The 111,716-nt window shown below is 53.5% G+C and carries 123 protein-coding genes and 1 pseudogene (1 of these 124 running past the window's edge); 90 read left to right on the top strand and 34 right to left on the bottom strand.

Annotated elements, in window-relative coordinates; genetic code table 11:
- The 4 genes from glgX to glgP all read left to right on the top strand — a co-directional run.
- On the top strand, positions 1-223 hold the 3' portion of the coding sequence (glgX, locus tag AAH450_RS15015; RefSeq protein ID WP_342910916.1) for a glycogen debranching protein GlgX. 1,763 nt of this gene lie to the left of the window's left edge; the window shows 223 of its 1,986 coding nt (coding positions 1,764-1,986); the start codon falls outside the window, past its left edge; its stop codon occupies positions 221-223.
- Positions 224-235: 12 nt separating this feature from the next.
- Positions 236-1,522: a glucose-1-phosphate adenylyltransferase gene (gene glgC / locus AAH450_RS15010; RefSeq protein ID WP_342910915.1), complete on the top strand. Its 1,287-nt coding sequence runs from the start codon at positions 236-238 to the stop codon at positions 1,520-1,522.
- An 82-nt stretch (positions 1,523-1,604) separates the two neighbouring features.
- Entirely contained in the window at positions 1,605-3,038 is a 1,434-nt protein-coding gene (glgA, locus tag AAH450_RS15005) for a glycogen synthase GlgA (protein WP_342910914.1), read from the top strand.
- 19 nt (positions 3,039-3,057) lie between these two features.
- Positions 3,058-5,505, top strand: a complete 2,448-nt coding sequence (glgP, locus tag AAH450_RS15000) for a glycogen phosphorylase (RefSeq protein ID WP_342910913.1) — start codon at positions 3,058-3,060, stop codon at positions 5,503-5,505.
- 184 nt (positions 5,506-5,689) lie between these two features.
- Here glgP and glpD read toward each other — a convergent pair whose 3' ends face one another.
- Positions 5,690-7,198, bottom strand: coding sequence for a glycerol-3-phosphate dehydrogenase (glpD, locus tag AAH450_RS14995; protein WP_342910912.1), 1,509 nt, complete (start codon positions 7,196-7,198; stop codon positions 5,690-5,692).
- 227 nt (positions 7,199-7,425) lie between these two features.
- Here glpD and glpE point away from each other — a divergent pair, with 227 nt between their 5' ends.
- From glpE to malQ, 5 genes and pseudogenes are all read left to right on the top strand, one after another.
- The gene (gene glpE / locus AAH450_RS14990; RefSeq protein ID WP_342910911.1) at positions 7,426-7,755 is read left to right on the top strand and encodes a thiosulfate sulfurtransferase GlpE; all 330 of its coding nucleotides are present in this window, start codon (positions 7,426-7,428) and stop codon (positions 7,753-7,755) included.
- A gap of 68 nt (positions 7,756-7,823) precedes the next feature.
- Positions 7,824-8,642, top strand: a complete 819-nt coding sequence (glpG, locus tag AAH450_RS14985; RefSeq protein ID WP_342911249.1) for a rhomboid family intramembrane serine protease GlpG — start codon at positions 7,824-7,826, stop codon at positions 8,640-8,642.
- Between the two features lie 37 nt (positions 8,643-8,679).
- A complete protein-coding gene (locus AAH450_RS14980; protein WP_342910910.1) occupies positions 8,680-9,438 on the top strand; it encodes a DeoR/GlpR family transcriptional regulator in 759 nt (252 codons plus the stop codon).
- 185 nt (positions 9,439-9,623) lie between these two features.
- On the top strand, positions 9,624-12,023 hold the full coding sequence (gene malP / locus AAH450_RS14975; protein ID WP_342910909.1) for a maltodextrin phosphorylase: 2,400 nt from the start codon (positions 9,624-9,626) through the stop codon (positions 12,021-12,023).
- Positions 12,024-12,032: 9 nt separating this feature from the next.
- A pseudogene (gene malQ / locus AAH450_RS14970) lies at positions 12,033-14,120 on the top strand (4-alpha-glucanotransferase); the annotation flags it as partial.
- Between the two features lie 144 nt (positions 14,121-14,264).
- Here the strand turns inward: malQ and nfuA are convergent.
- Both nfuA and gntX read right to left on the bottom strand, forming a co-directional pair.
- Positions 14,265-14,840 carry a Fe-S biogenesis protein NfuA gene (gene nfuA, locus AAH450_RS14965; RefSeq protein WP_342910908.1) on the bottom strand — a complete coding sequence of 192 codons (576 nt, stop codon included), beginning with the start codon at positions 14,838-14,840 and terminating at the stop codon, positions 14,265-14,267.
- 58 nt (positions 14,841-14,898) lie between these two features.
- Complete coding sequence (gene gntX, locus AAH450_RS14960) at positions 14,899-15,582, bottom strand: DNA utilization protein GntX (protein ID WP_342910907.1); 684 nt, start codon at positions 15,580-15,582, stop codon at positions 14,899-14,901.
- A 34-nt stretch (positions 15,583-15,616) separates the two neighbouring features.
- Here gntX and bioH point away from each other — a divergent pair, with 34 nt between their 5' ends.
- Entirely contained in the window at positions 15,617-16,393 is a 777-nt protein-coding gene (bioH, locus tag AAH450_RS14955) for a pimeloyl-ACP methyl ester esterase BioH (RefSeq protein ID WP_342910906.1), read from the top strand.
- 164 nt (positions 16,394-16,557) lie between these two features.
- Positions 16,558-16,827, top strand: coding sequence for a YdgH/BhsA/McbA family protein (locus AAH450_RS14950; RefSeq protein ID WP_342910905.1), 270 nt, complete (start codon positions 16,558-16,560; stop codon positions 16,825-16,827).
- Between the two features lie 43 nt (positions 16,828-16,870).
- Here AAH450_RS14950 and AAH450_RS14945 read toward each other — a convergent pair whose 3' ends face one another.
- From AAH450_RS14945 to greB, 5 genes are all read right to left on the bottom strand, one after another.
- Positions 16,871-18,559: an alpha-amylase family glycosyl hydrolase gene (locus AAH450_RS14945; protein WP_342910904.1), complete on the bottom strand. Its 1,689-nt coding sequence runs from the start codon at positions 18,557-18,559 to the stop codon at positions 16,871-16,873.
- 111 nt (positions 18,560-18,670) lie between these two features.
- The gene (gene feoB / locus AAH450_RS14940; RefSeq protein ID WP_342910903.1) at positions 18,671-20,974 is read right to left on the bottom strand and encodes a Fe(2+) transporter permease subunit FeoB; all 2,304 of its coding nucleotides are present in this window, start codon (positions 20,972-20,974) and stop codon (positions 18,671-18,673) included.
- A gap of 13 nt (positions 20,975-20,987) precedes the next feature.
- Positions 20,988-21,212, bottom strand: a complete 225-nt coding sequence (gene feoA, locus AAH450_RS14935) for a ferrous iron transporter A (RefSeq protein ID WP_342910902.1) — start codon at positions 21,210-21,212, stop codon at positions 20,988-20,990.
- Between the two features lie 165 nt (positions 21,213-21,377).
- Entirely contained in the window at positions 21,378-23,702 is a 2,325-nt protein-coding gene (locus AAH450_RS14930) for a Tex family protein (protein ID WP_342910901.1), read from the bottom strand.
- A 96-nt stretch (positions 23,703-23,798) separates the two neighbouring features.
- On the bottom strand, positions 23,799-24,278 hold the full coding sequence (gene greB, locus AAH450_RS14925) for a transcription elongation factor GreB (RefSeq protein WP_306209877.1): 480 nt from the start codon (positions 24,276-24,278) through the stop codon (positions 23,799-23,801).
- 289 nt (positions 24,279-24,567) lie between these two features.
- Here greB and ompR point away from each other — a divergent pair, with 289 nt between their 5' ends.
- The gene (ompR, locus tag AAH450_RS14920; RefSeq protein WP_001157751.1) at positions 24,568-25,287 is read left to right on the top strand and encodes an osmolarity response regulator transcription factor OmpR; all 720 of its coding nucleotides are present in this window, start codon (positions 24,568-24,570) and stop codon (positions 25,285-25,287) included.
- Complete coding sequence (envZ, locus tag AAH450_RS14915; protein WP_342910900.1) at positions 25,284-26,636, top strand: two-component system sensor histidine kinase EnvZ; 1,353 nt, start codon at positions 25,284-25,286, stop codon at positions 26,634-26,636. Before ompR ends, envZ begins: the two co-directional genes overlap by 4 nt.
- A gap of 46 nt (positions 26,637-26,682) precedes the next feature.
- Here envZ and pckA read toward each other — a convergent pair whose 3' ends face one another.
- The 4 genes from pckA to AAH450_RS14895 all read right to left on the bottom strand — a co-directional run bounded on the left by pckA (position 26,683) and on the right by AAH450_RS14895 (position 32,089).
- On the bottom strand, positions 26,683-28,296 hold the full coding sequence (pckA, locus tag AAH450_RS14910) for a phosphoenolpyruvate carboxykinase (ATP) (RefSeq protein WP_342910899.1): 1,614 nt from the start codon (positions 28,294-28,296) through the stop codon (positions 26,683-26,685).
- A gap of 212 nt (positions 28,297-28,508) precedes the next feature.
- Entirely contained in the window at positions 28,509-29,387 is an 879-nt protein-coding gene (gene hslO / locus AAH450_RS14905; protein WP_342910898.1) for an Hsp33 family molecular chaperone HslO, read from the bottom strand.
- A gap of 21 nt (positions 29,388-29,408) precedes the next feature.
- Positions 29,409-29,810, bottom strand: a complete 402-nt coding sequence (gene hslR, locus AAH450_RS14900; RefSeq protein ID WP_318789326.1) for a ribosome-associated heat shock protein Hsp15 — start codon at positions 29,808-29,810, stop codon at positions 29,409-29,411.
- Between the two features lie 140 nt (positions 29,811-29,950).
- The gene (locus tag AAH450_RS14895; RefSeq protein ID WP_342910897.1) at positions 29,951-32,089 is read right to left on the bottom strand and encodes an intracellular growth attenuator family protein; all 2,139 of its coding nucleotides are present in this window, start codon (positions 32,087-32,089) and stop codon (positions 29,951-29,953) included.
- A gap of 409 nt (positions 32,090-32,498) precedes the next feature.
- Here AAH450_RS14895 and nudE point away from each other — a divergent pair, with 409 nt between their 5' ends.
- Positions 32,499-33,065 carry an ADP compounds hydrolase NudE gene (nudE, locus tag AAH450_RS14890; RefSeq protein ID WP_306209888.1) on the top strand — a complete coding sequence of 189 codons (567 nt, stop codon included), beginning with the start codon at positions 32,499-32,501 and terminating at the stop codon, positions 33,063-33,065.
- A 73-nt stretch (positions 33,066-33,138) separates the two neighbouring features.
- Here nudE and mrcA read toward each other — a convergent pair whose 3' ends face one another.
- Positions 33,139-35,694, bottom strand: coding sequence for a peptidoglycan glycosyltransferase/peptidoglycan DD-transpeptidase MrcA (gene mrcA / locus AAH450_RS14885; RefSeq protein ID WP_342910896.1), 2,556 nt, complete (start codon positions 35,692-35,694; stop codon positions 33,139-33,141).
- A gap of 117 nt (positions 35,695-35,811) precedes the next feature.
- On the opposite strand from mrcA, the gene pilM reads away from it, so the two are divergent.
- The 12 genes from pilM (at position 35,812) to trpS (ending at position 45,737) form a co-directional block, all read left to right on the top strand.
- On the top strand, positions 35,812-36,639 hold the full coding sequence (gene pilM, locus AAH450_RS14880) for a type IV pilus biogenesis protein PilM (protein WP_342910895.1): 828 nt from the start codon (positions 35,812-35,814) through the stop codon (positions 36,637-36,639).
- A complete protein-coding gene (locus AAH450_RS14875) occupies positions 36,639-37,184 on the top strand; it encodes a PilN domain-containing protein (RefSeq protein ID WP_342910894.1) in 546 nt (181 codons plus the stop codon). The genes pilM and AAH450_RS14875 overlap by 1 nt, the downstream gene beginning before the upstream one ends.
- Positions 37,177-37,677: a HofO family protein gene (locus AAH450_RS14870; protein WP_342910893.1), complete on the top strand. Its 501-nt coding sequence runs from the start codon at positions 37,177-37,179 to the stop codon at positions 37,675-37,677. The genes AAH450_RS14875 and AAH450_RS14870 overlap by 8 nt, the downstream gene beginning before the upstream one ends.
- Positions 37,667-38,059 carry a HofP DNA utilization family protein gene (locus tag AAH450_RS14865; protein ID WP_342910892.1) on the top strand — a complete coding sequence of 131 codons (393 nt, stop codon included), beginning with the start codon at positions 37,667-37,669 and terminating at the stop codon, positions 38,057-38,059. The genes AAH450_RS14870 and AAH450_RS14865 overlap by 11 nt, the downstream gene beginning before the upstream one ends.
- Complete coding sequence (gene hofQ / locus AAH450_RS14860) at positions 38,004-39,251, top strand: DNA uptake porin HofQ (RefSeq protein WP_342910891.1); 1,248 nt, start codon at positions 38,004-38,006, stop codon at positions 39,249-39,251. Before AAH450_RS14865 ends, hofQ begins: the two co-directional genes overlap by 56 nt.
- Before the next feature lie 386 nt (positions 39,252-39,637).
- The gene (gene aroK, locus AAH450_RS14855; RefSeq protein WP_318789334.1) at positions 39,638-40,159 is read left to right on the top strand and encodes a shikimate kinase AroK; all 522 of its coding nucleotides are present in this window, start codon (positions 39,638-39,640) and stop codon (positions 40,157-40,159) included.
- Positions 40,160-40,211: 52 nt separating this feature from the next.
- Entirely contained in the window at positions 40,212-41,300 is a 1,089-nt protein-coding gene (aroB, locus tag AAH450_RS14850; RefSeq protein WP_342910890.1) for a 3-dehydroquinate synthase, read from the top strand.
- An 89-nt stretch (positions 41,301-41,389) separates the two neighbouring features.
- Positions 41,390-42,379, top strand: a complete 990-nt coding sequence (locus tag AAH450_RS14845) for an SPOR domain-containing protein (protein WP_342910889.1) — start codon at positions 41,390-41,392, stop codon at positions 42,377-42,379.
- Between the two features lie 124 nt (positions 42,380-42,503).
- Positions 42,504-43,322 carry an adenine-specific DNA-methyltransferase gene (gene dam / locus AAH450_RS14840; RefSeq protein ID WP_342910888.1) on the top strand — a complete coding sequence of 273 codons (819 nt, stop codon included), beginning with the start codon at positions 42,504-42,506 and terminating at the stop codon, positions 43,320-43,322.
- A gap of 48 nt (positions 43,323-43,370) precedes the next feature.
- A complete protein-coding gene (rpe, locus tag AAH450_RS14835; RefSeq protein ID WP_342910887.1) occupies positions 43,371-44,057 on the top strand; it encodes a ribulose-phosphate 3-epimerase in 687 nt (228 codons plus the stop codon).
- A complete protein-coding gene (locus tag AAH450_RS14830) occupies positions 44,041-44,718 on the top strand; it encodes a phosphoglycolate phosphatase (protein WP_342910886.1) in 678 nt (225 codons plus the stop codon). Before rpe ends, AAH450_RS14830 begins: the two co-directional genes overlap by 17 nt.
- Positions 44,719-44,735: 17 nt before the next feature.
- Positions 44,736-45,737 (top strand): tryptophan--tRNA ligase, encoded by a 1,002-nt coding sequence (gene trpS / locus AAH450_RS14825; protein WP_342910885.1) that lies wholly within the window; start codon positions 44,736-44,738, stop codon positions 45,735-45,737.
- 114 nt (positions 45,738-45,851) lie between these two features.
- On the opposite strand, the gene cysG is transcribed toward trpS, so the two are convergent.
- The 3 genes from cysG to nirB are packed head-to-tail and all read right to left on the bottom strand — an operon-like array spanning position 45,852 to position 50,134.
- Positions 45,852-47,216, bottom strand: a complete 1,365-nt coding sequence (gene cysG / locus AAH450_RS14820; protein WP_342910884.1) for a siroheme synthase CysG — start codon at positions 47,214-47,216, stop codon at positions 45,852-45,854.
- Between the two features lie 60 nt (positions 47,217-47,276).
- A complete protein-coding gene (gene nirD, locus AAH450_RS14815; protein ID WP_342910883.1) occupies positions 47,277-47,603 on the bottom strand; it encodes a nitrite reductase small subunit NirD in 327 nt (108 codons plus the stop codon).
- Entirely contained in the window at positions 47,600-50,134 is a 2,535-nt protein-coding gene (nirB, locus tag AAH450_RS14810) for a nitrite reductase large subunit NirB (protein ID WP_342910882.1), read from the bottom strand. Before nirB ends, nirD begins: the two co-directional genes overlap by 4 nt.
- Before the next feature lie 248 nt (positions 50,135-50,382).
- Here nirB and AAH450_RS14805 point away from each other — a divergent pair, with 248 nt between their 5' ends.
- Both AAH450_RS14805 and AAH450_RS14800 read left to right on the top strand, forming a co-directional pair.
- On the top strand, positions 50,383-51,663 hold the full coding sequence (locus AAH450_RS14805; RefSeq protein ID WP_342910881.1) for a cytosine deaminase: 1,281 nt from the start codon (positions 50,383-50,385) through the stop codon (positions 51,661-51,663).
- A gap of 1 nt (position 51,664) precedes the next feature.
- Positions 51,665-51,799 carry a hypothetical protein gene (locus AAH450_RS14800; protein WP_342910880.1) on the top strand — a complete coding sequence of 45 codons (135 nt, stop codon included), beginning with the start codon at positions 51,665-51,667 and terminating at the stop codon, positions 51,797-51,799.
- Between the two features lie 118 nt (positions 51,800-51,917).
- Here the strand turns inward: AAH450_RS14800 and tsgA are convergent, their stop codons facing one another.
- Positions 51,918-53,102: an MFS transporter TsgA gene (tsgA, locus tag AAH450_RS14795; RefSeq protein WP_342910879.1), complete on the bottom strand. Its 1,185-nt coding sequence runs from the start codon at positions 53,100-53,102 to the stop codon at positions 51,918-51,920.
- 270 nt (positions 53,103-53,372) lie between these two features.
- On the opposite strand from tsgA, the gene ppiA reads away from it, so the two are divergent.
- From ppiA to argD, 4 genes are all read left to right on the top strand, one after another.
- Positions 53,373-53,945 (top strand): peptidylprolyl isomerase A, encoded by a 573-nt coding sequence (ppiA, locus tag AAH450_RS14790; protein ID WP_342910878.1) that lies wholly within the window; start codon positions 53,373-53,375, stop codon positions 53,943-53,945.
- A 92-nt stretch (positions 53,946-54,037) separates the two neighbouring features.
- Positions 54,038-54,598: a putative adenosine monophosphate-protein transferase Fic gene (locus AAH450_RS14785; RefSeq protein ID WP_342910877.1), complete on the top strand. Its 561-nt coding sequence runs from the start codon at positions 54,038-54,040 to the stop codon at positions 54,596-54,598.
- A gap of 33 nt (positions 54,599-54,631) precedes the next feature.
- Positions 54,632-55,207, top strand: a complete 576-nt coding sequence (locus AAH450_RS14780) for an aminodeoxychorismate synthase component II (RefSeq protein ID WP_342910876.1) — start codon at positions 54,632-54,634, stop codon at positions 55,205-55,207.
- 84 nt (positions 55,208-55,291) lie between these two features.
- Positions 55,292-56,509, top strand: coding sequence for a bifunctional acetylornithine/succinyldiaminopimelate transaminase (gene argD / locus AAH450_RS14775; protein WP_342910875.1), 1,218 nt, complete (start codon positions 55,292-55,294; stop codon positions 56,507-56,509).
- Between the two features lie 58 nt (positions 56,510-56,567).
- Here the strand turns inward: argD and AAH450_RS14770 are convergent, their stop codons facing one another.
- Together AAH450_RS14770 and crp are read right to left on the bottom strand one after the other, a co-directional pair.
- Complete coding sequence (locus AAH450_RS14770; RefSeq protein WP_342910874.1) at positions 56,568-58,646, bottom strand: YccS/YhfK family putative transporter; 2,079 nt, start codon at positions 58,644-58,646, stop codon at positions 56,568-56,570.
- Positions 58,647-58,704: 58 nt separating this feature from the next.
- Entirely contained in the window at positions 58,705-59,337 is a 633-nt protein-coding gene (gene crp, locus AAH450_RS14765) for a cAMP-activated global transcriptional regulator CRP (RefSeq protein WP_034895576.1), read from the bottom strand.
- A gap of 308 nt (positions 59,338-59,645) precedes the next feature.
- Between crp and AAH450_RS14760 the strand changes: the two genes are divergently transcribed.
- A complete protein-coding gene (locus tag AAH450_RS14760; RefSeq protein WP_342910873.1) occupies positions 59,646-60,059 on the top strand; it encodes an OsmC family protein in 414 nt (137 codons plus the stop codon).
- A 38-nt stretch (positions 60,060-60,097) separates the two neighbouring features.
- Here AAH450_RS14760 and AAH450_RS14755 read toward each other — a convergent pair whose 3' ends face one another.
- The 3 genes from AAH450_RS14755 to AAH450_RS14745 form a co-directional block, all read right to left on the bottom strand.
- Positions 60,098-60,967, bottom strand: coding sequence for a phosphoribulokinase (locus AAH450_RS14755; protein ID WP_318789357.1), 870 nt, complete (start codon positions 60,965-60,967; stop codon positions 60,098-60,100).
- A 71-nt stretch (positions 60,968-61,038) separates the two neighbouring features.
- Complete coding sequence (locus tag AAH450_RS14750; RefSeq protein ID WP_342910872.1) at positions 61,039-61,257, bottom strand: YheU family protein; 219 nt, start codon at positions 61,255-61,257, stop codon at positions 61,039-61,041.
- Between the two features lies 1 nt (position 61,258).
- Positions 61,259-62,251, bottom strand: coding sequence for a hydrolase (locus AAH450_RS14745; protein ID WP_342910871.1), 993 nt, complete (start codon positions 62,249-62,251; stop codon positions 61,259-61,261).
- A gap of 85 nt (positions 62,252-62,336) precedes the next feature.
- Here AAH450_RS14745 and AAH450_RS14740 point away from each other — a divergent pair, with 85 nt between their 5' ends.
- From AAH450_RS14740 to tauD, 5 genes are all read left to right on the top strand, one after another.
- Entirely contained in the window at positions 62,337-62,939 is a 603-nt protein-coding gene (locus AAH450_RS14740) for a LysE family translocator (RefSeq protein ID WP_342910870.1), read from the top strand.
- Positions 62,940-63,131: 192 nt separating this feature from the next.
- Positions 63,132-64,109 carry a taurine ABC transporter substrate-binding protein gene (gene tauA, locus AAH450_RS14735; RefSeq protein ID WP_342910869.1) on the top strand — a complete coding sequence of 326 codons (978 nt, stop codon included), beginning with the start codon at positions 63,132-63,134 and terminating at the stop codon, positions 64,107-64,109.
- A gap of 11 nt (positions 64,110-64,120) precedes the next feature.
- Complete coding sequence (tauB, locus tag AAH450_RS14730) at positions 64,121-64,888, top strand: taurine ABC transporter ATP-binding subunit (protein ID WP_342910868.1); 768 nt, start codon at positions 64,121-64,123, stop codon at positions 64,886-64,888.
- Complete coding sequence (gene tauC / locus AAH450_RS14725) at positions 64,885-65,712, top strand: taurine ABC transporter permease TauC (protein ID WP_342910867.1); 828 nt, start codon at positions 64,885-64,887, stop codon at positions 65,710-65,712. The genes tauB and tauC overlap by 4 nt, the downstream gene beginning before the upstream one ends.
- Positions 65,709-66,557 carry a taurine dioxygenase gene (gene tauD / locus AAH450_RS14720; RefSeq protein ID WP_342910866.1) on the top strand — a complete coding sequence of 283 codons (849 nt, stop codon included), beginning with the start codon at positions 65,709-65,711 and terminating at the stop codon, positions 66,555-66,557. Before tauC ends, tauD begins: the two co-directional genes overlap by 4 nt.
- A gap of 23 nt (positions 66,558-66,580) precedes the next feature.
- On the opposite strand, the gene AAH450_RS14715 is transcribed toward tauD, so the two are convergent.
- A complete protein-coding gene (locus tag AAH450_RS14715) occupies positions 66,581-68,479 on the bottom strand; it encodes an ABC transporter ATP-binding protein (RefSeq protein ID WP_342910865.1) in 1,899 nt (632 codons plus the stop codon).
- A gap of 123 nt (positions 68,480-68,602) precedes the next feature.
- Here AAH450_RS14715 and kefG point away from each other — a divergent pair, with 123 nt between their 5' ends.
- From kefG to slyD, 4 genes are all read left to right on the top strand, one after another.
- Entirely contained in the window at positions 68,603-69,154 is a 552-nt protein-coding gene (kefG, locus tag AAH450_RS14710; RefSeq protein WP_342911248.1) for a glutathione-regulated potassium-efflux system ancillary protein KefG, read from the top strand.
- Positions 69,155-70,960, top strand: coding sequence for a glutathione-regulated potassium-efflux system protein KefB (gene kefB, locus AAH450_RS14705; protein WP_342910864.1), 1,806 nt, complete (start codon positions 69,155-69,157; stop codon positions 70,958-70,960).
- Positions 70,961-70,968: 8 nt separating this feature from the next.
- The gene (locus AAH450_RS14700; protein ID WP_318789376.1) at positions 70,969-71,163 is read left to right on the top strand and encodes a YheV family putative zinc ribbon protein; all 195 of its coding nucleotides are present in this window, start codon (positions 70,969-70,971) and stop codon (positions 71,161-71,163) included.
- 139 nt (positions 71,164-71,302) lie between these two features.
- On the top strand, positions 71,303-71,857 hold the full coding sequence (gene slyD / locus AAH450_RS14695) for a peptidylprolyl isomerase (RefSeq protein WP_342910863.1): 555 nt from the start codon (positions 71,303-71,305) through the stop codon (positions 71,855-71,857).
- 70 nt (positions 71,858-71,927) lie between these two features.
- Here the strand turns inward: slyD and AAH450_RS14690 are convergent, their stop codons facing one another.
- Complete coding sequence (locus AAH450_RS14690) at positions 71,928-72,146, bottom strand: SlyX family protein (RefSeq protein WP_034895544.1); 219 nt, start codon at positions 72,144-72,146, stop codon at positions 71,928-71,930.
- Positions 72,147-72,422: 276 nt separating this feature from the next.
- On the opposite strand from AAH450_RS14690, the gene fkpA reads away from it, so the two are divergent.
- The 42 genes from fkpA (at position 72,423) to AAH450_RS14480 (ending at position 96,092) form a co-directional block, all read left to right on the top strand.
- A complete protein-coding gene (fkpA, locus tag AAH450_RS14685) occupies positions 72,423-73,256 on the top strand; it encodes an FKBP-type peptidyl-prolyl cis-trans isomerase (protein ID WP_342910862.1) in 834 nt (277 codons plus the stop codon).
- Between the two features lie 195 nt (positions 73,257-73,451).
- Positions 73,452-74,174 carry a helix-turn-helix transcriptional regulator gene (locus AAH450_RS14680; RefSeq protein ID WP_318789378.1) on the top strand — a complete coding sequence of 241 codons (723 nt, stop codon included), beginning with the start codon at positions 73,452-73,454 and terminating at the stop codon, positions 74,172-74,174.
- Positions 74,174-74,560 carry a sulfurtransferase complex subunit TusD gene (gene tusD / locus AAH450_RS14675; RefSeq protein WP_342910861.1) on the top strand — a complete coding sequence of 129 codons (387 nt, stop codon included), beginning with the start codon at positions 74,174-74,176 and terminating at the stop codon, positions 74,558-74,560. Before AAH450_RS14680 ends, tusD begins: the two co-directional genes overlap by 1 nt.
- Positions 74,560-74,919, top strand: a complete 360-nt coding sequence (tusC, locus tag AAH450_RS14670) for a sulfurtransferase complex subunit TusC (RefSeq protein WP_342910860.1) — start codon at positions 74,560-74,562, stop codon at positions 74,917-74,919. The genes tusD and tusC overlap by 1 nt, the downstream gene beginning before the upstream one ends.
- A 7-nt stretch (positions 74,920-74,926) precedes the next feature.
- On the top strand, positions 74,927-75,214 hold the full coding sequence (gene tusB / locus AAH450_RS14665) for a sulfurtransferase complex subunit TusB (protein WP_342910859.1): 288 nt from the start codon (positions 74,927-74,929) through the stop codon (positions 75,212-75,214).
- A 125-nt stretch (positions 75,215-75,339) separates the two neighbouring features.
- Positions 75,340-75,714 carry a 30S ribosomal protein S12 gene (gene rpsL, locus AAH450_RS14660; RefSeq protein WP_013204141.1) on the top strand — a complete coding sequence of 125 codons (375 nt, stop codon included), beginning with the start codon at positions 75,340-75,342 and terminating at the stop codon, positions 75,712-75,714.
- Positions 75,715-75,810: 96 nt separating this feature from the next.
- The gene (gene rpsG / locus AAH450_RS14655) at positions 75,811-76,281 is read left to right on the top strand and encodes a 30S ribosomal protein S7 (RefSeq protein WP_008457106.1); all 471 of its coding nucleotides are present in this window, start codon (positions 75,811-75,813) and stop codon (positions 76,279-76,281) included.
- A 93-nt stretch (positions 76,282-76,374) separates the two neighbouring features.
- Entirely contained in the window at positions 76,375-78,489 is a 2,115-nt protein-coding gene (fusA, locus tag AAH450_RS14650) for an elongation factor G (RefSeq protein WP_318789382.1), read from the top strand.
- 70 nt (positions 78,490-78,559) lie between these two features.
- On the top strand, positions 78,560-79,744 hold the full coding sequence (tuf, locus tag AAH450_RS14645; RefSeq protein ID WP_306209981.1) for an elongation factor Tu: 1,185 nt from the start codon (positions 78,560-78,562) through the stop codon (positions 79,742-79,744).
- Between the two features lie 167 nt (positions 79,745-79,911).
- Positions 79,912-80,106, top strand: a complete 195-nt coding sequence (gene bfd / locus AAH450_RS14640; protein ID WP_318792274.1) for a bacterioferritin-associated ferredoxin — start codon at positions 79,912-79,914, stop codon at positions 80,104-80,106.
- A gap of 84 nt (positions 80,107-80,190) precedes the next feature.
- The gene (gene bfr / locus AAH450_RS14635; protein ID WP_342910858.1) at positions 80,191-80,667 is read left to right on the top strand and encodes a bacterioferritin; all 477 of its coding nucleotides are present in this window, start codon (positions 80,191-80,193) and stop codon (positions 80,665-80,667) included.
- A gap of 334 nt (positions 80,668-81,001) precedes the next feature.
- Complete coding sequence (gene rpsJ, locus AAH450_RS14630) at positions 81,002-81,313, top strand: 30S ribosomal protein S10 (protein ID WP_001181005.1); 312 nt, start codon at positions 81,002-81,004, stop codon at positions 81,311-81,313.
- Positions 81,314-81,345: 32 nt separating this feature from the next.
- The gene (rplC, locus tag AAH450_RS14625) at positions 81,346-81,975 is read left to right on the top strand and encodes a 50S ribosomal protein L3 (protein ID WP_318792276.1); all 630 of its coding nucleotides are present in this window, start codon (positions 81,346-81,348) and stop codon (positions 81,973-81,975) included.
- Positions 81,976-81,985: 10 nt separating this feature from the next.
- Entirely contained in the window at positions 81,986-82,591 is a 606-nt protein-coding gene (gene rplD, locus AAH450_RS14620; RefSeq protein WP_306210000.1) for a 50S ribosomal protein L4, read from the top strand.
- Positions 82,588-82,890: a 50S ribosomal protein L23 gene (rplW, locus tag AAH450_RS14615; RefSeq protein ID WP_105595770.1), complete on the top strand. Its 303-nt coding sequence runs from the start codon at positions 82,588-82,590 to the stop codon at positions 82,888-82,890. The genes rplD and rplW overlap by 4 nt, the downstream gene beginning before the upstream one ends.
- Before the next feature lie 17 nt (positions 82,891-82,907).
- Positions 82,908-83,729, top strand: a complete 822-nt coding sequence (rplB, locus tag AAH450_RS14610) for a 50S ribosomal protein L2 (RefSeq protein WP_306210004.1) — start codon at positions 82,908-82,910, stop codon at positions 83,727-83,729.
- Positions 83,730-83,745: 16 nt separating this feature from the next.
- On the top strand, positions 83,746-84,024 hold the full coding sequence (gene rpsS / locus AAH450_RS14605; protein WP_013204132.1) for a 30S ribosomal protein S19: 279 nt from the start codon (positions 83,746-83,748) through the stop codon (positions 84,022-84,024).
- Positions 84,025-84,036: 12 nt separating this feature from the next.
- Complete coding sequence (gene rplV / locus AAH450_RS14600) at positions 84,037-84,369, top strand: 50S ribosomal protein L22 (protein WP_013204131.1); 333 nt, start codon at positions 84,037-84,039, stop codon at positions 84,367-84,369.
- Positions 84,370-84,386: 17 nt separating this feature from the next.
- Positions 84,387-85,085: a 30S ribosomal protein S3 gene (gene rpsC / locus AAH450_RS14595; protein ID WP_306210007.1), complete on the top strand. Its 699-nt coding sequence runs from the start codon at positions 84,387-84,389 to the stop codon at positions 85,083-85,085.
- Between the two features lie 12 nt (positions 85,086-85,097).
- A complete protein-coding gene (gene rplP, locus AAH450_RS14590; RefSeq protein WP_002438716.1) occupies positions 85,098-85,508 on the top strand; it encodes a 50S ribosomal protein L16 in 411 nt (136 codons plus the stop codon).
- Positions 85,508-85,699, top strand: coding sequence for a 50S ribosomal protein L29 (rpmC, locus tag AAH450_RS14585; RefSeq protein WP_013204129.1), 192 nt, complete (start codon positions 85,508-85,510; stop codon positions 85,697-85,699). The genes rplP and rpmC overlap by 1 nt, the downstream gene beginning before the upstream one ends.
- Entirely contained in the window at positions 85,699-85,953 is a 255-nt protein-coding gene (gene rpsQ / locus AAH450_RS14580) for a 30S ribosomal protein S17 (RefSeq protein WP_306210012.1), read from the top strand. The genes rpmC and rpsQ overlap by 1 nt, the downstream gene beginning before the upstream one ends.
- Before the next feature lie 426 nt (positions 85,954-86,379).
- Positions 86,380-86,751, top strand: coding sequence for a 50S ribosomal protein L14 (gene rplN, locus AAH450_RS14575; protein ID WP_015960712.1), 372 nt, complete (start codon positions 86,380-86,382; stop codon positions 86,749-86,751).
- 10 nt (positions 86,752-86,761) lie between these two features.
- On the top strand, positions 86,762-87,076 hold the full coding sequence (rplX, locus tag AAH450_RS14570) for a 50S ribosomal protein L24 (RefSeq protein WP_020322770.1): 315 nt from the start codon (positions 86,762-86,764) through the stop codon (positions 87,074-87,076).
- 14 nt (positions 87,077-87,090) lie between these two features.
- Positions 87,091-87,630, top strand: a complete 540-nt coding sequence (gene rplE, locus AAH450_RS14565; RefSeq protein ID WP_306210017.1) for a 50S ribosomal protein L5 — start codon at positions 87,091-87,093, stop codon at positions 87,628-87,630.
- 13 nt (positions 87,631-87,643) lie between these two features.
- Entirely contained in the window at positions 87,644-87,949 is a 306-nt protein-coding gene (gene rpsN / locus AAH450_RS14560; protein WP_048917631.1) for a 30S ribosomal protein S14, read from the top strand.
- A gap of 30 nt (positions 87,950-87,979) precedes the next feature.
- A complete protein-coding gene (gene rpsH / locus AAH450_RS14555) occupies positions 87,980-88,372 on the top strand; it encodes a 30S ribosomal protein S8 (protein WP_342910857.1) in 393 nt (130 codons plus the stop codon).
- Between the two features lie 10 nt (positions 88,373-88,382).
- Entirely contained in the window at positions 88,383-88,916 is a 534-nt protein-coding gene (rplF, locus tag AAH450_RS14550; protein WP_306210021.1) for a 50S ribosomal protein L6, read from the top strand.
- Between the two features lie 9 nt (positions 88,917-88,925).
- Entirely contained in the window at positions 88,926-89,279 is a 354-nt protein-coding gene (gene rplR, locus AAH450_RS14545) for a 50S ribosomal protein L18 (RefSeq protein WP_306210023.1), read from the top strand.
- Between the two features lie 14 nt (positions 89,280-89,293).
- The gene (gene rpsE / locus AAH450_RS14540) at positions 89,294-89,794 is read left to right on the top strand and encodes a 30S ribosomal protein S5 (RefSeq protein WP_004160571.1); all 501 of its coding nucleotides are present in this window, start codon (positions 89,294-89,296) and stop codon (positions 89,792-89,794) included.
- Between the two features lie 5 nt (positions 89,795-89,799).
- On the top strand, positions 89,800-89,979 hold the full coding sequence (rpmD, locus tag AAH450_RS14535; RefSeq protein WP_004160569.1) for a 50S ribosomal protein L30: 180 nt from the start codon (positions 89,800-89,802) through the stop codon (positions 89,977-89,979).
- A gap of 3 nt (positions 89,980-89,982) precedes the next feature.
- Entirely contained in the window at positions 89,983-90,417 is a 435-nt protein-coding gene (gene rplO, locus AAH450_RS14530; RefSeq protein ID WP_128178044.1) for a 50S ribosomal protein L15, read from the top strand.
- 7 nt (positions 90,418-90,424) lie between these two features.
- Positions 90,425-91,756: a preprotein translocase subunit SecY gene (secY, locus tag AAH450_RS14525; RefSeq protein ID WP_318792277.1), complete on the top strand. Its 1,332-nt coding sequence runs from the start codon at positions 90,425-90,427 to the stop codon at positions 91,754-91,756.
- Positions 91,757-91,787: 31 nt separating this feature from the next.
- Positions 91,788-91,904: a 50S ribosomal protein L36 gene (gene rpmJ / locus AAH450_RS14520; protein WP_020322760.1), complete on the top strand. Its 117-nt coding sequence runs from the start codon at positions 91,788-91,790 to the stop codon at positions 91,902-91,904.
- A gap of 136 nt (positions 91,905-92,040) precedes the next feature.
- Entirely contained in the window at positions 92,041-92,397 is a 357-nt protein-coding gene (rpsM, locus tag AAH450_RS14515; protein ID WP_306210031.1) for a 30S ribosomal protein S13, read from the top strand.
- A gap of 16 nt (positions 92,398-92,413) precedes the next feature.
- Complete coding sequence (rpsK, locus tag AAH450_RS14510) at positions 92,414-92,803, top strand: 30S ribosomal protein S11 (RefSeq protein WP_034899652.1); 390 nt, start codon at positions 92,414-92,416, stop codon at positions 92,801-92,803.
- Between the two features lie 32 nt (positions 92,804-92,835).
- On the top strand, positions 92,836-93,456 hold the full coding sequence (gene rpsD / locus AAH450_RS14505) for a 30S ribosomal protein S4 (RefSeq protein WP_024966594.1): 621 nt from the start codon (positions 92,836-92,838) through the stop codon (positions 93,454-93,456).
- A 25-nt stretch (positions 93,457-93,481) separates the two neighbouring features.
- Positions 93,482-94,471 (top strand): DNA-directed RNA polymerase subunit alpha, encoded by a 990-nt coding sequence (locus AAH450_RS14500; protein WP_342910856.1) that lies wholly within the window; start codon positions 93,482-93,484, stop codon positions 94,469-94,471.
- A gap of 40 nt (positions 94,472-94,511) precedes the next feature.
- Positions 94,512-94,898 (top strand): 50S ribosomal protein L17, encoded by a 387-nt coding sequence (rplQ, locus tag AAH450_RS14495; protein WP_004160560.1) that lies wholly within the window; start codon positions 94,512-94,514, stop codon positions 94,896-94,898.
- A gap of 116 nt (positions 94,899-95,014) precedes the next feature.
- The gene (locus AAH450_RS14490) at positions 95,015-95,386 is read left to right on the top strand and encodes a DnaJ family domain-containing protein (RefSeq protein ID WP_342910855.1); all 372 of its coding nucleotides are present in this window, start codon (positions 95,015-95,017) and stop codon (positions 95,384-95,386) included.
- Entirely contained in the window at positions 95,386-95,805 is a 420-nt protein-coding gene (gene zntR / locus AAH450_RS14485; protein WP_342910854.1) for a Zn(2+)-responsive transcriptional regulator, read from the top strand. The genes AAH450_RS14490 and zntR overlap by 1 nt, the downstream gene beginning before the upstream one ends.
- 53 nt (positions 95,806-95,858) lie before the next feature.
- Positions 95,859-96,092: an alternative ribosome-rescue factor A gene (locus tag AAH450_RS14480; RefSeq protein ID WP_342910853.1), complete on the top strand. Its 234-nt coding sequence runs from the start codon at positions 95,859-95,861 to the stop codon at positions 96,090-96,092.
- Here AAH450_RS14480 and AAH450_RS14475 read toward each other — a convergent pair.
- Genes AAH450_RS14475 through dalD form a run of 4 tightly spaced genes read right to left on the bottom strand, consistent with a single transcriptional unit; the run spans position 96,070 to position 101,013 of the window.
- Positions 96,070-97,050: an ABC transporter permease gene (locus tag AAH450_RS14475; RefSeq protein WP_342911247.1), complete on the bottom strand. Its 981-nt coding sequence runs from the start codon at positions 97,048-97,050 to the stop codon at positions 96,070-96,072. The two genes, AAH450_RS14480 and AAH450_RS14475, sit on opposite strands and share 23 nt — an antisense overlap.
- A gap of 14 nt (positions 97,051-97,064) precedes the next feature.
- Positions 97,065-98,564, bottom strand: coding sequence for a sugar ABC transporter ATP-binding protein (locus AAH450_RS14470; RefSeq protein WP_342910852.1), 1,500 nt, complete (start codon positions 98,562-98,564; stop codon positions 97,065-97,067).
- A 46-nt stretch (positions 98,565-98,610) separates the two neighbouring features.
- Positions 98,611-99,570, bottom strand: a complete 960-nt coding sequence (locus AAH450_RS14465; protein WP_342910851.1) for a substrate-binding domain-containing protein — start codon at positions 99,568-99,570, stop codon at positions 98,611-98,613.
- 45 nt (positions 99,571-99,615) lie between these two features.
- Positions 99,616-101,013, bottom strand: a complete 1,398-nt coding sequence (gene dalD, locus AAH450_RS14460) for a D-arabinitol 4-dehydrogenase (RefSeq protein WP_342910850.1) — start codon at positions 101,011-101,013, stop codon at positions 99,616-99,618.
- Between the two features lie 211 nt (positions 101,014-101,224).
- Here dalD and AAH450_RS14455 point away from each other — a divergent pair, with 211 nt between their 5' ends.
- Entirely contained in the window at positions 101,225-102,193 is a 969-nt protein-coding gene (locus AAH450_RS14455) for a sugar-binding transcriptional regulator (protein WP_342910849.1), read from the top strand.
- A gap of 71 nt (positions 102,194-102,264) precedes the next feature.
- Here AAH450_RS14455 and mscL read toward each other — a convergent pair whose 3' ends face one another.
- From mscL to def, 5 genes are all read right to left on the bottom strand, one after another.
- On the bottom strand, positions 102,265-102,675 hold the full coding sequence (gene mscL, locus AAH450_RS14450; protein ID WP_342910848.1) for a large-conductance mechanosensitive channel protein MscL: 411 nt from the start codon (positions 102,673-102,675) through the stop codon (positions 102,265-102,267).
- 120 nt (positions 102,676-102,795) lie between these two features.
- Entirely contained in the window at positions 102,796-104,172 is a 1,377-nt protein-coding gene (trkA, locus tag AAH450_RS14445; RefSeq protein WP_318792285.1) for a Trk system potassium transporter TrkA, read from the bottom strand.
- Between the two features lie 62 nt (positions 104,173-104,234).
- Positions 104,235-105,524 carry a 16S rRNA (cytosine(967)-C(5))-methyltransferase RsmB gene (rsmB, locus tag AAH450_RS14440; protein ID WP_342910847.1) on the bottom strand — a complete coding sequence of 430 codons (1,290 nt, stop codon included), beginning with the start codon at positions 105,522-105,524 and terminating at the stop codon, positions 104,235-104,237.
- Between the two features lie 46 nt (positions 105,525-105,570).
- Entirely contained in the window at positions 105,571-106,515 is a 945-nt protein-coding gene (fmt, locus tag AAH450_RS14435; RefSeq protein WP_342910846.1) for a methionyl-tRNA formyltransferase, read from the bottom strand.
- Between the two features lie 24 nt (positions 106,516-106,539).
- Positions 106,540-107,049 carry a peptide deformylase gene (gene def / locus AAH450_RS14430; protein ID WP_342910845.1) on the bottom strand — a complete coding sequence of 170 codons (510 nt, stop codon included), beginning with the start codon at positions 107,047-107,049 and terminating at the stop codon, positions 106,540-106,542.
- A gap of 119 nt (positions 107,050-107,168) precedes the next feature.
- Here def and dprA point away from each other — a divergent pair, with 119 nt between their 5' ends.
- The 5 genes from dprA to aroE are packed head-to-tail and all read left to right on the top strand — an operon-like array spanning position 107,169 to position 110,712.
- Positions 107,169-108,293, top strand: a complete 1,125-nt coding sequence (dprA, locus tag AAH450_RS14425; protein WP_342910844.1) for a DNA-protecting protein DprA — start codon at positions 107,169-107,171, stop codon at positions 108,291-108,293.
- The gene (gene smg / locus AAH450_RS14420; protein ID WP_158782194.1) at positions 108,265-108,738 is read left to right on the top strand and encodes a DUF494 family protein Smg; all 474 of its coding nucleotides are present in this window, start codon (positions 108,265-108,267) and stop codon (positions 108,736-108,738) included. The genes dprA and smg overlap by 29 nt, the downstream gene beginning before the upstream one ends.
- A 25-nt stretch (positions 108,739-108,763) precedes the next feature.
- Positions 108,764-109,321 carry a DNA topoisomerase family protein gene (locus AAH450_RS14415; protein WP_342910843.1) on the top strand — a complete coding sequence of 186 codons (558 nt, stop codon included), beginning with the start codon at positions 108,764-108,766 and terminating at the stop codon, positions 109,319-109,321.
- Entirely contained in the window at positions 109,311-109,883 is a 573-nt protein-coding gene (gene tsaC, locus AAH450_RS14410; RefSeq protein WP_342910842.1) for an L-threonylcarbamoyladenylate synthase type 1 TsaC, read from the top strand. The genes AAH450_RS14415 and tsaC overlap by 11 nt, the downstream gene beginning before the upstream one ends.
- Positions 109,884-109,893: 10 nt before the next feature.
- Complete coding sequence (gene aroE, locus AAH450_RS14405) at positions 109,894-110,712, top strand: shikimate dehydrogenase (RefSeq protein WP_342910841.1); 819 nt, start codon at positions 109,894-109,896, stop codon at positions 110,710-110,712.
- 41 nt (positions 110,713-110,753) lie between these two features.
- Here the strand turns inward: aroE and AAH450_RS14400 are convergent, their stop codons facing one another.
- The gene (locus AAH450_RS14400) at positions 110,754-111,308 is read right to left on the bottom strand and encodes a gamma carbonic anhydrase family protein (RefSeq protein WP_342910840.1); all 555 of its coding nucleotides are present in this window, start codon (positions 111,306-111,308) and stop codon (positions 110,754-110,756) included.
- Positions 111,309-111,716: the final 408 nt, after the last annotated feature.

Raw genomic sequence — 111,716 nt, 5'->3', positions numbered from 1 at the left:
GCTTAGCGCGCAGGCGTGGCAGCGGGGCGAGCATCGTCTGCAAATTTTGCTGTCACAAAACTGGTTAATAACCCTGAACGCCACCGAAGAAGTGTGCGACATCAGACTGCCTCAAGGGCGATGGCACGCCATTCCGCCCTTCGCCGGGGATGATAACCCGATCCTTGTAACTGTCTGGCATGGACCAGCCCACGGTGTGTGCGTGTTCCAAAAGCAATCATAACAGGAGTCAGACATGGTCATTGAGAAGAACGATCCCCTGATGCTGGCAAGACAATTGCCGACACAAACTGTAGCCCTGATCCTCGCGGGTGGACGTGGTACCAGGTTAAAAGACCTGACCGCTAAACGCGCAAAACCCGCCGTTCACTTTGGCGGAAAATTTCGCATTATCGATTTTGCGCTGTCGAACTGCCTGAACTCCGGGATCCGTCGGATCGCGGTGATCACGCAGTATCAGTCGCACACGCTGGTGCAGCATATCCAGCGTGGCTGGTCATTTCTGAATGAAGAGATGAATGAGTTTGTTGATTTACTGCCTGCGCAGCAGCGGCTCTCTACCGAGCACTGGTATCGCGGCACGGCGGATGCGGTGACCCAGAATCTGGATATTATTCGCCGCTATCAGGCGAAATATATCGTGATCCTGGCGGGTGACCATATCTATAAAATGGACTATTCCCGGATGCTGCTCGACCACGTTGAAAACGAGGCCAGGTGCACCATCGCCTGCCTGCCAGTGCCTCTCGCTGAGGCGAGTGCGTTTGGCGTAATGGCTGTCAGTGATGAAAACAAAGTGGTGGAATTCCTGGAAAAACCGGCTGAACCGCCGCATATGCCGGGCGACCCTACTCAGGCGCTGGCGAGTATGGGCATTTATGCTTTCACTGCCGACTATCTCTACGAGCTGTTAGAGGAAGATCTTAAAAATCCGGAATCCAATCACGATTTTGGCAAAGATATCCTGCCAAAAGTTGTGGCAACCGGAGAGGCTCTGGCGCACTCCTTCAGTATCTCCTGCGTACAAAACGACGAAACGTCGCCGCCTTACTGGCGCGATGTGGGGACGCTGGAAGCCTACTGGAAAGCCAATCTTGATCTGGCTTCCGTAACGCCAGAGCTGGATATGTATGACCGCGACTGGCCAATCCGCACGCATATGGAGCCGCTACCACCGGCAAAATTTGTCCAGGATCGCTCAGGCAGTCATGGCATGACCATGAATTCACTGGTGTCGGGCGGCTGCATTATTTCCGGCTCGGTGGTGGTGAATTCAGTGCTGTTTTCCCGCGTACGAATTAATTCTTTCTGCAATATCGAGTCTTCTGTTCTCTCGCCGGATGTTGTCGTGGGGCGATCCTGTCGCCTGCGCCGCTGCGTAATCGACCGCGCCTGCGAACTGCCTGAAGGAACGGTAATCGGGGAGAACCCGGATGACGACGCGCGACGCTTTTACCGTTCAGAAGAGGGGATTGTGTTGGTAACACGATCCATGCTGGCCAAATTAGGCTGGCGAAATTAACAAACTATCACCTTATTTGGTTAGTTCAGGCACAGGTATTTGATGCGGAGGACCGCGTCAGCACAAGGTAAAGGAGCCGATAATGCAGGTTTTACATGTCTGTTCAGAAATTTTCCCGCTATTAAAAACTGGCGGGCTTGCTGATGTTGTTGGGGCATTACCGGCGGCGCAAATTGCAGAAGGCATTGATACCAGAGTCCTGCTGCCGGCGTTTCCTGATTTGAAAAAAGGGATCCCCGATACGCAGATCGTGGCAACGCTGCAAACGTTCGCTGGCCCGGTAGATTTGCTCTTTGGACACTACGATGGCGTGGGGATCTATCTGATAGACGCCCCGGAACTCTATGACAGACCAGGCAGCCCCTATCACGATGAGTCGCAGTTCGCTTATACGGATAACTATCTCCGTTTTGCTTTACTGGGCTGGATGGGGTGTGAGCTTGCCTGTGGGGCAGATCCACACTGGCGGCCGGAAGTGGTGCATGCGCATGACTGGCATGCCGGTCTTGCTTGCGCCTATCTGGCGGCAAGAGGAAGGCCAGCAAAATCGGTCTTCACCGTGCATAACCTGGCCTACCAGGGATTGTTCGCTGCGAAACATCTGGAAGAGATTCAGCTTCCGCAGTCGTTTTTCAGCATGTACGGGTTGGAGTTCTTTAACCAGATTTCCTACCTGAAGGCGGGCTTGTTCTATGCCGACCATGTCACGGCAGTAAGCCCAACCTACGCCCGTGAAATCACCCTGCCGGAGTTTGGTTACGGCATGGAAGATTTGCTGCGTCAGCGGCAGCTTGAAGGGTCGCTGACCGGCATACTTAACGGTGTGGATCCCGCTATCTGGGACCCGGAGCACGATCTCCTGCTGAACGCGCGTTACAACCGTGACGTGCTGGATGCCAAAATAGAGAACAAGCGTCAGCTGCAAATTACCATGGGCCTGAAGATTGATGACAAGGTTCCGGTCTTTGCGGTGGTCAGCCGCCTCACCAAGCAGAAAGGCTTGGATCTGGTGCTGGAAGCGCTGCCTGGCCTGCTGGAGCAGGGCGGACAGCTGGTCCTGCTGGGTGCCGGAGATGCGGTACTTCAGCAAGGATTTCTGGCGGCGGCGGCGGAATATCCCGGACAGGTGGGTGTACAGATCGGCTATCACGAGGCCTTCTCACACCGCATTATGGGAGGGGCAGATGTGATTATGGTGCCAAGCCGCTTTGAACCTTGCGGGCTGACGCAGCTGTACGGCCTGAAATATGGCACGCTGCCGCTGGTCAGACGCACCGGTGGTCTGGCAGATACGGTGAACGACAGCTCGCTGGAAAACCTGGCTGACGGCATCGCAAGCGGATTTGTTTTTGAGGACAGCAACGCCTGGTCACTGCTAAGAGCGATCCGGCGTACCTTTGTTCTCTGGTCCCGTCCTTCACTCTGGCGCTATGTTCAGCGTCAGGCGATGGGGATGGATTTTAGCTGGCAGGTGGCGGCCGTGGCCTACCGCGATCTCTATCAACGACTGCTGTAATGGATATGGGACAAATGATATGAAAGCACCTTTCACCTATACCGCACCTACACTCAGTGTTGAGGCGTTGAAACACTCTATCGCCTATAAACTGATGTTTACTATAGGAAAAGACCCTTCCATTGCCAACAAGCATGAGTGGCTTAACGCCACGCTGCTGGCCGTCCGTGACAGGATGGTGGAGCGCTGGCTGCGATCGAACAGGGCGCAGCTTTCTCAGGATGTCCGCCAGGTTTATTATCTGTCGATGGAGTTTCTGGTCGGCAGGACGCTCTCTAACGCGCTGCTGGCGATGGGCATTTATGAAGATGCTCAGGCTGCGCTGGATGAGATGGGCTTTAATCTTGAAGAGCTGATTGAAGAAGAGAGCGATCCGGGATTAGGCAATGGCGGATTAGGGCGACTGGCTGCCTGTTTCCTTGACTCCCTGGCGACTTTAGGTTTGCCGGGACGCGGCTACGGTATTCGCTACGAGTACGGCATGTTCAAGCAGAACATTGTTGACGGCCGCCAGGCGGAGTCGCCGGACTACTGGCTGGAGTATGGTAACCCGTGGGAGTTCCAGCGTTTCAATACCCGCTACAAGGTGCGTTTTGGCGGAAGAATTCAGGTGGAAGGCAGCCGTTCCCGCTGGCTGGAAACGGAAGAAGTGCAGGCGATGGCCTACGACCAGATTATCCCCGGTTTTGATACTGATGCCACCAACACCTTACGGTTGTGGTCGGCGCAGGCCAGTAATGAAATCAATCTGGGTAAATTCAATCAGGGCGACTACTTTGCGGCCGTGGAAGACAAAAACCACTCTGAAAACGTTTCCCGCGTTCTCTATCCGGATGATTCCACCTATTCCGGACGGGAGCTGCGGCTGCGTCAGGAGTATTTCCTGGTCTCCGCCACGGTGCAGGACATTCTGAAGCGTCACTGGATGATGCACCAGACCTACGACAATCTGGGCGACAAAATCGCCATTCACCTCAACGATACCCATCCGGTGCTGGCGATCCCGGAACTGATGCGGCTGCTGATAGACGAGCACAAATTCAGCTGGGACGATGCGTTTGAAGTGACCTGTCAGGTCTTCTCCTACACCAACCATACGCTGATGCAGGAGGCGCTTGAAACCTGGCCGGTGGATATGATTGGCAAAATTTTGCCACGTCATTTGCAGATTATCTTTGATATCAACGACTACTTCCTGAAAACCATCCAGGACTACTATCCGGACGACTGGGATTTACAGTCGCGTATTTCCATCATTGATGAAAATAATGGCCGGAAAATCCGTATGGCCTGGCTGGCGGTCATTGTCAGTCATAAAGTGAATGGCGTCTCTGAACTGCACTCCAATCTGATGGTGCAGTCGCTGTTTGCGGACTTCGCCGCGCTCTTCCCTGGCCGCTTCTGCAACAAGACCAACGGCGTTACCCCTCGCCGCTGGCTGGCGCTGGCTAACCCCTCCTTATCTGGCGTACTGGATGAGGCGATAGGGCGTAACTGGCGTACCGAGTTAGGGCAGCTTGATGAGCTTAAACAGCACATCGATTACCCCAGCTTCCTTGCCCGGATCAGTGAGTCCAAGCTGCACAACAAAAAGCGGCTGGCCGAGTATATCGCGCAGAAAATGGATGTGGTTATCGATCCTAATGCGCTGTTCGATGTCCAGATCAAACGTATTCATGAGTACAAACGTCAGCTGCTCAATGTGCTGCATGTCATCACGCGCTATAACCGCATCAAGGCCGATCCGGAAGCGGACTGGGTGCCGCGCGTCAACATCTTCGCCGGTAAGGCAGCTTCGGCTTACTATATGGCGAAGCACATCATTCAGTTGATCAATGATGTGGCGAATGTGATCAACAACGATCCGCAGGTGAAAAATAAGCTGAAGGTGGTCTTTATCCCCAACTACAGCGTCAGCCTGGCGCAGATCATTATCCCGGCGGCCGATCTCTCTGAACAGATCTCGCTGGCCGGTACTGAAGCTTCCGGCACCAGTAACATGAAGTTTGCCCTGAACGGCGCGCTGACTATCGGCACGCTGGATGGTGCAAATGTCGAGATGCTGGAGCATGTGGGCAAGGAAAATATCTTTATCTTCGGCAATACCACGCCACAGGTAGAGGAGCTGCGCAAGACCGGTTACAGCGCCCATAAATTTTATGAGCAGGACGCCGAGCTGCATCAGGCCCTGACGCAGATTGGCACCGGTGCCTTCAGCCCGCAGGAGCCTGGCCGCTACCGTAATATCTTTGATTCGCTGGTGAATCTGGGTGACCACTATCAGCTGCTGGCAGATTATCGCAGCTATGTGGATACGCAGGACAAGGTAGATGCGCTCTATCGCCATCCGGATGAATGGACGCGCAAAGCGCTGCTGAATATTGCCAATATGGGCTACTTCTCTTCCGACCGAACGATTAAGGAATATGCGGACGAGATTTGGAACATTAAACCGATTCGCCTGTAGCAGGCGGAAAGGAAAAAGGGGGGCGGAAATAAATTCCGCCCCCCTTTTTTACAGCTATTTCAATCTGATAACAGGCTCTCTCCCTGTAGGGGAGCAAGCCCTGGCTGCCGAAGCTTACTGGTTACACCCTGAAGGGAGCATGCTGGCCTGCCAGCATTCACCGGCTTACGGCAGACTCAGACTTTCAGGAAGCCAGCGACAGCGCCGGTTTTTTGCCGTGCTGTGCCAGCCATTCGCCGACGCGGGTGCGCTGCTCATCACTCAGGAAAATACCGTTTTTGGTACGACGCCACAGTGCATCATCCTGCTCGCGTACCCATTCGTTCTCTACCAGGTAACGCAGCTCGGCTTCATAGAAGTGATGGCCGAACAGCTCGCCTAAATCTTCCAGGCTTTTCGCTTCGCTCAGCAGCTTCTCGGTATTGCTGCCGTAGGTGCGGGCGTAATGGCGCGCCATTGACTCAGTAATGAAAGGATAGCGGCGGCGCAGGCTTGCAGCATAATCCTCACGCGTACCGGCAATATCCCCGCCTGGCAGAACGCAGGTTTTGGTCCATGCCGGGCCAGCGTTTGGATAATACTTCGACAGTTTCTCCATCGCGTGTTCCGCCAGCTTACGATAAGTGGTGAGCTTGCCACCAAATACAGAGAGCAGGGGAGCCTGACCATTATCGTCACGCACGTCGAGCGTATAGTCACGGGTGATAGCCTGCGGTGAGTCGGACTCATCATCACACAGCGGACGCACACCAGAGTAGGACCAGACGATATCCTCTTTGCTCAGCGTCTTTTTAAAGTGACCATTGAACACTTTTAACAGGTATTCGGTCTCGTTATCGTCAATATGAACGTTTTTCGGATCGCCTTTATACTCTACGTCGGTGGTGCCGATGATAGAGAACTCATCCATCCACGGGATCACAAAGACAATACGGTTATCTTCGTTCTGTAGAATATAGGCCTGCTTCTCCGTATGTACACGGGGAACCACAATATGGCTGCCTTTGATCAGACGGATACCGTAAGGCGATTTCAGCTTCAGGCCGTCATCAAACAGCTGCTTAACCCACGGGCCGGCGGCGTTCACCAGCCCTTTGGCCTGCCAGGTGAACGTTTTACCGGTATCGATATCTTCCGCTTCCACCGTCCACAGACCATTTTCACGCCAGGCGCGGGTTACTTTAGTGCGGGTACGCACTTCACCGCCGCGCTTTTCAACTTCCTGAGCATTAAGCACAACCAGGCGGGCATCGTCGACCCAGCAGTCAGAATATTCGAAACCGCGCACAATTTCTGGCTTAAGGGCCGAATCTGCGCCAAAACGCAAGCTTTTGCTGCCGGGCAGGCTGGTACGCTTGCCCAGGTGGTCATACATAAACAGACCCACGCGGATCATCCACGCCGGACGCAGATGCGGACGGTGCGGCAGACGGAAGCGCATAGGAAAAGCGATATGAGGCGCCATCTTCAGCAGCACCTCACGCTCGGCCAGCGCTTCGCTGACCAGGCGGAATTCATAATGTTCCAGGTAGCGCAGGCCACCGTGGATCAGCTTTGAGCTGGCAGAAGAGGTAGCGCAGGCCAAATCCTTCGCTTCCAGCATCAGCACAGACAGGCCGCGTCCTGCAGCGTCAGCCGCAATGCCAGCGCCGTTGATACCGCCGCCGATTACGATCAAGTCTTTGGTTTCCACGTCATCTCCTCCGATGTTCGGAATAGTTCTTTAATGTTCGTTTTCGAGCATAATAATAATCGTAAACGCACATTGATGCCAGCGTTAACCGAATAAAAACATTTATGCGTGATGCAGGTAACATAATTAGCCTGAGAAAAGCACATTAGCCTTACAGATTTCTGGGTTATTCCCGGCTTTCTTCGCGTTACAATGGCGAGATACAGCCTGACAATAACGAGGACCCCATGGAACAATTTGAGTGCATTAACGTGCAGCAGGCGCAGGCGCAGTTGAGCGAAAATAATGCGTTGCTGGTGGATATTCGCGACCCGCAAAGTTATGCCGCGGGTCATGCCAGCGGAGCCTTTCATCTCACTAACACCTCCCTGCACAGCTTTATCGAACAGGCTGATCTGACCCGCCCGGTGCTGGTGATGTGTTACCACGGCAACAGCAGTAAAGGCGCGGCGCAGTATTTGCTGACTCAGGGTTTTGACCAGGCTTACAGCATTGATGGCGGCTACGATGCCTGGCGACTGGCGTTCCCGCAGCAGGTTGATGCCGCTTCGCTTTAACTGTACCCGTTGAAGCAGTGCGGTATACTGTTCTTTCGTTTTGATAACAGAGACTTTCGACGGCGATGATGCGCATCACTGAATTCTCCAACCCCCGCATGGCGCAAGCCTTTGTGGACTATATGGCTACCCGCGGCATCCGGCTTCGCGTGGAGCATGACAACCACTATACGGTTTGGCTGGATGATGATTCGAAAGTCAATCTGGTCGAAAACGAACTTAACCAGTTTATCCGTGAACCTAACCACCCACGCTATCAGGCGGCCAGCTGGCACTCCGGCACTACCAACTCCGGTATCCATTATCAAGGCTCCTCACTGCTGGCGAATATTCGGCAGCGGGCCGGGCCGCTGACGCTCTCGGTGATGGTAGTGTGCATCGCAATTTTTATCCTGATGCAGCTGCTGGGCGACGGCACGGTAATGAGCTGGCTGGCGTGGCCGGAACAGGATCAGCATTTCCAGCTCTGGCGTTGGTTTACCCATGCGTTTCTGCACTTCTCTCTTTTGCATATCACCTTTAACCTGCTCTGGTGGTGGTATCTCGGCGGGGTAATCGAGAAACGACTTGGCAGCGGCAAGCTGTTTGTGATCCTGCTGATCTCTGCGCTGCTCAGCGGCTGGATGCAGGCTAAGTTCAGCGGCGTGCTGTTTGGCGGCTTATCCGGCGCGGTCTATGCGCTGATGGGATACGCCTGGCTGAGAGGGGAAAGAGACCCCGAGAGCGGCATATTCCTTGAACGTGGGCTGATGGCCTTTGCGGTAGTCTGGCTCATCGTGGGCTATATGGGCTGGTTTGGCCTCTCTATCGCCAATGCGGCGCACGTTACCGGTCTGCTGGTTGGGCTGGCTATGGCCTTTGTCGATACCCGGCACATCAGATCCTAGCGCAACAATTTGCAGGGATACCGTACAGGAGAGTTATGTGAAGCAAACGCAACGTCATGACGCCATTATCGAACTGGTGCGTCGTCAGGGATATGTCAGCACGGAAGAGCTGGTGGATCATTTTACCGTCAGTCCACAGACTATTCGTCGGGATCTGAATGACCTGGCAGAACAGAATAAAATACAGCGTCATCACGGCGGTGCGGCTCTGCCATCCAGCTCTGAAAATACCGCATGGCAGGATCGTAAAATGATGTGGTCGGCGGAAAAGGCGCGTATTGCCCAGCGTGTTGCCAGCCAGATCCCGGACGGGGCTTCGCTGTTTATTGATATCGGCACCACGCCTGAAGCGGTAGCCCATGCTCTGTTAAACCACAGTAATCTGCGGGTGGTGACTAACAACCTCAACGTTGCCATGCTGCTGATGGCAAAGCCTGACTTCAGCCTGATTGTGGCGGGTGGCGAGGTCAGAACCCGCGACGGCGGCATTATGGGGGAAGCAACGCTGGACTATATCTCCCAGTTCCGCCTGGACTTTGGCATCCTGGGTATCAGCGGTATCGATATGGATGGCTCGCTGCTGGACTTTGACTATCACGAAGTCAGAACCAAGCGCGCCATTATCGAAAACTCACGCTGCGTGATGCTGGTGGCGGACCATTCAAAATTTGGCCGTAATGCGATGGTGAATCTGGGCAATATGAGCCTGATCGATTATCTCTTTACCGATGAGACGCCGCCCCCTGGCGTCATGAAAACCATCGAAGAGCATGAAGTTCATCTGGAGCTGTGCTGACCACATTCTGAGGCAGGCGGCAAGGATGCCGCGCGCGTTTCCGCTTAATCATTTCCTCACATTCTCTTTATTATCATCCTCATCTTCGCTTTATCTTCATCTGCGGTGAGCATTTTTTTCTGTTCCGGTCTTAACTGTAAGAGTCACCGTCATTTACACGTTGTCTCTGCCAGAAAGGAAGTGGTATGCCCCAACAGAAATTCAGTCAGGCACGTTTTGACGCGGCACTGACGCGTCAGTGGCAGCATCTTGGTCTCTCTTCAGCCAGTGAAATGACACAGCAACAATGGTGGCAGGCGCTCAGCGGAGCGTTAGCCGAAATGATGGCAGCACTGCCAGAGGTAAAGCCTGCAAAGAAGCAGCGCCACGTGAATTACATCTCAATGGAGTTCTTAATCGGCAGGCTGACCGGCAATAATCTGCTGAACCTGGGCTGGTATGACGAGGTGAAGGCGAGCCTTGCTCAACACCAGTGCGATCTGAGTGAACTGCTTGAGGAAGAGGTGGACCCTGCTCTCGGCAACGGGGGATTAGGACGCCTTGCAGCCTGCTATCTCGATTCAATGGCCACCGTCGGACAGTCTGCAACCGGCTATGGCCTGAATTATCAGTACGGCTTATTTCGCCAGTCTTTTGAAGAGGGCCAGCAGCATGAAGCGCCCGACGAGTGGCACCGCGACCGCTATCCCTGGTTCCGGCACAATGCTGCGCTGGATGTGAACGTCAGCTTCGGAGGGAAAATGGTGAAAAACGGGGGTGGCTCCCGCTGGGAACCCGCGTTTACCCTGCGTGGTGAAGCCTGGGATTTACCCGTTACGGGCTACCGTAATGGCGTCATCCAGCCGCTGCGCCTCTGGCAGGCCAGGCACGCCCATCCCTTCGATTTGACTAAATTCAACAACGGCAAATTCCTGAAAGCGGAACAGCAGGGCATTGAGGCGGAAAAGCTCACCAAAGTGCTTTACCCCAACGATAATCATCAGGCGGGGAAACAGCTGCGCCTGATGCAGCAATATTTCCAGTGCGCCTGCTCGGTGGCCGATATTCTGCGAAGACACCATCTTGCCGGACGCTCTGTCAGCGAACTGCCAGAGTATGAGGTCATCCAGCTGAACGATACGCATCCTACGCTCGCCATCCCGGAGATGCTGCGTATTCTGCTGGATGAGCACCAGCTGAGCTGGGAGGAAGCCTGGGCAATCACCAGCAAAACCTTTGCTTATACCAACCATACCTTGATGCCGGAAGCGCTTGAGTGCTGGGACCAGCGGCTTTTCCGCAAGCTGTTGCCCCGTCATTTTATGATTGTGAATGAGATCAATCAGCGCTTTAAAAAGCTGGTCGATCGGCACTGGCCGGGCGAAGAGGCGAAATGGGAAAAGCTGGCCGTGCTCTACAACCATCAGGTGCGCATGGCGAACCTCTGTGTGGTCAGCGGCTTTGCGGTCAACGGCGTGGCGGCGCTTCATTCCGATCTGGTAGTAAAGGATCTGTTTCCGGAATATCACCAGCTCTGGCCCGCGAAGTTCCACAATGTTACCAACGGCATCACGCCACGCCGCTGGCTGAAACAGTGTAATCCTGCCCTCTCCGCGCTGATTGACAACACGTTAAAGGTGGAGTGGGTAAACAATCTGGAGGCGCTGAAAGGGCTTGAGCCATTTGCGGATAATGAAGCCTTTCGCCAGCAATACCGGCAAATAAAGCAGGATAACAAGCTGCGTCTCGCCAGCTACATCAGGCATCTCACCGGCATTGTGGTTAACCCGGATGCGTTGTTTGATGTGCAGATCAAACGGCTGCATGAATACAAACGCCAGCATCTGGGGCTGTTGCATATCCTGCACTGTTATAAAGAGCTTCGCGAAAATCCGGAAAAAGAGCGGGTGCCGCGCGTGTTCTTGTTTGGCGCAAAAGCCGCACCCGGCTACTACCTGGCGAAAAACATCATCTATGCCATCAATAAAGTGGCTGAAAAGATCAACAACGATCCGCTGGTGGGCGACAGGCTGAAAGTGGTGTTCATTCCTGATTACCGCATTACGGCGGCGGAGCTGATGATCCCTGCTGCGGATCTCTCTGAACAGATTTCCACGGCAGGCTATGAGGCTTCCGGCACGGGCAACATGAAACTGGCTCTGAACGGGGCGTTAACCATCGGCACGATGGATGGCGCGAATGTTGAAATTGCCGAACAGGTAGGTGAAGAGAACATTTTTATTTTTGGTCACTCGGTTTACGACGTGAAAGCGCTAAAGGCTGGCGATTATTCGCCGCAGAAGGTGCGTAAAAAGGATAAACACCTTAACGGCCTGCTGAAAGAGCTGGAAAAAGGGTTCTTCAGCGGCGGGGATAAGCATGCGTTCGATCTGATGCTTACCAGCCTGGGCAAAGGTGGCGATCCCTGGCTGGTGCTGGCGGATTTTGCCAGCTATATCGAGGCGCAGCAGAGGGTTGAAGCCCTGTGGCGTGACCAGCAAGCCTGGACGCGCGCCGCTATCCTCAATACGGCGCGCACCGGCGTTTTCAGTTCCGATCGTTCAGTTCGGGATTACCAGCAGCGTATCTGGCAGGCAAAACGATAAGGAGAGCCGATGGAGAGCAAAAAATTTGAGCAGGCGGCAGCGGCAGCGGGCATCGCCACTAAGTACATTAATGCCAGGGGTGAACCGGAAGAGATTGCGGCTGAAATCCGGCAGCGGCTGCTGGCGGCCATGTCAGATCAGCGTAGTGCAAAGCCCGGTCCGGTTCCTTTATGCAAAGTGTTCGTCCGCAAACGTTCCTTACAGCTTGATGTGGCAGGAAAGGGGGAATTTCAGTGGCTGCTGAGGCTGGAAAAGGGTCAGGAGTACAGGGGAACAGTCAGCGGAGGCGATGCGATAAAGCTGCCGGCAAATCTGGCCTTTGGTTATCACCAGCTGGAGCTTGAGCAGGGCAAAAAACAGTGGCAATGCAGGGTTATCGTGGCGCCTGCACGGTGTTACGAGCCTGAAGCGCTGCTGGAAGGAAAAAAGCTGTGGGGAGCCTGTGTGCAGCTTTATACCGTGCGCTCGGAGCAGAACTGGGGCATGGGCGATTTTGGCGACCTGAAACGGATGCTGACCGAAGTCGCGAGCCGCGGCGGGGCGTTTATCGGGCTGAACCCCATCCATTCGCTCTATCCAGCCAGTCCGGAAAATGCCAGCCCTTACAGCCCCTCCTCCCGACGCTGGCTTAACGTGCTCTATATTGATGTGGCTGGCGTCCCCGATTTTCAGCAGGGAAAGGCGGCACAACGCTGGTGGCAGCAGAAAAACACGCAAAAATCACTGTCCAGGGCCAGGGAAGCGGAGTGGGTCGATTATAGCCGGGTGGCGGAGCTGAAAATCAACGGGCTGCGCCACGCCTGGCAGCACTTTTCTCAGCGTAAGAGTGACGATCCTGACCGCATCCACTTTGAAGATTTTATCACCGAGGGCGGCAGCAGCCTTTACTGGCAGGCGGCTTATGATGCGCTGCATGGCACTATGGTGGCCGATAACCCGGAGCGCTGGGGCTGGCCGGTCTGGCCGAAATCCTTGCAGGATGCGCATTCAGAACAGGTGAAGCAGTTTTGCCAGCAGGAAGAGCAGGAAGTGCGCTTCTGGCTCTGGCTACAATGGCTGGCAAACCGGCAGTTTGATGAGTGCTGGCAGGTAAGCCAGCAGCAGGGTATGCCGATAGGTCTCTATCGCGACCTGGCGGTTGGCGTGGCGGAAGGAGGAGCGGAAACCTGGTGCGACCGGGAGCTTTATTGCCTGAAGGCTTCAGTGGGTGCCCCCCCGGATATTCTCGGCCCGCTGGGGCAAAACTGGGGGCTTCCGCCAATGGATCCTCACGTTATGACCGCCAGGGGCTACCAGCCCTTTATCGATCTTGTCCGCGCAAACATGGCCAGCTGTGGGGCACTGCGCATCGATCACGTTATGTCGATGCTGCGGCTATGGTGGATCCCTTACGGGGAGACCGCCAACTTTGGCGCTTATGTCTATTATCCGGTTGAAGATCTGCTGGCCATTCTGGCGCTGGAGAGCCAGCGTAACCAGTGCATGGTGATAGGTGAGGATCTGGGCACTGTGCCAAAAGAGATCGTTGCGCTGTTGCGTAACAGCGGCATCTACTCGTGGAAAGTGCTCTATTTCGAGCAGGAGGGAATGGACAGCTACCGCGCTCCTGCGAAGTGGCCGCGGCAGTCAATGGCCAGCGCCACCACGCACGATCTGCCAACATTGCGGGGATTCTGGAACGCCGGAGATTTACAGCTGGGCGAGCGGTTAGGCTTATACCCGGATAAAACCGTGTTACACAGCCTTTATCAGGATCGCGCCAGGCAGAAACAGGCTCTGCTGAAAGCACTGCATCAGTATGGTTGCCTGTCAGCGAGCAGCGGTAAAAAGGCCAGCGTAATGAAAATGACGCCGGAGCTGAACCGCGGTATGCAGCGGTTTATTGCTGACAGCAGCAGTGCCCTGCTGGGCTTGCAGCCGGAGGACTGGCTGGATATGGAGAAGCCGGTTAACGTGCCGGGTACCACAGATGAGTATCCCAACTGGCGCAGAAAACTGAGTATGACGCTGGAAGCGATGTTTGCCGAGCCGCGTATCAACCGGTTGCTTAAGGATCTCAACCGCCGAAGGAAAGCGGGTAAGAAATCAGGCACGGCAAATCAGCAACTGGCGCAGACGAGTGAGCCGGTTAAGAAAACCGTAAAGGCAGGGCAGTCAAGGGTGAAACAGGAAGATAAAGCAGGGAAGTCGCGGAGCCGGTAACGCAAACAACGGGCAGAGGGATCTGCCCGTTGAACCAGCTTAGTAGAAGGAGTGTTCACCGCGCTGATGCTCAGTCAGGTCGCGCACGCCTTTCAGCTCCGGAAACGCTGCCAGCAGCTCTTTCTCAATGCCTTCTTTCAGCGTCACGTCGACCATAGAACAGCCGTTACAGCCGCCGCCAAATTGCAGAATGGCATAGCCTTCGTCAGTGATCTCCATCAGCGACACTTTACCGCCGTGGCTGGCCAGCTGTGGGTTAATGGTGGCCTGAAGCTGATACTCCACGCGCTCAACCAGCGGGGCGTCGTCATTTACCTTACGCATTTTGGCGTTCGGTGCCTTCAGCGTCAGCTGCGAACCCAGGTTATCGGTAACGAAATCAATTTCCGCATCTTCCAGATAGGGGGCGCTCAGCTCATCCACATAGGCAGAGAGTTTTTCAAACTTCAGTTCAGTATCTGTGGCTTCAACCGCATCAGGCGGGCAGTAAGAGACGCCACATTCAGCCGTAGGCGTACCCGGATTGATAACGAATACGCGAATTTGTGTGCCATCTTCCTGTTTCGACAGCAGTTTTGCGAAATGCTCTTGCGCAGAATCAGTAATTAGGATCATGGCGATTGCTCAATAGTTAAGACAATTAATCGAATATATTACGCCCATCACCGACGCTCTACAAGGTTCGGCACAGGCTCCATATCTCTACGCTGGCGGCACCTGCATCCAGCAAAATGCGGCTGATTTCTTCCACGGTGCTGCCGGTGGTGACCACATCATCCAGTAAAGCGATATGCAGCCCTTTTACGGCAATTTCAACCCTGAACGCTCCACGCAGATTCTTTCTTCTGGCGGTAGCCAGCAGCAGATGCTGAATCCGGGTCTTTCTCCGCCGGGAAACGCCAGCCGGAGAGTAGCGGCACTGCAACCAGTGTGCGAGCTGTCGGGCTACCTCATCCATCTGATTATAGCCCCGTTGCCACGCACGCGTTTTATGCAAGGGTACACAGAGCAACAGGTCTGGTCTGCGCAGGTTGTGCTCCCTGCGGGCTGCTAACCAGCTTAGCAAGAGCAGCCTGGCCAGCATGGCTGAAAGTGCGGTGGCCCGAAAAAACTTCAGGCGCTTTACCCAACTGCTGACGGGAGGCCGCCAGTCGCTGACAAAAATCATCTGCTGCCAGCGGGGCGGTTTTTTCAGGCAGGCACCGCATGCCTTATCGGCACTGGCCGAGGCTAAACCGCAGCGTGGGCAGCAAACAGGTAACCCAGGAAGATGGCGCAGGCAGAAGCAACAAAGGCCGTGACTGGCCAGCGCCAGCGGCATCTGACATAGCCAACAGGTAGCGGGCATTGGTAGCATAGCGTCCTCCATGACAAAAACAGGAAAATAACGCATGACACAGCTCTACTGGCAGACAATCGGCACCGGCGATCGCCATCTTGTGATGCTGCACGGCTGGGGTTTGAATGCCGGTGTCTGGCACAGCGTGGTGGAGCGACTCAGCCCGCATTTTTGTCTGCATCTGGTGGATCTGCCTGGCTACGGTCGCAGCCAGGGATTTGCCCCGATGAGCGTTGAACAGATGGTGGCAACCCTGCTGCCGCAGGCACCTGAAAAAGCTATCTGGCTGGGCTGGTCACTGGGCGGGCTGGTGGCAAGCCAGCTGGCGCTCACCTCGCCACAGCGCGTTGAGGGGCTGATTACCGTGGCTTCCTCCCCCTGTTTTGCCGCCGCGGAAGGCTGGCCAGGCATCAGGCCGGAGACGCTTGGCAACTTCCAGCAGCAGCTGAGCGAAGAGTTTCAGCGAACCGTTGAGCGTTTTCTGGCGCTGCAAACCCTGGGCACGGAGAGCGCCAGACAGGATGCCCGCTTGCTGAAAAGCGTGGTTCTGGCCCTGCCTCCGCCTCAGATTGCGGTACTGCACGCGGGGCTGGAAATATTACGCACTCTGGATCTGCGTGAAGCGATGCAGCACCTCCAGGTTCCGCTGCTGCGTTTATACGGCGCGCTGGACGGTCTGGTGCCGCGTAAGGTGGCACCGCTGCTGGACACCGTCTGGCCCGCAAGCGAATCCGTGGTTATTGAGAAAGCGGCTCATGCGCCTTTTATCTCTCATCCAGCAATCTTCTGTCAGCAACTGATTGATTTCGGCTTAAAAATTGGACGTTAATTTTGTTCAAAACTGGCGAATTATCACTTCCAGGTAATAATTATTGAGGTGAGCAGGATCGCTTACTTTGGTACCTCTGAGCTGTCCAGGGAGTTGGCTGTGTTCCTCCCTGTCTTCTCATCAAGCGATTGCTTATTTCTAACAACAATACGGGAGTGTCTTTGATGAAAATTTTGAAAACTGTTGCGATTAGCCTGCTGGCAGGCTCGGTCTCTTTTGCAGCCATAGCGGCTAAAGAAGTGACTAAAGAAGAAGTGAAAACGATGAATCTGGAAAAAATCGGCACGGTAACCACCACGGCGGAAACCACCTCGCCAATGGATGCGAAAGCGGCATTGTCAAAACTGGCGGATGAAAAGGGCGGAAAATACTATCTGGTAATTGCCGGTCGTGAACATGGCAAATTTAGTGCAGTAGCAGACGTCTATAAGTAACCGATCTTCCGCAGGCGGGGATTAGCCTGCCTGCGGTACTTTCTCAGCTTTTCAGCCAGCGGAAAGACCAGGGCGCCAGCTTCAGCGGCGTCTCCCCTTCAAAATTCATCTCACTGGCAATATCGCGATAGCGTCGCGCATCCGGCAGCGTATAGGAAATCTCTCTGCTGCTCAGATTGTAGAGGCACAACAGCGTCTGATGTCCTTTCTCCGACCAACGATAAAAGGCAAATATGGCATTATCGCTTTCCAGCACCTGCATAGGATTATCGGGATGAAAGGCTGGCTGGCGGGTTCTCAGCTGGATCAACCGTGACAGCGAATGGTAAACCTGATGCCGTAACGCATGGCTGTCGCTCAGCGCCGCCTCAATCTCATTGATGGCATATTTCTCCCGATTGATAGCCCGGTTGTAGCCTGCGCTTTTTACACCTTCCATATCATTACGTGAGCCAAGGATGCTCTGAACGTAGATAGCCGGTACGCCAGGGAAAGCGAGCAGCAGCGCATGTGCCAGCATAAAACGTTGCAGCCGCGTAGTGTCGTCGTCATCCTGTTTATTCAGCGCATCCATATAGGTGACGTTGATTTCGTAAGGGCTGGTGCTCCCGTCCGGGTTATTTTTATAGGAGACCAGCGCCCCCTCTAACGCCAAATCCCTGACCAGCGAGACGATTTCAGTTTCCGGCAGAATGCCGCGCAGCGGATTAAGCCCAATGCCGTCATGGGAAGCCAGAAAATTAAACCAGGTGGTTGTCCCGCCTGAAGTATCCAGCGTGGAAGCCCACTGTTTAAGCGCACGTGCGGAGCCGTAGTGAATGGCATGCAGAACCAGCGGCGGCAGGGAGAACTGATACACCATCTGCGCTTCATCCTGACCGTTGCCCAGATAGCTGATGTTATCTTTATGCGGCACGTTGGTTTCGGTAATGATCACCGTGCCGGGTGCCACCTCATTGGCAATAGCACGAAACAATTTCACCAGCAGATGCGTTTTTTCCAGGTGAATGCATGATGTACCCGGCGTTTTCCACATATAGCCGACGGCATCCAGCCGGACATAATCCGCGCCCTTCGCCAGATAATCCAGCAGCACATTCACCATGCTTAACAGCACGTTGGGATTGGCAAAGTTAAGGTCAATCTGATCGGCGCTGAAGGTTGTCCAGATAAAACGGGTATCGCCATTTGCCATCTTAAACGGCGTCAGCAAAGGAGAAGTGCGCGGGCGCGTTACCGCGCTGAGATCGGTGGCAGGCGGCAGGCTGATAAAGAAATCATCCCAGCCGGGATCGCCCGCCAGGTAGTGTTTAAACCAGGCGCTGTGGGCGGACATATGATTGCAGACAAAATCAAACATCAGTCGGGTTTGCTGGTGCAGTTCCGCCACATCTGACCATTCACCACAAATTCCGTTGACCCGGTGATAATCAATCACCGAAAAGCCGTCGTCAGAGGAGTAGGGAAAAAAAGGCAGTAGATGGACAATATTGAAGCTGGATTGCAGATGCTGCTGATAGAAACGGGAAAGGGTGCGCAGCGTGGGCGCCTCACTTTCGCGGAACTGATCGGCATAGGTGATCAGCACCACATCTTTTTCGTCCCAGTGCGCTTTTCGCTGATGATCCAGCGTGTTACGCGCGTGACGAATAGCTTCTTCCAGCTTTTCCATGCAGTGGCGAGGAAAAGTCCCGTCATAAATTTTGTCGAGAAGGGGAGTGATAATATCCATCGTGACGCAGTGAGCCGCCGCATTTATTCAAAGCACGATAGTTTTCACTGTAGACCGTTGAGGCAGGATCGCAACTTCAACGGCCTTAATCGCAGCGATTTTGCCGGAGTATCAGTGACAGCTCTCGCTTTTAGTGCAGCCAGTGCAGGTTTTTCCGGTTATTACCCTGACTTCCAGACGCTCCGGGGGTAACGTGGTTCGCTTCAACTTCCACCATAACAGCAGATTAAACCCAATCACGGCCAGCACAATCATGCTGCTGGATTGCGGATGGTCGGTGAAAGTGGCCAGCTGATAAAAGAGCGTTGCCAGCGAATAAGCCAGGTTCAGTCCCCAACCGACAGAGAAGAGCATCCAGCCGCGGCTGCTTTCGCGCGCGATAGCGCCCATGACGGAGACGCAGGGTACGTACAGCAGCACAAAGATCAGATAGCTGTAGGCGGCAGCATCATTGGCGAATTTGCTGTGCATAACGCTCATCGAGCCGGAAGCCATTTCACCATCTCCTTTACTGGCTTCAAGAGGATTGAGCAGAACGCTGAGGCTGAGCGTGGATTTAATGCCGTCCCAGGTTTCCGTTACCGCCTCTTTTAGCTCGCCCGTCAGAGTGAAGGTGTCGGCATCAAAAGGCTGCTCGTGCAGCGCTTCAGCGGTATAGAGCGTGTTCAGCGTACCAACAACCACCTCTTTCGCCATCGCTCCGGTCACCAGCCCCACGGTAGCCTGCCAGTTATCGTTATGGACACCCATTGGCGACAGCAAGGGTGTTAACGCCCGGCTGACGCTGGCCAGTGCCGAGTCGTTAATGCTGTCTACCGGTCTGCCGCTGAAAGAGAAGCTGTTAAGCGCCCCAATAAACACGCTGACCAGCACAATAACCTTGCCTGCCCGCAGCACAAAGCTGCTCAGCCGCTGCCAGGCCTGTAAAAGCAGGCTTTTAAGATGGGGGATGTGCCAGGTTGGCAACTCCATAATAAACGGCGAAGCTTCGCCTTTCAGCAGCGTATGCCTGAGGATCAGCCCGGTGAAAATAGCGGCCGCAATGCCCAGCAAATAGAGGCTGAAGACCACCAGCGAGCCGCGCTGGCCGAAAAAGGCTGCGGCGAAGACGGCAAATATCGCCAGTCTGGCGCCACAAGACATAAACGGCGCCATCAGTACCGTCATCAGCCTCTCGCGCGGCGCATCCAGCGTACGCGCGCCCATCACCGCCGGCACGTTACAGCCAAACCCCACGATTAGCGGCACGAAGGATTTCCCCGGCAGCCCCAGCGCCTGCATCAGCCTGTCGACGACAAACGCGGCGCGCGCCATATAGCCAGAGTCTTCCATCAGCGAGAGGAACAGATACATCAGGCCAATTTGCGGCACCAGCGGCATCACGGTGTTAATGCCGCCGCCCAGCCCCTGGGCCAGGAACAGCGTGAGCGGCAGAGGGAAATGCAGCACAGCACCCAACCACTGCATGCCATGAATAAATAACGCTGCCGATCCCAGGTCAAACAAAGGCTGCAAAGCGCCACCCAGGTTGATCGCCAGGAAAAACATCAGATACATCACCAGCAGGAAAACGGGCAGGCCCAGCCAGCGGTTCAGGACAACCCGGTCGAGAAGTGCGGAAAGCCGGTGAGGTGTCGCCTCACCGGCGTTGGTGACGGCGTGGCAAATTGCATCAATCCTTTGATGTCTTGCTGCGGCAATTTGCATGGGGGCTGCCTGTAGATTGGTTAAGCCAGCCAGTTTTGCCGTCGCTTCAGGTTCCTGAGCCTGACTGAAAATATCCCCTTCCAGCATCTGGACTGCCAGCCATTCGCGCTGGCGCTGCGGCCGACTGCCAGGCATCAAATCGCAGAGCGAGGCAATATGCTGGGCTATCTCTGCGGGCCAGGTGACCTGACAGCGGCCAGGCACTCTGGCAGCGTCGTCAATCGCCTGCCTGAGGCGTTCTATGCCCTTGCCGCGGGTAGAAACCAGCGGGATCACCGGACAGCAAAGCTGGCGTTCCAGCTCCGCTATATTGATATCAATCTGCTGGCTGGCGGCAATATCCAGCATATTCAGCGCGATGATGCAGGGAATGCCCAACGCCTGAAGCTGAAGCGTCAGCCAGAGGTTGCGCGCCAGATTGCTGGCATCCACCACGTTGATAACCAGATCGGCTTCGCCACTCAGCATGAAATGGCAGGCAATCTGCTCATCCAGCGAGTTGTCGGCAGAGAGGGTGGAAAGAGAATAGGTACCGGGCAGATCCACCAGCCGTACGGTGTGGCTGGCGGTGGTAAAGCGGCCCTCTTTACGCTCTACGGTAACGCCTGCCCAGTTGCCAACCCGCTGGCGTGCGCCGGTAAGCTGGTTAAACAGCGTGGTTTTTCCAGAGTTAGGATTGCCAATCAGTCCAATGGTACAGGTTTTCATCACGCGCACCTCTTCAACCCAAGGGGGCCAGTTGCAGAAAGGCCAGGTCTTTTTTTCTCAGCATCAGGCTGACGCAGCGGGTTTCAATCTGTACCGGGTCGCCAAGCGGTGCAACACGTCTGACTAAAAAGCGGGCGCCGGGTAACAGCCCCAACGCGAGCAGTTTTTGTCGGAAAGCCGCGCTGACATCGGGAGAAAAACTGATGATTTCATATTGCTGAAGAGGAGTGATTTGCATAGTTCCACCTGGGCGGTTAAACAACGCGCCGTGATAATTAACGGTGGCAAGTATAATGAGAACGATTATCGCTATTATTGATGCAGAACAACTCGCGGCATAAGAGAGGCAGAATGGCGTGAGATAATCTCAGGGGACGGAATTGCGCTTCCGCCCCCTGAAGCCTTATCGTTTTTTACCGAACGCAGCGGCCAGCGCATCGCCCATCGCGCTGTTGTTACTGCCCGCAGGCTGCGCGGCAGGGCGCGGGCGCGCTTTGCCGGAAGGCTTGCCTGCTTCGCGGTTTCCGCCGCCACGGCGGGCGTTGGTTTCGCCTGGCTGCTCATCAAGACGCATCGTCAGCGCAATACGCTTCCGTTGCAGATCGACTTCCATCACCTTCACTTTGACGATATCGCCCGCCTTGACCACTTTATGCGGGTCATCAACAAACTTATCAGCCAGCGAGGAGATGTGCACCAGACCATCCTGATGCACTCCGATATCCACGAAGGCGCCAAAGTTGGTCACGTTAGTGACCGCGCCTTCCAGTACCATGCCCGGCAGCAGATCGTTCATGGTTTCAATACCTTCAGCGAACTGGGCGGTTTTGAATTCAGGGCGCGGATCGCGGCCTGGTTTCTCCAGCTCTTTGATGATATCGGTGACGGTGGGCACGCCGAACTTCTCGTCGGTGAAATCGACGGCGCGCAAATTGCGCAGTTCAGCGGGATTGCCCATCACTTCATTTAGCGCCTGCTGCGTGGCAGCCAGAATGCGCTGCACTACCGGATAGGCTTCCGGGTGAACGGTAGAGGCATCCAGCGGGTTGTCGCCCTGGTTGATACGCAGGAAGCCTGCGCACTGTTCAAAGGCTTTCGGGCCGAGGCGGCTCACTTTCAGCAGCTGTTGACGATTCTGGAAGCGGCCGTTCTCGTCACGCCAGCTGACGATATTCTGCGCCATCATTTTGCTCAGCCCCGCCACGCGGCTCAGCAGCGGCACCGAGGCCGTGTTCAGATCCACGCCGACACCGTTTACGCAGTCTTCCACTACCGCATCGAGCTTTTTCGCCAGCTGGCTCTGGCTGACATCGTGCTGATACTGGCCGACCCCGATCGATTTCGGGTCAATTTTCACCAGTTCAGAGAGCGGATCCTGCAAACGGCGGGCGATGGAAACGGCACCACGGATCGAGACATCCAGGTCCGGGAACTCCAGCGCGGCCAGCTCGGAAGCGGAGTAAACCGATGCGCCCGCTTCACTGACAATCACTTTCTCTGCCTGCACCTGCGGGAACTGCTTTTGTACGTCCAGATAGAAGCGTTCGGTCTCGCGTGAGGCGGTACCGTTACCAATAGCTACCAGCTCAACCTTGTGCTTGATACAGAGTGCAGCCACGGCTGCGGCGGCTTTCGCGGCCTGGCCGGTGTGCGGGTAGATGGTGTCGGTGGCAACCAGCTTGCCGGTGGCATCCACAACGGCAACCTTCACGCCGGTGCGCAGACCGGGGTCCAGCCCCATTGTGGCGCGCATACCTGCCGGTGCGGCCATTAACAGGTCGTGCAGGTTACGGGCAAAGACGTTGATGGCTTCATCCTCTGCGCGTTCGCGCACGGTGCCCATCAGTTCCGTTTCCAGATGCAGCAGCACCTTGATACGCCAGGTCCAGCTCACCACCGCTTTACGCCAGCCATCGGCTGGTGCGTTATTCAGGCGCAGCGCCAGGTGGTCCATGATGATCTGCTCACCGTAGCTCTCCTTCGGCGGCTCATCAAACTGCGGATCGGCATTCAGTGAGAGTTGCAGGATACCTTCGTTACGGCCACGGAACATGGCCAGCGCACGGTGCGAAGGCACGGTAGCCAGCGGTTCGTGGTGATCGAAATAGTCGCGGAATTTCGCGCCTTCCTCCTCTTTCCCGGCCATCACGCGGGAAACAAGATGGGCATTTTTCCACAGATAGGCGCGGACTTTAGCCAGTAAAGCGGCATCTTCAGCGAAACGCTCCATCAGAATGTAGCGCGCGCCGTCCAGCGCCGCTTTGGTATCGGCAACGCCTTTGTCCGCATCGACAAAACCCGCTGCCAGCTGCTCAGGCTGCTGGGAAGGATCTTGCCATAAAGTATCAGCTAGCGGTTCCAGGCCCGCTTCAATGGCAATCATCCCGCGTGTGCGGCGCTTCTGTTTGTAAGGCAGGTAAAGATCTTCGAGTTCGGTTTTGCTCAGCGTAGCGGTGATGGCAGCAGCCAGCTCATCGGTCAGCTTGCCCTGATCGCCGATAGATTTCAGAATCGACTGGCGCCGTTCCTCAAGCTCTCTGAGGTAACCCAGGCGGGTTTCCAGCTGGCGGAGCTGGGTATCATCCAGGCCTCCCGTCACTTCCTTACGATAACGTGCGATAAACGGCACGGTATTCCCTTCATCCAGCAGACGAACAGCGGCATCAACCTGTTCTGCTCGCGCCTGGAGCTCACTTGCAATTATGCGGCTCAGCGAATCTTTCATCATCGGTTACTTTATGGCTTAAAGACAGCGGACAGTTATACGGATTGCGGGCGAAAAATGCCAGTTAACGGGCTATCCCTGTTACCCGCAGCGGCATGATTAGGATTGTTTAACGTAATCGATAGCGACCACATACCAGTTGGCTTCACCTGCCGGTGTCTGCACAGTGGCCAGGTCCCCCACCTCTTTTTTCAACAGCGCGCGGGCCATTGGTGAATCGATGGAGATATAGTCATTGCGGCCAAAAATCTCGTCATAGCCAGCAATGCGAAAGCGTTTCAGTTCGCCCTCGTCATTCTCAATCTCTACCCAGGCACCAAAAAATACTTTGCCCTCCTGCTGCGGGGAGTAATCCACAATCCGCAGCTGCTCAAGGCATTTGGTGAGATAGCGGACGCGGCGATCGATTTCGCGCAGGCGCTTCTTGTTGTACTGGTAGTCGGCATTTTCACTGCGGTCGCCCAGGCTGGCGGCCCAGGTGACTTTTTTGGTCACTTCAGGCCGTTCTTCCCGCCAGAGAAAGTCCAGTTCCTGCTTCAGCTTGTCGTAACCTTCGCGGGTAATCAGTTGGGTTTTCATCGTAATCCATTTCTTTCTCAGAAGTGCTGTAGTTATTTTGTTTCGCGTTGGACACCGATGCAAATCTCTTCGCCATTTTTTTGCTGACGCTTACTGTTTGTTTGTGCTGAGTATTCGCAGATAAAAGGTGTGCGCCAGCGCTGATTTTTCTCTCAAAATTAAAGATAAGCTGCTGTTTAATATGCTTTGTAACAATTTCGGCTAGAATATAAACCAATATTGACTGTTACATTCAGGCATCTTTTTTAAGAATAACGGCTCGGGCAATAGCGCCTTTGGGAGTATCGATATGCAAGAAAATTACAAAATTCTGGTCGTGGATGACGACATGCGTTTACGCGCGCTGTTGGAGCGTTATCTGACCGAGCAGGGCTTCCAGGTGCGTAGCGTAGCCAACGCTGAGCAGATGGACCGCCTGCTGACTCGTGAATCCTTCCATCTGATGGTGCTGGATCTGATGCTGCCTGGCGAAGATGGCCTCTCTATCTGTCGCCGCCTGCGTAGCCAGAGCAACCCTATGCCGATCATTATGGTGACGGCCAAGGGCGAAGAGGTTGATCGCATTGTGGGGCTGGAAATCGGCGCGGATGACTACATTCCCAAACCCTTTAACCCCCGTGAGCTGCTGGCCCGTATCCGTGCCGTATTGCGCCGTCAGGCCAATGAGCTGCCGGGCGCGCCTTCCCAGGAAGAGGCGGTTATCGCCTTCGGCAAGTTCAAGCTGAACCTCGGTACGAGGGAAATGTTCCGGGAAGATGAGCCTATGCCGCTGACCAGCGGTGAATTTGCCGTGCTGAAAGCGCTGGTAAGCCACCCGCGTGAGCCGCTCTCCCGCGACAAGCTGATGAACCTGGCCCGTGGCCGCGAATACAGTGCGATGGAGCGCTCTATCGATGTGCAGATCTCTCGCCTGCGCCGCATGGTGGAAGAAGATCCGGCCCATCCACGCTATATCCAGACCGTTTGGGGCCTGGGCTACGTTTTTGTGCCGGACGGCAGTAAGGCATGAGGCGGCTCCGCTTCTCTCCCCGTAGTTCCTTTGCCCGCACTCTGCTGCTGATTGTGACCCTGCTGTTTGTCAGTCTGGTCACAACCTACCTGGTGGTGTTGAACTTTGCCATCCTGCCCAGTCTGCAACAGTTCAACAAAGTGCTGGCTTATGAAGTGCGCATGCTGATGACCGACCGGTTACAGCTTGAGGATGGCACCCAGCTTGAGGTGCCTCCTGCTTTCCGCCGTGAGATTTATCGCGAGTTAGGCATCTCGCTGTATACCAACGCGGCGGCGGAAGAGAGCGGATTACGCTGGGCGCAACATTACGAATTCCTCAGCCAGCAGATGGCGCAGCAGCTTGGTGGCCCCACCGATGTGCGTGTTGAGGTGAATAAAAATTCCCCGGTGGTCTGGTTGAAAACCTGGCTGTCGCCGGATATCTGGGTCAGGGTGCCGCTGACAGAGATCCATCAGGGCGACTTCTCACCGCTTTTCCGCTATACGCTGGCGATTATGCTGCTGGCGATAGGCGGCGCCTGGCTGTTTATCCGCATCCAGAACCGGCCTCTTGTGGAGCTTGAGCATGCGGCTTTGCAGGTCGGAAAGGGGATAATTCCTCCTCCGCTGCGGGAATATGGCGCTTCTGAAGTTCGCTCTGTAACCAGGGCATTTAATCAGATGGCGGCGGGCGTGAAGCTGCTAGCCGATGACCGGACCCTGTTAATGGCTGGCGTCAGCCACGATTTACGCACCCCGCTGACGCGCATCCGTCTGGCGACGGAAATGATGTCGCAGGAAGATGGCTATCTGGCGGAGTCGATCAATAAAGACATCGAAGAGTGCAACGCCATCATCGAGCAGTTTATTGATTATCTGCGCACGGGCCAGGAGATGCAGTTTGAGCTGGCCGATCTCAATGGTGTGCTGGGTGAAGTGGTGGCGGCTGAAAGCGGCTATGAACGCGAGATAGAGAACGCGGTAATGCCTGCCGAACTGCTGGTGGAGATCAATCCGCTCTCCATTAAACGAGCTGCGGCCAATATGGTGGTTAATGCGGCACGGTATGGCAACGGCTGGATCAAAGTCAGCAGCGGCAGCGAATTGCAGCGCGCCTGGTTCCAGGTGGAAGATGATGGGCCGGGAATCAAACCCGATCAGTTAAAGCACCTTTTCCAGCCCTTCGTTCGTGGCGACAGCGCCCGCAGCACCAGCGGGACGGGCCTGGGGCTGGCGATTGTACAGCGTATTATTGATGCACATCAGGGGACGCTGGAGATTGGCGACAGCGAGCGGGGCGGCCTGCGTATTCGGGCCTGGTTACCTTTGCCTGCCGCCAGCAGCCTGCCTTCTCCGCCCGTAGTCTGAGCGGAACCTGAAAGGGCGCAGTCGCAAAGAGTGCGCCCTTTATTTTTTACAACTGCGGCCCCGCTTTAATCAGGGCTTTTCCTGCCGGCGTATCGCTGTATTTATCGAAGTTAGCGATAAACCGCGCCGCCAGGTCGCGCGCTCTGTGTTCCCACTCTGCTTCGTCTGCATAGGTACGACGGGGATCGAGGATATGACTCTCCACGCCCGGCAGGGCTACAGGCATCTCCAGGTTGAAGAGAGGCAGCGTCACCATTTCTGCACCCGACAACTCGTCGTTGAGGATAGCATTGATAATCGCGCGGGTATCCTTGAGGGAGATCCGCTTGCCGCTGCCGTTCCAGCCCGTATTAACCAGGTACGCCTCCGCGCCTGCCGCTTCCATCCTTTTAACCAGCACTTCTGCATACTGCGTAGGGTGTAATGTCAGGAAGGCGGCACCAAAGCAGGCGGAAAACGTTGGTGTAGGTTCCGTCACGCCACGTTCCGTACCCGCCAGCTTGGCGGTAAACCCCGACAGGAAGTGATACTTCGTCTGATCCGGCGTGAGGCGTGAAACCGGCGGCAATACGCCAAAAGCGTCCGCCGTCAGGAAGATCACCTTGCGGGCATGGCCTGCTCTGGAAACAGGTTTAACAATATTGTCGATATGCTCAATGGGGTAGGCGACGCGGGTGTTTTCGGTCTTGCTGCCATCATCAAAGTCGACGGAGCCATCGGCGCGCACCACCACGTTTTCCAGCAGCGCGTTACGGCGAATCGCATGATAAATTTCCGGCTCTGCCTGCTCAGAAAGGTTGATGGTTTTTGCGTAGCAACCGCCTTCAAAATTAAAGACGCCATCATCATCCCAGCCATGTTCATCATCACCAATCAGCTGACGTCGCGGGTCGGTGGAGAGCGTGGTTTTTCCGGTGCCGGAAAGGCCGAAGAAGACAGCCACATCCCCTTTTTCACCCACGTTGGCAGAACAGTGCATAGAGGCAATGCCCTGTAATGGCAGCAGATAGTTCATGACGGCAAACAGGCCTTTTTTCATTTCGCCGCCGTACCAGGTGCCGCCAATCAGCTGCATGCGCTCCGTAAGGTTAAAGGCGACAAAATTTTCGGAGTTCAGCCCCTGAGCCTGCCAGTCCGGGTTGGTGCATTTAGATCCGTTCATCACCACAAAGTCAGGTTTAAAGCTTGCCAGTGCCTGTTCATCGGGCCGGATAAACATGTTTTTGACAAAGTGTGCCTGCCACGCCACTTCGGTAATAAAGCGAACGCTGAGTCTGGTCTCCGGGTTGGCGCCACACCAGGCATCCACCACAAACAGGCGTTTGCCAGAGAGTTGCCTGGTGACCAGCCTCTTCAGGGCCTGCCAGGTTTCAGCAGAGAGCGGCTGATTATCATTCTTGCCTTTGCCCTGATCGTTCCACCAGAGCGTGTCGCGGGTGGTTTCATCACGAACAATATATTTGTCTTTAGGGGAGCGGCCGGTAAAAATGCCGGTATCCACAGCGATAGCACCCGATTGGGTGACAATTCCACGCTCATAGCCGGTCAGCTCCGGGCGTGTTTCTTGCTGATAAAGGGTGTCGAAATCGGGATTATAGAGAATTTCTACCGTCTCAGTGATGCCATATGCGACCAGGTCCTGCGGGGTCAGATCACGCATGTTACTGCTCCTTTTCGGCTCTTTGCTGCAACGTAGTTTAGAGGAATGGATAACCATTAACCGTGATGTTCCGCATGTTCAACTGCCAGCGGAAAACAGGATCGCGCGCAGTGTACACGGGTGAGATCGCAGTAAAAGGGAAAAGCAGCAGAAATGAGAGACAGCGCGTATTGAGAAGGCCAGACCGGTTAAGGTCTGACCTGAAGCAGCGATCAGTGCAGGTTTTCGTCGCTGGAGAGAGAGCCGTTACGAATGGCAGCGATATCTACCGCATCATAGGTATAGTGGCTGCCGCAATAGTCACAATGCATATCGATTTTGCCATCTTCCGCCAGGATCTGGTCCACTTCCTCTTCTGGCAGCGTGGCCAGAACTTCGCCGCAGCGTTCGTGGGAACAGGTACAGCGGAAGCACACGGTTTGCGGATCGTAAACCGTCACTTCTTCCTGGTGGTAGAGACGCCACAACACATCATTGGCAGGCAGGCCCAGCAGCTCTTCCGTTTTAATGGTTTCGGTCAGCGTCGCCAGATGGGTGAAATCATCAGGGTTCGCATCCTGTGCGGGCAGAACCTGTAGCAGAATGCCACCGGCGCCTGGTTTGCCTTCGTGTTCGCCCGTGCGGATAAACAGACGGGTAGGAAGCTGCTCAGAACGCATAAAGTAATCTTCCAGGCACTCGGCCAGCGTCTCGCCTTCCAGCCCGACCACGCCCTGATAACGCTCGCCTTGCGTTGGTGAGATGGTGATCACCAGATAGCCATTACCTACCATCTCTTTCAGGCTGCTCTCAGGAGCAATCTCACCCTGCGTACGCGCAACGCCGCGCATTTCCTGGCGGTTGTTACCGTTAATCACCGCCATAGTGAGGGGGCCGTCACCCTGAAGCTGAACGGTAATATCCCCGTCAAACTTCAGCGTCGCGGTCAGCAGGCTGGTGGCCACCAGCAGTTCGCCCAGAATGTTTTGCACCGGCAGCGGATAATCGTGTCCGCTGATGATTTCACGCCAGGTCTCGGAAACGGTCACCAGCTCGCCACGCACAGCGTAGTTTTCGAACAGATAACGGTGCATTTGGTCTTGATGAGCCATAATTCTCTCTCGTTTGGGCGGCTACTCGTCGCCTGAATTTTTAAATTTCATTAAGTCCCGTCGCTCTTTTTTGTCAGGGCGACGATCGGGGTGCGGCATAGTCAGCGCGTTCATTTTTCGCGCCTGCGCAATCTTTTCCCGTTTCTCAATACTTTCTGCCGTCTCTTCATACATCAGCTGAGCTTCTACAGCGGGACGACGCTGTTCGCTAATGGCCTGAACCACCACGGTACGTTCATCGTTACCCTGACGGAGCGTTAACCGGGCGTGAAGCTCCACGATTTTACTCGGCTTGCTACGCTGACCGTTGTAATGAACCTTGCCGCCTTCAATCATCTCACGTGCGGCAGAGCGGGTTTTATAGAAGCGAGCGGCCCACAGCCATTTATCGAGCCGAACCGCCTCTGCGGATTTCTCTTTCATCGCTGCTCCTTGGTGGGAATACCCCTATGTATGGGTGAAACACCGGAATTCAAGGCGCTCTGTTGCAGGTTAATCCAGGGAGAACATCAGGGGAGGGGATTCACCCTGTCAGCCTTAAAAATAGCATAAAACTGACCGGCTCAGAACAGCGGGCGAATACTCTGGGTGGTGCTCAGCGCGGGGCTGAAACACTTATCATAGTAGGTTTGAATAGCGATAATCCGCTGGCGGTTGCGGTGTATCCGCCGGAGCGCCAGCAAGCTATTGATGACGAAACAGAGTGCCACCACCAGCAGCAGCAGGCTGGTACCGAGATAGCGCCATAATGTCAGCGTATCTGGCGCGTTGTGCAGCGCGATATGACGCGTGCCGTTCGCATCAGTACTGATATTCGTTATGATGCCGTTAGCAGAGAAGGGCGTATGCAGCAGCATGCCGGCAAGCCTTTGCAGCTCTGGCCACTGGTCGGGGGCATTGTAATCAAACAGCGAGACGCCAGGCGCCTGCTGATTCACTAACTGCTTTCCTTCATCACTGAGGATCAGGAAACCGCCTGGTGGCGGGCTGTTCAGGGCTTCAGCAGCACGTCGTGTTTCCCGGTAAAAGAAGGAGGATGTCGCGGTGTTTACCAGGTTCTCCAGCGCTTCTGCACTCACCGGACGCAGCAGAACGTTCATGCCGTTTAATGCGCCAGAATCTGCACGGTGCACCAGCGTTTCCCAATCTTTAGCGTTCCCCAGATTAACCAGCGCATTTTTCAGCCTGACGCAATCCTGCTCCTGGCTGCACAATTCCTGCGTTCTCAGCACGATATCGGAGAAGTCATCCAGCAGGATCATGCCCGATTTTTGAATAGCGGTGGCCAGCTGCGGGTTGAGCTTGGGATCGGTGCTGGTCTGAGGGTGAAGCTGCTGGCTGGTGGTGCTTAACAGCGCGGTGGCTTTATCAATGATATCGGACTGAGGCTGGGGCAGGGGAGCGGCGTTATTCCAGTAGACGGCGGAACAGTCGAAAGGCATAAACGCATAGGTGCGGTTGCCTTGATAAGTCGCCGGGATAGAACACATGCCTTCACCGTTGACCTTCAGGCTGTCACCAATGTGCAGCGACATTTTCTCCAGATCGTTTACCGAATGCACCTGCACGCTCTCGGTGCCTTTCAGCCAGGCGATGCTCAGCTTCAGCGGCATACTCAGCGGGATCCACGCCACCAGCAGCACCAGCACCAGCAGAGAACCCGCCGCCAGCACCAGATTCTTTTTCCAGCGCTGAATGGGAAAGTTACGCACCTCATCCTGTAGGGAAAGGAAGCGACCCTGGCGGACAACGTGGCGGCTAAGGTAAATATCCACTTCGGTGGGTTGCCCCAAATCGTTGGAAACATAGGGCTGCCAGTGAGGCGGATAGATCAGATCAATGATCCCGAGTGAAATGTTGCTGACCTGGCCCTGATTAGACTCACCGAACAGCCCCCAGCGCTTGGGCGCACCTCTGAGGCAGTGGATTTCCCGCAGATCTTTTTCTGTCGGACGGCGGAGCAGGAACCAACAGCTCACTACAAGCAGCGCCAATCCGGCCAGTACCAGCCAGGGCATCAGCAGTTCAGGGCCGACCAGGCTGATAAAAAACAGCAGGAAGGCGACGCAGATAGCCCCCGCTTCCCGCGTGCCGTCCGGGCGGTTGAGCGCATATTCTTCGACGCTCTCTTTACGCACGCTAATCAGCTCAACGTTTTCGCTCTCTTCTTTCCTGATCGAGGCGTTTTGCGATACGGGCCGCACAACGGGGGCCAGCGAAGGTTGCTCATAGACATAATTGACCAGCGAATGGCCATTAAGCGAAATCACCAGCGGAATAGAATGCGTTTTGATCAGCTCGACATAATTCTCTTCCGCAATGTACTGCTCCCATAACGGTGGCAGGTGCACCTCTACCGCATCAAGGTAATAGCGCCATCTGTTGGGTTCATCAGTAGAGAGGCCATAGCGGGTGATGGAGCGGGTAACCGGGTAGACGTTGCTGCTTTGTGAGGTGAGGGTTAACGGCTCTGCCGTCCTGCTCACGCCGCCGGGCAGCGTATTGTCGCGCTGTTTTCCAAGCAGGGAAATATAGCGCTCGACGGCTTTACGCTCGTCCTCGCTTAATTTGCGAAAGGGGGGACTAATGAATGGCAGTGGTTTCGCCAACGGCGGACGATGCCGCATAGCGTACCAAAAGAAACAACCCGCCCCAATCGAGCAAGACAGCATTACAGCCAATATAATGACTATCGTGCTCATGCTTCCCTCATTCCTGCCACGATGCTCCCGTCATTATTATGATGATACCCGGTCATGATCATATCGTTACCGACATTGTGGCGGGTTTAGACGGCTCTGGCAATCCGCTGTGTATACACAAATAGCGCGCAAAATCATAAAATTAGAATAATAGTATAAGATTCTCTGCGCAAATGTTATCAACCATCAAGAGAAATCAGTATCGGCATATTCCTATTTTTTATGGCCCTGATTGACATTAGCGAAAACCTTTTCATCTGCTGTGCCGGAATTGTTATAACGGCATAAAAATAATCCGTGCGATGATTGGCATCCCCGTTCTGGTACAGCACAATGGGGAAATGACGGTCAGCGCACCGCAACTTACGGGCTGTAAGGCTCTTTTACCGGCTTGACTCCTGGGGCGATGATGACCAGACAATTGCAAAAACCCAAAATCCTTAACGTTGAAGCCGTGGCGCGTTCCCGCCTGTTCACCGTTGAAGCCGTCGATCTGGCATTCAGTAATGGCGCCCGGCGTGTTTATGAGCGCATGAAACCATCCGATCGTGAAGCGGTGATGATTGTGCCCATTATTGACGATCATCTTATTCTGATTCAGGAATATGCGGTGGGGCTGGAATGCTATGAGCTTGGCTTCCCGAAAGGGCTAATCGATCCGGGCGAAACGCCGTTTGAGGCCGCTAACCGCGAGCTGAAAGAGGAGGCGGGGTACGGTGCGGAAATGCTGGAAACCCTGGGTAAGCTGACGATGGCTCCCTCCTATTTTTCCAGCAAGATGAATATCGTAGTGGCCGAGAATCTTTACGAGGAAAAGCTGGAAGGGGATGAACCTGAGCCGCTTCCGCAGCTGCGCTGGCCGCTCGACAACCTGCTTGGGCTACTACAGGAACCCGATTTCCGTGAAGCGCGCAACGTCAGCGCACTGTTTCTGGTAAGGGAGTGGTTGGTGAAGCAGGGACGGTTGAGCTATTAAAAAAGCGAACCGGAGTTCGCTTTAGCTGTAAGGGATGCGACCTAAGCCGACGCATCCCTTTTTTGTGGCAGGATCAGAACAGCTCGTGGCTCTGACCATTATCCATCAGGGTGGTGCCAACATCGTGTACCGAGTACTCGGTTGGCTGTGTGCCCTCGATAAAGTACTCCTGACGCGTGTTGCCACCGCCGTTTGCCAGCTTGCCAGTGCTGCGGTCAATCGTCACCGTTACTACCCCTTCTGGCGGCGTTAGCGGCTGGACCGGTACGCCATCCAGCGCGGCTTTCATATACTCGTCCCAGGCTGGTTGCGCACTCTTCGCGCCCCCTTCGTAGCCAGAAATTTGATCCTTAATGACACCGGCAGCCGTGGTGCGCCCCAGATCGCGGCGATGATCGTCAAAGCCAATCCAGACTGATGTCACCACGCCCGGACCGTAGCCAGAGAACCACGCATCTTTCGAGCTGTTAGTGGTACCTGTTTTACCGCCGATATCATTGCGTCCCAAATCGCGGCCCGCACGCCAGCCGGTTCCCATCCAACCCGGTTCCCCGAAAATATTGGAATTCATGGCGCTTTTAATCAGGAACGACAGCGGCGTATTAATCACGTGTGGAGCGTACTGCTGTTCGCCATCCTGCTGAACCTGCTGCCGGGAAACCTGCTCAAGCTGAGGCTGTGGAACGGCTGGTTTTTCCCCTTCTTTAGAGATGGCTACGTTTTCCACGCTCTCTTCACTCAGGGCAACCGCCTTTTTCGTATCGCCGTAGATCACCGGCAAATTACATTCCGGACAGGCGATTTTCGGTTTTTCTTCAAAGAGTATGTTGCCCTGCTCATCTTCAATCTTGCTGATGAAGTAGGGATCAACCAGGAAGCCGCCGTTCGCCATAACCGAATAGCCGCGCACCATTTGCAGCGGAGTGAAGGAAGCGGAACCCAGCGCCAGCGATTCGGTATGCACGATATTTTGCGCCGGGAAGCCGAAGCGTTGCAGATACTCAGCCGCGTAATCCACGCCCATGGCGCGCATGGCACGTACCATCACCACGTTCTTCGACTCACCCAACCCCTGACGCAGACGGATAGGGCCATCATAGGTCGCAGGGGAGTTTTTTGGCCGCCAGTCAGAACCAGCGCCTGCATCCCACCGTGAAATTGGCACGTCGTTAAGGATAGAAGCCAGGGTCAGGCCACGGTCCATCGCTGCGGTGTAGAGGAAAGGTTTAATATTCGACCCCACCTGACGCAGCGCCTGGGTGGCACGGTTAAATTTGCTCAGATTGAAATCAAACCCGCCTACCAGCGCAAGGACCGCGCCGTTGTGTGGATCGAGTGAGACCAGAGAGGAGTTCACGTCCGGCACCTGTCCAAGCCACCACTCTGAACCCACCTGGCGAACCCACACCTGCTGGCCAGCTTGCACCACTTCGGTAACAGATTTTGGCGTACGGCCCTGAACGGTATCGGACTTGTAGGGACGTGCCCAGCGCATGCCCGCCAGGTTCAGCGTAACGCTGCTGCCATCGCGCAGGGTTGCTGTCGCGGCGTCGCTGTTGGCTTCGGTAATGACCGCCGGGATCAGCGGGCCATAGACAGGCAGCGCCTTAAGCGTTTTCACTATTTCAGCGTGGTCCCACGGATTCTGACCCACTTTCCACAGCACGTTAGCCGGGCCGCGGTAGCCATGACGCATGTCATAGTTCATCACGTTATTCTGCACCGACTTCTGAGCAGCCAGTTGCAGTTTGCGCGTGATGGTAGTGGTGACTTTAAACCCGTCGTTATAAGCATTATCGCCATAACGTTTGACCATCTCCTGGCGAACCATCTCTGTCAGGTAGGGGGCTGAAAAAGCAATTTCAGGCGCATGGTAATTGGCAACCAGCGGCTCGTTGCGGGCATCCTGGTACTGAGCCTGCGTAATATATTGCTGATCGAGCATGCGGCTTAACACCACATTGCGGCGCTGAACGGCGCGCTCATGGGAGTAAAGCGGGTTAAAAGTTGACGGCGCTTTTGGCAGACCGGCGATCATCGCCATCTCGCTAAGAGAGAGCTGATCGATAGTTTTGCCGAAATAGACCTGTGCAGCGGCCCCCACGCCATAAGCACGGTAACCCAGATAGATCTTATTCAGATAAAGCTCAAGGATTTCGTCCTTGCTCATCATCTGCTCAATGCGGATGGCAAGAAACGCCTCTTTGATTTTACGCATCAGCGTGCGCTCAGGGCTGAGGAAGAAATTACGCGCCAGCTGCTGAGTGATGGTACTCGCCCCTTGCGATGCATGGCCGGAAACCAGAGCAATACTCGCTGCACGGAAGATCCCGATAGGATCAACCCCGTGGTGCTCGTAGAAACGGCTGTCCTCGGTAGCAATAAACGCCTTCACCATCTCAGGGGGGATCTGCGGCAGTTTCAGAGGAATACGGCGCTTCTCACCATACTGAGCAATCAGCTCATTATCGGCGCTGTACACCTGCATAGGCGTCTGGAGACGCACATCTTTCAGCGTGGCGACGTCGGGTAGCTGCGGCTCTATGTATTTGTACAAACCATAGATCGAGCCTGCTCCCAGCAAAATGCAACACACTGCAAGGATCAAAAAATACTTTACGAACTTCACCTGATATTTTCCATTCTGAGTCGATTGGACAGTTTATCAACAATCGCGCGGTAGTATAAAGGCAAGCCTGAAGCTTGGATACGTTATTAGTTACTGACGATATGGAGATCGCGCTTAATGGCATTTCAGACATGGCAAGTCGGCCTGGATATTCAAAACGGGCAGCTTTGCGCCCTCGGCATCCAGCGTTGTCGGAACGGCTGGCAACTTCGCCACTGGTGGCAACATGCGTTGCCGCAAGATACGTTAGTTAACGGGCTGCTGCAACGTCCTGAACCGCTCATTCCCCTCCTGCAACGCTGGCGCAAGCTGCTGCCTTATCGCCTCTCACTTCGGGTGGGATTCCCACCGCAGCTGGTTCTGCAACGGCAGGTTGATCTGCCGGGCACCCAGTTACGAGAGCCAGAGCGTAGCAGGTACATCACCGCAGCGGCGAGGCGATTTTTCCCAATTGAACCAGAGACGCTGGCGCTCGACTATCGGGCAGATGCGGAGCAGGAGCAGACCCTCTACATCACTGCGGCACGTCGTGACGCGCTACAGGCCTGGCTGCGCTGCCTTGAACAGGCCAACCTGAAGGCGGACGTGCTGGAGCTGACGCCAGCAGCGCTCCGGGCTTTGTCCTGCTCGCTTTCGCTTGCGCCTTCCGCAGCGTTAGTGCACCGGCTTCACGATCACTGGTTGTGGTACTCGGCGCTGCCAGGCCATCCACGCTGGGGATGGTGCTCCCTGCTGGAGGCTCCCGATTTTGCTGCCCTGCAACAAAAGCAGCTGGCGACGATTAACGCCTTTTACTACAGCTCTGTGCTGGAAGAGCCGCTTCCCGCCTCTGCGCAATGGCTGGATCCGTTAGCAGCATTCTCCCTGAAACATCCCCCTTTACCTCAGCTTGCCGGCGCTTTTTCACTGGCGGCAGGGCTGGCGCTACGACCGGGGGATGCCTGATGGTCTGGGTTAATCTTCTGCCGTGGCGAGCAGAACGGCTTAAAAGTCAGGGGCAGCGCTGGCTGCTGGCGATTGTGGGGCTGATGCTGATGCTGCTGACAGCGAGCGTGCCGCTGCGGGGACAACAGATGGTGAATCAGCAGAGCGTTAAGCTGATTGAGCAGCTTAAACAGGCTCAGCAGAGCGCAAAGCAACGACTGAAGCAGTTAACGTCACTGGAAACGGAAAGAGAGGCATTGCGTCATTCAGCAGCAAACCAGCTCAGGCGGAGAGAAACGCTTAAGCGGTGGTCACTTTTTCTCCACAACCTGACGGAAGCGATGCCCGATACGCTGTGGTTAACTGGCCTGACAAAAAGTCAGCAGAGTCTGACAGTTTCAGGAATTTGCCAGTGTATCAGCGATCTTGACGCTTTCCGCCAGCGTTTGCAGGAGATGGCGCTGATTGGGCAGGTAAAGATTGGCCCTTTAAGCCGGAGCAAAGAAGGCCAGATGCTTTTTCATCTCCTTGCCTCACTCACTCTGGAGAACAGCGCTGATGAGTAAACTTTTCCATCGCTGGTTAAATTGTTCCCTCTGGCTACAGGGTATTTCAGTGAGCCTCATTTTCTCCCTGCTGGCGGTGCCATGGTGGGGGTTTTGGGGCGCGCCTGTACAGCAAAACGGCCTCAGGTTGATCCAGCTGCACCGGCAGCAGACGGCGGACTATCAGCGTCTTATACGGACTCTGGCAGCAAAGGAAACGCTGGTGAATATTGAAGCAGAGATCGCTCAGCTCAGAGAGGCAGCAGAACCGGCCAGGCGCGAGATTTTTTCACTGCGGAGGCTGACAGAAGTTTCAGCGAGTTCACTGGCAGAGTGGCAACCAGCCAGCCAGGGAGGCAGCCTGGCGCTGCTGCTCAACTGGCCGCAGGTTGAGAGCGTATTCGGCTATCTCAGCTCACTCCCGGCAGGCATGGCGCTACCGAACTTCACCCTGAAACCACAGAAACAGCAGTTACGTCTGCAATTATCGCTGGCCGTAAAAGATGAGGGCTGACTTCAGGATAAGCTGGCTGCTGGCAGCAAGCCTGCTGCTGTTGACGGCAGAGAGCCTGGCCAACAGGGATCCCTTCAGGCCTGTCGAGGCCGCCTGCCCGCCGGAACAGGTTTTTCCTGACCGCTGGCGATTAAAAGGGGTTGTCGGGCAAAAACAGAATTACCAGGTTTTGTTGTTAACGGGAAAAGGAAAATGGGCACAGCGACGCCAGGGGGAACCCGTGGATGAACGCTGGTATCTGCTTAACATTGGGCCGCTCAGCATTACGCTTGGCGATCAAAAAGGGTGCCAGCCGCCAGTAGAAAAACGCTTAAAAGGAAGCCTCTATGAAAAGGATGATTTGTCTGCTGTTACTCCTCTGCTTACCCCCTTCACGGGCTGAAAAAAGCCCCCTCTCTCTCGCCTTCGACGAAGCTCCGGTAGGGCAGGTACTTCAGGCGCTTGCCACCTGGCAGCAGCTTAATCTGGTGGTGGCGCCGGAAGTCGAAGGCACGCTGTCGTTGAGACTGGAAAACGTTTCGTGGGAGCGGGCTATAGCGCTGGTTGCCCGAATGGCTAAGGTCAGGATTGAGCAGCAGGAGAATGTCCTGCTGGTCTGGCCGGAAAGCAGCGTACTGGAGCAGCAGCGACAGCTGGAAAAAGCGCGGGAAAAGGCTGAGGGCGAGCGGCCATTGATCACGGAGGTGCTGACCCTGGCCCATGCCGATGCCAGCACGGTTAACAGCAGTTTGCTGGCCGAACGGGCGAAATTAATGAGCGAGCGCGGTAGCGTAACCGTAGATGCAAGAACCAACAGCCTGCTGTTACGGGAAACTCAACCCGCTCTGGCAGCTATCCGTCGTTGGGTGCAGGCACTTGACGTCCCGCTTGAGCAGATTGAGCTGGCGGCACATATCGTAACCATCAACGAAGAGAGTCTGCGGGAGCTGGGCGTGCGTTGGGGGCTTTCAGGCGAGGAGCAGATTACTCGTGCCTTACGCGCCAGCCAGTTCAGCGTTAATTTACCGGTGACGGAAGCCGCGCTGACGGCGGGCTTTACACTTGCCAGGCTCGATGGCCGGTTGCTTGATCTGGAGCTGAACGCGCTGGAGCAGGAAAATAAGCTGGAGATTATCGCCAGTCCGCGTTTGTTTACCTCCCATCAGCAAACTGCCAGCATTAAGCAGGGCACCGAAATCCCTTATGAGGTTTCCAATGGCAGCAATGGCAATACCCGCGTGGAGTTTAAAGAGGCGGTACTGGGGATGGAGGTTACGCCGGTTGTTCAGCATGACGGGCGGATTTTACTCAAGCTGCATCTTTCGCAAAATGTGCCTGGTCGCACGATGCGCAGCGGTGAGGGGGAGTATCTGGCCATAGATAAACAGGAAATTCAGACGCAGGTCACGCTGAAAGATGGGCAAACGCTGGCGTTAGGGGGGATTTTCCAGCGCGAAAATGCAGACGGGCAAAGAAAAGTACCGCTGATTGGCGATATTCCGATAGTGGGATCGCTTTTTCGTTATGATATCCATCAGCAAAAACGGCGGGAATTGGTGATCTTCATCACGCCACGACTGATTCGTGACGAGTAATGCGTTTTTTAGTGCAAACTAAGAAACCAGATGCTTTTTTCTGGCAATGAAGGCATATGCGTTTGACGCAAGAGCCGAATTAGCTTACAAGGTTTAGCGATTTTGATTTATGGGCCTCGGTTTGGCTTCAGAGAATGCATAGAACCCGTTTTTTATCGTGCGCAACCGGCGTAGCCGATGCAGTGACATCGGGCTGATAAATGAAGCGGACTGAAACGCGCCCTGAGTGCGCAATGGGCAAGGTCAATTTAATCGGTTGCCAAAACACCTTCAGTGTTGAGATAATTTTCATCTGACTCTCGCACTATCGCTCATGAGGTTTCAGTTCATGTCCTGTCCGGTTGGACGGGGTATCATTAACGAATTGTCTTAGTAATACCGAAAAAATGGCAGAGAAACGCAATATCTTTCTGGTTGGGCCTATGGGTGCCGGCAAAAGCACTATTGGGCGTCAGTTAGCTCAGCAACTCAATATGGAATTTTTCGATTCCGATCAAGAAATTGAGCGACGTACCGGAGCGGATGTGGGTTGGGTGTTCGACGTCGAAGGCGAAGAAGGCTTCCGCGATCGCGAAGAAAAAATCATCAATGAACTCACCGAGAAGCAGGGCATTGTGCTGGCTACCGGTGGTGGTTCTGTGAAATCACGCGAAACCCGCAACCGTCTTTCGGCTCGTGGCGTAGTGGTGTATCTGGAAACCACCATCGAGAAGCAGTTAGCCCGTACTCAGCGCGACAAAAAACGCCCTTTGTTGCAGGTGGAATCTCCCCCGCGCGAGGTGCTGGAAGCGCTGGCCGGTGAACGTAATCCGCTTTATGAAGAGATTGCCGACGTGACGATTCGTACCGATGACCAGAGCGCTAAAGTGGTCGCGAATCAGATTATCAACATGTTGGAAAAGAGCTAAGTTTCGCTCTGACCGCCTGCGGGCCAAAGTAATAAAAAGGTGATAACGCTTCATGGAGAAGATTACCGTCACTTTGGGGGAGAGAAGTTACCCCATTACCATAGCTGCCGGATTGTTTAACGATCCGGCTTCGTTTTGGCCGCTTAAGGCGGGCGATCGGGCCATGCTGGTAACTAATCAGACGCTGGCCCCTCTCTATCTCACACCCCTTCGTCAGCGGCTGGAAAGCGCTGGCGTAGAGGTAGACCAGACGATCCTTCCTGACGGCGAGCAGTACAAGACGCTGGAGGTGATGGATCGGGTCTTTACTGCCCTTCTGGAAAAACCTCACGGTCGTGATACAACCCTGATCGCTTTGGGCGGTGGGGTTATTGGCGATCTCACCGGGTTTGCGGCGGCGAGCTATCAGCGCGGCGTGCGCTTTATTCAGGTCCCGACCTCGCTGCTCTCCCAGGTTGACTCCTCTGTGGGCGGGAAAACCGCCGTCAATCACCCGTTGGGTAAAAACATGATTGGCGCGTTTTATCAGCCCGCTTCCGTGGTGATTGATATCGACTGCCTGAGCACGCTGCCACCGCGTGAGCTGGCATCTGGCCTGGCGGAAGTGATCAAATACGGCATCATTCTGGATGGCGAATTCTTTACCTGGCTGGAGAACAACCTCGATGCTTTGCTGGCTCTTGATGCCAAAGCGATGACCTGGTGCATTCGCCGCTGCTGCGAGCTGAAAGCAGAGGTGGTGGCGGCAGACGAGCATGAGCATGGCCAGCGGGCGTTGTTAAACCTGGGGCATACTTACGGTCACGCCATTGAAGCGCATATGGGTTACGGTAACTGGCTGCACGGTGAAGCTGTGGCGGCCGGTATGGTCATGGCGGCAAGAACAGCCGAGCGGCTGGGATCCTTCTCAGCGCAGGAGACCAGCCGGATTATCGCCTTATTGCAGCGGGCAGGCTTGCCTGTTACCGGGCCAGAGAGTATGCCTGCTGAAGCTTATTTGCCGCATATGCTGCGCGACAAAAAAGTGCTGGCAGGTGAGCTGCGTCTGGTGCTGCCTCTGACTATCGGTAAAGCGGAAGTGCGCAGCGGCGTTGCACATGATACGGTGCTGGCTGCTATTAACGACTGTCAGCCAGGCTGACAGCGTTAGAACGGGTTTCGGCCCAGGAACAAGTAATCCGCCAATCAGAGGGTATTGAGAGGCGTCGCTGCTCTACAGTAGGAGGTTGAATGGACGAATTTAAACCGGAAGACGAGTTAAAACCTGACACCAGCGATCGCCGTCCGCAGCGGTCCCGCAAAACGTCTTCTGCCCCTAAAGTCCCGGTTTCCCGTCAGCATATGATGATGGGCATTGGTATTCTGGTGCTGCTGCTATTGGTGATTGGCATCGGATCTGCGCTGAATTCCCCTGATGATAGCGCAAACAAGGGCGCCCAGCAGCCCGCAACCACTTCGGGTACCTCTGGCACTGGCAGCGATAAAAACATCGATCTTTCTGGCTCCTCCTCGATGAGTGGGCAGAGCGGCACGCCGGCTGCGCCAACCTCAGAGACGCCAGCGAACCAGCCGCCAGCCAGCAACGGCCCGCAGGAGATCAGCGTACCGCCTATCTCTTCCACGCCAACTCAGGCTGAGCCGGTGCAGACTCCGGCAAATCAACAGCGTGTTGAACTGCCGGGCGATCTGAACAACGCCTTGTCTAATCAGCAGGGGCAGGTGGATGTGGCGGCGCAGGGCGCACAGCAGAGTGGCTCACTGCCAACGGCACCCGCTACGGTTACGCCAGGCGGCAACGTTTCTGCACCCAAAGCAGTCACCGGGCAGACTCATCAGAATCAACCCGCTGCTGCACATAAACCAGCGGCAAAGCCTGTTGTTAAAGAGAGCAAGCCGAAAAGTAGCGCTTCTGCCAGCCATACCACCGCTTCCGCACCTGCCAAAGCGGCTTCTTCGGCACTGGGTGGAAGCTATACGCTCCAGCTGAGCAGCGCTTCAAGATCGGATACGCTTAACGCCTGGGCGAAAAAGCAAAACCTGAGCAGTTACCACGTCTATAAAACGACCCGTAACGGACAACCCTGGTATGTGCTGGTCAGCGGCTCTTACGCTACCCCAGCTGAAGCGAAGCGCGCCGTAGCTTCGCTTCCGGCCGAAGTCCGGGCAAAAAGTCCGTGGGTCAAGCCGGTAAGCCAGGTGAAAAAAGAAGCGGCTAACTAACCGCTTTCTCCAGGTATGATTTAAGCAGGAACCGTTAGCCCTCTTCGGAGGGCTAACTATTCAAAGCGCAGATATGCTGTCGGTGTAACCGCAGCCACAAGAGTAAGTGTAATAAAACGACGGCATGAAAAAAAATCGCGCTTTTTTGAAATGGGCGGGTGGCAAGTACCCGTTGCTTGATGATATCCAGCGCCATCTGCCAGATGGGGACTGCCTGATCGAACCTTTTGTCGGGGCTGGCTCGGTGTTTCTTAACACGCATTTTCCAAGCTACCTGCTGGCGGATATCAACAGCGATCTGATTAACCTCTATAACATCGTCAAAACCCGCGTCAGCGAGTTTGTCACCGATGCCCGCGAGCTTTTTACCAGCGAAACCAACGACTCAGAGTTCTATTACGCCCGTCGGGCAGAATTCAATCGCTGCGCCGATCCCTATCGCCGTGGCCTGCTGTTTTTGTATCTGAACCGCCATTGCTACAATGGCCTGTGTCGTTACAACCTTCGTGGTGAGTTCAACGTGCCGTTTGGCCGCTATCGCAAACCTTATTTCCCTGAAGATGAGCTTTACTGGTTCTCTGAGCGCTCGCAGAATGCGACCTTTGTCTGTGAATCGTACGATGTTACCCTTAACCGGGCGCCACAAGGGGCGGTTGTCTATTGCGATCCGCCCTATGCGCCGCTGTCGGCCACGGCGAACTTCACCGCCTACCACACCAACAGCTTCAGCCTGCTGCAACAGCAGCATCTGGCGGAGCTGGCAGAGAAGCTGGCCGCTGAAAGTCGTATACCGGTGCTGATTTCTAATCATGATACCCCGCTCACCAGGGTCTGGTACCAGGCAGCCGAGCTGCATCAAATCAAGGCGCGGCGTTCAATCAGCCGCAACAGTAACGGACGTAATCAGGTGGATGAACTGCTGGCGCTGTTTGCCAGTAAATAACCCTCAACTGCGGTACGTGCCATAAGGCGCGCTAATTGGGAGAAATGGATGAAACAGTTTTTAATTGCCCCATCAATTCTGTCTGCTGATTTTGCCCGTCTGGGTGAAGATACGGCAAAAGCGCTGGCCGCCGGTGGCGATGTTGTGCATTTTGACGTGATGGATAACCATTATGTTCCCAACCTGACAATGGGTCCGATGGTGCTGAAAGCGCTGCGCGACTACGGCATCACTGCCCCCATTGACGTGCATATGATGGTGAAACCGGTGGACAGACTGATCCCCGACTTCGCCAAAGCGGGTGCCAGCTATATCACCTTCCATCCGGAAGCTTCTGACCACGTTGACCGCTCGTTGCAGCTGATCAAAGAGCATGGCTGCAAAGCTGGCTTAGTGTTTAATCCGGCAACCCCGCTCAGTTACCTGGATTTTGTGATGGATAAGCTGGATGTCATTTTGCTGATGTCGGTTAATCCTGGCTTTGGTGGACAATCCTTTATTCCCGGCACGCTGGATAAGCTGCGCCAGGTTCGTAAGCTGATTGATCAAAGCGGCTATGACATTCGTCTGGAAGTGGACGGCGGCGTGAAAGCTGAAAATATTGGCGAAATTGCCGCAGCGGGCGCAGATATGTTTGTTGCCGGTTCAGCCATCTTTGGCAAACCCGATTATAAAAAAGTGATCGAAGATATGCGTAACGAACTGGAGAAATCACGTCATGGCTCATTTCACTAAAGTTCGCGCGCTGGCATTTGATCTCGACGGAACGCTTATCGACAGCGCGCCGGGTTTAACCAGCGCGGTAGATGCTGCATTAACGTCGCTCAGCCTTCCTGCGGCAGGCATTGAACGGGTTTCCACCTGGATTGGTAATGGTGCAGATATTCTGATTGAGCGGGCGCTGACCTGGGCGCTGGGCCATGCGCCGGAAGATGGGCTGATTCGCGATGCACGCGTACTGCTTGATAAGCACTATGCCACTACCATCGAAAGCGGCAGCAAGCTCTTCCCTGGCGTAAAGGAAGGTCTGGCGGCGCTGGCGGAGAAAGGCCTGCCGATGGCCATTGTCACTAACAAGCCAACGCCTTTTGTCGCGCCGCTGCTCGCCTCGTTAGGGATTGCAGAGTACTTCTCGCTGATCGTCGGCGGAGATGATGTGGTCGCGAAAAAGCCGCATCCCGCGCCGCTGTTTCTGGTGCTGGGCAAATTTGGCCTGTTGCAGGAGGAGCTGGTGTTTGTTGGCGACTCGCGAAATGATATTCTTGCCGCTCAGGCCGCAGGATGCCCCTGCGTAGGCATGACCTTTGGCTATAACTACGGTGAGTCCATTGCCACCAGCCAGCCAACCGTTGTACTGGATCACTTTACCGATTTGTTGCCCGCTTTAGGGCTGTAATTATCAGGACGAAAAACATGAAACCCATCGTATTTAGCGGCGCACAGCCATCCGGCGAACTGACCATCGGGAATTATATGGGTGCGCTGCGTCAGTGGGTCAGCATGCAGGATACCCATGACTGCATTTACTGCATCGTTGATTTGCATGCCATCACCGTCCGTCAGGATCCTCAGGCGCTGCGTAAAGCCACGCTCGATACGCTGGCACTCTATCTTGCCTGCGGTATCGACCCGGAAAAGAGCACTATTTTTGTGCAGTCGCACGTGCCTGAACATACTCAGCTGAGCTGGATCCTGAACTGTTACACCTATTTCGGCGAACTGAGCCGCATGACGCAGTTCAAAGACAAATCTGCCCGTTACGAAGAGAACATCAACGCCGGTCTGTTTGACTATCCGGTGCTGATGGCGGCCGATATCCTGCTGTATCAAACCACCCAGGTACCGGTGGGCGAAGACCAGAAGCAGCATCTGGAGCTGAGCCGCGACGTTGCCGCCCGCTTTAATGCGCTGTATGGCGATGTGTTTAAAGTGCCGGAGCCGTTTATCCCGAAATCTGGCGCGCGCGTGATGTCACTGCTTGAACCGACCAGGAAGATGTCCAAGTCAGACGATAACCGTAATAACGTCATCGGCCTGTTGGAAGATCCGAAATCGGTAGTGAAAAAGATCAAGCGGGCGATGACCGACGGCGACGAGCCGCCAGTGGTGCGTTATGACGTCAAAAACAAGGCTGGCGTCTCTAACCTGCTGGATATTCTGTCGGGCGTGACGGGTAAAAGCATTCCTGAACTGGAACAGCAGTTTGAGGGGCAGATGTATGGTCATCTGAAAGGGGCCGTGGCTGACGCGGTATCCGGAATGCTGACCGATTTACAGGCGCGTTATAACCGCTACCGTAACGATGAAGCCCTCCTGGAGCAGATCATGCGTGATGGCGCAACCAAAGCGCGTGCGCAGGCTCAGGAAACGCTGAAGAAAGTCTACGAAGCAGTGGGCTTTGTCGCCCAGCCTTAATCAGCCAGCTGAGGAACCAGAAGCGGCGTTACGCGGTTTCTGGTTCACCCCTCTTTCACATCGCAGCGTCCTGCTGCTGAGCCAGCAATAAGCTCTTTATTTAAAGCCCCTTATCTAAAACCAGCGAAGCTTATCCCTGAGCGCCACAACACGCCCGACGATAATCAGCGAGGGGCTACTGGCTTCCGCAGCCAGTGCTGCCAGCCCCTGAAGTTCTCCAGTGACAACCTGCTGCTGTGTTGAGGTTCCCCGTTCCACAATGGCGACCGGCATATCGGCTGACATACCGTGTTCAAGCAGCTGATGCTGGATCTCTCCCGCCTGCGCCAGACCCATATAAAACACCAGCGTCTGCTTTTCCGCCGCCAGGTTTTGCCAGTCCAGCCCGCCATCGGCCTGAACATGCCCCGTGACCAGACGTACGCTTTGCGCATAATCGCGATGGGTGAGCGGGATGCCGCTATAGGCCGAGCAGCCGGAAGCGGCGGTAATACCGGGTACCACGGAAAAGGGGATCTTAGCCGCCAGCAGCGCTTCGAGTTCTTCAGCGCCACGGCCAAAGATAAAGGGATCGCCGCCTTTCAGGCGCACCACCCGTTTGCCCCGCTGCGCCTGCTCCAGCAGCAGCTGATTGATCGACTCCTGAGGTACGCAGTGATAGCCAGCCTGTTTACCCACAAAGATGCGCTCTGCATCGCGTCTGACCAGCTCCAGAATCTCATCCGATACCAGCCGGTCATAGACCACCACATCCGCCTGCTGGATCTGTTGCAGGCCTTTCAGCGTCAGCAAACTGGCATCGCCAGGTCCGGCGCCGACCAGCACCACTTCACCTTTGTCTTCCAGCGGCGTGGCAAACAGCGCTTCGGTCAGTTCTTCAACCCGAGCAGTCTGCCCGTTAGCCAGAGCCTGGGCCAGACGATCGTGGCTGAAGAGCTTCTCCCAAAACCGGCGCCGCTGCCCCATTTCTGAGAACTTATTTTTAACGCGCTGACGGAGTGAACCCGCACAGGCCGCTACTTTCCCCAGATGCTGAGGCAGCAAGGCTTCAATCTTCTCCCGCAGCAGTCTTGCCATCACCGGCGCTTTCCCCCCGCTGGAAACGGCCACTATCAGCGGCGAGCGGTCAACGATGGAGGGCATAATCGCGCTGGCCTGCTCTGGTGCATCCACCACGTTGCAAAAAATTTGCCTGGCGTCCGCGCAGGCGCTGACGTGTTGATTCACAGCCGCATCGTCAGTAGCAGCAATCACCAGCCAGCAGCCCTCAAGCATGGCGGAATGGAAGTTTTCGCTCAGAAGAGTCAGCTTTCCCTCCTGCTGCCAGAGAGTGAAGGGGGTGGAAAAATGGGTTGAGCAGACCCGCAGGTCTGCACCCGCTTTCAGTAACAGACGGGCTTTACGTTCTGCCACCTCGCCACCACCAACCAGCAGGCAGGCTCTGTTACGCAGCTGACAAAAGAGAGGAAGATAATCCACAGGTAGGCTCACTTAAGTAAGGGCCGCCAGAAGGCGGCCAGAGCGCCGGTCAGCGCGGCTTCAGACAGAAATCTCCACCAGCCCCTCCCGCACGCGGGCGGGATAGCTGGCTACGGAGTGGCTTTCATCCTCCAGGCAGAGACCATCATGCAGGCGAAAACGCTGTTTTTTCAGCGGGCTGGCTACCCACAGCGTCTGCTGATGCTCCGCGATAATGCCGCGTGACAGCACGCTTGCCTGCGCGAAGGGATCGATATTACTCAGCGCATAGACCTCGTCATCCGCCCGCGGGCGAAACAGGGCTATCTGCAAATCGTTCACTTTAGCGCAGACGCCGGTGGCGGGCAGAATGCTCTCCAGCGGACAGATGGGATACCAGCGACTCATGATTGTTCCTCCAGGAGTACCACAGGAATGCGTTCTGCAGGACGGGCAGGGCGATGCTGTTCCCGTTCAGGCACATGCTGAACCAGCGGATCGCGCTGTGGACTGTTGATGAAGTGAGCGAAACGCGCTAGCTGGCGCGGGTCCTCAATGGTTTCCTTCCATTCACAGATTACCTGTGCGCGGAGGCGGGCAACTTCCGCTTCCAGCTGACTGTTCAGCCCAAGCTTGTCATGGATAATGACCTGTTTGAGATAATCGATGCCCCCTTCCAGACTTTCCAGCCACAGCGAGGTGCGCTGTAGCTTGTCGGCAGTGCGGATATAAAACATCATAAACCGGTCGAGATAAGCGATCAGCGTCTGTTCATCCAGATCCGCAGCCAGCAGATCCGCATGGCGTGGCTTCATGCCGCCGTTACCGGCCACATAGAGATTCCAGCCTTTTTCGGTGGCGATAATCCCCACATCTTTACCCTGTGCTTCGGCACATTCACGGGTACAGCCAGAGACGCCAAATTTCATTTTGTGCGGCGTGCGGATGCCCTTGTAGCGGTTTTCCAGCATAACGCCCAGGCTGACGCTGTCGCCAACGCCAAAACGGCACCAGCTGCTGCCCACGCAGGTTTTTGCCATCCGCAGCGCTTTAGCGTAGGCATGGCCAGTCTCAAAACCAGCGGCGATAAGTTCAGACCAGATGGCAGGCAAATCGTCCTTCTGCGCACCAAACAGCCCGATACGCTGCGAGCCGGTAATCTTGGTATAGAGATTGTAACGACGGCCAACTTCACCGATGGCAACCAGGCCTTCCGGCGTGATCTCTCCTCCGGCGGAGCGGGGGATGACGGAGTAGGTTCCATCTTTTTGAATATTGCCAAGGAAGAGGTCGTTACTGTCCTGCAACGGGGTGTGTTCCGCTTTCAGCACATAATCGTTCCAGCAGGAGGCGAGCAGCGAACCTACGGTGGGTTTGCACACTTCACAGCCGTAGCCCTGGCCATATTTTTCCAGCAGCCGATCGAAGGTTTTGATCTCTTCCACCCGGATCAGATGGTAAAGCTCCTGACGGGAGTAGCTGAAGTGTTCACACAGGTGGTGGTTAACCTCGATACCCTGACGGCTAAGTTCCGCATTCAGCACCTGAGTCATTAACGGCACGCAACCGCCACAGCCTGTCCCCGCTTTGGTTTCTGCTTTTAGCGCGGCCACGGTATGGCAACCGCCCTGAACAGCGGCGATCAGGTCGCCCTTAGTCACGTCAAAGCAGGAGCAGATCTGCGCCGTATCGGGCAGAGACTCCACGCCGATAGCGGGCTTGCTCCCTGCATGGGCGGGCAGGATCAACGCGTCGGGATTTTCCGGCAGTTCAATGGCATTAAGCATCAGTTGTAACAGGTTGCCATAGTCGCTGGTATCACCCACCAGCACTGCGCCCAGCAGCGTTTTGTTATCTTTGCTTACCACCAGACGTTTATAAACTTCTTTGCTTTCATCAAGATAAACGTAACTTCTGGCGCCCGGCGTCCGGCCATGCGCATCGCCAATCCCGCCAACGTCCACGCCCAGCAGTTTGAGTTTGGCGCTCATATCGGCGCCCGTGAACGCATTGTCCTTGCCCAGCAGATGATCGCAGGCGACCTGCGCCATTTTGTAACCGGGCGCCACCAGCCCGTAAATGCGGTTTTGCCAGGCAGCACATTCACCGATAGCGTAGATATCGGCGTCTGCTGTCAGGCAGCGATCGTCAATCAGCACGCCACCACGCTGACCAAGCGGCAGATTGCTCTGTTTTGCCAGCTTGTCCTGCGGACGAATACCTGTTGAGAAGACGATAAAATCAATCTCCAGCTCGCTGCCATCGGCAAACTGCATGGTTTTACCGCCAGCGGGACGGTCGATAATGCGTTGCGTATTTTTACTGGTATGGACTTTCACGCCCATGCGCTCAATTTTTTTCCTGAGCTGATCGCCGCCCAGCGGATCGAGCTGTTCGGCCATCAGCCCGGAGGCGAATTCGACAACGTGGGTCTCAATACCGAGATTTTTTAAGGCGCCGGCCGCTTCCAGCCCCAGCAGACCACCGCCGACTACGGCGCCGCGCTTGCTCCGCCGGGCGCAGGCTTCAATGGCATTGAGGTCTTCAATGGTACGATAAACAAAACAGTCCTGCCCCTCTGCTCCGGCAATGGGCGGCACCCACGGATAGGAGCCGGTGGCGATAACCAGCTTGTCATACTGCACCGCGCGGCCGGTACTGGAGTGGATCACCTTTTCCTGACGGTTCAGCGTGATTGCCCGCTCACCGACCAGCACTTCAATCTGGTTTTTCTGATAGAAATCATCGCGTACCAGCGAAAGTTCTTCAGCTGTATGGTGTGAGAAGTAGGCGGAAAGATGTACGCGGTCATAGGCCACGCGGGGTTCTTCGCAGAAGACGGTAATGGCAAACTGGCCGGGCGCAGCTTTTTCAACCAGTTCTTCGATTAACCGGTGGCCCACCATGCCGTTGCCAATAATAACGAGTCGGGTGCTCATATTGCCTCACAATGCTATGTATTATGGCTACAATAGCGCGCCAAAACCCCCACTTATTGATATCGATCAATCCCCTTCCCGAATACTCCTTTATGAGTATATTGCTGATTTGGCAATACTTTTTGTAAGTCGCGGAAAAGCAAGCACTTCAACTGAATCGAGTCACCTGATACCAGGGCAGACGATCGTGCGGCGGGCAGAACAGTGCTATGGTGATAAATAACCCCATCACCTTGAGGAGCGTTGGCATGCAGAGTGTTAATTTGAGATGGATTAATCACGTTCGTTTGCCCTGGCGTGAGGGTCTGTGGCAAATCGGGATCCGCGAGGGCAAAATCGCCTCTCTTTCTCCCCAGCCGCAAAGCACACCCGCCGGCGATTCACTGGATGCAGAAGGCGGACTGGCTTTTCCGCCTTTTATCGAGCCGCATATTCATCTTGATACCACGCAAACCGCCGGAGAACCTGCCTGGAATGAATCAGGTACGCTGTTCGAAGGGATTGAGCGCTGGGCTGAGCGCAAGGCGCTGTTGAGCCATGAGGATGTTAAGCAGCGCGCCACCCAGACGTTGAAATGGCAGATTGCGAATGGCATTCAGCACGTTCGTACCCACGTTGATGTTTCCGATCCCACGCTCACGGCGCTGAAGGCGATGCTGGAAGTAAAGGCCGAAATGGCGCCCTGGGTGGATATTCAGCTGGTGGCCTTTCCTCAGGAGGGCATTCTCTCCTACCCGGATGGCGAAGCGCTGTTAGAAGAGGCGCTGAAGCTGGGGGCAGATGTGGCAGGCGCTATTCCACATTTTGAATTCACCCGCGAGTACGGCGTGGAATCGCTGCATAAGACCTTTGCGCTGGCGCAGAAATACCAGCGCATGATCGATGTGCACTGCGATGAGATTGATGATGAGCAGTCCCGCTTTGTGGAGACGGTAGCGGCGCTGGCGCTGCGGGAAAAGATGGGAGAGCGCGTAACCGCCAGCCACACTACCGCAATGCACTCCTACAACGGCGCCTACACGTCGCGCCTGTTTCGGCTACTCAAGCTTTCAGGCATCAATTTTGTGGCAAACCCGCTGGTGAATATTCATCTTCAGGGGCGTTTCGACACTTATCCCAAGCGCCGCGGCATCACGCGGGTGAAAGAGATGCTGGAAGCAGAGATCAACGTCTGTTTCGGCCATGATGACGTATTCGATCCCTGGTATCCTCTGGGCACGGCCAATATGTTGCAGGTATTGCATATGGGGCTGCATGTCTGCCAGCTGATGGGCTACGGCCAGATTGATGCGGGCATCAATCTCATCACCCATAACAGCGCGCGCACGCTACAGCTGAAGGATTACGGCATCCAGACCGGCAACAGCGCCAATCTGATTATTCTCCCTGCCGATAATGGTTTTGATGCGCTTCGCCGTCAGGTGCCGGTGCGCTATTCCATCCGTCAGGGCAGGGTGATTGCCGAGACAAAGCCAGCCAGTACCACCATCCATTTAGCGGAGAGCGAGAAAGTGGATTTCCGGCGCTGAGTTGAATTTTGTCCGGATTATCGCCGGAACCTGTTTACCGCAGGCAGACGAACCGCCGGCCTGGGTTAATGCGATTGGGCAGCTGCGCAATCTCTCCACCACGCTGAAAACCCTGAGCGGCATGGAAACAGAGTAGAGGCCAACGGCACTTATTACGGGGGTGAGATACGCATCGAAAGCGAACTGGTGGGGCCTGTAGACAGGCGTAAAAAAGGCCGGATAAATCCGGCCTTTCTCTTTTTGTCTGCGGATGATTAATGCGCCGACATATGGCCCGGCAGCTTATGCCTGCTGACAAAGCCCAGCAGCAGGCACATCACGAAGACCACGGCATACAGGCCGTTTGCGGTAAGCAGGGCGGCGTGCGCGCCACCTTTCTCCACAATCGGGCCGGTGACCACAAACGTCAGCATAGTGCCTACGGTGCCGCAGGTAAGGATAAAGTTCACCAGCTTCGGTGAGGAAACTTTCGTCTGCAATGAACCAAGCGTGATGATAGTGGTGTAGATGGCGCTGGAGAAGAAGCCCAGGGCGATCATGATCCATTTCAGCAGGGAAGCGTCGGTTGCGCTGACAAACCAGAACATCAGCGCCGTAGCCATCAACGCCAGCACGGTCAGAATACGCTGCGGATCGAAGAAACGCAGAATGGCGCTGAAGGCCCACATACCAATCATGTAGGAGGTCCAGAAGTTGCCCACCAGCCCACCGGCCTGGCTGATATCCATGCCCATTGTTTTCGTGGCGTAGAGCGGAACCCAGCCAATAAAGCCCAGCTGACCCAGGATATAGCAGAGAGCAGCAATGGCCAGCAACAGCACGCCCAGACCCCACTTTTCCTTCTCGCCCTGGGGCTGATTAAGGGCTTTTTTACCGAGTACCGGGAATTCAAAGCAGAGCGCGAGCACAAAAATAGCCAGATAGATCACGCCAATGCAGGCATACACCCAGTACCACGGCAGCGAACGTGCAAGGATAGCAGCAGCAATGATGGGGAATATCGTGCCGGCCATGCTGAAGAAGGAGTCGGTAAACAGCAGACGTGAACCGCGCTGACGCCCTTCATACAGGTGAGTGATCAGGAAGGTACCAATCGACATGGTAATGCCGCTTACCACGCCCAGCACAAACATGCACAGCGAGAAAACGCTCAGATTGTGGCTGGTCATCAGCCCCAGTACCGCCAGCACCATCAGCACAAAGCCGAAGATCAGCTGACGCTTCAGCGGAATAATTTCCATCAGCCAGGCGTTCAGGAAGACCGCAACAAGAATACCGGCGTTCAGGAAGGTAAAGGTGTTACTCATCTGGGCGACGGGTAACTGAAAATAATCAGCAATATTTTCCAGCACCATCCCGGTCACAATAACCACTGCGCCCGTAAGTGCGTAAGAGAAGAAACTGATCCAGGTAAGCCCGATGCGATCGCGATTAGTCATAATTTGGAAACCTGTGGGTCAAAGGGAGCGTGGCGCGGGTCGTCCACGGTATGCAGCGGAAGTGTAGCGAGAATCGTGATCGGCTTAAATAAATAATGAAACATTTGTTTTCAAATACATGAGTTTCGTGACTGGAGTCACTGTTTCAACTGCCTGGCAAGTGTTTGCCTGCCAACCTTTGCAAGTAAATAAAAGTAAAACACTGGCGCCTTAATAAGCGCCTCTTTACAATCAGTTTTTTGGCTTGTAGCCCTTCGTAAGGAATCTTTCATGTTAAAACGTACTTTGACTGCGGTAGCCACCGTGCTTGCGCTGTCCACCCTCTCTGTTTCCGCTTCTGCCGCTAAGGGAGATACGCATGTGCTGCTGACTACTTCTGCCGGCAATATTGAGCTGGAGCTTAATAACCAGAAAGCCCCCATCTCTACAAAAAACTTTGTCGACTATGTGAACAGCGGTTTTTATAACAACACCACCTTCCATCGCGTTATCCCAGGCTTTATGGTCCAGGGCGGCGGTTTCACGGCGGATATGCAGCAGAAGCCGACCAATGCGCCTATCAAAAATGAAGCTGACAACGGGCTGCTGAACAAGCGCGGCACCATTTCAATGGCGCGTACTTCCGACAAAGACAGCGCTACCAGCCAGTTCTTTATCAACGTGGCAGACAATGCCTTCCTGGATCACGGGCAGCGTGATTTTGGCTACGCCGTTTTTGGCAAAGTGGTGAAAGGTCAGGACGTGGCCGATAAAATTTCTCAGGTTCAGGCGCAGAATGTTGGCCCTTACCAGAATGTTCCGGTTAAACCGGTAGTGATCCTTTCCGCAAAAGTGCTTCCTTAATCTCCCGTTGGGTGATTGCTGCTTATAATTAGTGCGAGTAATGCGGTCATCAGGCCGCACCGCGCAGCAATCACCTGGTTTTGGGAGACCGCATGACAAAAAAAATCACAGAAAAACAGAAGCTCACCCTGTGGCAACAACGGCAGGAAGCCAACTTTTACGCCAGCTTTCTGCTTGGCGGCACTCCGCTTCAGCCCGGCCCTGAACATCCGGGGCTGCCTCATTTGCAGGCGCTTCATCATGCGCTTTTTCAGGACGTTTTAGCAGACGCTGGCGAGCTGCGTCAGGTTGATATTCAGCTTGGGGATACGCCCTGCTGCCATTTTGAATATATCGAAAAAGAGGGGAACGCGCTGATGCAGGCGCTGGAGGATGAAAACGGCCTGGCCGATCTGCCTCTTGCGGCGCTGACAGAGCGTCTGGCCTGGTACTACTGCGAACTGACGGTTCTGCATCCTTTCCTGAAAGGCAACGGACGCGCTCAGCGCATGCTGTTTGAACAGATAATCATCCACGCCGGTTTTGATATTCAGTGGGCGAAAATTGATGCGGAAAGCTGGCGGGCCGCTAACCAGGCGAGCCTGGCGGGCGATCTCAGCTTACTGACGGCGGCTTTTGGCAAAGTGGTAAGCGAGCGGCCGGAAAGTGCGTAGAATAGCGCCGTCCTGAACCTGCCCGGAGCTACCATGCTACTGCTGATTGATAACTACGACTCTTTTACCTGGAACCTCTACCAATATTTTTGCGAGTTGGGTGCCGAGGTTCAGGTTCACCGAAATGATGAGATCTCGTTAGAGCAGATAGCCTCCCTGCGCCCTGAGCGGCTGGTAATTTCACCCGGCCCCTGCACGCCCGACGATGCAGGGATTTCACTGGCGGCAATCCGCGAATTTGCCGGCAAACTGCCCATATTGGGCGTTTGTCTTGGACATCAGGCCATCGCTCAGGCTTTTGGCGGCCGTGTCATCCGGGCGCGGCAGGTGATGCATGGCAAAGTCTCGGCTATTGAACATAATGAAGGCGGCGTCTTTGCCGGCCTGCACCACCCGCTGAAGGTGACGCGCTATCACTCGTTAATTGTTGAAACCCACTCGCTGCCGGAAGCGTTTGAGATAACAGCCTGGACCCTCTGCGAGGGTAAGCCTGATGAAATCATGGGATTCCGTCACCGTTCTTTGCCGCTGGAAGGGGTACAGTTCCATCCTGAAAGCATCCTCAGTGAGCAGGGGCATCAGTTGCTGAGCAATTTCCTGAAAACGTGAAACAATTGCTTTTGAGTGATTTTTTATGCATATTTTATGATTATAATTTCACTCTCCTGTAACAGAATAACGATGAGGTAGTTAATGGCGGCGGATAAATTAGCGGTAACGCGGGCGACGTTCGATGAGGTGATTTTGCCTGTTTATGCACCAGCAGCCTTTGTGCCTGTTAAGGGCAAAGGCAGCCGCGTCTGGGATCAGCAGGGAAAAGAGTATATCGATTTCTCCGGCGGCATTGCGGTGACGGCGTTAGGGCATTGTCATCCTGCGCTGGTTGAAGCGTTAAAGACCCAGGGAGAAACGCTGTGGCACACCAGCAACGTGTTCACCAATGAACCCGCGCTGCGTCTCGCCAGCAAACTGATTGCTGCCACCTTTGCTGAGCGGGTATTTTTTGCTAACTCGGGTGCCGAAGCCAACGAAGCTGCCTTCAAGCTGGCCCGCTATTACGCCGGCAAGCGCCATTCTCCCTATAAAAGTAAAATTATCGCTTTCCACAATGCGTTTCATGGACGCACGTTCTTTACCGTCTCCGTTGGCGGGCAGCCAAAATATTCTGACGGGTTTGGCCCTAAACCTGCCGACATCGTGCACGTGCCGTTTAACGATCTGGAGGCAGTGAAAGCGGTAATTGATGACCATACCTGCGCCATCGTTGTGGAGCCGATTCAGGGCGAGGGCGGGGTGATGCCTGCCACCGCGGAATTTATGCAGGGCCTGCGTAAACTCTGCGATGAACATCAGGCGCTGCTGGTGCTGGATGAAGTACAGAGCGGCATGGGCCGCAGCGGCAAGCTGTTTGCGTATGAGCATTATGGCGTGCAGCCGGATATTCTGACTACCGCCAAAGCGCTGGGCGGTGGCTTCCCGATCAGCGCGATGCTGACGACTAACGAGATTGCTGCCACCATGTCGCCCGGCGTGCACGGCACCACCTACGGCGGTAATCCGCTGGCCTGCGCAATTGCGGAGACGGCGCTGGATATCATTAACACCGATGAAGTGCTGAGCGGCGTGGAAGCGCGGCGTGAACTCTTCGTGGCAGCATTGAAAACGCTTGATGCGCAGCTGGATCTGTTCAGCGATATTCGGGGTAAAGGGCTGCTGATTGGTGCGGCGCTGAAGCCGCAACATGCCGGTAAAGCGCGCGATATCCTGAATGCTGCGGCTGAAGAAGGCGTAATGATCCTGAATGCCGGAACGGAGGTGATCCGTTTTGCCCCTTCGCTGGTGATTGAACAAACGGATATCCAGGAAGGTATGGTTCGCTTTGCCCGCGCTGTGGAAAAAGTACTCGCTTAACAGGCCGGTGGGAGCTGTCCCGTGCAGCTCCCCGGCACTTTCCTTTCAACACACGTTATCAGGATAATCTTTTCAGCTTGCGTGTCAGCCAGCGTCCATGATGGGGTCGTGCGCTCCATGCCAGCGAGGAGATGGTGTGCATCACGCTCAGGTGCCCCAGAATACGCTTTACGTGTCTTTCCAGAATAGTGGTCGGCCCCTGACTTACCCCGGTCTGCGAATCCATCACATTGGTTTCCGAGCCTGGCCCGTCATATTCCAGGCGCTGCTGGCAGCGCTGCAACGCCACTTCACAATCCTGTAAATAGCGTTCTGCCAGCGAAGCGGTCAGCATCGTATGCTCACGCGCCAGAATGGTCATGGCGTTGATATGCTCCACGATAAACTGGCTGTGTGTTACCCAAAGCTTCATATCTGAAAGATAGCGAGAATCGAACCCTGGCTCCTGCATCGCCTGATTCAGCGAGTTAAACAGGGCGTTATGCGCCTGATTCACCCGCATACGTTGCCAGGCAAGCTTCTCAGGTGACTGCTCGTTGCCCAGCAGCAACTGTAATGCATCCTGATAGGTACCAAGCGCATCGTGCGCATTCTGCCGCAGCAGGCCGCTTTGCCACTGCGGCCAGAGCCAGATCATGCCGCCGAAAGCGATCAGGCAGCCCATCAGCGTATCAAGCAGGCGGGGCAGCAGGAAGTCCGCGCCGTTAAGTGACAGCAGCTGAAGGGACCAGACCGCGGTCACCGTGAAGCCAATCATTGCGAAGCCGTAGAATTTACGGATAAACAGATAGCTGATAAGCGTAATCGCCAGCATCACCAGCAGCACCACCGATTCTGGCGCATGAAGGCGCAGCGTGATGGCGGCGATAATCAGTCCCGCCAGGGTGCCCAGCGCACGGTGCTGGATCCGCACGCGGGTTGCGCTGTAGCCGTTCTGGCTGACAAACATCACCGTCATCAGGATCCAGTAAGGCTTCGGCAAATTAAAGAACAGCGCCAGCGAGCTGGCAAAAGTCAGCATCACGGCAAAGCGGGAGGCAGTGCGCAGCGCGGCTGATTTCAGCGACAGATAGCTTCTGATAGCGGGTAACAAGGGCAGACGACGCTGGCGGTCAGCCATCAAATCCCGCTGATACAGAGGCCGCTGGGTACGTAAAACCCTGGCGATACGGCTGAAATGATAATAACAAAAGGTGCCCACCGGATTGTCCGGGTGCTGGCGGGAGATCTTCTCCAGCGCCTGTAGCTGCTTATCCATCGTGAAGCGTTCAGGCAGCTTGTGATAAAGAATATCGTCAGCCAGTACGCGAAGCCGGGCGGCGATGGTTTGCGCATTCCAGCGGATCACCGCTTCAGCATGGCTCTGCTCTACCAGCTTCTGAACCTCTTCGGGCTGATGCAGGCTGACCGAAATATGTTCCTGCAAATCCAGCGCCACCTGGAACGCTCTGGTCAGGCGTTTGTGATGGTTATAGCGGGTGGCAGAGAGCATATGCATCTGCTGGTAGCAGGTAGTGATCAGATCGACAGCTTTCTGCTGCCGGGCCAGCAGTGGTGGCAGCGCCTTTTCAGGATCTGTCAGCTGGGTCAGCAGGGAATATTTGGCTTCGCAGTAGCCCGCCAGCTCGCGGTAGAGCAGGCTGAGCGTCTCCCGCATCGGCTGCTCTTTCCACAGCCAGAACCAGAACCAGTTAAAAAGGCCATACCAGATGGTGCCCAGCACGTAGAGCATTGGCGGTTCCCATATTGGCATCCGGCCAGCCAGGCTGAGGGTGAAAATAGCGGCAATCAGCGAGCCGGGCAGCAGTCGGCCATGCAGCGGGCTGATCTCACCGGTTATGCCCAGCAGCATCGTCATGGTGAAGAGAATAGCGGGTAAAGGCACCGCATGTCCGCCCAGATACTGGATCAGGAAGCTGCTGAAGGCGAACAGGCTTCCGCCGATGATCAGGCGTTTGAAGAAGCGTTTGTGAGGAGTATCAAGACCAGCGATGTTGCAACAGGCAGGCACTAAAGAGAAAAGCAGGCCCCGTTGCAGGTCACCCAGCAGCCAGCCGACAGCCACCGGTAAGCAGAGCACCAGCGTCTGGCGCAGCGCGTAGTTCACTTCAGGGTGATAGATCAGTCGACGCCACATCACTCCGTACCAAATAAAAAGGCGCAACAAGAGCTGTTGCGCCGTGGATCAGAGCCGATCAGCGTGTGCCGTAGACAACGATGGTTTTACCATGTGCTGAGATCAGGTTCTGATCTTCCAGCATTTTCAGAATACGGCCTACGGTTTCGCGTGAGCAGCCAACAATCTGCCCAATCTCCTGACGGGTGATTTTGATCTGCATCCCGTCCGGGTGGGTCATGGCGTCGGGTTGCTTCGCCAGGTTGAGCAGGGTCTGCGCAATGCGACCTGTGACATCAAGGAAAGCTAAATTGCCCACTTTCTCTGAGGTAACCTGAAGTCGACTCGCCATCTGTGCCGAGAGGCGCATCAGAATGTCAGGGTTGACCTGAATAAGCTGACGGAATTTTTTATAAGAGATTTCAGCCACTTCACAGGCTGTTTTCGCACGTACCCACGCGCTACGCTCCTGACCTTCTTCAAACAGGCCAAGTTCGCCAATGAAGTCACCCTGGTTGAGGTAAGAGAGGATCATCTCTTTGCCTTCTTCATCCTTGATAAGCACCGCTACTGCGCCTTTGACGATGTAGTAGAGGGTTTCTGCCTTTTCACCCTGATGAATCAGCGTGCTCTTGGATGGATACTTATGAATATGGCAATGTGACAGGAACCATTCAAGTGTCGGGTCTGTTTGCGGTTTGCCGAGAACCATTCGCTGTTATCCTCTGTTGTCATCGTGCCTAAATACAGGGGCAGAGTTCCCTGTCAGGCGTTGAAATAATCAAGCGTTTCCCATCAGGAAATGTATTCGGGCCTCTGTGAAAAGCCTGGCTCGTTATGTTGTCTTGTTTCGTCGTGCCTGTAGAGTACTGACGAAAATATTACAGCTTTGTTTGTAGCACAGCTTTCAGTGAGTGTCTTCTGTTGTCTCGCTTCAGCATAGTGTGAAAACTGCCACATTGCCGTTTTTCAGGCTAAAGCGTAATCTGATGTTAACTAAATGAATTAGAGGAACTTGTTATGCAGGCTCGGGTCAAGTGGGTTGAAGGGTTAACGTTTTTGGGAGAATCCTCATCGGGACACCAGGTATTGATGGATGGAAACGCCGGGGATAAAGCGCCAAGTCCTATGGAAATGGTGCTGATGGCTGCGGGTGGATGCAGCGCCATCGACGTGGTCTCTATTCTGCAAAAGGGCCGTCATAACGTAAAGGATTGCGAGGTGAAGCTCACCTCAGAGCGGCGCGAAGAGGCTCCCCGCCTCTTCACCCATATTAATCTGCACTTTATTATCAGCGGCGTCGGGCTGAGTGACAAAGCCGTCTCGCGCGCTGTCGATCTTTCGGCAGAGAAGTATTGCTCTGTGGCGCTGATGCTGGGTAAAGGGGTTAATATGACCCACAGCTATGAAGTGATCGAATTACAGGAAAAGTAGATCGCTGAGCAGGGGAGTAACGTCTGTTTACCGGGGCGTTACTCAATTTTCTTGCCCTGAATCAGACGTTTAACCAACGGCCCCATAATCAGCTCCATTGCCAGCCCCATTTTCCCGCCCGGCACCACCAGCGTATTGATATGCGAGATAAAGGATCCCTGTAGCATCGACAACAGGTAGGGGAAGTCAATATCTTCCAGCGCCTGGAAGTGGATCACCACAAAGCTTTCATCCAGCGAAGGGATAGCCCTGGCTGCAAAGGGATTGGAGGTATCCACCGTCGGCACACGCTGGAAGTTAATGTGTGTGCGCGAAAACTGCGGCGTAATGAAGTTAATGTAATCCTCCATTGAGCGCACCACTGAATCCATTACCGCTTCACGCGAATGGCCGCGTTCGCTGGTGTCACGCACCAGCTTCTGGATCCACTCCAGGTTAACGATAGGCACCACGCCTACCAGCAGATCGACATGGGCAGCCACGTTATTCTGTGGGGTCACCACGCCACCGTGCAACCCTTCATAAAACAGCACGTCGGTAGGTTCGGGCAGCGGCTGCCAGGGTGTAAAGGTGCCCGGCACCTGATTCCACGGCACCGCTTCATCATAGGTATGCAGATACTTGCGGGATTTACCGCTGCCGGTGCGGCCATACTCGGTAAAAGTTTGTTCCAGCAGCGCAAAGTCGTTGGCTTCCGGGCCAAAATAGCTGATATGGCGGCCCATATCGCGCGCCTTGCGGATCGCCATATCCATTTCAGGGCGGGTATAGCGGTGAAAGCTGTCCCCTTCCACTTCGGCGGCATGCAGGCCAAGCTGCTGAAAAATCTTTCTGAAGGCCAGGCTGGTGGTGGTGGTTCCCGCCCCGCTGGATCCCGTTACGGCAATCACCGGATGTTTGGCTGACATGCATATACCTCCCTGAGAAAAGTCGCTTCGCATTGGTACCATGTTTCAGGCATGGGTGTCATCTCTGCCTGTTAACCTGTCACCTGACCGCGCGGCATAATATTGACGGTCTCGTGCAGCTCAGACCAGACCAGCACCGCTTCGCCGCTGGTTAACTGGCGGCGAACATCCTCAACCTTCTGTTCCAGCGAGCGTTCCTGTTCGCCGTAGTCGGTACCTTCTCGCAGGACAAAAGATTCAATCAGGTTGTCCAGGGTCTCACTGTCTAAGTCCTTCCAGGGAATTATCACGTTAATTGTCCAGCCAGGTTGAAAGCCATTGCGGAATGCGTTGTTCAAGCCACATCTGGGGCTTGCGCAGGGTGCCACCGACAAACCCCACGTGCCCGCCATAGTCTGTCAGCTGGTAGGTGACAGCGGAAGGCAGCAAATGGGCGGCGGGGATCACCTCATGGGTCATAAAGGGATCGTCTTTAGCATGGATGATCAGTAACGGTTTCTCCACTCTGGGCAGTAAAGGCATTGCGCTACAGCGGCGATAATAGTCGGTGGCGTCCAGAAAACCGTGGGCACGAGCGGTGATCGCATCATCAAAATCGCGCAACTTTTTCAGCGCCCTGAGTCCCTTCAGCTCAAGGGGCAATGTGCCCGGCCAGGCGAGCAGCTTGCGCTCTGCATTCTGCTTAAGAAGAGAGAGCAGATAGCGCTGATAGAAGCGGGAAACTCCCTGCTCCAGCTTCAGGCTGCAAGGTTCCAGCATTAACGGGGCAGAGACCACCACGCCCGCGTCCAGCGCGCAGGCTGCTCCCTGTTCGCCCATCAGGCAGGCCAGCATGTTGCCGCCGAGCGAGAAGCCGACGGCGGCAGTGGGGACTTGCCCCCACTCCTCACGCAGCCAGGTGAGAAAATAGCTGGCATCGCCGGTTTCTCCGGAGTGATAGATGCGCCGCAGGCGGTTGGGTACGCCGCTACAACCGCGAAAATGCATCACGACGCCCAGCCAGCCTCGTTCTTTGCAGACCTGAAGCAGCCCGTGCGCATAGGGACTGTGAACGCTGCCTTCCAGACCATGAAACAGTACCACTCGCGGTTTATGCCGGGCGCGGGCCGGATCTTCGCTCCAGGCGAGATCGACAAAATCCGTGTCCGGCAAAGTCAGTCTCTGCCAGTGAGGCGTAAGCAACATGCGGCGGCGAACCAGCCGTGGCAGAATGGTTTGCAGATGGGCATTACTCATGCCGGCAAGCGGCTCAAACGGCATGGATGCAGGGTGATTAAAATTCATGTTCAAAATGCTTGTACGATCTCCGTCACATTGCTAGCTTCGTGAGGTTCGTTTCTGGTCAGGGGGTGAGGAGCACCCGTTTCATATGGAACTGAGTCTGTTTTTATCAATGTTGGGCTTTTTATGGGTGGCGGCTATCACGCCGGGACCTAATAATATGTTACTCACCGCCTCCGGCGCCAATTTTGGTTTTCTTCGCTCGTTATGGCTGCTGATCGGCATCATGATTGGCATGCAGGTAATGCTGCTGATGGTCGCGTTTGGTATCGGTGGGCTGATTCTGCTTTATCCCTCTCTGCACCTTGTGCTGAAAATTGGCGGAAGCCTCTATCTTCTCTGGCTGGCATGGAAAATCGGCACGGCTGAGTATGAGAAGCTGGAAACGGATAATGCACCCAACACGCCAATGCCGTTCTGGCAGGGTGGCCTGCTACAGCTGATTAACCCTAAAGCCTGGTTGATGGCACTGGGGGCCGTGGCCAGCTTCAGCCTGGCCGGGGAAGCCTACCAGAGTTCGGTGGTGGCCATCAGCATTGGCATGGCGCTGGTCAATCTGGTGTCAGGCATTATCTGGCTGGGCTTTGGCGCGGTGATTGGCCGTGTCCTGCGCAGCCGACGTGCCTGGACTATTTTTAACGTTGCGATGGGTCTGCTGACCGCCGCCTGCGTACTGCTTATCTGGCATTAACAGCCTCTGTCTCTGAGAAGCCACCGCACTGCGGTGGTTTTTTTATGGCGCTTACCCACTCTTTCACTTAATTATCCACTATTTGATCTAAGGACAAATAGTTATAAAAGATAATTTCTAATTACTTTATCGCGATGGTTGCTCTCGGTTACAAAGGCGTTATTCAAACGATAACGAACACCGGAGCAGGGCATGGCGGGAAAATTCACTCTTACACTTATTGCAGCAGCACTTTCGCTTTCCACGCTTAGCGCACAGGCCGTGGATGTCACTGTTGCTTACCAGACCTCAGCAGAACCGGCCAAAATAGCGCAAGCCGATAATACCTTCGCCAGCGAGAGCGGGGCGAAAGTGGAGTGGCGCAAATTCGACAGCGGCTCAAGCGTGGTCAGAGCCATGGCCTCCGGTGACGTGCAGATAGGTAATATCGGCTCCAGCCCGCTGGCGGTGGCTGCCAGCCAGCAGGTGCCCATTGAAGTCTTCCTGCTTGCCTCCCAACTGGGTAACTCTGAAGCGCTGGTGGTGAAAAAAAGCATCCGCAGCCCGAAAGATCTGATTGGTAAGCGCATCGCCGTGCCTTTCATCTCCACAACCCACTACAGCCTTCTTTCCGCACTGAAGCACTGGGGTATCCGTCCCGATCAGCTGCAAATCATTAACCTGCAACCGCCTGCCATTATTGCTGCCTGGCAACGGGGCGATATTGACGGCGCCTACGTCTGGGCGCCAGCAGTGAATGAGCTGGAGAAAGAGGGCACTGTGCTGACCGACTCGGCGCAGGTAGGTAAATGGGGTTCTCCAACGCTGGACGTCTGGGTGGTACGAAAAGATTTTGCCGAAAAACATCCTGAGGTGGTGACTGCCTTCGCCCGCAGTGCGCTGAGCGCGCAGAAAGGTTATCTCGATAATCCTGAACAGTGGCTGAAAGAGAGCGGCAATCTCAGCAAGCTCTCGCGTTTAAGCGGCGTGCCTGAACAGCAGATCCCTGGTCTGGTGAAGGGGAATACCTACCTTACCGCGCGGCAGCAGGTTGAACAGCTTGGCAAGCCGGTGGATCGGGCCATTATCGATACCGCAAAATTCCTTAAAGAGCAGGGCAAGGTACCGCAGGCCGCCAGTGATTACAGCGACTATGTCACCGACCGCTACGTCAAACCTCTTGCCGAGTAAAGGGAGTCTCTATGCTGACGGTATCCAACCTTACGGCTCGCTACGGCGGTCAACTCGCCTTACAGGAGATCAACCTGACCATTGAGCCAGGCGAGCTGGTGGTGGTGCTGGGACCGTCAGGCTGCGGCAAAACCACCCTGTTAAATCTTATTGCCGGGTTTTTGCCCGCCGAGTCGGGCCGCATCACTTTGGATGGCAAAGTGGTGACGGGGCCTGGTGCAGAACGCGGGGTGGTGTTCCAGCATGAAGGGCTGCTGCCGTGGCGCAACGTGCTGGATAACGTGGCGCTGGGCTTACAGCTTGGCGGGATGGCGAAGCCGCAGCGCCGTGATATTGCCCGCCAGATGTTGAAGAAAGTTGGCCTGGAAGGCGCGGAAAAACGCTTTATCTGGCAGCTTTCTGGCGGTATGCGTCAGCGTGTGGGTATCGCCAGAGCGCTGGCAGCCAACCCTCAACTGCTGCTGTTGGATGAACCCTTTGGCGCACTGGATGCATTTACCCGTGAGCAAATGCAGGAACTGTTGCTGAATCTGTGGCGTGAAAGCGGCAAGCAGGTGTTGCTGATTACGCACGATATTGAAGAAGCGGTGTTCCTCGCCAGCGAGCTAATCTTGCTTTCACCAGGGCCGGGCCGGGTGACTGAACGCCTGGCGCTGGATTTTGGCCGTCGCTACGCTGCGGGTGAATCCTGCCGCAGCATCAAGTCCGACCCCGCTTTTATCGAAAAACGTGAATATGTTCTGAGCCAGGTCTTCCAGCAGCGCGAGGTCTTCTCATGAGTTTATTATCCACCGAAAAATCACTCACTCGCCGCGTGCGGTTGAGCTGGCCCTTCAGTCGCCAGATCACGCTTAGCGCAGCGACACTGCTGGTGCTGCTGGCGATATGGTGGGCGGTGACCGCGCTGAAGCTGATTGCGCCGCTGTTTTTACCTGCGCCTTATCAGGTGTTCCATCAGCTGCTGACCATCGCCAGCGCACAAGGGTTTATGGACGCAACGCTTTGGCAGCATCTGGCAGCCAGCCTGACCCGTATAGTGATCGCCCTGCTGGCAGCGGTGATCATCGGCGTGCCGGTTGGCATTCTGATGGGGCTGAATGAGACAGCGCGCGGCATTCTCGACCCGCTTATTGAGCTTTATCGCCCGGTGCCGCCGCTGGCCTATCTGCCGCTGATGGTTATCTGGTTCGGCATTGGCGAAACTTCCAAGATCCTGCTGATTTATCTGGCTATCTTTGCGCCCGTTGCGCTCTCTGCGCTGGCTGGCGTTAAAAGCGCCCAGCAGGTTCGCATCCGGGCGGCTCAGGCGCTGGGCGGCAACCGCTGGCAGGTGCTCTGGTATGTGATTTTACCCGGTGCACTGCCGGAGATTTTAACCGGAGTGCGCATCGGGTTAGGCGTCGGCTGGTCCACGCTGGTGGCCGCAGAGCTGATTGCCGCCACGCGCGGGCTGGGCTTTATGGTGCAGTCCGCCGGAGAGTTTCTCGCCACCGACGTGGTGCTTGCAGGCATCGCCGTCATCGCCCTGATCGCTTTCACTCTTGAGGTGGGGCTGCGCGCCCTGCAACGCCGTTTAACCCCCTGGCATGGAGAACATGTATGAACGAACGTCTGACTATTAAAGCGCTGGGGCCATATATCGGTGCCGAGGTTTCTGACCTTACCCTGAGCCGCCCGCTGAGCGATGCGCAGTTTGAGCAGCTCTATCACGCGCTGATCCGCCATCAGGTGTTATTTTTCCGCAATCAGCCGGTCACCCCGCAGCAGCAGCGGGCGCTGGCTGCGCAGTTTGGCGACCTGCATATCCATCCTGTTTATCCTCACGCACCAGGAGTGGAAGAGATTATTGTGCTGGACACCCACGATAACAATCCGCCGGACAATGATAACTGGCACACCGACGTGACATTCATTGCCACGCCGCCAGCAGGGGCTATTCTGGCGGCTAAAAGTCTGCCGGAGACGGGTGGCGATACACTTTGGGCCAGCGGGATCGCCGCTTATGACGCCTTGTCCGACTCGTTCAAAACGTTGCTGAGCGGCCTACAGGCGGAACATGATTTCACTAAATCATTTCAGGAGTTCAAACACCGCGGCAGTGAGGAAGAGCATGCGCGCTGGAAGCTGGCGGTAGAGAAAAACCCGCCGCTGCTGCACCCGGTTATTCGTACCCATCCGGTGAGCGGCAAACAGGCGCTGTTTGTAAACGAAGGGTTCACCACGCGCATTGTGGATATTCCACAAAAAGAGAGCGAAGCGTTGCTGGGCTTCCTGTTTGCCCATATCACCAAGCCGGAGTTTCAGGTGCGCTGGCGCTGGCAGGAGAACGATATTGCGATCTGGGATAACCGGGTGACGCAGCATTATGCCAATGCAGACTACATGCCGCAGCGGCGGATCATGCACCGGGCCACCATTCTGGGGGATAAGCCTTTCTGGCGCGGCTGAGCGGGTGCTCAGCCGCTTACTGGTCAGGAGGCCAGCATCGTCTCAAGCTGTTCCTGTGCATCCAGCCAGGCCATCTCGCACTCTTCAAGCGCCGATTTTGCCGTCGCCTGCTGTTGCAGCGCCAGCGTGAGGTCGGCTTTGCGGCTCTGATCGTAGAGTGCCGAGTCAGCCAGCTTTGACTCCGCCTCTGCCAGCTGCGCATTCAGCTTTTCCATCTGCTTTTCCAGCTTCTCAATCTGCTTACGCAACGGCTGCGTTTGCGTTCGCAGCTCCGCTTCGCGGCGTTTTTGATCCTTGCGGGCCTGCGCACTGTTAGCGGTATCCTGCCTGGGTTCGCTCACGCTGCTCTGCTTTTGCAGATCGCTCAGCCACTGCTGATAATCTTCCAGGTCGCCATCAAAAGGTTCAACCTGACCATCATGCACCAGATAGAGGTCATCGGTGGTAGAGCGCAGCAGGTGGCGGTCGTGCGATACCACCACCAGCGCGCCCTCAAAATCAATCAGCGCCTCGGTCAGCGCCTGGCGCATATCCAGATCCAGGTGGTTGGTTGGTTCATCCAGCAGCAGCAGGTTAGGGCGTTGCCAGACAATCAGCGCCAGCACCAGACGTGCCTTTTCGCCGCCGGAAAAACGCTGGGTGATTTCCGTCACCTTATCGCCCTGGAAGCCAAAGCCGCCCAGATAGTCACGCAGCTGCTGTTCCAGCACCTTTGGCGCCAGACGAACCATGTGTTGCAGAGGGGATTCATCAGCCTGTAAGAATTCCAGCTGATGCTGGGCGAAGTAGCCAAGCTTGATGCCTTTCGCCAGGCCGATATCCCCTTTCAGCGGCGCGAGATCGCCCGCCAGCATCTTTATCAGCGTGGATTTGCCCGCGCCGTTACGGCCCAGTAAACCAATGCGCGAACCCGGAACCAGGTTCAGCTTGATGGAGTTAAGGATAATTTTATCGCCATATCCCGCGCTGACTTTTTCCATCTTCAGCAGAGGATTTGGCAAGCTTTCCGGCTCGCGGAAGCTGAAGGTGAAGGGGTTATCCACGTGCGCAGGGGCAATCAGCTCCATACGCTCCAGCATTTTGATCCGGCTTTGCGCCTGCTTGGCCTTGCTGGCTTTTGCCTTGAAGCGGTCAATAAAGCTTTGCAGGTGCGCCACTTTTTGCTGCTGGTTCTCAAACATCGACTGCTGCTGAGCCAGCTTGGTGGCGCGCTGGATCTCGAACGAGCTGTAGTTGCCGGTGTACTCAAACATCGACTGTTGTTCAATGTGCAGAATTTTATCCACCACCGGATCGAGGAAATCCCGGTCGTGAGAGATCAGGATCAGCGTGCCCTGATAGCTGTTAAGCCAGCGTTCAAGCCAGATGACGGCATCAAGGTCCAGGTGGTTAGTGGGCTCATCCAGCAGCAGAAGATCGGAACGGCAGATAAGCGCCTGCGCCAGGTTAAGGCGCATCCGCCAGCCACCGGAAAAGTCGCTGACCGGATATTGCAACTGCTCCTGAGAAAACCCCAGGCCGTTAAGCAGGCTGGCGGCGCGGGGCTGTATGGTCCAGGCCTGAATAGCATCCAGCTTGCCGTGCAGCGTGGCGATGGCGTGACCGTCGTTAATCTCATTAGCATGGGCCAGTTCGGCTTCCAGCTGGCGGAACTCGCGGTCGCCATCGATCACATACTCAATAGCGGGTTTGGCAAGCGCTGGCGTTTCCTGGTTAACCCATGCCAGCGACCAGTTGCCGGGATAGCTGAAGCTGCCTGCATCGGCGCTTATCTCGTTCTTAAGCAGCGACAGCAGCGTGGATTTACCGCAGCCATTTTTCCCTACCAGGCCGACTTTCTGGCCTGGGTTGATGGTGGCTGTGGCATTGTCCAGCAGTACGCGGACACCGCGTCGAATTTGTAACGAAGAGAAGACAATCATAAGCGCCGTAATAGTGAGAATATGTTAAATTAAACCATCAATTTGATTTCGGAATCGCAAATTCCGTTGCGTCGAGCATGGTAGCGGAATTTCCCCGCCGTGACGATGATTTGGAGGGGAATGATGTCGCAGCTGCCTAAAGTTTTGCTGCTTTACGCACACCCGGAATCACAGGACTCGATAGCTAATCGGATTCTGCTCAAGGCCGCCGGGGATTTACCACATGTGAAGGTGCACGATCTTTACGCGCACTATCCTGATTTCTTTATCGATATCCATTACGAACAGCAGCTGCTGCGCGAGCACGACGTCATTGTTTTCCAACATCCCCTCTATACCTACAGCTGCCCGGCGCTGCTGAAAGAGTGGCTGGACCGGGTGCTTTCCCGCGGCTTTGCCAGCGGACCTGGCGGTAATATGCTCGAAGGAAAATACTGGCGCAGCGTGATCACCACCGGTGAACCTGAAGCGGCTTACCATCAGGAAGGCCTTAATCGTTATCCCATGTCCGATATCATGCGTCCGTTCGAGCTGACGGCGCAGATGTGCCGTATGCACTGGCTGACGCCGATGATTGTTTACTGGGCCAGACGTCAGACCCCTGAGGTGATGAAGAACTATTCGCGTGCCTACGGTGACTGGCTCGCTTCCCCTTTGCCCTATGGAGGTATTTGAATGGAAGGACAATCTCTCCTGACGGCGGGCGTGGTCTATTTATTTGCGGCGGTGATCGCCGTGCCGATTGCTGCGCGTCTGGGGATCGGTGCTGTACTGGGCTATCTGCTGGCCGGTATTGCCATCGGCCCCTGGGGGCTGGGCTTTATCAGCGATGTTGAAGAGATCCTGCACTTCTCCGAGCTGGGCGTCGTATTCCTGATGTTTATCATCGGCCTGGAACTCAAGCCCTCAAAGCTTTGGGAACTGCGGCGCTCGATTTTTGGCGTGGGTGCCGCTCAGGTGATCTTCAGCGCGGCCATTTTGGGCGGGTTACTGTGGCTCACTGATTTTTCCTGGCAGGCGGCAATTATCGGCGGCATCGGGCTGGCGATGTCCTCTACCGCGATGGCGTTGCAGTTAATGCGCGACAAGGGCATGAACCGTAACGAGTCCGGACAGCTTGGCTTCTCTGTGCTGCTGTTCCAGGATCTCGCCGTGATCCCTGCGCTGGCGCTGGTACCTCTGCTTGCCGGTGGCGACAGCGGCCACACCGACTGGATAAAAGTGGGCATGAAGGTGCTGGCGTTTGCTGGCATGTTAGTGGGCGGCCGTTATCTGCTGCGGCCTATCTTCCGCTTTATTGCCGCTTCGGGCGTGCGGGAAGTCTTTACTGCGGCGGCGCTGTTACTGGTGCTCGGCTCTGCGCTGTTTATGGATGCGCTGGGTCTCTCTATGGCGCTGGGCACCTTTATCGCCGGTATTCTGCTGGCAGAAAGTGAATACCGCCATGAACTGGAAATCGCTATCGATCCCTTTAAAGGGTTGCTGCTGGGACTGTTCTTTATCTCGGTAGGCATGGCGTTGAATCTGGGCGTGCTTTACACCCACATTGTCGAAATTCTGGTGGGTGTGGTGGCGCTGGTGTCGATCAAAGCTGGCGTGCTTTATCTGCTGTCACGCATTTTTGGTCTGCGCAGCTCCGAACGGCTACAGTTCTCTGGCGTACTGAGTCAGGGTGGGGAGTTCGCCTTTGTTCTCTTCTCTGCGGCCTCTTCCGCTAAACTCTTCAGTGGTGACCAGATGCCGCTGCTGCTGGTCACCGTGACGCTGTCGATGATGACCACGCCGTTGCTGATGCAGGGGGTCGATAAAATCCTTGAGCGGCGCTTTAACGAGGTGGATGAAAACGAAGAGAAGCCCTTTGTTGAAGATGATAAGCCACAGGTTATCGTGGTTGGGTTTGGCCGCTTCGGTCAGGTGGTTGCCCGTTTGCTGATGGCCAATGAAAAGCGCATTACGGTTTTGGAACGCGATATCAGCGCCGTAAGCCTGATGCGAAAATATGGTTACAAAGTATACTATGGTGATGCGAAAGAGCTGGAGCTGCTGCGAGCAGCAGGTGCGGAGACAGCACAATCCATTGTCATCACCTGTAACGGCCCGGAAGACTCCATGGAAATTGTGCATCTCTGTCAGCACCATTTCCCACACCTCCAGATCCTTGCGCGGGCAAGAGGTCGTGTAGAGGCTCACGAGCTGTTGCAGGCGGGCGTTAATCAGTTCTCACGTGAAACCTTCTCCAGTGCGCTTGAGCTGGGGCGTAAAGCGCTGATGACACTGGGCATGCATCCGCATCAGGCGTTCCGCGCCCAGCAGCATTTCCGCCGTCTGGATATGCGTATGCTGCGTGAACTGATGCCAAATCATACCGACAGTCAGCAAATCTCCCGCGTGAAAGAGGCAAGACGCGAGCTGGAAGATATTTTTCAGGCGGAGATGCAGCACGAAAAACGTCAGTTCGACGGCTGGGACGAATATGAATAGGAGGCTTTATGCGTAAAAGATTTATTGCCGGTGCCACCTGCCCGAGCTGTAAAGCTCAGGATACGCTGGCGCTGTGGCAGGAAAATAATATCGATGTGGTTGAATGCGTCAAATGTGGTCATCAGATGCGCGAGGCCGATAAACAGGCGCGCGAGCAGGTCAGAACCAATGAGCAGGTGATCGGTATTTTTCATCCTGAGTAGCGTTATCGCTCAGCTTTTTTTAAGCTGTACCACACAGCGGCGTTGAAATTCGTTACAATCGGCGCAATCAAGAGTTTTATGCGTTGGCAAACAGGTCAACAAACTCAGGACTCAACGTTCTCAACGGTTAGGAGTAATCATGAAAGTAGCTAAAGACCTGGTGGTCAGCCTGGCATACCAGGTACGTACAGAAGACGGCGTGTTGGTCGATGAGTCTCCGGTGAGCGCACCGCTGGACTACCTGCACGGTCATGGTTCCCTGATCACAGGCCTGGAAAAAGCCCTGGAAGACCATGAAGCGGGTGACAAGTTTGAAGTTCACATCGCTGCCAATGACGCATACGGTCAGTATGACGACAATCTGGTACAGCGCGTTCCGAAAGATGTTTTCATGGGTGTTGATGAGTTGCAGGTTGGCATGCGCTTCCTGGCAGAAACCGATCAAGGCCCGGTGCCGGTCGAAATCACCGAAGTGGAAGATGAGCACGTTGTGGTTGATGGTAACCACATGCTGGCGGGACAGGATCTGAACTTCAACGTTGAAGTGGTTGCTGTACGTGAAGCGACGGCGGAAGAACTGGCCCATGGCCATGTTCACGGTGAAGACGGTCATCATCACGACCATGACCACGATCACGACCATGATCATGGTAAAGGCGGTTGCGGTACTGGCGGCTGCGGTTGCAGTCACTAAGCGTCTGCCCTGACGTAAAAGGCCACCTTCGGGTGGCCTTTTTGCTTTTTGCCGCCAGCCCGCTCAGGCTTTAGTAATGAGGCGGGGGCGTCTCTTCAGATTGCGAGGCGATCATCGACGGGGCCGCAGATTTAAGCTTATCGGTCAGCAGGCGCATCTGCTCGCGCAGACGGGCCATCTCCAGCTCATGATGAATCACAGTTTGGTTAAGCTCCTCAAGGGTATGTTCCTGAAAAGCCAGCCGGCTTTCCAGCATCTCCATTCGCTCTTCAAACAATGACTGTTGCATACGCTTTCCTCTTGTTACTGCGCTGGCCGTTATGCTGGCCGGATGCGCTGATTCTAACGGGAAAGCGCAGGCTGAAATAGAGAATTCAGGTAAATTTTGGCCTGGCAGTTGAAAAAGCGCTTCGGTGCCTGCATCTCTGTGTTGAAACTTTCGCGAAGGAACGAGGTCGGAAGTTAACTTAGTTTTCATTGCGGGAATTTTCTCGCGCACAGTTATAGTACAGGCTCTGCCTGTAAACGATTTCCGAGGTGTGAGGCTTCGGTTTTGGAGAAATGGATGAAATCACTGTTTAAAGTCACACTGTTAGCCACCACCATGGCCGTTGCGCTGAATGCGCCACTGGCAATGTCCGCCGAAACCACGCCGGCCGCTGCGGCTCAGCAGGCACCACAGCAAGCTCCGAAGAACGCAGCCTTCAAAAATGATGACCAGCAGTCCGCCTATGCGCTGGGTGCCTCACTGGGCCGTTACATGGAAAACTCGTTGAAAGAGCAAGAGAAGCTGGGCATCAAGCTGGATAAAGATCAGCTGATCTCCGGTGTTCAGGACGCTTTTGCTGGCAAGAGCAAACTCTCTGATCAGGAAATCGAACAGACTCTGCAATCCTTTGAAGCCCGTGTGAAAGGCGCTGCGCAGGCGAAGATGGAAAAAGACGCGAAAGAGAACACCGAAAAGGGTGAAGCCTTTACCGCTAAATTCGCTAAAGAAAAAGGCGTGAAGAAAACCGAGTCTGGCCTGCTTTATCAGGTTGAGAAAGAAGGAACTGGTGATGCGCCAAAAGACAGCGATACCGTTGTAGTGAACTACAAAGGCACGCTGATTGACGGCACCGAGTTCGATAATTCCTACACGCGCGGTGAACCGCTCTCTTTCCGTCTGGACGGTGTGATCCCAGGCTGGACCGAGGGTCTCAAGCATGTGAAGAAAGGCGGTAAGATCAAACTGGTTATTCCACCACAGTTGGCTTACGGTAAAAACGGCGTTCCGGGTATTCCGGCTAACTCCACCCTGGTCTTTGATGTTGAGCTGCTCGACATTAAGCCAGCTGCTAAAGCCGACGCGAATGCGCCAGCACCGGCAGAAGCCCCAGCGGCAACGCAGGCTAAATAATCTCTTAACCGCCACATCCCGTGTGGCGGTTTGCTTTTCTGCTGCTGCTTTTCCAGTTTATGCGCTCTCCTGCATTTCATGACAAAGGTCAGGACAGGCGTTTCTGATATTTGATAGACTGTCCCTCATGCATTTTCATCAGAACGAGTCTGCCCTTGTGCCGTGCGACAGGCTCTTTAAAAGGGTGGTGTCTTAATGTCTGGTTCAATTTTTACCGGTGATGTGGCCGATCTGGAATTACTGGAACAGCATCCCTTCGCGCAAACTGACTTTGATATCCTTAAATCCTACGAAGCCGTGGTCGACGGGCTGGCGATGCTGATCGGTTCACACTGTGAAATCGTGCTGCACTCGCTGGAAGATTTAAAGTGCTCGGCGGTCAGAATTGCCAATGGTGAGCACACGGGTCGAAAAATTGGCTCCCCCATTACCGATCTGGCATTGCGGATGCTGCATGATATGACCGATGCAGACAGCAACGTCTCCAAAGCCTATTTTACCCGTGCGAAAAGTGGCGTGCTGATGAAGTCGGTAACGATTGCCATCCGTAACGGTGAGCAGCGCGTGATTGGTCTGCTCTGCATCAACATGAATCTGGATGTGCCTTTCTCGCAGATTATGGCCACGTTTATGCCGCCGGAAACGCAGGATGCGGCCTCCTCGGTAAACTTCGCCAGCTCGGTTGACGACCTGGTGATGCAAACGCTGGAGTTCACCATTGAAGAGGTGAGCGGCGATCGCAATGTCTCTAACAATGCTAAAAACCGGCAGATTGTGCTTAACCTGTATGAAAAGGGGATCTTTGATATCAAAGATGCCATTAACCAGGTAGCTGAACGGCTTAATATCTCTAAGCACACCGTTTATCTCTATATCCGTCAGTTCAAAAGTGGTGATTTCCAGGGGCAGGAGCGCTGATGCGTTACGCTTTGCTGGTCACCGGGCCGGCCTATGGTACGCAGCATGCCAGCAGCGCTTACCTTTTTGCTCAGGCACTGCTGGCGGCAGGGCATGAGCTGGAAAGCGTATTTTTCTATCGGGAAGGGGTGCTGAATGCCAGCGAGCTGATCTCCCCTGCCAGCGATGAGTTTGATTTAAGCCAGGCGTGGCAACAGTTACATCGGGAGCAGGGCATCAAACTCAATATCTGTGTCGCGGCGGCATTGCGCAGAGGGATTACCGACAGGCAGGAAACCGATAATCTGAATCTGCCGGGAGCCAATCTGGCAGAAGGATTTCAGCTGGCCGGGTTAGGCGCTCTGGCTGAAGCCGCATTAACCTGTGAACGTCTGGTGCAGTTCTGATGAACCGCGTCGCCTTTATATTTACCCAGCCGCCGCACGGGAGCAGTGCCGGAAGGGAAGGGCTGGATGCGGTAATGGCTATGTCGGCATTAAGCGAAGAGGTGGCGCTGTTTTTCGTGAGCGACGGTGTCTTCCAGCTGCTGAAGGGGCAGGAGCCTGAACAGATTCTGGCGAGAAATTACATCGCTACCTTTGGCGTGCTGCCTCTGTATGACCTTGAACATTTTTACGTCTGTTCAGCTTCGCTTGCCGAAAGGGGAATAAGCGCCGATCGGGTAGCCGTGCTGCCCGCTGAAGTTTTAGCCCCTGAAGCACTTCGCGCAGCGCTGGAAAAGTACGATCGGATCATTACGTTTTGAGGACGCTATGCTGCATACCCTGGTAAATTCCCCTTATCGCTGTGATTTTAACGCGATGGTGAGATTTTTTTCTGCCGGTGACGATCTGCTGCTTTTACAGGATGGCGTTATTGCGGCCCTTACAGGCAGCCGCCCCCTTGAAATCCTGTTATCTGCCCCTATATCACTGTATGTGTTACAGGAAGATATTGTCGCGCGCGGGCTTTCTGCTCAAATTTCAACCAGCGCGACCACAGTAAGCTATACTGATTTCGTCGCGCTGACGGTAAAAAATCCGCAACAAATGACCTGGTGATGCACGATATCCTGGTTATTTCTTGACACCTTTTCTGCTCAGCCCTAAAATTCCGCGTCCTCGTTATACCACGAGGCGATTTATCACGTGTTTACGAAGCAAAAGCAAATCCCAGGAGCTATTTAATGGCAACAGTTAACCAGCTGGTTCGCAAACCACGCGCACGCAAAGTTGCAAAGAGCAACGTGCCTGCGCTGGAAGCCTGCCCGCAGAAACGTGGTGTATGTACTCGCGTATATACTACTACTCCTAAAAAACCGAACTCCGCACTGCGTAAAGTATGTCGTGTTCGTTTAACCAACGGTTTTGAAGTTACCTCCTATATCGGCGGTGAAGGTCATAACCTACAGGAACACTCCGTGATCCTGATCCGTGGCGGTCGTGTTAAAGACTTGCCAGGTGTGCGTTACCACACCGTTCGTGGCGCGCTGGACTGCTCAGGTGTTAAAGACCGTAAGCAGTCACGCTCCAAGTACGGCGTGAAGAAGCCAAAGGCTTAATGGTTCTCCGTTAAGTAAGGCCAAACGTTTTATCTTAAATGTCATAATAAACTCCTAGAGTTTTGGACAATCCTGAATTAACAACGGAGTATTTCCATGCCACGTCGTCGCGTAATTGGCCAGCGTAAAATTCTGCCGGATCCTAAGTTCGGATCAGAGCTGCTGGCTAAATTTGTAAATATCCTGATGGTAGATGGTAAAAAATCTACTGCTGAATCAATCGTCTATACCGCGCTTGAGACCCTGGCTCAGCGTTCAGGTAAAAACGAACTGGAAGCATTCGAAGTAGCCCTGGACAACGTCCGCCCAACCGTGGAAGTTAAATCCCGTCGCGTTGGTGGCTCTACTTATCAGGTACCAGTTGAAGTCCGTCCGGTTCGTCGTAATGCTCTGGCAATGCGTTGGATCGTTGAAGCTGCTCGTAAACGCGGTGATAAATCTATGGCTCTGCGCCTGGCGAACGAACTTTCTGATGCTGCAGAGAACAAAGGTACTGCAGTTAAGAAACGTGAAGACGTTCACCGTATGGCCGAAGCCAACAAGGCGTTCGCTCACTACCGCTGGTAACAGCTCTGTAGTTGTTATAAACCCAGCGGGCGTCCCAGTGACTCACCTGCTGGGCTTTTTTAACTTAGAACGTCTAAGAATCAGAGGAATCAAATGGCTCGTAAAACACCCATTGAGCGCTACCGTAACATTGGTATCAGCGCACACATCGACGCCGGTAAGACCACTACTACCGAGCGCGTTCTGTTTTACACCGGTGTAAACCACAAAATCGGTGAAGTTCATGATGGCGCGGCCACCATGGACTGGATGGAGCAGGAACAGGAACGTGGTATCACCATCACTTCCGCTGCGACCACTTGTTACTGGTCTGGTATGGCTAAGCAGTTTGAGCCACACCACGTAAATATCATCGACACCCCAGGACACGTTGACTTCACCATTGAAGTTGAGCGTTCTATGCGTGTGCTTGATGGCGCAGTAATGGTTTACTGTGCAGTTGGCGGTGTTCAGCCACAGTCTGAGACCGTATGGCGTCAGGCTAACAAATATAAAGTTCCACGCATCGCGTTCGTTAACAAAATGGACCGCATGGGTGCTAACTTCCTGAAAGTTGTTGACCAGATGGAAAAGCGCCTGGGTGCAAACCCGGTGCCATTGCAGCTGGCTATCGGCGCAGAAGAGAAATTCACCGGTGTTGTTGACCTGGTGAAAATGAAAGCTATCAACTGGAACGATGCCGATCAGGGCGTGACCTTCGTTTACGAAGAGATCCCAGCTGATATGCAGGAACTGGCCGAAGAATGGCGCGGCAAGCTGGTTGAAGCCGCAGCTGAAGGTTCTGACGAGCTGATGGAGAAATTCTTTGGTGGCGAAGAGCTGACTGAAGAAGAGATCAAAACGTCACTGCGTAAGCGCGTTCTGAACAGCGAAATCATCCTGGTTACCTGTGGTTCTGCATTCAAGAACAAAGGTGTTCAGGCGATGCTGGATGCGGTTGTTGAGTATCTTCCAGCTCCGACTGACGTTACCGCGATCAACGGTATGTTAGACGACGGTAAAGACACTCCGGCTGTTCGTCACTCAGACGACAAAGAGCCGTTTGCTGCGCTGGCGTTCAAAATCGCTACCGACCCGTTTGTAGGTAACCTGACCTTCTTCCGCGTTTACTCTGGCGTCGTGAACTCAGGTGATACCGTGTACAACCCGGTTAAGTCTGCACGTGAGCGTCTGGGCCGTATCGTTCAGATGCACGCCAACAAACGTGAAGAGATTAAAGAAGTTCGCGCAGGCGACATCGCTGCGGCTATCGGTCTGAAAGACGTGACTACTGGTGACACCCTGTGTGACCCAGAAAACGTTATCATTCTGGAGCGCATGGAGTTCCCTGAGCCGGTAATCTCGATCGCTGTTGAACCAAAAACCAAAGCTGACCAGGAAAAAATGGGTCTGGCTCTGGGTCGTCTGGCGAAAGAAGATCCATCATTCCGCGTATGGACTGATGAAGAAACTAACCAGACCATTATCGCCGGTATGGGTGAGCTGCACCTCGATATCATCGTTGACCGCATGAAGCGTGAATTCAACGTTGAAGCGAACGTCGGTAAACCTCAGGTTGCTTACCGTGAAGCGATTCGCGCGAAAGTTACCGATATCGAAGGTAAACACGCCAAGCAGTCTGGTGGTCGTGGTCAGTACGGTCATGTTGTTATCGACATGTACCCACTGGAGCCGGGCGTTAACCCTAAAGGTTACGAGTTTGTCAACGACATCAAAGGTGGTGTGATTCCTGGTGAATACATCCCTGCGGTGGACAAAGGTATCCAGGAGCAGCTGAAATCAGGTCCTCTGGCTGGTTATCCAGTGGTTGATCTGGGCGTTCGTCTGCACTTCGGTTCATACCATGACGTTGACTCCTCTGAGCTGGCGTTTAAACTGGCGGCTTCTATCGCGTTCAAAGACGGCTTTAAGAAAGCGAGCCCGGTTCTGCTTGAGCCAATCATGAAGGTTGAAGTAGAGACTCCTGAAGAGAATACCGGTGACGTTATCGGTGACCTTAGCCGTCGTCGTGGTATGCTCAAAGGACAGGAATCTAACGCTACTGGCGTTCAGATTCACGCTGAAGTTCCGCTGTCTGAAATGTTCGGATACGCGACTCAGTTGCGTTCTCTGACTAAAGGCCGTGCTTCATACTCCATGGAGTTCCTGAAGTATGATGATGCGCCGAATAACGTCGCTCAGGCCGTTATTGAAGCTCGTAGCAAATAAGCTACAGTTTTAAAATATTGATCCTATGCTCTCACCAAAGGGTGAGAGCATTAAAGTAAGGAATATCGTCGTGGCTAAAGAGAAATTTGAACGTAACAAACCGCACGTCAACGTTGGTACCATCGGACACGTTGACCACGGTAAAACTACCCTGACTGCTGCTATCACCACCGTTCTGGCTAAAACCTACGGCGGTTCTGCTCGTGCATTCGACCAGATCGATAACGCACCAGAAGAAAAAGCACGTGGTATCACCATCAACACTTCACACGTTGAATATGACACCCCGTCTCGCCACTATGCGCACGTTGACTGCCCAGGCCACGCCGACTATGTGAAAAACATGATCACCGGTGCTGCGCAGATGGACGGTGCAATTCTGGTTGTTGCTGCAACTGACGGCCCAATGCCTCAGACCCGTGAACACATCCTGCTGGGTCGCCAGGTTGGCGTTCCTTACATCATCGTGTTCCTGAACAAGTGCGACATGGTTGATGATGAAGAGCTGCTGGAACTGGTAGAAATGGAAGTACGTGACCTGCTGTCACAGTACGACTTCCCAGGCGACGACACGCCAATCGTTCACGGTTCTGCTCTGAAAGCGCTGGAAGGCGACGCTGAGTGGGAAGCTAAAATCATTGAGCTGGCTGGCCACCTGGATAACTACATCCCGGAACCAGAGCGCGCAATCGACAAGCCATTCCTGCTGCCTATCGAAGACGTCTTCTCTATCTCCGGCCGTGGTACAGTTGTTACCGGTCGTGTAGAGCGCGGTATCGTTAAAGTTGGTGAAGAAGTTGAGATCGTTGGTATCAAAGATACCGTGAAATCAACCTGTACCGGCGTTGAAATGTTCCGTAAGCTGCTGGACGAAGGTCGTGCAGGCGAGAACTGTGGTGTTCTGCTGCGTGGTATCAAGCGCGAAGACATCCAGCGTGGCCAGGTTCTGGCTAAGCCAGGCACCATCAAGCCACACACCAAGTTCGAGTCAGAAGTTTATATTCTGTCTAAAGACGAAGGCGGCCGTCATACTCCGTTCTTCAAAGGCTACCGTCCTCAGTTCTACTTCCGTACAACTGACGTGACCGGTACCATCGAACTGCCAGAAGGCGTTGAAATGGTCATGCCTGGTGACAACATCAAAATGGTTGTTACCCTGATCCACCCAATCGCGATGGATGACGGTCTGCGTTTCGCAATCCGTGAAGGCGGCCGTACTGTTGGTGCGGGCGTTGTTGCTAAAGTTATCGCTTAATCGCTGATAATTTGAAATGGCGGGGCGCGCCTCCGCCATAGCAAATAAAAAGAGCACTTCGGTGCTCTTTTTTTATGCCTGCAATTTAGCCGACAGGCAGCAGTCAGCATTGTAATAAAAACTATTCGCATTTACACTAAGGAGAGAAAATAGACTGGAGTAGCGAAATGTACGTCTGTTTGTGTAATGCCGTCAGTGATAAAACTATCCGTGCAGTGGTTCGCCGTTACCAGCCCAAATCGATACAGCAACTTCGTCAACTGGTTCCGGTTGGCAAGCAGTGTGGCAAATGCATCCGTGCCGCGCGTGAAATTATGGACCAGGAGCTACAGCACGTTCCGCAATACAAAGAGATTGCCTGATAATCTCCCTGCAATTTGTCATGCTTTTTTGACTTCCTTCAATCCGCATCTACGATCTAATGAACTGGAAGCGGAGGAAACAACATGAAGGGCGATATAAAAATCATAAGTCATCTCAACAAATTGCTTGGAAATGAGTTAGTTGCTGTTAATCAGTATTTCCTGCACGCGCGGATGTTCAAAAACTGGGGACTGATGCGCTTAAACGATATCGAATACCATGAGTCTATCGATGAGATGAAGCATGCGGACAAGTACATAGAACGCATACTTTTTCTGGAAGGCATTCCCAATCTACAGGATCTTGGCAGATTGCGTATCGGGGAAGATGTGGAAGAGATGCTGAAGTCAGATTTGCAGCTTGAACTGGAAGGAGCAAGAGATCTTCGGGAAGCGATTGCCTACGCAGACAAGGTTCATGACTATGTCAGCCGGGATATGATGATTACCATTCTGGAAGATGAAGAGCATCATATCGATTTTCTGGAAACAGAACTCGACCTGATAAGCAAAATTGGCATCCAGAATTATCTTCAGTCACAAATTCAGGTAGAACAGTAGTCCGGGACAGAAAGATGGTATTGCATAAATTTACGCCGCTGAAGCAGAGCTTTCAGCGGCGTTACTGTTTCTGAACCCGACTGATACTTTCTCATCCTCGCCCGCCTTATTCACTCATCCCAATAAACAGGTTGCTTTATGTGCTCAGGCACGTATAATTCGCGGGCTTGTCAGAAATGACGGCCCGGTTCAATCTGAACCGCAGGCGAGCAATCCGCTCACCTGACAATACTCCCAATAGGGGAGTTATGTGCAGACGATTACACTCTCCCATCAATCGTAATGGGTATGAGTAGTAATCTTTTCGTTTATAAATAATTGGAGCTCTGGTCTCATGCAGAACCAAAGAATCCGTATCCGTCTTAAAGCGTTTGATCATCGTCTGATTGATCAATCAACTGCGGAAATCGTTGAGACTGCCAAGCGCACTGGTGCGCAGGTACGTGGTCCCATCCCGCTGCCGACCCGCAAAGAGCGTTTTACCGTTCTGATCTCTCCGCACGTCAATAAAGATGCGCGCGATCAGTACGAAATTCGTACTCACAAGCGTCTGGTTGACATCGTTGAGCCAACTGAAAAAACGGTTGATGCTCTGATGCGTCTGGATCTGGCTGCAGGTGTAGACGTGCAGATCAGCCTGGGTTAATCAGGTCATTGAGCGATTGAGAGGTTGAAACAATGATTGGTTTAGTCGGTAAAAAAGTGGGCATGACTCGTATCTTCACAGAAGATGGCGTTTCTATCCCAGTAACCGTGATTGAAATTGAAGCAAACCGCGTAACTCAGGTTAAGAGCCTGGAAAACGACGGCTACACTGCTATCCAGGTAACTGCCGGTGCTAAAAAAGCTAACCGTGTAACTAAGCCTGAAGCAGGCCATTTTGCTAAAGCTGGCGTTGAAGCTGGCCGTGGTCTGTGGGAATTCCGTACCGCTGAAGGCGCAGAGTTCACTGTAGGTCAGAGCATTAACGTTGATATTTTCGCTGACGTGAAAAAAGTTGACGTGACTGGTACATCTAAAGGTAAAGGTTTTGCCGGTACTGTTAAGCGCTGGAACTTCCGTACTCAGGATGCTACTCACGGTAACTCCTTGTCTCACCGCGTTCCGGGTTCTATCGGTCAGAACCAGACTCCGGGCAAAGTGTTCAAAGGCAAGAAAATGGCAGGCCAGCTGGGTAATGAGCGCGTAACCGTTCAGAGCCTGGACGTAGTACGCGTTGACGCTGAGCGCAACCTGCTGCTGGTTAAAGGTGCAGTTCCCGGTGCTACCGGTAGCGACCTGATCGTTAAACCAGCTGTGAAGGCGTAAGGGGATAGCAATGGAATTAGTATTGAAAGACGCGCAAAGCGCGCTGACTGTTTCCGAAACTACCTTCGGTCGTGATTTCAACGAAGCGCTGGTACATCAGGTTGTTGTTGCTTATGCAGCAGGTGCCCGTCAAGGTACCCGTGCTCAGAAGACCCGTGCTGAAGTTACTGGTTCCGGCAAAAAGCCGTGGCGCCAGAAAGGTACCGGCCGTGCGCGTGCAGGTTCTGTAAAGAGCCCAATCTGGCGTTCCGGTGGTGTATCCTTCGCTGCAAAGCCGCAGGACCACAGTCAAAAAGTTAACAAAAAGATGTACCGCGGCGCGCTGAAAAGCATCCTGTCCGAACTGGTACGTCAAGATCGTCTGATCGTTGTCGAGCAGTTCTCTATTGAAGCGCCTAAAACTAAGCTGCTGGTAGAGAAACTGAAAGACATGGCTCTGGAAGACGTGCTGATCATCACTGGCGAACTGGAAGAGAACCTGTTCCTGGCCGCTCGCAACCTGTACAAGGTTGACGTACGTGATGCAGCGGGTATCGACCCAGTTAGCCTGATCGCCTTCGACAAAGTCGTTATGACTGCTGACGCAGTTAAGCAAGTTGAGGAGATGCTGGCATGATCCGTGAAGAACGTCTGCTGAAAGTACTGCGCGCGCCGCACGTATCTGAAAAAGCGTCTGCTGCGATGGAAAAAACCAACACCATCGTTCTCAAAGTTGCTAAAGACGCGACCAAAGCAGAAATCAAAGCCGCTGTACAGAAGCTTTTCGAAGTGGAAGTAGAGGTCGTTAACACCCTGGTAGTTAAAGGGAAAGTTAAACGTTCCGGACAGCGTATTGGTCGTCGTAACGACTGGAAAAAAGCTTACGTCACCCTGAAAGAAGGCCAGAATCTGGACTTCGTCGGCGGCGCTGAGTAAGTCGGAGGAGAAGAACAATGGCAGTTGTTAAGTGTAAACCGACATCTCCGGGTCGTCGCCATGTAGTTAAAGTGGTGAATGCGGAGCTGCACAAGGGCAAACCATTCGCCCCGCTGGTAGAAAAAAACAGCAAATCCGGTGGCCGTAATAACAATGGTCGCATCACTACCCGTCATATCGGTGGTGGTCACAAGCAGGCTTACCGTATTATTGACTTCAAACGCAATAAAGATGGTATCCCGGCAACCGTTGAACGTCTTGAGTACGATCCGAACCGCTCTGCGAACATCGCACTGGTTCTGTACAAAGATGGCGAGCGCCGTTACATCCTGGCCCCTAAAGGCCTGAAAGCTGGCGACCAGATTCAGTCTGGCGTTGATGCTGCGATCAAAGCAGGTAACACCCTGCCTATGCGTAACATCCCAGTGGGTTCTACCGTGCATAACGTAGAAATGAAACCAGGCAAAGGCGGACAGATTGCTCGCTCAGCTGGTGCTTACGTGCAGATCGTTGCGCGTGAAGGTTCCTACGTCACCCTGCGTCTGCGTTCAGGTGAAATGCGTAAAGTCGAAATCGACTGCCGCGCAACCCTGGGCGAAGTCGGTAACGCTGAGCATATGCTTCGCGTTCTGGGTAAAGCCGGTGCTGCTCGTTGGCGTGGTGTTCGTCCTACCGTTCGCGGTACTGCGATGAACCCAGTCGACCACCCACACGGTGGTGGTGAAGGTCGTAACTTTGGTAAGCACCCGGTAACCCCGTGGGGCGTTCAGACCAAAGGTAAGAAGACCCGCAGCAACAAGCGTACTGATAAATTTATCGTACGTCGCCGTAGCAAATAATTTTAGAGGATAAGCCATGCCACGTTCTCTCAAGAAAGGTCCTTTTATTGACCTGCACTTGCTGAAGAAGGTAGAGAAAGCGGTGGAAAGCGGAGACAAGAAGCCTTTGCGCACCTGGTCCCGTCGTTCAACGATCTTCCCTAACATGATCGGTTTGACCATCGCTGTCCATAATGGTCGTCAGCACGTTCCTGTCTTTGTTTCCGACGAAATGGTCGGCCACAAACTGGGTGAATTTGCACCGACTCGTACTTATCGCGGCCACACGGCTGATAAGAAAGCCAAGAAACGCTAACAGGAGGAAGAGATGGAAACTATCGCTAAACATCGCCACGCTCGTTCTTCTGCTCAGAAGGTTCGCCTGGTAGCAGATCTTGTACGCGGTAAGAACGTGTCGCAGGCTCTGGACATTTTGACCTACACCAATAAGAAAGCGGCTGTACTGGTCAAGAAGGTTCTGGAATCTGCCATTGCTAACGCCGAGCACAACGATGGCGCTGACATTGATGATCTGAAAGTTACGAAGATCTTCGTAGACGAAGGCCCAAGCATGAAGCGCATTATGCCTCGTGCAAAAGGTCGTGCAGATCGCATCCTGAAGCGCACCAGCCACATTACTGTGGTTGTGTCCGATCGCTGAGACTCTGGAGACTAGCAATGGGTCAGAAAGTACATCCTAATGGTATTCGCCTGGGTATTGTTAAACCCTGGAACTCTACCTGGTTCGCCAATACCAAAGAATTCGCTGACAACCTGGACAGCGACTTTAAAGTACGTCAGTTCCTGACTAAAGAACTGGCTAAAGCGTCTGTATCTCGTATCGTTATCGAGCGTCCAGCTAAGAGCATCCGTGTGACTATTCACACTGCTCGCCCTGGTATCGTTATCGGTAAGAAAGGCGAAGACGTAGAAAAACTGCGCAAGGTCGTAGCGGATATCGCTGGCGTTCCTGCACAGATCAATATCGCTGAAGTCCGTAAGCCGGAACTGGACGCTAAATTGGTTGCTGACAGCATCACTTCACAGCTGGAGCGTCGTGTGATGTTCCGTCGTGCTATGAAGCGTGCTGTACAGAACGCAATGCGTCTGGGCGCTAAAGGGATCAAAGTTGAAGTTAGTGGCCGTCTGGGCGGTGCTGAAATCGCGCGTACCGAATGGTACCGTGAAGGCCGCGTGCCGTTGCACACCCTGCGTGCTGACATTGACTACAACACCTCTGAAGCGCACACCACTTATGGTGTAATCGGCGTTAAGGTATGGATCTTCAAAGGTGAGATCCTGGGTGGTATGGCTGCTGTTGAACAACCGGAACCGGCTGCTCAACCTAAAAAGCAGCAGCGTAAAAGCCGTAAGTAAGGAGAGTCGCTGATGTTACAACCAAAGCGTACAAAATTCCGTAAAGTGCATAAAGGCCGCAACCGTGGTCTGGCGCAGGGCACGGATGTTAGCTTCGGTACTTTCGGTTTGAAAGCTGTTGGCCGTGGTCGTCTGACCGCTCGTCAGATCGAAGCAGCACGTCGTGCTATGACCCGTGCAGTTAAGCGTCAAGGTAAAATTTGGATCCGTGTATTCCCGGACAAACCAATTACCGAGAAGCCGCTGGAAGTGCGTATGGGTAAAGGTAAAGGTAACGTGGAGTATTGGGTTGCCTTGATCCAGCCGGGTAAAGTCCTGTATGAAATGGACGGCGTTCCGGAAGAGCTTGCCCGTGAAGCATTCAAGCTGGCAGCAGCAAAACTGCCTATCAAAACCACCTTTGTAACTAAGACGGTGATGTAATGAAAGCAACTGAGCTGCGTGAAAAAAGCGTTGAAGAGCTGAACACTGAGCTGCTAAACCTGCTGCGTGAGCAGTTTAACCTGCGCATGCAGGCGGCATCCGGCCAGCTGCAACAGTCTCATCTGTTGAAGCAAGTGCGTCGTGATGTTGCACGCGTTAAGACTTTACTGACTGAGAAGGCGGGTGCGTAATGACCGATAAAATCCGTACTCTGCAAGGTCGTGTGACTAGTGACAAAATGGAGAAATCCATGACCGTTGCTATCGAACGTTTTGTGAAACACCCTATCTACGGTAAATTCATCAAGCGTACGACTAAACTGCACGTACATGACGAGAACAACGAATGCGGTATCGGCGACGTGGTTGAAATCCGCGAATGCCGTCCGCTGTCCAAGACTAAGTCCTGGACTCTGGTTCGCGTTATCGAGAAAGCTATCATGTAATCGGGCCTCAAGCCCGCTACAGGTTAGCGAAATTGCCATCGGCAGGTTTCCTGCCGGTTGCATCTCTGAAGGAATATCCGGTGTCTTCCGACCCCGGATATTTTTTTTGCTTTTTTTTCTGGCCTGCTTACCCAGCGATTTTGAGTGAGAAGAGTGATGAACAGCCTTTGTCTGGCGCACTTTTACCGCCGCAGGGAGCTTTGACAGCATTATCCTCAGGGCAGAAGGGTATATAAGGTTGAATCAGGCTGCGGGGATGTGTAGAATGCTGCGCTCGCCTGATTTATCAAGTATCCCCATTAGTGTGTTTTTTTCTCTATCCATAATTTGGAAGCGGTGTTATAATGCTGCGCCCTCATTTGTGGGGTTTTATATACGACCTGATCAAGGTCCCGAAGTAGTAGTTGACATAAGCGGAGCACTGAAATGATCCAAGAACAGACTATGCTGACCGTCGCCGACAACTCCGGTGCACGTCGCGTAATGTGTATCAAGGTTCTGGGTGGCTCGCACCGTCGCTATGCAGGCGTAGGCGATATCATCAAAATTACCATCAAGGAAGCAATTCCTCGCGGTAAGGTTAAGAAAGGTGATGTGCTGAAAGCGGTAGTGGTGCGCACCAGGAAGGGTGTTCGTCGCCCGGACGGTTCTGTCATTCGCTTCGATGGCAATGCATGCGTTATTTTAAATAATAACAGTGAGCAGCCAATCGGTACGCGTATTTTTGGGCCGGTAACTCGTGAACTTCGTACTGAAAAGTTCATGAAAATTATCTCTCTGGCACCAGAAGTACTCTAAGGAGCGAAAAATGGCAGCTAAAATCCGTCGCGATGACGAAGTTATCGTGCTGACCGGCAAAGATAAAGGTAAGCGCGGTAAAGTTAAAAATGTCCTGTCTTCTGGCAAGGTCATTGTTGAAGGTATCAACCTGGTTAAGAAACATCAGAAGCCGGTTCCGGCCCTGAACCAACCAGGTGGCATCGTTGAAAAAGAAGCTGCTATTCAGGTTTCTAACGTTGCGCTTTACAACACTGCCACCGGTAAGGCTGACCGTGTAGGCTTTAGATTCGAAGACGGCAAAAAAGTCCGTTTCTTCAAGTCTAACAGCGAAACTATCAAGTAATTTGGAGTAGTACGATGGCGAAACTGCATGATTACTACAAAGACGAAGTAGTTAAACAACTCATGACTGAGTTTAACTACATTTCTGTCATGCAAGTCCCTCGGGTCGAGAAGATCACCCTGAACATGGGTGTTGGTGAAGCGATCGCTGATAAGAAACTGCTGGATAACGCAGCAGCTGACTTAGCAGCAATCTCCGGTCAAAAGCCGTTTATCACCAAAGCACGCAAATCAGTTGCAGGCTTCAAAATCCGTCAGGGCTATCCGATCGGCTGTAAAGTGACTCTGCGTGGTGAACGCATGTGGGAGTTCTTTGAGCGTCTGATTTCTATTGCTGTTCCACGTATTCGTGACTTCCGTGGCTTGTCCGCTAAGTCTTTCGATGGTCGTGGTAACTACAGCATGGGCGTTCGTGAGCAGATCATCTTCCCAGAGATCGACTATGACAAAGTCGACCGCGTTCGTGGTTTGGATATCACCATTACCACTACTGCGAAATCTGATGATGAAGGCCGCGCACTGTTGGCTGCTTTTAACTTCCCGTTCCGCAAGTAAGGCAGGGTTACTGATGGCTAAGCAATCGATGAAAGCACGCGAAGTCGTTCGCGTGAAACTGGCTGACAAGTACCGCGCTAAACGCGAGGAACTGAAAGCTATCATTTCTAGTGTGAACTCATCCGACGAAGAACGTTGGAATGCTGTTCTCAAGCTGCAAACTCTGCCGCGTGATTCCAGCCCGTCTCGTCAGCGTAAGCGCTGCCGCCAAACTGGCCGTCCACATGGTTATGTGGGCAAATTCGGGTTGAGCCGCATCAAGTTACGTGAAGCCGCCATGCGCGGTGAAGTACCAGGCTTGAAAAAGGCTAGCTGGTAATTACCAATTGAATCACGGGAGTAAATACAGATGAGCATGCAAGATCCGATCGCGGATATGCTGACCCGTATCCGTAACGGTCAAGCCGCGAACAAAGTTGCGGTGACCATGCCTTCCTCCAAGCTGAAATTGGCTATTGCCAAGCTGCTGAAGGAAGAAGGATATATCGAAGAATTTAAAGTCGAAGGCGACACCAAGCCAGAACTGGAACTGACTCTTAAGTATTTCCAGGGCAAGGCTGTGGTAGAAAGCATTCAGCGTGTTAGTCGTCCAGGTCTGCGCATCTACAAACGCAAAGACGAACTGCCAAAAGTTATGGCAGGACTGGGTATCGCTGTTGTTTCTACCTCTAAAGGTGTTATGACCGATCGTGCAGCGCGCCAGGCTGGTCTTGGTGGCGAAATTATCTGCTACGTAGCTTAAGGAGGAATTTATGTCTCGTGTTGCTAAAGCACCTGTCGTGATTCCTGCCGGCGTAGAGGTAAAACTCGACGGTCAGGTTATTTCGATTAAAGGTAAAAACGGCGAGCTGACTCGTACTCTTAACGCTGCTGTAGAAGTGAAGCATGCTGACAACACCCTGACTTTCGCCCCGCGCGAAGGCTTCACGGATGGTTGGGCGCAGGCTGGTACTTCTCGTGCATTGTTGAACAGTATGGTTATCGGTGTTACCGAAGGCTTCTCTAAGAAGTTGCAGCTGGTTGGTGTAGGTTATCGTGCAGCCATTAAAGGCAACGCTGTGAGTCTGGCCCTGGGCTTTTCTCACCCTGTTGAACATGCGCTGCCTGCCGGAATCACTGCTGAATGTCCAACTCAGACTGAAATCGTGCTGAAAGGCGCTGATAAACAGCTGATTGGTCAGGTAGCAGCAGATCTGCGCGCCTACCGTCGTCCTGAGCCTTATAAAGGCAAGGGTGTTCGTTACGCCGACGAAGTCGTGCGTACCAAAGAGGCTAAGAAGAAGTAAGGTAACACTATGGATAAGAAATCTGCTCGTATCCGTCGTGCGACCCGCGCACGCCGCAAGCTCAAAGAGCTGGGTGCAACTCGCCTGGTGGTACATCGTACCCCGCGTCATATTTACGCACAGGTAATTGCTCCAAACGGTTCTGAAATCCTGGTTGCTGCTTCTACAGTAGAAAAAGCAATCGGTGAGCAACTGAAGTACACAGGAAACAAAGACGCCGCCGCAGCTGTTGGTAAAGCAGTCGCTGAGCGCGCAATCGAAAAAGGCATTACAAATGTTTCTTTCGACCGCTCTGGTTTCCAATATCATGGTCGTGTCCAGGCACTGGCAGATGCTGCCCGTGAAGCTGGCCTACAGTTCTAAGGTAGAGGTGTAAGATGGCACACATCGAAAAACAAGCTGGCGAACTGCAGGAAAAGCTGATCGCGGTAAATCGCGTATCTAAAACCGTTAAAGGCGGTCGTATCTTCTCCTTCACTGCTTTGACAGTGGTTGGCGACGGTAACGGTCGTATCGGTTTTGGTTACGGAAAAGCGCGTGAAGTTCCAGCAGCGATCCAGAAAGCGATGGAAAAAGCTCGTCGCAATATGATTAACGTCGCGCTGAACAACGGCACCCTGCAGCACCCTGTTAAAGGCGTGCACACTGGGTCTCGCGTGTTCATGCAGCCGGCTTCTGAAGGTACCGGTATCATCGCCGGCGGTGCAATGCGCGCCGTACTGGAAGTCGCTGGGGTTCATAACGTTCTGGCTAAAGCCTACGGTTCCACTAACCCGATTAACGTGGTTCGTGCAACGCTGGATGGCCTGGCCAACATGAATTCCCCAGAAATGGTCGCTGCCAAGCGTGGCAAATCCGTTGAAGACATTCTGGGGTAATGACCATGGCGAAGACTATTAAGATTACTCAAACCCGCAGTTCGATCGGCCGTTTGCCAAAACACAAGGCAACGCTGCTTGGCCTGGGTCTGCGTCGTATTAACCACACCGTAGAGCGTGAAGACACGCCAGCTGTACGCGGTATGGTTAACGCGATTTCCTACATGGTTAAAGTGGAGGAGTAACAGATGCGTTTAAATACTCTGTCTCCGGCCGAAGGGTCTAAGCACGCTCCTAAACGTTTAGGTCGTGGTATTGGTTCTGGCCTCGGTAAGACCGGTGGTCGTGGTCACAAAGGTCAGAACTCTCGTTCTGGCGGTGGCGTACGTCGCGGGTTCGAAGGTGGTCAGATGCCTCTGTACCGTCGTCTGCCGAAATTCGGTTTCACCTCTCGCAAAGCAGCAGTAACCGCAGAAGTGCGTCTGTCTGACCTGGCGAAAGTTGAAGGCGGTATCGTCGACCTGAACACGCTGAAAGCAGCTAACATTATCGGTATTCAGATTGAATTCGCTAAAGTTATCCTGTCTGGCGAAGTCTCTGCACCGGTAACGGTTCGCGGTCTGCGTGTCACTAAAGGCGCTCGTGCTGCAATCGAAGCTGCTGGCGGTAAAATTGAGGAATAAGTAGCAGATGGCTAAGCAACCAGGATTAGATTTTCAAAGTGCCAAAGGCGGTTTTGGCGAACTAAAACGCAGACTTCTGTTTGTGATTGGTGCGCTAATTGTTTTCCGTATTGGTTCTTTTATTCCGATCCCTGGTATTGATGCCACTGTACTTGCCAAACTGCTTGAGCAACAGCGTGGCACCATCATTGAAATGTTTAACATGTTCTCTGGTGGTGCTCTCAGCCGTGCTTCTATTTTTGCTCTGGGTATTATGCCGTATATTTCGGCCTCTATTATTATCCAGCTGTTAACGGTGGTTCATCCGGCGTTGGCAGAGATCAAGAAAGAAGGGGAGGCTGGCCGTCGTAAGATTAGCCAGTACACCCGTTACGGTACGTTAGTATTGGGTATATTTCAGTCTATCGGTATTGCTACCGGTCTGCCGAATATGCCTGGAATGCAGGGCCTGGTGTTAAACCCAGGCTTTGCTTTCTACTTTACTGCTGTTGTCAGCCTGGTCACAGGAACAATGTTCCTGATGTGGCTGGGTGAACAGATTACTGAACGAGGTATCGGTAACGGCATCTCAATCATTATCTTCGCTGGTATTGTTGCGGGTTTGCCGCCGGCCGTTGGCCATACTATCGAGCAAGCAAGGCAAGGCGACCTGCACTTCCTCCTGTTGCTGTTGGTTGCAGTTCTCGTATTTGCAGTGACCTTCTTCGTTGTTTACGTTGAGCGTGGTCAACGCCGCATTGTGGTGAACTATGCGAAACGTCAGCAAGGCCGTCGTGTCTATGCTGCACAGAGCACACATTTACCGTTGAAAGTGAACATGGCTGGCGTTATACCAGCAATCTTTGCTTCCAGCATTATTCTGTTCCCGGCAACCATTGCTTCCTGGTTCGGGGGCGGTACCGGTTGGAACTGGCTGACGACTATTTCGATGTATTTGCAGCCCGGACAACCGCTTTATGTGTTACTCTATGCGACTGCAATCATCTTCTTCTGTTTCTTCTACACTGCGCTGGTATTTAACCCGCGTGAAACAGCAGATAACCTGAAGAAGTCCGGTGCATTTGTACCAGGAATTCGTCCGGGAGAACAGACGGCTAGATACATCGATAAAGTAATGACTCGCCTGACTCTGGTTGGTGCGCTCTACATTACTTTCATCTGCCTGATCCCGGAGTTCATGCGTGATGCGATGAAAGTCCCATTCTATTTCGGTGGTACATCACTGCTGATTGTGGTGGTTGTCATCATGGACTTTATGGCTCAAGTGCAAACTCTGATGATGTCCAGTCAGTACGAGTCTGCATTGAAGAAAGCAAACCTGAAAGGCTACGGCCGATAATCAGGCGCTTAAGAAGTTACGGAGAGTAAAAATGAAAGTTCGTGCTTCCGTCAAGAAATTATGTCGTAACTGCAAAATCGTCCGTCGTGATGGTGTCGTACGTGTGATTTGCAGCGCCGAGCCTAAGCATAAACAGCGTCAGGGCTAATATTTTTCTTGCAAAGTCGGGTTGAGCTGGCTAGATTAGCCAGCCAATCTTTTGTATGTCTGTGCGTTTCCATTTGAGTATCCTGAAAACGGGCTTTTCGGCATGGGACGCATAAGTAATTTAATAGGAGTGCATAGTGGCCCGTATAGCAGGCATTAACATTCCTGATCATAAACATACTGTCATTGCATTAACTGCAATCTTCGGTATCGGCAAAACCCGTTCACAGGCTATCTGTGCAAATACGGGAATCGCTGAAAATGTTAAGATCAGTGAGCTGTCTGAAGAACAAATCGACATTCTGCGTGATGCAGTTGCAAAATTTGTTGTTGAAGGCGATCTGCGTCGTGAAGTCACCCTGAGCATCAAGCGTCTTATGGACCTTGGCTGCTATCGTGGTTTACGTCATCGTCGTGGTCTTCCAGTGCGCGGTCAGCGTACCAAGACCAACGCACGTACCCGCAAGGGTCCGCGTAAACCGATCAAGAAATAATCGGGGTGATTGAATAATGGCAAAGGCACCAGTTCGTGCACGTAAGCGTGTAAGAAAGCAAGTCTCTGATGGCGTGGCTCATGTCCATGCGTCTTTTAACAACACCATCGTGACTATTACCGATCGTCAGGGTAATGCGTTGGGTTGGGCAACAGCCGGTGGTTCCGGTTTCCGTGGTTCTCGTAAGTCCACTCCGTTTGCAGCTCAGGTTGCTGCCGAGCGCTGTGCCGACGCCGTGAAAGAGTACGGTATTAAGAACCTGGAAGTTATGGTTAAGGGTCCTGGTCCAGGCCGCGAATCAACGATTCGTGCTCTGAACGCTGCTGGTTTCCGCATCACGAATATTACTGATGTGACTCCGATCCCTCACAACGGTTGTCGTCCGCCGAAAAAACGTCGCGTATAACGCCCGTTTTTTAGGAATGTTGGAGAAAGAAAATGGCAAGATATTTGGGTCCTAAGCTCAAGCTGAGCCGTCGCGAAGGTACCGACCTCTTTTTGAAGTCAGGCGTTCGCGCGATTGATACCAAGTGTAAGATTGAACAAGCTCCTGGTCAGCACGGTGCGCGTAAACCGCGTCTGTCTGATTATGGCGTACAGTTACGTGAAAAGCAGAAAGTTCGTCGTATGTACGGCGTGCTGGAGCGTCAGTTCCGTAACTATTATAAAGAAGCAGCACGTCTGAAAGGCAACACGGGTGAAAACCTGTTAGCTCTGCTGGAAGGTCGTCTGGATAACGTTGTTTACCGTATGGGCTTTGGCGCCACTCGTGCAGAAGCACGTCAGCTGGTTAGCCACAAATCTATCATGGTAAATGGTCGCGTTGTCAGCATCGCTTCTTATCAGGTAACTCCGAATGACGTTGTTAGCATCCGTGAGAAAGCCAAAAAGCAGTCTCGCGTGAAAGCCGCTCTGGAGCTGGCTGAACAGCGTGAAAAGCCAACCTGGCTGGAAGTTGATGCGACTAAGATGGAAGGTGTGTTCAAACGTATTCCTGAACGTACCGATCTGTCTGCGGACATTAACGAACACCTGATCGTCGAGCTTTACTCCAAGTAAAGCTTAGTACCAAAGAGAGGACACAATGCAGGGTTCTGTGACAGAGTTTCTAAAACCGCGCCTGGTAGATATCGAGCAAGTGAGTTCGACGCACGCCAAGGTGACCCTTGAGCCTTTAGAGCGTGGCTTTGGCCATACTCTTGGTAACGCACTGCGCCGTATTCTGCTTTCATCAATGCCGGGTTGCGCGGTGACCGAGGTTGAAATTGATGGTGTACTACATGAGTACAGCACCAAAGAGGGCGTACAGGAAGATATCCTGGAAATCCTGCTCAACCTGAAAGGGCTGGCGGTAAGAGTTCAGGGGAAAGATGAAGTTATCCTTACCTTGAGTAAATCTGGCATTGGCCCTGTGACTGCAGCCGATATCACCCATGATGGTGATGTCGAAATCGTCAAGCCGCAGCACGTGATCTGCCACCTGACTGATGAGAACGCCGCTATCAGCATGCGTATCAAAATTCAGCGTGGTCGTGGTTATGTGCCGGCTTCTGCCCGAATTCATTCGGAAGAAGATGAGCGCCCGATCGGTCGTCTGTTGGTCGACGCCTGCTATAGCCCTGTAGAGCGTATTGCCTACAATGTTGAAGCAGCGCGTGTAGAACAGCGTACCGACCTGGACAAGCTGGTCATCGAAATGGAAACCAACGGCACTATAGATCCTGAAGAAGCGATCCGCCGTGCGGCTACCATCCTGGCAGAACAACTTGAAGCTTTCGTTGACTTACGTGATGTACGTCAGCCGGAAGTGAAAGAAGAGAAACCAGAATTCGATCCGATCTTGCTGCGCCCTGTTGACGATCTGGAATTGACTGTCCGCTCTGCTAACTGCCTTAAGGCAGAAGCTATCCACTACATCGGTGATCTGGTACAGCGTACCGAGGTTGAGCTGCTTAAAACGCCTAACCTCGGCAAAAAATCTCTTACCGAGATTAAAGATGTGCTGGCTTCTCGTGGTCTGTCACTGGGCATGCGCCTGGAAAACTGGCCACCCGCTAGCATCGCTGATGAATAAACCGATCACAGGTTAAGGTTTCACTGAGAAGGATAAGGTCATGCGCCATCGTAAGAGTGGTCGTCAACTGAACCGCAACAGCAGCCATCGCCAGGCTATGTTCCGCAACATGGCTGGCTCTTTGGTTCGTCACGAGATTATCAAGACGACCCTGCCAAAAGCGAAAGAGCTGCGTCGTGTAGTTGAGCCGCTGATTACTCTTGCCAAGACCGACAGCGTAGCTAATCGTCGTCTGGCATTCGCCCGCACTCGTGATAACGAGATCGTGGCAAAACTGTTTAACGAGCTGGGCCCGCGTTTCGCGAGCCGTGCAGGTGGTTACACTCGCATTTTGAAGTGTGGCTTCCGCGCTGGTGACAACGCTCCGATGGCTTACATCGAGCTGGTTGATCGTCCAGAAGCTCAAGCAGAAGCTGTAGCAGAGTAAGTAATCTGTTGCACTAAGGAAAAAACCGGGCTTGCCCGGTTTTTTTATGTCTGAAATTCCTCTCTCCTTTTTCCCGCGCTATTCTGTTTACTCTCAGTCATGGCAGTGAGGTCATTATGTGGCTAATCGATCGCTTAGTAGAGCAACACATTGCTGAAGCACAAAAAAACGGCGACCTGGATAATCTCTCCGGTAGCGGTAAAAAATTGCAGCTTGACGATGACAGCCATGTGCCGCAGGTGCTTCGCGCAGCGTACCGTTTGATGAAAAACTCAGGCTACCTTCCTCCGGAACTTGAAATGCGTCGGGAGGCTGTTGAACTCGATCAACTCCTGGCGGGCATCGATCCGCAGGATCATCGTTACGAGCAGCACGTTAAGCGTCTTTTACTGCTTGAAGTTAAGCTTCAGCAGGCTGGTATGAGTACTACATTCTTGCGTGGTGACTACGCAAACCAGGTTAATCACCGCTTCAGTGGAGATGAATAATGTTCAAAATCGGACAGCTGGCTAAGCTGGCAGAGGTTACCCCTGACACCATTCGTTATTACGAAAAGCAGCAAATGATGGATCATGAAATTCGTACGGAAGGTGGCTTTCGGCTTTACAGCGATAACGATCTTCAGCGGCTGAAATTTATTCGCTATGGCAGACAGCTTGGTTTTAGTCTGGAAGCCATCAGAGAACTCCTTTCCATCCGTGTAGATCCTGAACATCACACTTGCCAGCAGTCTAAAACGATTGTTCAGTCCCGACTGAGTGAAGTGGAGGGAAGGATCGCAGAATTGCAGAATATGCAGCGGTCGCTGAAAAGATTGAACGATGCCTGTTGCGGAACCGCACACAGCAGCGTCTGCTGCTCTATTCTCGAAGCTCTGGAGAAGGGGGAAGTGGCTTCAGCCGGTTGATTTTTGCAGCAACGGGATCTCTATTTTGCCAACATTCACTAAAGGAAAAAATCATGGCTGGTTATCAACATAAAAAGGGCGTTATCCGTGATAACGCGATTGAAGCATTACTGCACGATCCGCTCTTTAAAGTGCGTATAGAAACAAATCATAAGGGTAAAGGCAGCTTCCGGCGTAAAGCGAAACATGCTAAGAAGGGTAACTGGGAGGCCAGTGGTAAAGAGAGCTTTACCACTGGCCTTCTGTCATTTCACAGGGCGCGGGTCAGGCACGAGCGCGCGATTTAATGCTTTCAACCATCACGGCAATAATAATAATTACCCCCTTCACCACCTGTTGGTTATAACCGGAAATATTCATCAGGTTCATCAGGTTAGAGATCATACTCAGGATAAACACCCCGATAAGCGTATTGACCACATTACCGCGTCCGCCGGCAAGACTTGCTCCTCCTACCACCACCGCAGCGATAACATCCAGCTCAAAACCTATGGAGAGAACCGGTGAGCCAACGCCGGTGCGCGTGGCCGAAATAATGCCTGCAATCCCGCAGCCAAACGCGCTGATAGCATAAACGGCTAGTTTATAAATATTGACGCGTATACCGGCAAAGCGTGTCGCCATCTCATTTGAACCGATGGAAATAACCAGACGGCCAAAAACTGAGTTTTTATAGACTAACTGACAAAGAATTGCGAAGCCCAGCAGTATATATACCGGAAGAGGTATACCGAACAGGTATCCGGTGCCGAAATTAACAAAAGCATCATTATCGATAAAGACCGGCTGACCATTAGAAATTATCAGGGCCAGACCACGGGCGATCGTCATCATCGCCAATGTGGCAATAAAAGGGGCGATATTAAACCAGGTCACCAGCATTCCTGAGAAGGTGCCCATTAAGGTTACCATTCCTACGCCTGCTACTATTGCTGGCCACAAACCTATGTCGGGTATCATCAGGCCAACCACCACGGAGACAAACGCCATGATTGAGCCGATAGACAGGTCAATGCCACCCGTCAGAATGACAAACAGTAAACCCAGTGCAGCCAGCCCCAGAGGAACACTCTGGCGCAAAACGTTGGTAATATTATCTGCGCTGTAAAAACGGTCGGAGAGAAAAGCAGCCACAATAAGCATACAGATAAAGACCAGCACAGTAGAGTTATCTAATAAAAAACGACCAAGGCGTTTTTTAGCGTCGAACCCGACATTCTCTTTTTCTTTGGTGATTGATTGCATCATCTGATAATTCCTCAGGCTACGCTGCTTTTAGGGATCGCATAGCGCATAATATTTTGTTCTGATATCTCATCGCCCGTCAGTTCTTTAGTCACCTGGCCCTCACTCATTACATAGACGCGATGACTCAAATTAATAACCTCGACCAGTTCCGATGAGATAACAAGGATGGAATAACCACGTTCTGCCAGTTGATGAATAATGTTATAAATTTCAACTTTTGCACCCACATCTACACCACGAGTAGGTTCATCAAGAATAAGAATATTGCAGTCAGTGTTTAACCATTTAGCAATGACCACCTTTTGTTGATTGCCACCGCTAAGACTGGCGATAGTGTCGTCCACCGATCCTAATTTGATATTGAGTTTTTTACGCAGGGACTGACTGACCTCCTGTTCCCGCACACGATGAATAAATCCCCACATCCGGCTGATCATACTGAGGTTGGTCAGCGTCATGTTTTCCCGAATTGGACGAACCAGAATGGCGCCCTGTTCTTTACGGCTTTCTGGAACCAGCCCAATCCCATGGCTCATAGCCTGCGCGGGCGATCCTGTCTCGATTACTTTGCCTTCTTTTAATATCGTACCTGTGGACATCTTATCGATGCCAAACAGACAGCGTGCAATCTCTGTTCGTCCTGAACCAATCAGGCCAGCCAGGCCCACTACCTCACCTTTACGTAGGGTCAGATTGACGTTTTTTAACAACGATCGTGTGGAAAGATCTTTCACCTCTAATATTACTTTCTCTCCGGGCCATCCTTTTTCCGGATAAAGGCTTTCCAGCTTTCTTCCCACCATATTGGTGATAATATCTTCTTCGCTACAGGTAGCAGGATCTAACGTCACTACGGTTTCACCATCTTTAATCACCGTAATTTCATCTGCGATAGCCATTAACTCTTCCAGACGATGAGAGATATAGATAATGGTCACACCGCGTGATTTAAGCTTACGTAGCTGCTCAAAAAGGATCGCCACCTCTTTGCCTGAAAGCACCGCTGAAGGCTCATCAAGGATTAAAATATTCACATCTTTCGCCAATGACTTCGCAATCTCTACCATTTGTTGATAAGCAACGCTTAAATCACCGGTTCGCCTGCGTGGATCGATAGCAAAGCCCAACTCACTAAGAATGTGCGCAGCGCGCTGATTGAGTTTTTTCCAGCGAACAATCCCTTTCCCACCGCCCAGATCGTCCAGAAAGATATTTTCTGCAACCGACAAATCGGGTGAGAGCGCCAGCTCCTGATAAATAATCCCAATCCGGCTCTCTTTACTGTGTGCGGGTGTTGTGAAGTTTTTCTCTTCACCATGAATAAATATTTTCCCGCTGTCCTTGATATAAATGCCGGACAATATTTTCATCAGGGTTGATTTACCTGCGCCATTTTCTCCGATGATGGCGTGTATAGTGCCGGTACGCACCTGCAAATTAATGGCTTTAAGAGCATGGACTCCGCCAAAGCTCTTTTTTACCTGTTGAACATCAATTGCATACTGGTTCACGTTTTGCCCTCATACCTGTCCCCCTCAGAAGAGGGGGAACAGGACGTCAGAAAATCGCATCGGCTTTGTAATACTTAGCCACGTTATCTTTGGTAATGACAATCGTCGGGATATAGCTATAAGGAGGAAACTCTTTTTTGCCGCCCTGATATTGCTCAATGATATTTAACGTATCGCGGGTAAGCAGATCCGGATTGTTCGATGCGGTAGCCTGTAATTCGCCTTTCTCTACGGCTTCCAGCCCTTTTTTATACCCATCGTGAGCATAGACTTTCACCTGATCCAGTTTATTGGCCGCTTTCAATGCGCGGATGGCACCCAGAGCCATATCATCCATCTCGCTGTAGACGCAGTTAATTTTATTGCCCTGGGCAACGATGATATCTTCCATGGCTTTCAGCCCCCCTTGCTGGTCCCAGTTACCCCAACCCTGGCTCAGAACGGTTAGCTGCTTATGGCCATATTTTTTCTCCTGCGCTTCCGTCACGCCTTTCAGGAAGTTATCGCTACGGGCCTGACCCACCAGGTTACCGGCATTCCCACTGATCAGGACGCAGTTCATCGGCTTATCACCAAACTGGCTCACTGCAAAGGCCCCTAACTGCCTGTTGTTTTCGGCATTATTAGCCTGTACGCGGGTAATGACTTTGGCATTTAAAGAAATATCACTGTCAATGATCACCACCGGTACTTTGGCCCTTTCTGCCATTTTCACAATGCGCTGACCCGCTTCGGGATCTTGTGGATTAAGCACCAGATAGTTAATCCCCTGAGAAAGCATATCCTCAACATCTGCTATCTGTTTATTCAGGTCACCACGCGCATCAGTAGTCACCAGATCGTAACCTTTCTCTTTCGCATGGATTTTCATGTATTCAGTTAATCCATTGAAGAAGGCGCCGTTAAGGGTGCGGTTGGCAAAACCGATTTTAAGTTGCTCGGCCGCGCTTGCGGATAATGAGGTGGCCGCGCCAGCCAACAGCATGCACACTAAAAGCTTTTTCATTTTTAATCCTCTTGGGTTGTCGGGTCAGGGCAGAATGTCATCTTCTTATTGATGCTTTGGAGCCAGCACTTCTTTTTCAACGTTTTCAATAGCTTCACGCATCAGCTCAATGAAATCCGCTTTCCCGGCAAGGGTGGAGAAAAGTGCCCGATCGCTGGCAAAAGTTTTGACGGGATCTTCACTCTGATACCAACCGTTAATGCGATCGGCGTCGAGAATGCCATCCTCATAGCGGTAGGGGAGCGAACCCTGGTGCCAGCGGCGCATAAACAGGAAAAAGAGCGCAGGGAGTTTTGCGCACGCGCGGGGTACAGCACCCTGTTCATAGCGGGTGATTAACGTGGGAGTAATAAAACCAGGGATTTTGGAAAGGCCATCAGCGGCGACACGCTGGTTAGTGTCTTTAATATAGGGATTACTGAACCGCTCCAGAACCACATCCCGGTAGCTTTCCAGCTCAAGCGGGGAAGGGATCAGACAGGGAATAACATCTTCAGTGACATAATCCCAGGCCAGTTGATATAGCGTTTCTACGTTGGTGCTTTCATCAATAAAAGTCAGCCCCTGCAAGGTTCCTGCCCAGGCAATGGCGCTGTGGCTGGCATTAAGAATGCGCGTTTTAGCTTCTTCATAGTCATCTACGTTGCTTACCAACGCGACGTCTACTTTTTCCAGGGCAGGGCGATCGGTCGCGAATTTATCTTCTATCACCCACTGGATAAAAGACTCTGCCATAACAGGCGCTGCATCATTAATGCCCAGCGCTGATTTTACCCTGGCGGCAATTTCCGGCGACGGGCGTGGAGTAATACGGTCGACCATGGTATTGGGGGTTGTCACCGCTTCTGCCAGCCATTTCAGTAAAACATCTTGCTGACGCAGGGTGAGAAACTGCACCAGGCCATCATGAAAATGCTGGCCGTTATGCCGCACGTTGTCACAGCACAGCAGGGTAACCGGGCCAGCTTGCTGCTCCATTCTGCTATGCAGGATATGCGCTATAGCACCGTAGATGGTACGAGCTTCCCCATTGAGATCCTGCTGAATATCGTCGTTACTTTTATCCAGCACTCTGTGCGAATCAAGATAGTAACCCCCCTCGGTTACGGTAAAGGAGATGACTTTGGTTTCGGGCGCAGCACCTTCAGCCACCAGGGCTGTCAGTTTGTTGTCCCAGGGAACAATTTTTTTGATAACGGTTATTTTTTCATACTCCCGTTCTCCTGCGGGGGAAACGGTTTCGAGTACATACTCCCCTTTTTGCCGGGCCAGGGTAGCCAGCAGCGTTTCCGCATCATCCCTGATGTTGCCCAGGGCAATATTCCACTCAACCTCACTGCCGCTCTGCTGCTGTTGCAGACGATGCAGGTAGCAAGCCTGATGAGCACGATGAAAGGAACCGGCCCCGATATGTAGCCATTGAAAAGTCTGAGGCACCGCCATAACTCTCTCCCTAAATGGTCTTTTGCCCATCAAAAGGGCTTTTGCAAGTCCATGCAGCCTAAATGAATAATTGCCCCTTAAAAGAGCATTAGCTCACAAATGTGATTAATTTGTGTGTTAAACGTTAAAAAAGTTTCTTGATTTGCGGTAGCGTGAGGTGATTCGCCCCTGAACCGGTGAATAAACCGATGAGGGCAGGCTGGAGCAGAAGATGAAGAACAGGGATAAAACCCATTATGCGGCCCGGGCTGCGTGGATGTATTACATCACTGGCAACACGCAGCATCAGATAGCGGATGCTCTTGGCATCTCACGACAGGTTGTACAGCGTCTGATTGCCGCTGCTCTGGCAGAGAATCTGATCTCTTTCGATATTGTGCACCAGGTGTCAGAATGCCAGAGATTAGCCTCTGCGCTGGCTTTGAAGCACCATTTATACTTTTGTCAGGTGGTGCCTTCGAAAGGGCTGGCATCTGCATCGTGCCAGAGGATGATTACCTCTGCTGCGGCAATCGTTATGGCCAGGCTGCTTTCTGCCAGGCAGGGAATGACGGTTGCGCTGGGTTCAGGCCGGACGCTGCGCATGGCGATTGAAAAAATGCCTGAGCTTGCCGGTTCACAGCACCATTGTGTTTCCCTGCTTGGGGTGATGACGGCAGAGGGAACAACTACAAGATATGATGTGCCGCTGTGTATGGCGGAAAAAACAGCCGGGAAATATTTTATTGTGCCAGCCCCAATGTATGCTGATGACGCACACGATCGTGCGCTGTGGTGCCATAACAGGATTTATAAACTGGTCTCTGAAAAAGCCCGCATGGCGGATGTGACCTTTCTGGGGATTGGCGATATTGCAGCAAACTGCCCACTCCTGCATCAGGGGTTTATTCTGCCGCAAGAGCTGGAGAGGTTGCTGAAAAAAGGCGCGGTGGCAGAGGTAGTAGGCCATATCATTGATGCAGAGGGTGTGCAGATAGAAAGTGAGTTACAGCAGCGTTTAACCAGTATCGCCCTGCCATCAGGGCCGACCAGGCCAACGCTGGCCTTTGCGGGAGGGCCTGCTAAACATCAGGCGATTGAAGCCGTACTAAAGGGAAGATGGATAAATGGATTAATTACTGATGAAGAGACGGCACGCTATTTACTGAGAGAGGAGCGGTTAACAAAGACAACGTTGTAGCATAAAAAAAACCTCCCGCCCGAGGGCAGAAGGTCTGTAAACCTCTACTGATTTCAGCTCTCTCCGGGCAATTAATTCCCGGTTTTTTGCTCTTTCAACAAGTCGCGGATTTCCGTAAGCAGAGTCTCTTCTACACTTGGCTTCGGCGCTGGTTTTTCCACTTCTTTCTTTTTGTGCAGTTTGTTCATCAGCTTCACCGCCATAAAGATGGCGAACGCTACGATGATGAAATCAAAAACCGTCTGGATAAAAATACCATACTGCATGACAACGGCCGGGGTATCGCCAACGGCTGGCTTTAATACCCAGGCGAATGACTTGAAATCAACCCCACCAATCAGTAACCCCAGCGGTGGCATAATAATATTCGCCACCAGAGCAGAAACGATTTTACCGAATGCAGCACCAATAATGACACCGACCGCCAGGTCGACAACGTTGCCGCGCATCGCAAAATCGCGAAACTCTTTGAATAAACTCATTGTTATCTCCTTTCCTGTGCCAATCCTTAAGTCTAACAAACGCTCGGGCTTTTTCCATTATCATCACTGTAATAATGAATAATCAGTAAAAGCAGCCAGCTCTCCTGCTGGCATACTGGATCAGAGGAAGAAGGGGCTTGGCTGGAAAAGGCGCTCAACGTCCGGAACAAATTTTTTATCGGTCAGGAACATCACCACATGATCGCCTTGCTCAATGCGCAGATTGTCATTGGCTATCATCACGTCATCACCGCGCACAACGGCACCAATAAGCGTTCCGGGCGGCAGCTTGATGTCATCGATTAACCGGCCCACCACGCGTGAGGTAGTCTCATCACCGTGCGCAATGGCCTCAATAGCTTCAGCCACGCCGCGGCGAAGCGAAGAAACGCTCACGATATCCGCTTTACGAACATGTCCCAGCAGAGCAGAAATTGTCGCCTGTTGTGGCGAGATGGCAATATCAATAACGCTACCCTGAACGAGATCGACATAAGCCTTGCGCTGAATAAGCACCATGACTTTTTTAGCCCCCATGCGTTTGGCCAGCATGGCCGACATGATATTGGCCTCATCATCATTGGTGATGGCGATAAACAGATCGATTTGATCGATATGCTCTTCTTCCAGTAATTCCTGATCCGAAGCGTCACCATAAAACACGATGGTATTTTGCAGTAATTCTGCCAGTTCGGCGGCACGTTGCTGATCGCGCTCAATCAACTTAACGCTGTAGTGTTTTTCCAGCCGCTGCGCAAGGCCAGACCCGATGTTGCCACCGCCGACAATCATAATGCGTTTATAGGGCCTTTCGAGACGTTGATATTCGCTCATTACCGCGCGGATATGCTGGCTGGCCGCAATAAAGAAGACCTCATCCCCCGCCTCCACGATGGTGGAACCCTGAGGCCGGATAGGGCGATCCTGACGGAAAATGGCGGCCACGCGGGTATCAATATGCGGCATGTGTTCCCGCATTACGGCGAGAGCATTACCCACTAACGGGCCGCCATAATAGGCTTTAACTACCGCCAGACTGACTTTTCCTTCAGCAAAGGGCACCACTTGCAGCGCGCCCGGATACTCAATCAGACGGTAAATATTATCAATAACCAGCTGTTCCGGAGAGATCAGGTGATCGATGGGGATCGCTTCAGGAACAAACAGTTTCTCTGCGTCGCGGATGTAGTCTGGCGCACGAATACGGGCTATACGGTTAGGTGTATTAAAAAGGGAATAGGCAACCTGACAGGCCACCATATTGGTTTCGTCCGAATTGGTCACCGCAACCAGCATATCAGCATCTTCGGCACCCGCTTCCCGCAGTACCCTGGGGTGCGAACCGTGCCCCTGGACTACACGAAGGTCGAATTTATCCTGAAGCTGACGCAATCGGATCGAATCAGTATCTACCACGGTGATATCGTTGTTTTCACCAACCAGGTTTTCGGCAAGCGTGCCACCGACCTGACCGGCGCCAAGAATGATTATTTTCATTGTGCTTCAGTCTGCTTCATGGGAAGTCAGGGTGGCCGGAAAGTTTCTTCCGGCCGCGGCAATTATCGCTTTAAAATTTTAGCGTAGAAGAAACCGTCACCGCCTTCGATAGCCGGGAACACCTGTAGCCCTGGCTGCTCAGGCTCACCTGTTTCAGCCAGAATGGCATCTTCATGACGCTGAAGAAAGCCCGCAACCTGCAAATGGTTTTCTTCTGGCAAAATGGAGCACGTTGCATAAAGCAGCGTACCGCCTGATTTCAAATGAGGCCAGATCGCTTCCAGGATTTTTTGCTGGAGGGCGGCCAGCTCGGCTATGTCACGATCGCGCCGCAACCATTTGATATCCGGATGACGGCGAATGACGCCAGTGGCTGAACAGGGCGCATCCAGCAGAATACGGTCAAACTGACGGTCGCCACACCAGCTCTCCGGGAAGCAGCCATCTCCCACTTTCACTTCAGCGGTCATATTCAGTCGCTGGAGATTCTCAACGATCCGTGTCAGGCGCTGCGCATCAATATCCACCGCCAGCACTTTTGCCTGGGGAGCAGCTTCCAGGATATGCGTGGTTTTCCCGCCGGGGGCAGCGCAGAGATCGAGTATCTCTTCTCCGTTCTGAGGATCTAATAAAGCGACGCACCCCTGAGCTGAAGCATCCTGCACAGTAACCCAGCCCTGATCAAAACCGGGAAGTTGTGACACCGGGCAGGGGACTTCAAGCCTTAAGGCATCAGCATGAACCGGGTCGGGTTCTGCCATTTTTCCGGAATCCTGCAACAGGCTAAGCCATGCATCACGCGTGTGATGCTGACGGTTAACACGAAGCCACATTGGAGGTCTTTGATTATTCGCGGCAACAATGGCTTCCCACTGTTCCGGCCAGGCACGCCTGATCCTTTCCAGCAGCCATTTAGGATGCAGGTACTGTTGATCGCCCATATTCATCTGCTGCGTTAACTCTTCCTGCTTACGCTGGAACTGGCGCAGCACGCCGTTTATCAGCCCTTTAAATTGCTGCCGCTTCAGGGAAATTGCCCCTTCCACCGTTTCGGCCAGAGCCGCATGTGCGGGAATACGGGTATAAATCAGCTGATAAAGTCCCACCATAACTAAAAAGTGAATGGTGCGCTGCTTGCCGGTCATCGGGCGTTCCATCAGTTGACCGATGATCCACTCCAGTTGCGGAAGGGTACGTAATACCCCATAGCAAAGCTCCTGCAACAGCGCTGCATCTTTATCTGCAAGGGTTTTTTGCGCAATGGGCAGCACAGTACTCAGGGAATGACCCTGCTCGACCACTTTCTCAATAGTCTGGGCAGCAACGCTGCGCAAGTTGGTATTTTTTTTCATAGGGATCGCAAATCAAAATCTGCCCGGCAGCGTGCCGGGCGAAGCATCAGGCAAGGATATTGCCTGGCGTGAACCATTCCCGACGGGAATTCAGCAGGTCCTGAGCTTTCATCGGTTTTTTACCGGCAGGCTGCAACTCTTCCATATTCAAAACGCCATCACCGGTCGCAATCTGAATACCCTTTTTATCAGCCTGAACGATTTCGCCCGGCTGTTTATTAACATGGGGGAGAACAGTAGCTTTCCAGACTTTTACAGAGTTATCGTCAACGGTGAAATAGCTCACGGGCCACGGATTAAATGCCCGGATGCATCGCTCTAACTGCGCAGCGGAAAGCTGCCAGTCAAGGCGGGCTTCTTCTTTGCTCAACTTCTCTGCATAGCTGACCTGGGTTTCATCCTGAACCTCTGGCTGAGCGCGGCCTTCAGCCAGCGCAGACAGGGTGGCAAGCATCCCCTGTGGCCCCAGCACAGCCAGCTTGTTATAAAGCGTTGCGCTGGTATCGTCTGGCTCGATAGCGCAGGCGAGCTTATAAAGCATATCACCGGTATCAAGCCCGACATCCATTTGCATAATGGTCACGCCGGTTTCGTCATCACCAGCCCATAATGCACGCTGAATGGGGGCGGCCCCGCGCCACCTGGGCAGCAGAGAACCGTGCACGTTAATACATCCCAGCCGGGGCATCGCTAACACAGGGGCTGGAAGGATAAGGCCGTAAGCGACCACCACCATCACATCGGCGTTCAGGGCGGCAACCAGCTGCTGGTTTTCTTCAGGGCGCAAAGATTTGGGCTGAAATACCGGCAGGTTGTGCTGTTCGGCCAGCACTTTTACCGGGCTGGCCGTAACTTTATTCCCGCGGCCCGCAGGACGGTCCGGCTGAGTAAAGACGCCAACCACGTTATGGCCAGAAGACAAAAGCGCGTCAAGATGACGCGCTGCAAAGTCTGGAGTACCGGCAAAGATTATATTCAAGGCTTCGGACACGCTCTTCCCTTATTCAGGCTCGTGTTAATCACGGGCGTTCTGACGATAAAGCTTTTCCAGTTTCTGGCGAATACGCTGACGCTTCATTGGCGACAGGTAATCAATAAACAGTTTACCGACCAGATGATCCATTTCATGTTGAATACAGATAGCGAGCAGACCATCGGCCTCCAGCTCGAAACTGTTACCGTCCCGATCGAGGGCGCGAATTTTCACTTTTTCGGCACGGGGAACCAGGGCGCGCTGTTCAGGGATAGAAAGGCAGCCTTCTTCAATGCCCGCCTCACCACTTTTTTCCAGCATTTCCGGATTAATCAACACCAGGCGCTCTTCGCGATTTTCAGATACATCAATCACGATAATGCGCTGGTGAATATCCACCTGCGTGGCCGCCAGTCCGATGCCTTCTTCGGCATACATCGTTTCGAACATATCATCAACGATGCGCTGAATGGTTGCATCTACTTCTTTAACGGGTTTCGCAACGATGCGCAGGCGCTCGTCAGGAAAATGTAATACCTGCAAAACTGACATAACTTTCCAGATCTGTGTTCAAGGGATTAGATATTTATCCCTCTTATTGTAGACATTTCGGGCGATGATTGACAGCATTCCCGCTATGTTAGCCGGGCAGATTCAGCAGGGACGGTGAAATGGGGCCAACGGAGATTTGGTTACGCCTTTCTGGCGTTTCGGGAATAAGTTTGACGCAGCGTATCCAAGTGGCAGCCTCGCTAATTCGCCTGGGTATGGCAGGTAAGCATGAGCTGGCTGAGGCAGGATTCAGTGAGGAACAAAGCGCGGCGTTTCTTAACTACAATCCCGTTACGCTTGAGAAAACGCTGCGATGGCTGGATCACCCCGACCATCATCTTCTGACCTGCGACAGCGCGGACTATCCGAAACGACTGCGGGAGATCTCTTCCTTTCCCCCCATGCTGTTTATTGCCGGCAACCCTGAAATTTTAAAAACGCCGCAAATTGCCGTTGTAGGCAGCCGTAAATGCTCCGTTTATGGCAGAAACTGGGGAACCTACTTTTCACAGGTTTTAGCCCTGAGCGGCCTTACCATCTCCAGTGGCCTGGCACTAGGCATTGATGGCATTGCCCATCGTGCGGCACTGGAAGCTGGTGGAAAAACGTTGGCAGTATTAGGCAGCGGCTTATGTCACCTTTATCCGCACCAGCATAAAGGGCTGGCGAAAGAGATTGTCGAGGCGGGGGGAGCGCTCATTTCTGAATATCCTCTTTCCATGACGCCGCAGCCGCAAAATTTCCCGCGCCGCAACAGAATTATTAGCGGCCTGAGCCTGGGCGTATTGGTGATAGAAGCGGCAATGAACAGCGGTTCTCTGGTGACAGCAAAGCTGGCTCTGGAGCAAAACCGCGATGTTTATGCCCTGCCTGGTGCCTTAGGGAATCCGGGGAGTGCAGGGCCACACTGGCTTATTCAGCAGGGGGCGTTATTGACCGAGCATCCTGATTCTATCCTTGAGCAATTGAGAAGCGACCTCAAATGGTTACCTGTAGCTCAAAATTCAATAATATATTCACCTGAGGAGGGCAATACGCCATTGCCATTTGCTGAGGTGTTGGCTAACGTAGGAGATGAGGTTACACCTGTTGACGTCGTCGCTGAACGTGCCGGCCAACCTGTGCCAGCCATCGTAGCTAAGCTGCTTGAGTTGGAGTTAGCAGGGTGGATCGCAGCTGTACCCGGCGGCTATGTCCGATTGAGGAGGGCAAGCCATGTTCGACGTACTAATGTACTTATTTGAAACGTATATCCACAACGAAGCTGAAATGCGCGTTGACCAGGATAAATTGACTGATGATCTAACCGATGCCGGTTTTCATCGTGAAGATATTTATAATGCGTTGAACTGGTTGGAAAAGCTTGCAGATTATCAGGACGGGCTTGTTGCACCGATTCTGCTTGCTACCGATCCGCTGTCTATGCGTATCTACACCGAGGAAGAGAGCCAGCGTTTAGATGCCAACTGTCGGGGCTTTATTCTGTTCCTGGAGCAAATTCAGGTGCTGAATCTGGAAACCCGCGAAATGGTTATCGAACGTATTATGGCCCTGGATACTCTCGAGTTTGATCTGGAAGATCTCAAATGGGTGGTGCTGATGGTGCTGTTTAATATCCCCGGATGTGAAAACGCCTATCAACAGATGGAAGAACTTCTTTTCGACGTCAATGAAGGAATTGTGCACTGAAGATCCTCTTCGTGTAAGAAATGTTATGAATAAAACAGCGCTTTTCGCTGTGCGAAAAAATGAACCTTGCCCCCAGTGTGGGGCAGAATTGGTTATTCGCTCCGGCAAACACGGCGCTTTTCTCGGTTGTTCGCACTACCCCGAGTGTGATTACATTCGCCCATTGAAAAATCAGGCTGATGGACACATTGTCAAAGTTCTTGAGGGGCAGTTATGCCCGGAATGTCAGTCAGAACTGGTTTTACGCCAGGGGCGTTTTGGCATGTTTATCGGCTGTAGCCGTTATCCGGAGTGTGAACACACAGAGGTAATTGATAAGCCCGATCTGACGACGCTCTCCTGCCCTCAGTGTCAACAGGGGAAACTGGTACAGCGTCGCTCACGCTATGGCAAAACCTTCCACGCTTGCGATCGTTATCCGGACTGTCAGTTTGCGGTGAACTTTACCCCTGTGGAGGGTGAATGCGAGTTTTGTCATTTCCCTCTTTTAATAGAGAAAAAAACGGCACGCGGGTTAAGGCGTTATTGCGCCAGTAAAGCCTGTGGAAAGCCAGCGACATCAGGAATCAGAAGTGAAGAATGAGTTTTTCTCCGGCACACTGGACGCCTGTTTGGTACAGCTCCAGCAGGGAGCCGTTATTGCCTATCCTACCGAAGCGGTTTTTGGCCTGGGCTGCGATCCTGATAGCGAGTCTGCCGTGACGACGCTGCTGGCATTAAAGAAGCGACCCGTTGCAAAAGGGCTGATTTTGATCGCTGCTGATTATGCGCAACTGCTTCCCTATATAGATGATGACGCGCTTTCTGATGAGCAGAGAAAAAGAATGCTGGCGGTCTGGCCTGGACCGGTGACCTGGGTGGTACCTGCGAGGGAAAATACGCCTCGCTGGCTGACCGGCCGCTTTGATTCACTTGCTGTGCGTGTGAGCAATCATTCTGACGTGCAAAGTCTGTGCAGGGAGTTTGGAAAACCGCTGGTTTCAACCAGTGCTAACCTCACGGGACTGGAGCCTTGCCGTACGGCTGAGGAAGTTCATCAACAGTTTGGCCCACAGTTTCCTGTTCTCACGGGAATGACCGGTGGACGCCAGAACCCGTCAGAAATTCGCGATGTTGTCACCGGCGAACTGATTCGTCAGGGATAAAGGAAAAAAGATGCACACTTTCGCCGTGTTTGGTAATCCGATAGCCCACAGCAAATCTCCCAGAATTCATCAACTTTTTGCGGAGCAGACGGGGATCCCTCATCCCTATGGACGCATCTGTGCGCCAACAGAAGGATTTGCCGCTTCTTTAACTGAGTTCCTTGCTCAGCAGGGAAAGGGTGCGAACGTGACTTTACCTTTTAAAGAAGAAGCTTACGCACTGGCTGATGAACTCACTGAAAGAGCCTCCATGGCCGGCGCGGTGAATACGGTTAAGAAACTTGAGGACGGGCGGCTGCTGGGCGACAACACCGACGGCATCGGGCTGCTGACAGATTTAGAACGCCTGGATCTTATTAAACCGGGCGACAGAATTTTGTTGATAGGGGCTGGCGGGGCAGCCCGGGGGGTCATCCTGCCTTTACTCTCCTTCGGCTGCTCCCTGACCCTCACCAACCGCACGCTTGGCAAAGCTGAGCTGCTGGCCGATGTTTTTCAGCATGCGGGTGGCGTTAAAGCTAAGGCAATGGATCGGCTTGCCGGTGAACAGTTCGATCTGATCGTTAATGCGACTTCCAGCGGGATAGGTGGAGAGGTTCCGGCGATCCCCGCTTCATTGATCTCACCTTCTGTCCGCTGCTACGACATGTTTTACCAGGCAACAGCCACGCCTTTCCTGAGCTGGTGTGAGCAGCATGGCGCGCAGAAAATGGCTGATGGATTGGGAATGCTGGTGGGGCAGGCCGCGCACTCATTCTTTCTCTGGCACGGTAAGCTGCCCGACATCACCCCCGTTATTGCCGTCATGAAGGCGGAACTTCAGGGGTAATCAGACGTTCAATTCCCTCCAACAGAGGGAGTTGAAAACGCTCAGGGCTGGATCTGACTCTCCTGCGCCAGATAGTCATCTTTCCAGCGAACATAGTTGGCAGAAGAATAAAGAAGCCCCGCAATCTCATCCTCACTCAGCGGACGCGCCTGCCTGACAGGGCTACCAAGATAGAGATAGCCGCTAACCAGGCGTTTTCCCGGCGGCACTAAGCTGCCAGCGCCTATCATCACATCATCTTCCACCACCACGCCATCAAGCAAAATTGATCCCATTCCCACTAAAACACGATGGCCGATCGTGCAACCATGCAGCATAGCTTTATGGCCCACGGTGACATCTTCCCCAATGATTAGCGGATAGCCTTCAGGGTTATAAGCAGACTTATGGGTAACATGCAGCACGCTTCCATCCTGAATATTGCTGCGTTTGCCAATCACTACTCTGTTTACATCACCCCGGATAGCGACCAGCGGCCAGATACTGACGTCATCCTGCAATTCAACTTCGCCCACCACTACGCTTGAAGGATCCACCATAACGCGCAGACCAGTCTGTGGACTGTACTCTTTATAAGGCCGTAGTTTCCCTGACATAGCTACCTCTCGTCTGAACAGGATCCCTGAAGGGTAGTGCGACGAGGCTTCCGGGATCAATAATTCTTCCCGACTATGCAGCATTTTTGTGCGGATCGTCTGAGATCTCAGCGGAAAGAGTGAAAATCCAGCAACCAAACGGAAAGATCGAAAAAACCCTTGTGCTCTGAAACGGGATCCCTATAATGCGCCTCCATCGACACGGAACAACGGCTTACCGGCCGCCGGGTTGAGAGGTTCAGCACGCTGAACCGCCGGAGAAAAACTTCTGAAAAGTGGTTGACTCTGAAAAGGGAAAGCGTATTATACGCCACCTCGCAGTAACGCCTCCGGGTGCTTACCGCAACGCTCTTTAACAATTTATCAGACAATCTGTGTGGGCACTCGCAGGATTGATATCAGCGCCGT

The sequence above is a fragment of the Erwinia magellanica genome (assembly GCF_039023495.1).
GTDB lineage: Bacteria > Pseudomonadota > Gammaproteobacteria > Enterobacterales > Enterobacteriaceae > Erwinia.
Note: the sequence above shows the minus strand (reverse complement) of the source record. Positions and strands in the feature narration are given on the sequence as shown.

Bases quoted from the DNA above. Each gene is read 5' to 3' on its own strand.
- glgC (WP_342910915.1), top strand. From the start codon at position 236: ATGGTCATTGAGAAGAACGATCCCCTGATGCTGGCAAGACAATTGCCG.
- glgA (WP_342910914.1), top strand. From the start codon at position 1,605: ATGCAGGTTTTACATGTCTGTTCAGAAATTTTCCCGCTATTAAAAACT.
- glgP (WP_342910913.1), top strand. From the start codon at position 3,058: ATGAAAGCACCTTTCACCTATACCGCACCTACACTCAGTGTTGAGGCG.
- glpE (WP_342910911.1), top strand. From the start codon at position 7,426: ATGGAACAATTTGAGTGCATTAACGTGCAGCAGGCGCAGGCGCAGTTG.
- glpG (WP_342911249.1), top strand. From the start codon at position 7,824: ATGCGCATCACTGAATTCTCCAACCCCCGCATGGCGCAAGCCTTTGTG.
- malP (WP_342910909.1), top strand. From the start codon at position 9,624: ATGCCCCAACAGAAATTCAGTCAGGCACGTTTTGACGCGGCACTGACG.
- nfuA (WP_342910908.1), bottom strand. From the start codon at position 14,840: ATGATCCTAATTACTGATTCTGCGCAAGAGCATTTCGCAAAACTGCTG.
- gntX (WP_342910907.1), bottom strand. From the start codon at position 15,582: ATGCTACCAATGCCCGCTACCTGTTGGCTATGTCAGATGCCGCTGGCG.
- bioH (WP_342910906.1), top strand. From the start codon at position 15,617: ATGACACAGCTCTACTGGCAGACAATCGGCACCGGCGATCGCCATCTT.
- AAH450_RS14950 (WP_342910905.1), top strand. From the start codon at position 16,558: ATGAAAATTTTGAAAACTGTTGCGATTAGCCTGCTGGCAGGCTCGGTC.
- AAH450_RS14945 (WP_342910904.1), bottom strand. From the start codon at position 18,559: ATGGATATTATCACTCCCCTTCTCGACAAAATTTATGACGGGACTTTT.
- feoB (WP_342910903.1), bottom strand. From the start codon at position 20,974: ATGAAAACCTGTACCATTGGACTGATTGGCAATCCTAACTCTGGAAAA.
- feoA (WP_342910902.1), bottom strand. From the start codon at position 21,212: ATGCAAATCACTCCTCTTCAGCAATATGAAATCATCAGTTTTTCTCCC.
- AAH450_RS14930 (WP_342910901.1), bottom strand. From the start codon at position 23,702: ATGATGAAAGATTCGCTGAGCCGCATAATTGCAAGTGAGCTCCAGGCG.
- greB (WP_306209877.1), bottom strand. From the start codon at position 24,278: ATGAAAACCCAACTGATTACCCGCGAAGGTTACGACAAGCTGAAGCAG.
- ompR (WP_001157751.1), top strand. From the start codon at position 24,568: ATGCAAGAAAATTACAAAATTCTGGTCGTGGATGACGACATGCGTTTA.
- envZ (WP_342910900.1), top strand. From the start codon at position 25,284: ATGAGGCGGCTCCGCTTCTCTCCCCGTAGTTCCTTTGCCCGCACTCTG.
- pckA (WP_342910899.1), bottom strand. From the start codon at position 28,296: ATGCGTGATCTGACCCCGCAGGACCTGGTCGCATATGGCATCACTGAG.
- hslO (WP_342910898.1), bottom strand. From the start codon at position 29,387: ATGGCTCATCAAGACCAAATGCACCGTTATCTGTTCGAAAACTACGCT.
- hslR (WP_318789326.1), bottom strand. From the start codon at position 29,810: ATGAAAGAGAAATCCGCAGAGGCGGTTCGGCTCGATAAATGGCTGTGG.
- AAH450_RS14895 (WP_342910897.1), bottom strand. From the start codon at position 32,089: ATGAGCACGATAGTCATTATATTGGCTGTAATGCTGTCTTGCTCGATT.
- nudE (WP_306209888.1), top strand. From the start codon at position 32,499: ATGACCAGACAATTGCAAAAACCCAAAATCCTTAACGTTGAAGCCGTG.
- pilM (WP_342910895.1), top strand. From the start codon at position 35,812: ATGGCATTTCAGACATGGCAAGTCGGCCTGGATATTCAAAACGGGCAG.
- AAH450_RS14875 (WP_342910894.1), top strand. From the start codon at position 36,639: ATGGTCTGGGTTAATCTTCTGCCGTGGCGAGCAGAACGGCTTAAAAGT.
- AAH450_RS14870 (WP_342910893.1), top strand. From the start codon at position 37,177: ATGAGTAAACTTTTCCATCGCTGGTTAAATTGTTCCCTCTGGCTACAG.
- AAH450_RS14865 (WP_342910892.1), top strand. From the start codon at position 37,667: ATGAGGGCTGACTTCAGGATAAGCTGGCTGCTGGCAGCAAGCCTGCTG.
- hofQ (WP_342910891.1), top strand. From the start codon at position 38,004: ATGAAAAGGATGATTTGTCTGCTGTTACTCCTCTGCTTACCCCCTTCA.
- aroK (WP_318789334.1), top strand. From the start codon at position 39,638: ATGGCAGAGAAACGCAATATCTTTCTGGTTGGGCCTATGGGTGCCGGC.
- aroB (WP_342910890.1), top strand. From the start codon at position 40,212: ATGGAGAAGATTACCGTCACTTTGGGGGAGAGAAGTTACCCCATTACC.
- AAH450_RS14845 (WP_342910889.1), top strand. From the start codon at position 41,390: ATGGACGAATTTAAACCGGAAGACGAGTTAAAACCTGACACCAGCGAT.
- dam (WP_342910888.1), top strand. From the start codon at position 42,504: ATGAAAAAAAATCGCGCTTTTTTGAAATGGGCGGGTGGCAAGTACCCG.
- rpe (WP_342910887.1), top strand. From the start codon at position 43,371: ATGAAACAGTTTTTAATTGCCCCATCAATTCTGTCTGCTGATTTTGCC.
- AAH450_RS14830 (WP_342910886.1), top strand. From the start codon at position 44,041: ATGGCTCATTTCACTAAAGTTCGCGCGCTGGCATTTGATCTCGACGGA.
- trpS (WP_342910885.1), top strand. From the start codon at position 44,736: ATGAAACCCATCGTATTTAGCGGCGCACAGCCATCCGGCGAACTGACC.
- nirD (WP_342910883.1), bottom strand. From the start codon at position 47,603: ATGAGTCGCTGGTATCCCATCTGTCCGCTGGAGAGCATTCTGCCCGCC.
- nirB (WP_342910882.1), bottom strand. From the start codon at position 50,134: ATGAGCACCCGACTCGTTATTATTGGCAACGGCATGGTGGGCCACCGG.
- AAH450_RS14805 (WP_342910881.1), top strand. From the start codon at position 50,383: ATGCAGAGTGTTAATTTGAGATGGATTAATCACGTTCGTTTGCCCTGG.
- tsgA (WP_342910879.1), bottom strand. From the start codon at position 53,102: ATGACTAATCGCGATCGCATCGGGCTTACCTGGATCAGTTTCTTCTCT.
- ppiA (WP_342910878.1), top strand. From the start codon at position 53,373: ATGTTAAAACGTACTTTGACTGCGGTAGCCACCGTGCTTGCGCTGTCC.
- AAH450_RS14785 (WP_342910877.1), top strand. From the start codon at position 54,038: ATGACAAAAAAAATCACAGAAAAACAGAAGCTCACCCTGTGGCAACAA.
- AAH450_RS14780 (WP_342910876.1), top strand. From the start codon at position 54,632: ATGCTACTGCTGATTGATAACTACGACTCTTTTACCTGGAACCTCTAC.
- argD (WP_342910875.1), top strand. From the start codon at position 55,292: ATGGCGGCGGATAAATTAGCGGTAACGCGGGCGACGTTCGATGAGGTG.
- AAH450_RS14770 (WP_342910874.1), bottom strand. From the start codon at position 58,646: ATGTGGCGTCGACTGATCTATCACCCTGAAGTGAACTACGCGCTGCGC.
- crp (WP_034895576.1), bottom strand. From the start codon at position 59,337: ATGGTTCTCGGCAAACCGCAAACAGACCCGACACTTGAATGGTTCCTG.
- AAH450_RS14760 (WP_342910873.1), top strand. From the start codon at position 59,646: ATGCAGGCTCGGGTCAAGTGGGTTGAAGGGTTAACGTTTTTGGGAGAA.
- AAH450_RS14755 (WP_318789357.1), bottom strand. From the start codon at position 60,967: ATGTCAGCCAAACATCCGGTGATTGCCGTAACGGGATCCAGCGGGGCG.
- AAH450_RS14745 (WP_342910871.1), bottom strand. From the start codon at position 62,251: ATGAATTTTAATCACCCTGCATCCATGCCGTTTGAGCCGCTTGCCGGC.
- AAH450_RS14740 (WP_342910870.1), top strand. From the start codon at position 62,337: ATGGAACTGAGTCTGTTTTTATCAATGTTGGGCTTTTTATGGGTGGCG.
- tauA (WP_342910869.1), top strand. From the start codon at position 63,132: ATGGCGGGAAAATTCACTCTTACACTTATTGCAGCAGCACTTTCGCTT.
- tauB (WP_342910868.1), top strand. From the start codon at position 64,121: ATGCTGACGGTATCCAACCTTACGGCTCGCTACGGCGGTCAACTCGCC.
- tauC (WP_342910867.1), top strand. From the start codon at position 64,885: ATGAGTTTATTATCCACCGAAAAATCACTCACTCGCCGCGTGCGGTTG.
- tauD (WP_342910866.1), top strand. From the start codon at position 65,709: ATGAACGAACGTCTGACTATTAAAGCGCTGGGGCCATATATCGGTGCC.
- AAH450_RS14715 (WP_342910865.1), bottom strand. From the start codon at position 68,479: ATGATTGTCTTCTCTTCGTTACAAATTCGACGCGGTGTCCGCGTACTG.
- kefG (WP_342911248.1), top strand. From the start codon at position 68,603: ATGTCGCAGCTGCCTAAAGTTTTGCTGCTTTACGCACACCCGGAATCA.
- kefB (WP_342910864.1), top strand. From the start codon at position 69,155: ATGGAAGGACAATCTCTCCTGACGGCGGGCGTGGTCTATTTATTTGCG.
- AAH450_RS14700 (WP_318789376.1), top strand. From the start codon at position 70,969: ATGCGTAAAAGATTTATTGCCGGTGCCACCTGCCCGAGCTGTAAAGCT.
- slyD (WP_342910863.1), top strand. From the start codon at position 71,303: ATGAAAGTAGCTAAAGACCTGGTGGTCAGCCTGGCATACCAGGTACGT.
- AAH450_RS14690 (WP_034895544.1), bottom strand. From the start codon at position 72,146: ATGCAACAGTCATTGTTTGAAGAGCGAATGGAGATGCTGGAAAGCCGG.
- fkpA (WP_342910862.1), top strand. From the start codon at position 72,423: ATGAAATCACTGTTTAAAGTCACACTGTTAGCCACCACCATGGCCGTT.
- AAH450_RS14680 (WP_318789378.1), top strand. From the start codon at position 73,452: ATGTCTGGTTCAATTTTTACCGGTGATGTGGCCGATCTGGAATTACTG.
- tusD (WP_342910861.1), top strand. From the start codon at position 74,174: ATGCGTTACGCTTTGCTGGTCACCGGGCCGGCCTATGGTACGCAGCAT.
- tusC (WP_342910860.1), top strand. From the start codon at position 74,560: ATGAACCGCGTCGCCTTTATATTTACCCAGCCGCCGCACGGGAGCAGT.
- tusB (WP_342910859.1), top strand. From the start codon at position 74,927: ATGCTGCATACCCTGGTAAATTCCCCTTATCGCTGTGATTTTAACGCG.
- rpsL (WP_013204141.1), top strand. From the start codon at position 75,340: ATGGCAACAGTTAACCAGCTGGTTCGCAAACCACGCGCACGCAAAGTT.
- rpsG (WP_008457106.1), top strand. From the start codon at position 75,811: ATGCCACGTCGTCGCGTAATTGGCCAGCGTAAAATTCTGCCGGATCCT.
- fusA (WP_318789382.1), top strand. From the start codon at position 76,375: ATGGCTCGTAAAACACCCATTGAGCGCTACCGTAACATTGGTATCAGC.
- bfd (WP_318792274.1), top strand. From the start codon at position 79,912: ATGTACGTCTGTTTGTGTAATGCCGTCAGTGATAAAACTATCCGTGCA.
- bfr (WP_342910858.1), top strand. From the start codon at position 80,191: ATGAAGGGCGATATAAAAATCATAAGTCATCTCAACAAATTGCTTGGA.
- rpsJ (WP_001181005.1), top strand. From the start codon at position 81,002: ATGCAGAACCAAAGAATCCGTATCCGTCTTAAAGCGTTTGATCATCGT.
- rplC (WP_318792276.1), top strand. From the start codon at position 81,346: ATGATTGGTTTAGTCGGTAAAAAAGTGGGCATGACTCGTATCTTCACA.
- rplD (WP_306210000.1), top strand. From the start codon at position 81,986: ATGGAATTAGTATTGAAAGACGCGCAAAGCGCGCTGACTGTTTCCGAA.
- rplW (WP_105595770.1), top strand. From the start codon at position 82,588: ATGATCCGTGAAGAACGTCTGCTGAAAGTACTGCGCGCGCCGCACGTA.
- rplB (WP_306210004.1), top strand. From the start codon at position 82,908: ATGGCAGTTGTTAAGTGTAAACCGACATCTCCGGGTCGTCGCCATGTA.
- rpsS (WP_013204132.1), top strand. From the start codon at position 83,746: ATGCCACGTTCTCTCAAGAAAGGTCCTTTTATTGACCTGCACTTGCTG.
- rplV (WP_013204131.1), top strand. From the start codon at position 84,037: ATGGAAACTATCGCTAAACATCGCCACGCTCGTTCTTCTGCTCAGAAG.
- rpsC (WP_306210007.1), top strand. From the start codon at position 84,387: ATGGGTCAGAAAGTACATCCTAATGGTATTCGCCTGGGTATTGTTAAA.
- rplP (WP_002438716.1), top strand. From the start codon at position 85,098: ATGTTACAACCAAAGCGTACAAAATTCCGTAAAGTGCATAAAGGCCGC.
- rpmC (WP_013204129.1), top strand. From the start codon at position 85,508: ATGAAAGCAACTGAGCTGCGTGAAAAAAGCGTTGAAGAGCTGAACACT.
- rpsQ (WP_306210012.1), top strand. From the start codon at position 85,699: ATGACCGATAAAATCCGTACTCTGCAAGGTCGTGTGACTAGTGACAAA.
- rplN (WP_015960712.1), top strand. From the start codon at position 86,380: ATGATCCAAGAACAGACTATGCTGACCGTCGCCGACAACTCCGGTGCA.
- rplX (WP_020322770.1), top strand. From the start codon at position 86,762: ATGGCAGCTAAAATCCGTCGCGATGACGAAGTTATCGTGCTGACCGGC.
- rplE (WP_306210017.1), top strand. From the start codon at position 87,091: ATGGCGAAACTGCATGATTACTACAAAGACGAAGTAGTTAAACAACTC.
- rpsN (WP_048917631.1), top strand. From the start codon at position 87,644: ATGGCTAAGCAATCGATGAAAGCACGCGAAGTCGTTCGCGTGAAACTG.
- rpsH (WP_342910857.1), top strand. From the start codon at position 87,980: ATGAGCATGCAAGATCCGATCGCGGATATGCTGACCCGTATCCGTAAC.
- rplF (WP_306210021.1), top strand. From the start codon at position 88,383: ATGTCTCGTGTTGCTAAAGCACCTGTCGTGATTCCTGCCGGCGTAGAG.
- rplR (WP_306210023.1), top strand. From the start codon at position 88,926: ATGGATAAGAAATCTGCTCGTATCCGTCGTGCGACCCGCGCACGCCGC.
- rpsE (WP_004160571.1), top strand. From the start codon at position 89,294: ATGGCACACATCGAAAAACAAGCTGGCGAACTGCAGGAAAAGCTGATC.
- rpmD (WP_004160569.1), top strand. From the start codon at position 89,800: ATGGCGAAGACTATTAAGATTACTCAAACCCGCAGTTCGATCGGCCGT.
- rplO (WP_128178044.1), top strand. From the start codon at position 89,983: ATGCGTTTAAATACTCTGTCTCCGGCCGAAGGGTCTAAGCACGCTCCT.
- secY (WP_318792277.1), top strand. From the start codon at position 90,425: ATGGCTAAGCAACCAGGATTAGATTTTCAAAGTGCCAAAGGCGGTTTT.
- rpmJ (WP_020322760.1), top strand. From the start codon at position 91,788: ATGAAAGTTCGTGCTTCCGTCAAGAAATTATGTCGTAACTGCAAAATC.
- rpsK (WP_034899652.1), top strand. From the start codon at position 92,414: ATGGCAAAGGCACCAGTTCGTGCACGTAAGCGTGTAAGAAAGCAAGTC.
- rpsD (WP_024966594.1), top strand. From the start codon at position 92,836: ATGGCAAGATATTTGGGTCCTAAGCTCAAGCTGAGCCGTCGCGAAGGT.
- AAH450_RS14500 (WP_342910856.1), top strand. From the start codon at position 93,482: ATGCAGGGTTCTGTGACAGAGTTTCTAAAACCGCGCCTGGTAGATATC.
- rplQ (WP_004160560.1), top strand. From the start codon at position 94,512: ATGCGCCATCGTAAGAGTGGTCGTCAACTGAACCGCAACAGCAGCCAT.
- AAH450_RS14490 (WP_342910855.1), top strand. From the start codon at position 95,015: ATGTGGCTAATCGATCGCTTAGTAGAGCAACACATTGCTGAAGCACAA.
- zntR (WP_342910854.1), top strand. From the start codon at position 95,386: ATGTTCAAAATCGGACAGCTGGCTAAGCTGGCAGAGGTTACCCCTGAC.
- AAH450_RS14480 (WP_342910853.1), top strand. From the start codon at position 95,859: ATGGCTGGTTATCAACATAAAAAGGGCGTTATCCGTGATAACGCGATT.
- AAH450_RS14475 (WP_342911247.1), bottom strand. From the start codon at position 97,050: ATGCAATCAATCACCAAAGAAAAAGAGAATGTCGGGTTCGACGCTAAA.
- AAH450_RS14465 (WP_342910851.1), bottom strand. From the start codon at position 99,570: ATGAAAAAGCTTTTAGTGTGCATGCTGTTGGCTGGCGCGGCCACCTCA.
- dalD (WP_342910850.1), bottom strand. From the start codon at position 101,013: ATGGCGGTGCCTCAGACTTTTCAATGGCTACATATCGGGGCCGGTTCC.
- AAH450_RS14455 (WP_342910849.1), top strand. From the start codon at position 101,225: ATGAAGAACAGGGATAAAACCCATTATGCGGCCCGGGCTGCGTGGATG.
- mscL (WP_342910848.1), bottom strand. From the start codon at position 102,675: ATGAGTTTATTCAAAGAGTTTCGCGATTTTGCGATGCGCGGCAACGTT.
- trkA (WP_318792285.1), bottom strand. From the start codon at position 104,172: ATGAAAATAATCATTCTTGGCGCCGGTCAGGTCGGTGGCACGCTTGCC.
- rsmB (WP_342910847.1), bottom strand. From the start codon at position 105,524: ATGAAAAAAAATACCAACTTGCGCAGCGTTGCTGCCCAGACTATTGAG.
- def (WP_342910845.1), bottom strand. From the start codon at position 107,049: ATGTCAGTTTTGCAGGTATTACATTTTCCTGACGAGCGCCTGCGCATC.
- dprA (WP_342910844.1), top strand. From the start codon at position 107,169: ATGGGGCCAACGGAGATTTGGTTACGCCTTTCTGGCGTTTCGGGAATA.
- smg (WP_158782194.1), top strand. From the start codon at position 108,265: ATGTTCGACGTACTAATGTACTTATTTGAAACGTATATCCACAACGAA.
- AAH450_RS14415 (WP_342910843.1), top strand. From the start codon at position 108,764: ATGAATAAAACAGCGCTTTTCGCTGTGCGAAAAAATGAACCTTGCCCC.
- aroE (WP_342910841.1), top strand. From the start codon at position 109,894: ATGCACACTTTCGCCGTGTTTGGTAATCCGATAGCCCACAGCAAATCT.
- AAH450_RS14400 (WP_342910840.1), bottom strand. From the start codon at position 111,308: ATGTCAGGGAAACTACGGCCTTATAAAGAGTACAGTCCACAGACTGGT.